General features: G+C 28.0%; 104 protein-coding genes (1 of these 104 running past the window's edge). 26 read left to right on the top strand and 78 right to left on the bottom strand.

The window, feature by feature from the left end:
* Positions 1-43 precede the first annotated feature (43 nt).
* From ABGF45_RS02735 to ABGF45_RS02765, 7 genes are all read right to left on the bottom strand, one after another.
* The gene (locus ABGF45_RS02735) at positions 44-1,546 is read right to left on the bottom strand and encodes a C69 family dipeptidase (RefSeq protein WP_134744010.1); all 1,503 of its coding nucleotides are present in this window, start codon (positions 1,544-1,546) and stop codon (positions 44-46) included.
* Positions 1,547-1,657: 111 nt separating this feature from the next.
* Positions 1,658-4,855: a type I pullulanase gene (pulA, locus tag ABGF45_RS02740; protein WP_167554053.1), complete on the bottom strand. Its 3,198-nt coding sequence runs from the start codon at positions 4,853-4,855 to the stop codon at positions 1,658-1,660.
* A gap of 540 nt (positions 4,856-5,395) precedes the next feature.
* Positions 5,396-7,072: a sensor histidine kinase gene (locus ABGF45_RS02745; RefSeq protein ID WP_134744012.1), complete on the bottom strand. Its 1,677-nt coding sequence runs from the start codon at positions 7,070-7,072 to the stop codon at positions 5,396-5,398.
* Complete coding sequence (locus ABGF45_RS02750) at positions 7,065-7,820, bottom strand: response regulator (protein WP_134744013.1); 756 nt, start codon at positions 7,818-7,820, stop codon at positions 7,065-7,067. Before ABGF45_RS02750 ends, ABGF45_RS02745 begins: the two co-directional genes overlap by 8 nt.
* A 6-nt stretch (positions 7,821-7,826) precedes the next feature.
* The gene (gene msrAB / locus ABGF45_RS02755; protein ID WP_408111588.1) at positions 7,827-8,966 is read right to left on the bottom strand and encodes a bifunctional peptide-methionine (S)-S-oxide reductase MsrA/peptide-methionine (R)-S-oxide reductase MsrB; all 1,140 of its coding nucleotides are present in this window, start codon (positions 8,964-8,966) and stop codon (positions 7,827-7,829) included.
* Between the two features lie 16 nt (positions 8,967-8,982).
* Entirely contained in the window at positions 8,983-9,612 is a 630-nt protein-coding gene (locus ABGF45_RS02760) for a redoxin family protein (RefSeq protein WP_167604025.1), read from the bottom strand.
* Between the two features lie 21 nt (positions 9,613-9,633).
* Positions 9,634-10,350 carry a cytochrome c biogenesis CcdA family protein gene (locus ABGF45_RS02765; RefSeq protein ID WP_134710897.1) on the bottom strand — a complete coding sequence of 239 codons (717 nt, stop codon included), beginning with the start codon at positions 10,348-10,350 and terminating at the stop codon, positions 9,634-9,636.
* Between the two features lie 226 nt (positions 10,351-10,576).
* On the opposite strand from ABGF45_RS02765, the gene ABGF45_RS02770 reads away from it, so the two are divergent.
* Positions 10,577-11,587, top strand: coding sequence for a YdcF family protein (locus ABGF45_RS02770; RefSeq protein ID WP_408111587.1), 1,011 nt, complete (start codon positions 10,577-10,579; stop codon positions 11,585-11,587).
* Between the two features lie 114 nt (positions 11,588-11,701).
* On the opposite strand, the gene ABGF45_RS02775 is transcribed toward ABGF45_RS02770, so the two are convergent.
* Positions 11,702-12,541 (bottom strand): aminoglycoside phosphotransferase family protein, encoded by an 840-nt coding sequence (locus ABGF45_RS02775; protein WP_134744017.1) that lies wholly within the window; start codon positions 12,539-12,541, stop codon positions 11,702-11,704.
* A gap of 204 nt (positions 12,542-12,745) precedes the next feature.
* Here ABGF45_RS02775 and ABGF45_RS02780 point away from each other — a divergent pair, with 204 nt between their 5' ends.
* The gene (locus ABGF45_RS02780) at positions 12,746-13,597 is read left to right on the top strand and encodes a GNAT family N-acetyltransferase (protein ID WP_408112585.1); all 852 of its coding nucleotides are present in this window, start codon (positions 12,746-12,748) and stop codon (positions 13,595-13,597) included.
* A 382-nt stretch (positions 13,598-13,979) separates the two neighbouring features.
* Here ABGF45_RS02780 and ABGF45_RS02785 read toward each other — a convergent pair whose 3' ends face one another.
* Positions 13,980-14,738, bottom strand: a complete 759-nt coding sequence (locus ABGF45_RS02785; protein WP_209021583.1) for a MurR/RpiR family transcriptional regulator — start codon at positions 14,736-14,738, stop codon at positions 13,980-13,982.
* A gap of 113 nt (positions 14,739-14,851) precedes the next feature.
* On the opposite strand from ABGF45_RS02785, the gene pfkB reads away from it, so the two are divergent.
* The 3 genes from pfkB to ABGF45_RS02800 are packed head-to-tail and all read left to right on the top strand — an operon-like array spanning position 14,852 to position 17,639.
* Complete coding sequence (pfkB, locus tag ABGF45_RS02790; protein WP_134744019.1) at positions 14,852-15,787, top strand: 1-phosphofructokinase; 936 nt, start codon at positions 14,852-14,854, stop codon at positions 15,785-15,787.
* The gene (locus ABGF45_RS02795) at positions 15,784-17,178 is read left to right on the top strand and encodes a PTS fructose transporter subunit IIC (protein ID WP_209021584.1); all 1,395 of its coding nucleotides are present in this window, start codon (positions 15,784-15,786) and stop codon (positions 17,176-17,178) included. The genes pfkB and ABGF45_RS02795 overlap by 4 nt, the downstream gene beginning before the upstream one ends.
* 17 nt (positions 17,179-17,195) lie before the next feature.
* Positions 17,196-17,639, top strand: a complete 444-nt coding sequence (locus ABGF45_RS02800; protein ID WP_134744021.1) for a PTS sugar transporter subunit IIA — start codon at positions 17,196-17,198, stop codon at positions 17,637-17,639.
* 326 nt (positions 17,640-17,965) lie between these two features.
* Here ABGF45_RS02800 and ABGF45_RS02805 read toward each other — a convergent pair whose 3' ends face one another.
* Both ABGF45_RS02805 and ABGF45_RS02810 read right to left on the bottom strand, forming a co-directional pair.
* Positions 17,966-19,285, bottom strand: a complete 1,320-nt coding sequence (locus ABGF45_RS02805; protein WP_134744022.1) for an MATE family efflux transporter — start codon at positions 19,283-19,285, stop codon at positions 17,966-17,968.
* A gap of 315 nt (positions 19,286-19,600) precedes the next feature.
* The gene (locus ABGF45_RS02810; protein WP_134744023.1) at positions 19,601-20,401 is read right to left on the bottom strand and encodes a GNAT family N-acetyltransferase; all 801 of its coding nucleotides are present in this window, start codon (positions 20,399-20,401) and stop codon (positions 19,601-19,603) included.
* Positions 20,402-20,545: 144 nt separating this feature from the next.
* Between ABGF45_RS02810 and ABGF45_RS02815 the strand changes: the two genes are divergently transcribed.
* The 4 genes from ABGF45_RS02815 to ABGF45_RS02830 all read left to right on the top strand — a co-directional run bounded on the left by ABGF45_RS02815 (position 20,546) and on the right by ABGF45_RS02830 (position 24,593).
* A complete protein-coding gene (locus ABGF45_RS02815; RefSeq protein WP_134710890.1) occupies positions 20,546-21,592 on the top strand; it encodes a dihydrodipicolinate reductase in 1,047 nt (348 codons plus the stop codon).
* A 101-nt stretch (positions 21,593-21,693) separates the two neighbouring features.
* Complete coding sequence (locus ABGF45_RS02820) at positions 21,694-22,275, top strand: TetR/AcrR family transcriptional regulator (RefSeq protein WP_134710889.1); 582 nt, start codon at positions 21,694-21,696, stop codon at positions 22,273-22,275.
* A gap of 78 nt (positions 22,276-22,353) precedes the next feature.
* Positions 22,354-23,082 (top strand): YebC/PmpR family DNA-binding transcriptional regulator, encoded by a 729-nt coding sequence (locus ABGF45_RS02825; RefSeq protein ID WP_408112586.1) that lies wholly within the window; start codon positions 22,354-22,356, stop codon positions 23,080-23,082.
* Positions 23,083-23,780: 698 nt separating this feature from the next.
* A complete protein-coding gene (locus ABGF45_RS02830; RefSeq protein WP_408112587.1) occupies positions 23,781-24,593 on the top strand; it encodes a hypothetical protein in 813 nt (270 codons plus the stop codon).
* Between the two features lie 27 nt (positions 24,594-24,620).
* Here the strand turns inward: ABGF45_RS02830 and ABGF45_RS02835 are convergent, their stop codons facing one another.
* The 32 genes from ABGF45_RS02835 to ABGF45_RS02990 all read right to left on the bottom strand — a co-directional run bounded on the left by ABGF45_RS02835 (position 24,621) and on the right by ABGF45_RS02990 (position 62,974).
* Positions 24,621-25,124: a hypothetical protein gene (locus ABGF45_RS02835; protein WP_134710886.1), complete on the bottom strand. Its 504-nt coding sequence runs from the start codon at positions 25,122-25,124 to the stop codon at positions 24,621-24,623.
* Positions 25,108-25,959, bottom strand: a complete 852-nt coding sequence (locus tag ABGF45_RS02840; protein ID WP_209021585.1) for a CPBP family intramembrane glutamic endopeptidase — start codon at positions 25,957-25,959, stop codon at positions 25,108-25,110. Before ABGF45_RS02840 ends, ABGF45_RS02835 begins: the two co-directional genes overlap by 17 nt.
* A gap of 25 nt (positions 25,960-25,984) precedes the next feature.
* Positions 25,985-26,476 (bottom strand): adenylate kinase, encoded by a 492-nt coding sequence (locus ABGF45_RS02845; RefSeq protein ID WP_134744025.1) that lies wholly within the window; start codon positions 26,474-26,476, stop codon positions 25,985-25,987.
* Between the two features lie 279 nt (positions 26,477-26,755).
* Entirely contained in the window at positions 26,756-28,492 is a 1,737-nt protein-coding gene (locus ABGF45_RS02850; protein WP_134710876.1) for an ABC transporter ATP-binding protein, read from the bottom strand.
* A gap of 3 nt (positions 28,493-28,495) precedes the next feature.
* On the bottom strand, positions 28,496-30,412 hold the full coding sequence (locus tag ABGF45_RS02855; protein ID WP_134744026.1) for an ABC transporter ATP-binding protein: 1,917 nt from the start codon (positions 30,410-30,412) through the stop codon (positions 28,496-28,498).
* 195 nt (positions 30,413-30,607) lie between these two features.
* Entirely contained in the window at positions 30,608-31,213 is a 606-nt protein-coding gene (locus ABGF45_RS02860; protein WP_134744027.1) for a TetR/AcrR family transcriptional regulator, read from the bottom strand.
* 452 nt (positions 31,214-31,665) lie between these two features.
* Positions 31,666-32,892: a glycerate kinase gene (locus ABGF45_RS02865; RefSeq protein ID WP_134710873.1), complete on the bottom strand. Its 1,227-nt coding sequence runs from the start codon at positions 32,890-32,892 to the stop codon at positions 31,666-31,668.
* A 16-nt stretch (positions 32,893-32,908) separates the two neighbouring features.
* Entirely contained in the window at positions 32,909-34,297 is a 1,389-nt protein-coding gene (locus tag ABGF45_RS02870) for a GntP family permease (protein ID WP_408112589.1), read from the bottom strand.
* Between the two features lie 138 nt (positions 34,298-34,435).
* Positions 34,436-35,587, bottom strand: a complete 1,152-nt coding sequence (locus ABGF45_RS02875; RefSeq protein WP_408112590.1) for a CdaR family transcriptional regulator — start codon at positions 35,585-35,587, stop codon at positions 34,436-34,438.
* 669 nt (positions 35,588-36,256) lie between these two features.
* Positions 36,257-36,496, bottom strand: a complete 240-nt coding sequence (locus ABGF45_RS02880; RefSeq protein ID WP_134744029.1) for an SdpI family protein — start codon at positions 36,494-36,496, stop codon at positions 36,257-36,259.
* Between the two features lie 527 nt (positions 36,497-37,023).
* Positions 37,024-37,395 (bottom strand): hypothetical protein, encoded by a 372-nt coding sequence (locus ABGF45_RS02885; protein WP_209021586.1) that lies wholly within the window; start codon positions 37,393-37,395, stop codon positions 37,024-37,026.
* 123 nt (positions 37,396-37,518) lie between these two features.
* On the bottom strand, positions 37,519-38,133 hold the full coding sequence (locus ABGF45_RS02890; RefSeq protein ID WP_209021587.1) for a Fic family protein: 615 nt from the start codon (positions 38,131-38,133) through the stop codon (positions 37,519-37,521).
* Between the two features lie 210 nt (positions 38,134-38,343).
* The gene (locus ABGF45_RS02895) at positions 38,344-38,523 is read right to left on the bottom strand and encodes a hypothetical protein (protein WP_134710868.1); all 180 of its coding nucleotides are present in this window, start codon (positions 38,521-38,523) and stop codon (positions 38,344-38,346) included.
* Positions 38,524-39,129: 606 nt separating this feature from the next.
* Positions 39,130-41,889 (bottom strand): hypothetical protein, encoded by a 2,760-nt coding sequence (locus tag ABGF45_RS02900; protein WP_134710867.1) that lies wholly within the window; start codon positions 41,887-41,889, stop codon positions 39,130-39,132.
* 258 nt (positions 41,890-42,147) lie between these two features.
* Positions 42,148-42,360, bottom strand: coding sequence for a helix-turn-helix transcriptional regulator (locus tag ABGF45_RS02905; RefSeq protein ID WP_134710866.1), 213 nt, complete (start codon positions 42,358-42,360; stop codon positions 42,148-42,150).
* Positions 42,361-42,512: 152 nt separating this feature from the next.
* On the bottom strand, positions 42,513-42,794 hold the full coding sequence (locus tag ABGF45_RS02910) for a CD1845 family protein (protein ID WP_134710969.1): 282 nt from the start codon (positions 42,792-42,794) through the stop codon (positions 42,513-42,515).
* A gap of 6 nt (positions 42,795-42,800) precedes the next feature.
* Positions 42,801-42,959: a hypothetical protein gene (locus tag ABGF45_RS02915; protein WP_019107307.1), complete on the bottom strand. Its 159-nt coding sequence runs from the start codon at positions 42,957-42,959 to the stop codon at positions 42,801-42,803.
* Complete coding sequence (gene rlmD, locus ABGF45_RS02920) at positions 42,956-44,314, bottom strand: 23S rRNA (uracil(1939)-C(5))-methyltransferase RlmD (protein WP_134744030.1); 1,359 nt, start codon at positions 44,312-44,314, stop codon at positions 42,956-42,958. The genes ABGF45_RS02915 and rlmD overlap by 4 nt, the downstream gene beginning before the upstream one ends.
* Before the next feature lies 1 nt (position 44,315).
* Positions 44,316-44,666: a Spx/MgsR family RNA polymerase-binding regulatory protein gene (locus tag ABGF45_RS02925; protein ID WP_134710864.1), complete on the bottom strand. Its 351-nt coding sequence runs from the start codon at positions 44,664-44,666 to the stop codon at positions 44,316-44,318.
* A 512-nt stretch (positions 44,667-45,178) separates the two neighbouring features.
* Complete coding sequence (gene trmB / locus ABGF45_RS02930) at positions 45,179-45,814, bottom strand: tRNA (guanosine(46)-N7)-methyltransferase TrmB (protein WP_134744031.1); 636 nt, start codon at positions 45,812-45,814, stop codon at positions 45,179-45,181.
* 99 nt (positions 45,815-45,913) lie between these two features.
* Positions 45,914-47,548, bottom strand: a complete 1,635-nt coding sequence (locus ABGF45_RS02935; protein WP_209021588.1) for an alpha,alpha-phosphotrehalase — start codon at positions 47,546-47,548, stop codon at positions 45,914-45,916.
* A 45-nt stretch (positions 47,549-47,593) separates the two neighbouring features.
* Positions 47,594-49,054, bottom strand: coding sequence for a PTS system trehalose-specific EIIBC component (treP, locus tag ABGF45_RS02940; protein ID WP_408112591.1), 1,461 nt, complete (start codon positions 49,052-49,054; stop codon positions 47,594-47,596).
* 88 nt (positions 49,055-49,142) lie between these two features.
* On the bottom strand, positions 49,143-49,838 hold the full coding sequence (locus tag ABGF45_RS02945; protein WP_134744034.1) for a UTRA domain-containing protein: 696 nt from the start codon (positions 49,836-49,838) through the stop codon (positions 49,143-49,145).
* Between the two features lie 71 nt (positions 49,839-49,909).
* On the bottom strand, positions 49,910-51,877 hold the full coding sequence (tkt, locus tag ABGF45_RS02950) for a transketolase (protein ID WP_134744035.1): 1,968 nt from the start codon (positions 51,875-51,877) through the stop codon (positions 49,910-49,912).
* A 280-nt stretch (positions 51,878-52,157) separates the two neighbouring features.
* Positions 52,158-53,663 (bottom strand): YfcC family protein, encoded by a 1,506-nt coding sequence (locus ABGF45_RS02955; RefSeq protein ID WP_134744036.1) that lies wholly within the window; start codon positions 53,661-53,663, stop codon positions 52,158-52,160.
* A gap of 9 nt (positions 53,664-53,672) precedes the next feature.
* Complete coding sequence (gene arcC / locus ABGF45_RS02960) at positions 53,673-54,608, bottom strand: carbamate kinase (protein WP_134744037.1); 936 nt, start codon at positions 54,606-54,608, stop codon at positions 53,673-53,675.
* A gap of 18 nt (positions 54,609-54,626) precedes the next feature.
* A complete protein-coding gene (gene argF / locus ABGF45_RS02965; protein WP_134744038.1) occupies positions 54,627-55,631 on the bottom strand; it encodes an ornithine carbamoyltransferase in 1,005 nt (334 codons plus the stop codon).
* 38 nt (positions 55,632-55,669) lie between these two features.
* Complete coding sequence (locus tag ABGF45_RS02970) at positions 55,670-56,899, bottom strand: arginine deiminase (RefSeq protein WP_134744039.1); 1,230 nt, start codon at positions 56,897-56,899, stop codon at positions 55,670-55,672.
* A gap of 216 nt (positions 56,900-57,115) precedes the next feature.
* Positions 57,116-59,014 carry a transcription antiterminator gene (locus tag ABGF45_RS02975; RefSeq protein WP_134768800.1) on the bottom strand — a complete coding sequence of 633 codons (1,899 nt, stop codon included), beginning with the start codon at positions 59,012-59,014 and terminating at the stop codon, positions 57,116-57,118.
* A gap of 277 nt (positions 59,015-59,291) precedes the next feature.
* A complete protein-coding gene (locus tag ABGF45_RS02980; protein ID WP_134744080.1) occupies positions 59,292-60,467 on the bottom strand; it encodes a hydroxymethylglutaryl-CoA synthase in 1,176 nt (391 codons plus the stop codon).
* Between the two features lie 9 nt (positions 60,468-60,476).
* Positions 60,477-61,718: a hydroxymethylglutaryl-CoA reductase, degradative gene (locus ABGF45_RS02985; RefSeq protein ID WP_134744079.1), complete on the bottom strand. Its 1,242-nt coding sequence runs from the start codon at positions 61,716-61,718 to the stop codon at positions 60,477-60,479.
* A gap of 8 nt (positions 61,719-61,726) precedes the next feature.
* On the bottom strand, positions 61,727-62,974 hold the full coding sequence (locus ABGF45_RS02990) for a thiolase family protein (protein WP_134744078.1): 1,248 nt from the start codon (positions 62,972-62,974) through the stop codon (positions 61,727-61,729).
* A 207-nt stretch (positions 62,975-63,181) separates the two neighbouring features.
* Here ABGF45_RS02990 and ftsH point away from each other — a divergent pair, with 207 nt between their 5' ends.
* Positions 63,182-65,050 carry an ATP-dependent zinc metalloprotease FtsH gene (gene ftsH, locus ABGF45_RS02995; protein WP_134710850.1) on the top strand — a complete coding sequence of 623 codons (1,869 nt, stop codon included), beginning with the start codon at positions 63,182-63,184 and terminating at the stop codon, positions 65,048-65,050.
* 140 nt (positions 65,051-65,190) lie between these two features.
* Here ftsH and ABGF45_RS03000 read toward each other — a convergent pair whose 3' ends face one another.
* The 22 genes from ABGF45_RS03000 to ABGF45_RS03105 form a co-directional block, all read right to left on the bottom strand.
* Complete coding sequence (locus tag ABGF45_RS03000) at positions 65,191-66,981, bottom strand: glycoside hydrolase (protein WP_134744077.1); 1,791 nt, start codon at positions 66,979-66,981, stop codon at positions 65,191-65,193.
* Positions 66,982-66,989: 8 nt separating this feature from the next.
* Positions 66,990-68,393: a 6-phospho-beta-galactosidase gene (gene lacG, locus ABGF45_RS03005; protein WP_134710848.1), complete on the bottom strand. Its 1,404-nt coding sequence runs from the start codon at positions 68,391-68,393 to the stop codon at positions 66,990-66,992.
* On the bottom strand, positions 68,390-70,093 hold the full coding sequence (locus tag ABGF45_RS03010) for a lactose-specific PTS transporter subunit EIIC (protein WP_134710847.1): 1,704 nt from the start codon (positions 70,091-70,093) through the stop codon (positions 68,390-68,392). Before ABGF45_RS03010 ends, lacG begins: the two co-directional genes overlap by 4 nt.
* A 10-nt stretch (positions 70,094-70,103) precedes the next feature.
* Positions 70,104-70,415 (bottom strand): PTS lactose/cellobiose transporter subunit IIA, encoded by a 312-nt coding sequence (locus ABGF45_RS03015; RefSeq protein WP_134710846.1) that lies wholly within the window; start codon positions 70,413-70,415, stop codon positions 70,104-70,106.
* Between the two features lie 31 nt (positions 70,416-70,446).
* Complete coding sequence (gene lacB / locus ABGF45_RS03020) at positions 70,447-70,962, bottom strand: galactose-6-phosphate isomerase subunit LacB (protein WP_134710845.1); 516 nt, start codon at positions 70,960-70,962, stop codon at positions 70,447-70,449.
* Between the two features lie 10 nt (positions 70,963-70,972).
* Positions 70,973-71,398 carry a galactose-6-phosphate isomerase subunit LacA gene (gene lacA, locus ABGF45_RS03025; RefSeq protein ID WP_134710844.1) on the bottom strand — a complete coding sequence of 142 codons (426 nt, stop codon included), beginning with the start codon at positions 71,396-71,398 and terminating at the stop codon, positions 70,973-70,975.
* Between the two features lie 120 nt (positions 71,399-71,518).
* Positions 71,519-72,274 carry a DeoR/GlpR family DNA-binding transcription regulator gene (locus ABGF45_RS03030; protein ID WP_134710843.1) on the bottom strand — a complete coding sequence of 252 codons (756 nt, stop codon included), beginning with the start codon at positions 72,272-72,274 and terminating at the stop codon, positions 71,519-71,521.
* 137 nt (positions 72,275-72,411) lie between these two features.
* Entirely contained in the window at positions 72,412-73,092 is a 681-nt protein-coding gene (locus ABGF45_RS03035) for a 5'-methylthioadenosine/adenosylhomocysteine nucleosidase (protein ID WP_167554055.1), read from the bottom strand.
* Positions 73,093-73,139: 47 nt separating this feature from the next.
* Complete coding sequence (gene pta, locus ABGF45_RS03040) at positions 73,140-74,138, bottom strand: phosphate acetyltransferase (protein WP_134710841.1); 999 nt, start codon at positions 74,136-74,138, stop codon at positions 73,140-73,142.
* Between the two features lie 16 nt (positions 74,139-74,154).
* Positions 74,155-74,796 carry a DUF4446 family protein gene (locus ABGF45_RS03045; protein ID WP_134710840.1) on the bottom strand — a complete coding sequence of 214 codons (642 nt, stop codon included), beginning with the start codon at positions 74,794-74,796 and terminating at the stop codon, positions 74,155-74,157.
* A 1-nt stretch (position 74,797) separates the two neighbouring features.
* Positions 74,798-75,643 carry a ParB/RepB/Spo0J family partition protein gene (locus ABGF45_RS03050; RefSeq protein ID WP_134744076.1) on the bottom strand — a complete coding sequence of 282 codons (846 nt, stop codon included), beginning with the start codon at positions 75,641-75,643 and terminating at the stop codon, positions 74,798-74,800.
* A gap of 6 nt (positions 75,644-75,649) precedes the next feature.
* Positions 75,650-76,405 carry a ParA family protein gene (locus tag ABGF45_RS03055; RefSeq protein WP_134744075.1) on the bottom strand — a complete coding sequence of 252 codons (756 nt, stop codon included), beginning with the start codon at positions 76,403-76,405 and terminating at the stop codon, positions 75,650-75,652.
* A gap of 241 nt (positions 76,406-76,646) precedes the next feature.
* Positions 76,647-77,351 (bottom strand): 16S rRNA (guanine(527)-N(7))-methyltransferase RsmG, encoded by a 705-nt coding sequence (rsmG, locus tag ABGF45_RS03060; protein WP_134710837.1) that lies wholly within the window; start codon positions 77,349-77,351, stop codon positions 76,647-76,649.
* Entirely contained in the window at positions 77,341-79,245 is a 1,905-nt protein-coding gene (gene mnmG / locus ABGF45_RS03065) for a tRNA uridine-5-carboxymethylaminomethyl(34) synthesis enzyme MnmG (protein ID WP_134710836.1), read from the bottom strand. Before mnmG ends, rsmG begins: the two co-directional genes overlap by 11 nt.
* A 41-nt stretch (positions 79,246-79,286) precedes the next feature.
* Positions 79,287-80,666, bottom strand: coding sequence for a tRNA uridine-5-carboxymethylaminomethyl(34) synthesis GTPase MnmE (mnmE, locus tag ABGF45_RS03070; RefSeq protein WP_408112086.1), 1,380 nt, complete (start codon positions 80,664-80,666; stop codon positions 79,287-79,289).
* Positions 80,667-80,745: 79 nt separating this feature from the next.
* A complete protein-coding gene (gene jag, locus ABGF45_RS03075) occupies positions 80,746-81,795 on the bottom strand; it encodes an RNA-binding cell elongation regulator Jag/EloR (RefSeq protein ID WP_408112592.1) in 1,050 nt (349 codons plus the stop codon).
* Between the two features lie 4 nt (positions 81,796-81,799).
* The gene (locus ABGF45_RS03080; protein ID WP_408112593.1) at positions 81,800-82,498 is read right to left on the bottom strand and encodes a YidC/Oxa1 family membrane protein insertase; all 699 of its coding nucleotides are present in this window, start codon (positions 82,496-82,498) and stop codon (positions 81,800-81,802) included.
* Positions 82,499-82,506: 8 nt separating this feature from the next.
* Complete coding sequence (gene yidD, locus ABGF45_RS03085) at positions 82,507-82,719, bottom strand: membrane protein insertion efficiency factor YidD (RefSeq protein WP_134710832.1); 213 nt, start codon at positions 82,717-82,719, stop codon at positions 82,507-82,509.
* Position 82,720: 1 nt separating this feature from the next.
* Positions 82,721-83,053, bottom strand: a complete 333-nt coding sequence (rnpA, locus tag ABGF45_RS03090) for a ribonuclease P protein component (protein WP_134710831.1) — start codon at positions 83,051-83,053, stop codon at positions 82,721-82,723.
* A 24-nt stretch (positions 83,054-83,077) separates the two neighbouring features.
* A complete protein-coding gene (gene rpmH, locus ABGF45_RS03095) occupies positions 83,078-83,212 on the bottom strand; it encodes a 50S ribosomal protein L34 (RefSeq protein ID WP_134710830.1) in 135 nt (44 codons plus the stop codon).
* Positions 83,213-83,553: 341 nt separating this feature from the next.
* Positions 83,554-83,748 (bottom strand): hypothetical protein, encoded by a 195-nt coding sequence (locus tag ABGF45_RS03100; RefSeq protein ID WP_408112594.1) that lies wholly within the window; start codon positions 83,746-83,748, stop codon positions 83,554-83,556.
* 3 nt (positions 83,749-83,751) lie between these two features.
* Complete coding sequence (locus ABGF45_RS03105; protein WP_408112595.1) at positions 83,752-84,225, bottom strand: hypothetical protein; 474 nt, start codon at positions 84,223-84,225, stop codon at positions 83,752-83,754.
* 487 nt (positions 84,226-84,712) lie between these two features.
* Between ABGF45_RS03105 and ABGF45_RS03110 the strand changes: the two genes are divergently transcribed.
* Entirely contained in the window at positions 84,713-85,453 is a 741-nt protein-coding gene (locus tag ABGF45_RS03110; RefSeq protein WP_134710827.1) for a biotin--[acetyl-CoA-carboxylase] ligase, read from the top strand.
* 55 nt (positions 85,454-85,508) lie between these two features.
* On the opposite strand, the gene ABGF45_RS03115 is transcribed toward ABGF45_RS03110, so the two are convergent.
* From ABGF45_RS03115 to citD, 10 genes are all read right to left on the bottom strand, one after another.
* On the bottom strand, positions 85,509-86,063 hold the full coding sequence (locus ABGF45_RS03115) for a biotin transporter BioY (RefSeq protein ID WP_134710826.1): 555 nt from the start codon (positions 86,061-86,063) through the stop codon (positions 85,509-85,511).
* Between the two features lie 41 nt (positions 86,064-86,104).
* Positions 86,105-87,187, bottom strand: coding sequence for a sodium ion-translocating decarboxylase subunit beta (locus ABGF45_RS03120; RefSeq protein ID WP_209021408.1), 1,083 nt, complete (start codon positions 87,185-87,187; stop codon positions 86,105-86,107).
* A 58-nt stretch (positions 87,188-87,245) separates the two neighbouring features.
* On the bottom strand, positions 87,246-87,596 hold the full coding sequence (locus ABGF45_RS03125) for a biotin/lipoyl-containing protein (RefSeq protein WP_134710824.1): 351 nt from the start codon (positions 87,594-87,596) through the stop codon (positions 87,246-87,248).
* An 8-nt stretch (positions 87,597-87,604) separates the two neighbouring features.
* Entirely contained in the window at positions 87,605-87,922 is a 318-nt protein-coding gene (locus tag ABGF45_RS03130; RefSeq protein WP_134710823.1) for a hypothetical protein, read from the bottom strand.
* Between the two features lie 14 nt (positions 87,923-87,936).
* The gene (locus tag ABGF45_RS03135; RefSeq protein ID WP_134710822.1) at positions 87,937-89,322 is read right to left on the bottom strand and encodes an oxaloacetate decarboxylase subunit alpha; all 1,386 of its coding nucleotides are present in this window, start codon (positions 89,320-89,322) and stop codon (positions 87,937-87,939) included.
* Between the two features lie 114 nt (positions 89,323-89,436).
* Positions 89,437-90,729 carry a 2-hydroxycarboxylate transporter family protein gene (locus ABGF45_RS03140; protein WP_134710821.1) on the bottom strand — a complete coding sequence of 431 codons (1,293 nt, stop codon included), beginning with the start codon at positions 90,727-90,729 and terminating at the stop codon, positions 89,437-89,439.
* A 43-nt stretch (positions 90,730-90,772) separates the two neighbouring features.
* The gene (gene citX / locus ABGF45_RS03145) at positions 90,773-91,303 is read right to left on the bottom strand and encodes a citrate lyase holo-[acyl-carrier protein] synthase (protein WP_408112596.1); all 531 of its coding nucleotides are present in this window, start codon (positions 91,301-91,303) and stop codon (positions 90,773-90,775) included.
* Positions 91,293-92,828 (bottom strand): citrate lyase subunit alpha, encoded by a 1,536-nt coding sequence (gene citF / locus ABGF45_RS03150; protein WP_134710819.1) that lies wholly within the window; start codon positions 92,826-92,828, stop codon positions 91,293-91,295. Before citF ends, citX begins: the two co-directional genes overlap by 11 nt.
* Position 92,829: 1 nt before the next feature.
* A complete protein-coding gene (citE, locus tag ABGF45_RS03155; protein ID WP_134710818.1) occupies positions 92,830-93,717 on the bottom strand; it encodes a citrate (pro-3S)-lyase subunit beta in 888 nt (295 codons plus the stop codon).
* Positions 93,705-94,013 (bottom strand): citrate lyase acyl carrier protein, encoded by a 309-nt coding sequence (citD, locus tag ABGF45_RS03160; RefSeq protein WP_134710817.1) that lies wholly within the window; start codon positions 94,011-94,013, stop codon positions 93,705-93,707. The genes citE and citD overlap by 13 nt, the downstream gene beginning before the upstream one ends.
* A gap of 225 nt (positions 94,014-94,238) precedes the next feature.
* On the opposite strand from citD, the gene citC reads away from it, so the two are divergent.
* On the top strand, positions 94,239-95,294 hold the full coding sequence (gene citC / locus ABGF45_RS03165) for a [citrate (pro-3S)-lyase] ligase (protein WP_408112597.1): 1,056 nt from the start codon (positions 94,239-94,241) through the stop codon (positions 95,292-95,294).
* A 196-nt stretch (positions 95,295-95,490) separates the two neighbouring features.
* On the opposite strand, the gene citG is transcribed toward citC, so the two are convergent.
* The 3 genes from citG to ABGF45_RS03180 all read right to left on the bottom strand — a co-directional run bounded on the left by citG (position 95,491) and on the right by ABGF45_RS03180 (position 98,181).
* Entirely contained in the window at positions 95,491-96,357 is an 867-nt protein-coding gene (gene citG / locus ABGF45_RS03170; RefSeq protein ID WP_408111583.1) for a triphosphoribosyl-dephospho-CoA synthase CitG, read from the bottom strand.
* Positions 96,350-97,045 (bottom strand): GntR family transcriptional regulator, encoded by a 696-nt coding sequence (locus ABGF45_RS03175; protein ID WP_134710814.1) that lies wholly within the window; start codon positions 97,043-97,045, stop codon positions 96,350-96,352. The genes citG and ABGF45_RS03175 overlap by 8 nt, the downstream gene beginning before the upstream one ends.
* A gap of 278 nt (positions 97,046-97,323) precedes the next feature.
* A complete protein-coding gene (locus tag ABGF45_RS03180; protein ID WP_408112598.1) occupies positions 97,324-98,181 on the bottom strand; it encodes a staphylokinase domain-containing protein in 858 nt (285 codons plus the stop codon).
* Between the two features lie 676 nt (positions 98,182-98,857).
* On the opposite strand from ABGF45_RS03180, the gene dnaA reads away from it, so the two are divergent.
* The 14 genes from dnaA to ABGF45_RS03250 all read left to right on the top strand — a co-directional run.
* On the top strand, positions 98,858-100,300 hold the full coding sequence (gene dnaA, locus ABGF45_RS03185; RefSeq protein WP_408112599.1) for a chromosomal replication initiator protein DnaA: 1,443 nt from the start codon (positions 98,858-98,860) through the stop codon (positions 100,298-100,300).
* Between the two features lie 161 nt (positions 100,301-100,461).
* Positions 100,462-101,556, top strand: coding sequence for a DNA polymerase III subunit beta (dnaN, locus tag ABGF45_RS03190; protein ID WP_134710811.1), 1,095 nt, complete (start codon positions 100,462-100,464; stop codon positions 101,554-101,556).
* An 8-nt stretch (positions 101,557-101,564) separates the two neighbouring features.
* On the top strand, positions 101,565-101,777 hold the full coding sequence (gene yaaA / locus ABGF45_RS03195; protein ID WP_134710810.1) for a S4 domain-containing protein YaaA: 213 nt from the start codon (positions 101,565-101,567) through the stop codon (positions 101,775-101,777).
* Positions 101,777-102,886 (top strand): DNA replication/repair protein RecF, encoded by a 1,110-nt coding sequence (recF, locus tag ABGF45_RS03200; protein WP_408112600.1) that lies wholly within the window; start codon positions 101,777-101,779, stop codon positions 102,884-102,886. Before yaaA ends, recF begins: the two co-directional genes overlap by 1 nt.
* Before the next feature lies 1 nt (position 102,887).
* Positions 102,888-104,801: a DNA topoisomerase (ATP-hydrolyzing) subunit B gene (gene gyrB / locus ABGF45_RS03205; RefSeq protein ID WP_134710808.1), complete on the top strand. Its 1,914-nt coding sequence runs from the start codon at positions 102,888-102,890 to the stop codon at positions 104,799-104,801.
* A 13-nt stretch (positions 104,802-104,814) separates the two neighbouring features.
* On the top strand, positions 104,815-107,247 hold the full coding sequence (gene gyrA / locus ABGF45_RS03210; RefSeq protein ID WP_408112601.1) for a DNA gyrase subunit A: 2,433 nt from the start codon (positions 104,815-104,817) through the stop codon (positions 107,245-107,247).
* An 8-nt stretch (positions 107,248-107,255) separates the two neighbouring features.
* Positions 107,256-107,564, top strand: coding sequence for an STAS domain-containing protein (locus ABGF45_RS03215; RefSeq protein WP_134710806.1), 309 nt, complete (start codon positions 107,256-107,258; stop codon positions 107,562-107,564).
* Positions 107,564-107,911, top strand: coding sequence for a hypothetical protein (locus ABGF45_RS03220; RefSeq protein WP_134710805.1), 348 nt, complete (start codon positions 107,564-107,566; stop codon positions 107,909-107,911). Before ABGF45_RS03215 ends, ABGF45_RS03220 begins: the two co-directional genes overlap by 1 nt.
* A 9-nt stretch (positions 107,912-107,920) precedes the next feature.
* Positions 107,921-108,781: a SigB/SigF/SigG family RNA polymerase sigma factor gene (locus ABGF45_RS03225; RefSeq protein ID WP_134744059.1), complete on the top strand. Its 861-nt coding sequence runs from the start codon at positions 107,921-107,923 to the stop codon at positions 108,779-108,781.
* On the top strand, positions 108,771-110,870 hold the full coding sequence (locus ABGF45_RS03230) for a GH92 family glycosyl hydrolase (RefSeq protein ID WP_408112602.1): 2,100 nt from the start codon (positions 108,771-108,773) through the stop codon (positions 110,868-110,870). The genes ABGF45_RS03225 and ABGF45_RS03230 overlap by 11 nt, the downstream gene beginning before the upstream one ends.
* A 140-nt stretch (positions 110,871-111,010) precedes the next feature.
* Positions 111,011-112,339, top strand: a complete 1,329-nt coding sequence (locus ABGF45_RS03235) for an aminopeptidase C (RefSeq protein ID WP_408112603.1) — start codon at positions 111,011-111,013, stop codon at positions 112,337-112,339.
* 358 nt (positions 112,340-112,697) lie between these two features.
* Positions 112,698-113,003 (top strand): hypothetical protein, encoded by a 306-nt coding sequence (locus ABGF45_RS03240; protein WP_408112604.1) that lies wholly within the window; start codon positions 112,698-112,700, stop codon positions 113,001-113,003.
* Between the two features lie 594 nt (positions 113,004-113,597).
* Positions 113,598-114,590: a papain-like cysteine protease family protein gene (locus ABGF45_RS03245; protein WP_408112605.1), complete on the top strand. Its 993-nt coding sequence runs from the start codon at positions 113,598-113,600 to the stop codon at positions 114,588-114,590.
* Positions 114,591-114,600: 10 nt separating this feature from the next.
* Positions 114,601-115,343: the 5' portion of a hypothetical protein gene (locus ABGF45_RS03250; protein ID WP_408112606.1), read on the top strand. Its footprint extends 190 nt past the window's final position; only the first 743 of its 933 coding nucleotides appear in the window; it begins with the start codon at positions 114,601-114,603; its stop codon lies off the right edge, out of view.

Here is a 115,343-nt window from a genome sequence, read left to right on the forward strand (position 1 = left end):
CATCACTAAATTTTCTAAAATTTCCCCAGACACTCCAATCACCTTATGCATCTGATCTAGAAAATGCATTTTTCATATTGTTACTTGCAACATACAAAACATTGCTCAATAATACATCTGTCTTGGATTTCAAGTAATCTGCCATTTCTTGATTTGCTGTTTCTAGTAAGTTTTGAATTTCTTCTTCTGAACTTAAGGATTTAGCCATTTTATCATATTTTATTATCATTTCATGACCTTTAGATTGAATATCTAATTGGTAATTTTCAATGTATGCGGCTGTGTCACTAAAGTTATTGTCACAAAGTGCTGCAATTAATCTATTTGTCCAATAAAAATTATCTGTTGAAACTTTATCTGTTCCGTTTGAAAGATATGTCGGTGTTTTTGTAATATTTGCATAAAATGGAACAACTGCGTTGAATACATTTGAACCTAGCGACATCCATTCAATTACTTGGAATGCTTTTGGCATATATGGTCTAATTTGAACTAAGCCCATAACATTGTTTCTATTGATTCCTATTGGTCTATATTTTCCTTTAAGTACTTTATCATCTGATTTTCCATAAGAGTCAAATGGAGTTTCTTGAAAATGGTGTGATAGCACATATTTAATATCTTCAATTGTAATCTTTCTGTCAGGTTTTTGTGCCCATGGGATATTGTTTGATTCCGGCTTAAAATCTGCATTTTCCCCATCCCATTTAAATGACAATTTATTAAAAAATCTTTGAATTATCCACGCCCTAGGTGTGTTGTATGTATGATCCATATCAGAATGCGAACCAAAGGCATCTCTCGGATTTAATTTTCCATCAAATGATAAATCCAAATGATTTTCAGATATAAATTCTCTAAGATCTTCAGAGCACATGTATTCTTCCTGTTTTCCAAAGGCATCGTCCAAGTCAAATGAGTCAATCCCCAATTGATTCGGCATTACTACATAGCTATCATCCGGAACTTTTTTAGCAATCCAATGATGTCCACCTATTGTTTCCAACCACCAAATTTCATTTTCATCCTGAAATGCAATTGCATTTTTTTCATAAGTTCCGTAAGTTTTTAAAATCTGTCCTAATCTCTTAACTCCATCTCTTGCAGTATGAATGTATGGAAGCACAAGTGTTACGATGTCCTCTTCACCTATTCCGCCAAATATTTCTTCTTGATAATTTTCGTCACCCTTTTTACCAACCTGTGGAATATATTTAACCATAGGATCCGCACCAAGAACTCTCTCATTTGAGGTAATTGTCTCCGTTGCAGTCATTGAGATATTTTTCTCATTTACACCATAAGCCCCCCAAATACCTTCCTTTAGATTAGCATTTGGCATCGCTGTATATCTCATTGGATTATCCGGTAATTCAATCTCAACTTTTGAAATTACCGATTTATATTTTCTTGGTTGTTCTTCGGGAGTTACTACTATGAAATTTTTATTTTCATATGAACCAGCACCCGAATCTTCATTTCTTGCTGCTAATGTAGAACCATCATAAGATGCATTCTTACCTACTAAAATTGTTGTACATGCCATTGTTGGCCTCCTTATTATTGTTTACTATATAAACTATATTAAAACTTATTTTTAAATATGTAAATAAGAGGCTTACAAAAAACATTTTGTAACACCCCTTATTTCTAATTATTATATTAAATTTTTCTTTCTAATCACAAAAATCATTCCCATTGATATTACTATCATGATAGCAGAGGTTGTAACTCCAAAATCTCCTGTTTCTGGATTTCTATTTTGTGTAGAATTTTGTTGGTTATTTGATTGTGTGATTGTAACTGCATTAATTGGTTTATCTTTAGTAGGAATTCTTTGAAGCACAATTGTTGAAAGTGGCGACAAATCAATCTTATCAATTACATCTATTTCTCTCAAACCTTCTGCTTTAGCTTGATTATTCATTACAAGCACTCTGTATCTTCCTGTTTCAACATTAAAAGGAACAACTTTATCTGATACATTATGTCCGATATATAAATCATCTTCTCCACGTTCAAGTTTATATCCTACTTCACCAAATCGTTTATTTTTAATTTCAAAAATTTTATTTATTTCACCAAAATCTTTTATATTAAAAATTTCATTATTTTTTCTGATTTTTACCAATTCTCTAAAATAATTGGTCATATTTGAAAAGTCTTTTACTCTATTCCAATCAAATTGGTTTACTGAATCCGGAGAATTATATGAATTGTGGTTTCCACCTTTTGTACGTCCAAATTCTTGTCCCGCGTGTACAAATGGCGTACCAAATGAAAACATAGTAATTGCATTTGCAAGATTTTGTCTTTTTATTCTAGTTTCAACATTATCATCAGGTCTTGATTTTTCTAACTTATCCCATAATGTCAAATTATCGTGAGCAGCTGCGTATTGAACAACTTGTCTTGCTGACTGATATGGTTTATCTAAATTTTGTCCACCTTTAATATTATTTATTATTATGCTTTCTTTTTCAGGTGAACCGGTAATAAACCCTGTAGAATTATCATCATTACCACCTTTTATTGCATTTCTAATATCATCGTTAAAGAATGCCAAATTCGGCATTTTATTTGCATTCTTTTGACTAGCTCTTAAATCTTCAGGAATTCCCATGTCCATATTCCAGCCTTCTCCAAGTATGAATATATTCGGATTAATTTCTTTAACAGCTTTATAAACTTCATTCATAGTTTCATGGTCATGCGTTCCCATAAGATCAAATCTCAATCCATCAAGTTTAAATGTTTTAACCCAGTGTTTTGTAGAATCAATCATGAACTTACGCATCATCCTTCTTTCGGATGCTGTTTCATTGCCTACTCCTGTACCTGAATGGAATGTACCATCTTCTTTCATTCTGAAATAGTATCCCGGAACTATCTTATTAAATGACTGTTGTTGAGTGTCAAATACGTGATTATAGACAACGTCCATGATTACTCCAAGTCCATTTTCATGAAGTGTATCTACAGTTTTTTGTAATTCTTTAATTCTATTAAATGGATCTTTTGGATCTGTTGAGTATGCACCTTCAACTGCATTGTAGTTTTGTGGGTCATATCCCCAATTATATTTTGCTTTAATATTTTTTTCATCAACTGAATTACTGCTAAAATCATAAATTGGCAACAATTGAATATGTGTTACTCCTAATGATTTCAAGTAATCTAATCCTGTTATTTGTCCATTATCTGCTTTAGTTCCTTTTTCAGTTAATGCTAAGAATTTTCCTTTATTTTTCATTCCCGAATTTTCTGCAATTGAGAAATCTCTAACATGTAATTCGTAAATAATTGGATTTTTCATGTTTTCTTCATTTACAGGTCTTGCAACTTCACTTGGTGTAGGATTTACAACTACTCCCCTTTCGCCATTTACTGTTACAGATTTTGCATATGGATCAACTACTTCAACCCCTTCAGCATCTGATAGGTAAACTCTATACATATATTCTTTACCTAGATTATCCCCTAAAAGTTTATAGCTATATACTCCTTTTTCACTTCTATTCATTTCATAGTTTTTTTCTAAAGACCCCTTATTATATGTTACAAGTTCAACTTTTCTGGCTGTAGGAGCCCATAACTTAAATTCTGTTTCGCCTTTAGAATATATTGCACCTAACTCTTCATCAGTTGCATACTTATCATCAAATTGTTTTTCTGAAACAATTCTTCCGATAGTTGCTTTTGCATTTAATACTTCATCAGTTTGTTTATCAACATCCTTTACTTTCAATATAATTGAAACATCTTTTCCTTTATTTGAAATAATATCATCTAAATTGATATCTTCTTTCAAAGTAATTTTGATTTTTCTAGTTTTTCCATTTTTTTCGTTAATAGCTTCAATTTTTTCAACTTTAGATTTGATATCTTCTTTACCAAGTTTTAATTCATAATGTTGTTTAGCATCCTCAAAGTTTACATATTTGCTTAATCTTAAATTTAATTCTTTATATTTATCAATTGTAAATAATTGAATTACCGGCTTTTCTTCTGAAATTTTTTGAGGTTTTTCTAAATAAGTTTTTGGATCTTCATCTCTTACCCAGACATGTGTAGTTTCATCTTTTATATCAACAAATCTGTCTTCATCAATATTTTTAGTCCAACTATTCTGATCTTTTACAATATACCCTATTTTATCTGTTTTCACCCCTAGATCAATAGTAGCAGTTTGACCGAAATCATCAGTTTTATCAAATGAATGTTGTTTTCCATCTGCTCCATTAGCCCATACCCAAAGGCTCCATTTCCCTCCATTATAATTGTCAAAATGGAATATAACTTTTGTGGTTTTATCAGTTTTAGTTTTTTTAACATTTTTAGATATATCAATATTTTCTTTTTTTCCTATTTTTTCATTTTGAATTTCAGATATTTTTGCTAATAATTCTTGTGGAATTTTCACATTATTTCCTTTTGGTCTCCATCCCTCACTTCCCAATTCTGGTAAATATATCTTAAATCCATCTTTTTGTAAACTTTTAACTTCATCAAAAGATAACTTAATTGAATAAAATTTTTGTTCTTTATTTGCAACTAAATCCTTACCATTATTCCAATCTCCATTAATTCCTCTTAATTTTGCTTGATTTTTAAAACCTTCTCCCCAATGTTCAAAATCAAACACAAAATCCACTGTCTTATCAGAGTTTACTTTAGCCTTCGCTCCAAAATCTTCTTTATCACCTGATTTTGTAAACCCAAAATCAATATATTGTTCTTGAGCTTTAACGGTTTTAGTCTTAAACCCTTGAATGTTCACTCCGGAAAGTGAAATTATAAAAGCTAACAACATGGCTATTGTTCTTCCAAAAATACTCTTTATTCCCGTTTTCATACCTTCCTCCATTCTATTTCTTAAATTTATTATATGAGAAATTATTATTTTTTCAAAGAGTTTTATGAAAACGGTTTTAGCCTCTAAAAATGCAGAAAGTTGAAGGATTAGAGGTTTGTTAAATTTTCAGAGAATTTATCTGTATTAAAAAAAAGTAATAAAAGAAAAATTGTAATCTTTTTCATAAAAATTTAATTCAGTATATTCTATACCTATATAGTTCATTCATGTAAATTTAGAAAAATTATACTTTACAGGTAAAAATTTTCTTTTTTTCATGCAAATATAAAATACTTCATATTTACAGGTAAAAATTTATACAAAATGAATTTTTTATCTATAAATTTACCTGTATATTAAAGATTTTACAATTTTACATGAACCTTTTTACCTGTATTACAAAAATATCTTTAATTTACATGACTGCCCTTCTTTTTTTTACCTGTAATGCAAATTTTTACGATTTTGCATAATTTTTATCACTTATAATTAAAAAAATTAAAAGCTGCAAACACATTATCATGTATTTACAGCTTTCTACTATATACTTAATCTATATTCAACTACAGTTGCATCTTCTTGTCTGTACATTCTTATTCCATATTGATTTCCGCAAAGAATCTTAATTCTTTGTTCAACATTGCTCATTCCGATTCCCCCAAGCTTTGTTTTTATTCTATTTTGATTGTCAAATTCTAAATCAACACCATTGTTTTCTACCTTAATTATTAAATCCTCATCATCTATATAGGAGGAAATTTTGATGAATGATTTTGATTTTTTAGGTTTAATGCCATGATAAATTGCGTTTTCTACAATTGGTTGAAGAATTAATTTCGGAACTAATATTTCAAGAGTATTTTTATCTATTTCAAAAACATATTCAAACTTATCATCATATCGAACTTTTTGAATGTCCATATAGTTTTTCACGTGTTCTAATTCATTTGACAATGATATAAAGTCTTGATTAATACTCAACGTGCTCCTTAAAATCATTCCTAATGACTTGGTAACCTCAATCGCTTTTTCATTTTCTCCAAACTCAATCAACCAAAGTATTGTATCTAATGTGTTATAGATAAAATGAGGATTTATTTGACTTTGTAAGGCTTTTAACTCAAATATCCTCTTTGAATTTTCCTTCTCTTCTATATTTTTAGTAAGAGTTTTAATTCTGTCCAATAGTAAATTATATTCTGTTTTTAAAGTATGAATTTCTATCGAATCTGAGTATTCAATTTTTATCTTGGAAAAACTTTCGTCAACTTTTTTCATCTCCTCTACCAGATTTGTCAATGGTTTACTTATCCATTTAGAAATTAATACTGATAATGCAATCGTTGAAATTAAAATTATAATTGACCAAGTTACAGTATTTACAATTAATTTATTTTGTAGTTGGTCTATTTGCTCTGTTGAAGAAACTCCCACAAGTATCCAATCTGTATTTGGAATGTAAATTTTTGAGGCGATAAACCCCTTTTCAACAGTTTTCATCCTATCTTTTATTATTTTTAAGTATTTTTCATTTTCAATAAGTGAATTTGTGTTCATTTGTTTAGAATCAAAAAGTAATTTTTCTTCTGATGTAGTTATGAAAGCATAACCATTTTCTCCAAAATTTATCGAGGAAACATAATCTTCAATAAATTTATATGATAAATCAATCACAACAAATCCCTCTATTTTCTTATTTTTATTAGTAATTTCGTGACTAATTGAAATGACTCTTTCTGTTTTATTCATAGAAAATCCTTTATGATTTTCTGTTGTAACCATAGCCATATTATTTGATTTTTTTAAGTTTCTATACCATTCTAAACTTTCCATATTATTAGAAATTTCAAAATCTATAGGGGAAGTTGATAATATTTTCCCATCATTTGATATAACTGAAATTCTTTTAATTAACGGATCATTTTGTTGAGTTAATTCAATTATTTTTTTTATTGCATTTTCATTTAAGGCATTTATATTTTCAATTTCCGGAGTCATTGCTAATAAACTTGATATTCCCTTTATTTTTTCAAGATATGAAGAAATGTATATACTTGCATTTTTAAGTTGTTGCTCCGTTTGCTGTAATTTATTATCTTTCAATATATTTACAGAATGCTTGTAATTTCTATATGATAAAATTATTACCAATACTATAGAAATGATGAAAAAATATATACTTATTTTTGTGCTAAATTTTTTTAATAATTTATTCATCCCTTAAACCTTGCTTGAATTGTTTTGGTGTTATATTGTAATATTTCTTAAATTTTGTTACAAAATAATTTACATCTTCAATCCCTATATTTTCAGCTATTTCATAATTTTTCATATCAGTCGAAAGCAACAAAATCTTAGCTTTTTCCATTCTTTTTTTATTTATATAATCTTGAAAAGTAAGTCCATATATTTGTTTTACCAGCACACTTAAATAATTGCTGTTATATCCTATATCTTCCGCCATTTTACTTAATGATAAATCTATGCTAAACATATTTTTTTCTAAATATTCCTTAATCAAATTATTTTCCTCATCTATTTCTATAGTTTCATTTTGAGTTATATTTTTAATAGATTTTTTTCTCCTAAAATAATCAATTTTATCTATAGCACTTTTCAAAATATACTCAATATCCTTCTTTGAGACAGGCTTTAATATATAATCATCAACTTTAGCTCTTATAGCTGTCTGTGTATATTCAAAATAATCATATCCTGTAATTATTACTATATATACATTTGAATTATTTTCTTTTATTAATTTTGCAGCTGTTAAACCATCTATTTCAGGCATATTAATATCCATTAAAACAATATCAGGATTTTGAGTATTAGCTAACTCTATTGCTTGCTTTCCATCTTCAGCTTCTAATACATCAGTAATGTTTAGATTCTCATAATTAACGAGTTTTTTTATACCTTTTCTAATGATTGACTCATCATCTGCAATTAATAATTTATACATTTTCACCTACTTTATAATATGTGTTAAATATCCATATCCTTCTTTTTCCATGTCTTGTAATGGAACAAATTTTATTGATGCACTATTTATACAAAATCTCAATCCACCCAATTCCTTTGGTCCATCATTGAATACATGTCCCAAATGTGAATTTCCTGACCTACTTCTCACTTCTGTTCTCTCCATATTATAACTTAAATCTTTATGATAAGTAACCACTTCTTTTGCTATTGGTTTTGAGAATGATGGCCATCCACAACCTGAATCAAATTTATCTGTTGAGCTAAATAATGGTTCACCTGTTGCAACATCAACATAAATCCCCTTATCTTTATTATTCCAATATTCGTTTGAGAATGCATGCTCAGTATCACTTTTTTGTGTAACTTTATATTGAATATCCGTTAATTTCTTTTTCAACTCATCATCTGAAGGCTTTGGATATTTTAATTGATCTATAATCACTTCATTCGCCTTTGAAATATCAATATGGCAGTAACCATTTGGATTTTTCTTTAAATAATCTTGATGATATTCCTCAGCTTTATAGAAATTTTCTAATTTTCCAACTTCTACAACTATTTTGTCTTTATATTTTTCTTGTTCTTTTTTCAATTTTTCCTCAATTATTTTTCTTTCACTTTCATCTGTAAAATAAATTCCTGATCTGTACTGTATGCCTTTGTCATTTCCTTGTTTATTCAAACTTGTCGGATCCACAACTCGTAGATAATAATCTAGTATTTTTTCTAATGAAATTCTTTCTGGATCATAGTCGACTTTTACAGTTTCAGCATGCCCTGTATTTTTATATGAAATATCTTCATATGTTGGATTTTGAGTTTTTCCATTTGCATATCCACTTACAGCATCTGCTACTCCATAAATTTTTTCCATATATGCTTCTAATCCCCAAAAACATCCACCTGCTAAATATATTGTTTTTAGTTTTGATTTTGAATAAAAAATCCCGTCATTAGGATTTTCATTAATGGATTTCTTTTGCTCTTCTTTTATAATATCATCTATTTTTTTACTTATATCATCTTTGTTTTTCATATCATTATTTGAATTAATCACTTTATTAGTACAGGCTGTAATTATAAAAGTTATAAAAAAAATAATTGACAAAAATATTTTCTTCATACTTACCCTCTTTTCATTATTTTACCTCTGAAAAAATTTTATTTAACGCTTCTTTATTTAATTGTCCGGGTACAACTTTAATTAAAACACCGTCAGATCCAACTATTATGTTTGTAGGTGTTGATCTAATGCCATAATTTTTGATAAAGTTTCCGGACTCATCCAGTAAAACCTTAATGTTTTTATAATTTAATCCCTTAAACCACTTTATAAAATCCTCTTTATTTTTTTCACCAATATGTCCCGGCGAAACTACTGTTACTATTTCATAATCTTTTGCATTTTTAGACATTTCATCCAATTCTGATAATCCCGCTAAACAAATTGGACACCATGAAGCCCAAAACTTAACATATACTTTCTTACCTTTTTGATCGCTTAATTTGTACATTTTTCCATTAATATCAGGTAAATTAAAATCTGTGGCAAGTTCTCCTTGATTAATTTTCTTCACTTTTGTAGAGTCACTCATTTGGTCTAATTTCATATTGTCCTTTTTATCTGATTTCATATGATCCATTTTGTCTTCCATTTTTTTATGCTCTTTTTTATTATCCATTATATCTTTTTTTGCTTTTGCTCCTGTTGAACAAGCTGTTAAAACTAGTGATAATGCCATTAATCCCGATAATATTCTTTTTTTCATATATATTCCTCTTTCTTTTATTTAGTTAAATAAGTTGTTAAAAAATGCTGTTAAATTTTGTAATTGGTTGCTCATTAGTACTATTCCCATTAATGCTACTAAAAATCCGCCAATTCTCTTAATTGTAATTAAATGTTTTTCAAAAAATTTGAATTTATTCATCAATGCACTTGACGCAATCGCCATTATTAAAAATGGAATCATCAAACCTATTGAATAAATCAACATTAAAAATGCTCCATAAAATTGCTGTCCACTACTTGCAGATGTTACCAATACTGCAGCTAAAATCGGTCCAACACATGGTGTCCATCCCAAACTAAACGATATTCCCATTAAATATGTTCCAAGTGCTTTTTTCTTATTATTCTTAAATCTAATCCCCTTTATTTTATTCATTCTTTCAAAGTGAATTAAATCCATTTGATGAATTCCAAGTAAAAATACTAAAAATCCCGCAACTGTTAATACCCATCTGTTGTTTAACACCTTTCCAATTATTCCTGCTCCAAATCCTAAAATCACAAAGCTGGTTGAAAGACCTAATACGAAAGCCATTGTCTTGATAATTGCACCTTTATTTATCTCAAACTTACCTATTTTTATCTTCTTATATTCGCCTTCCTTATCCGTCATAAACCCCACATATACAGGAATAAGAGGGAATGTACATGGTGCAAAAAATGATAAAAACCCGGCAATAAACACAGAACTTATCAATAATTCATTTTGTATCATATTTCCTCCTGAAATATTTTCTTTATGGTGTTATTATACGTTCATTCTTACAATAAGATAATAGAAAATAATTTTTAAAAACTTAAAAATCATTAGGAGTTGAAAAATAAATTAAATATTAATATACGTTCACAAAACTAAATAATTGGGTATCCAATACTTAGGTGTATATTTGTACATTATAAACATTTAATTATGTACAGAATTAAATTTAAAGGAGAAATTTATGGAGTTTTCATTAGTAATTACAGTATTTATATTTTTAATTTTAGTAATTACCATATTTAAGGAAAGAAGAAATATAATTTCCGGAATATTATTTTCATTTTTTATGATATCTTCAATAATCACAATATTGCTAGGTTTGGAAAAATATGATCTACTTTCTAATTCGCCGATAAGAATATTAATATTCGGTATAATAGCTTTATTTTCATTATTTGTATTTTTAATACCCGTGTTTTTAGTAATAACTTTAATTTATAATGGAATAAAAATATTAAAAAAAGAGGGTTTTTCTATAAACAATATGCTTTCTTTAAGTCTTGGATTATACATTTTGTTAGGCTCAACTATTGGTAATATTTTAATATACAGATTTAACATTCCTACTTTGTTTAAACATTTAATAATATTATCAAATATATATTTTTCATATATTTCACTAATTGCTATTTCTTACACCATATCTGGATTTTTGAATTTTGCTAATGTAAAAAGAAAAAATTTGGATTATATAATCGTTTTAGGATCTGGATTAATCAATGATAAAGTTCCTCCTCTTCTGGCAAGTAGAATAAATAAAGGGATAAAAATATTCAAAAAAAATCCTAATTCAAAAATTATAATGTCAGGTGGACAAGGAGATGATGAAAATATTGCTGAAGGTGAAGCAATGAAGCAATACGCTTTAAATCTGGGAATTTCCGAAAAAGATATTATAGTTGAAGATAAATCTACTACAACTAGAGAAAATCTAATTTTTTCAAAAGAATTAATGAAGGAAAATCCAAAAATTGCGGTTGTAACAAATTACTATCACTTGTTTAGAGCCTTGATAATAGCTAAACAAGAAAAAATTAAATGCATTGGATATGGTGCAAAAACAAAACTTTATTTCACAATTAACGCATTTATTAGAGAAATCATTGCATTTTTAATAATGTATAAAAATATTCATTTTGTTACTATTTCATTAATAACTTTAGTTTATCTTGCTTTAAATTCATTCTTTTAGACAAAATAGAAAAAGGAATTGATAAGAAAATATAAATATGAATTGAAAATATAAATTTAAGTGACTGTTGCGAATAACTAAAAAAATTATTTTGCAACAGCCCCATGTTTAATCCTATATCTTATCAAGCCATTCTAAAACATATTTAGCTTTATTTTTCATAACATAAATCTGATTTTTCCCATAATTTATCGCCCATGGCAATGATCCTAATTCATTTGATGAAATGTATAGCTTCATGAGTTTCCAAAATTCTTCCGGGATTTCATTATTAAAGTAACCATCTATCATTCCTCGTGAAAAATGTTCAAAATCTTTTATTGACCACACAATACGGTTAAATTCTTCCCAAGGATCGCCTTTATCAAATTTTTCAAAGTCAATTATATAAAGTTTATCATCTTTTCCTATCATCATATTTCCAATGTGAAAATCTCCGTGATGTATTGAAATTGGCCTATTTTTTAGTAATTTTCTGTTTTCATTTATATATTGAATGAATCTATCCCCATTTTCATATTTTTCGGGACACTCCAAATAACTTTTTATCTTTCTATCCATCTTCTTGCTAAAATATTCTTCCCAATCAAACTTTTCTTCAACAGGTATTGAATGGATTTTTTGTAGCATTTTACCCGCTTCAACTCCATAATCATACTGTTTTTCATTTGATAATTTCGCCATTTTTTCTTCAGCATCAACACCGTCAATCCAAGAAATAATTGTGTAAACAAAATTTTCATCTTTACTTATTTCAATAGGTTTGCACATATTTATTCCTAATTCCTCTATCTTTTTCATACAATTAAATTCTTCAATCTTATCTTCAAGATTTTCAATAGAGGAAACTCGCAATAAATATTTTGTATAATCTTCTGATGTAATTTCATATTTTTCATCATAAGACCAACCTTTATCAATCAATTTTTTCTTAATTATTTTAATATTTTCCATTAAACACCTCCTCGCATAATAATGTTGTAGTAAAAAAACTACATTTTCTTTTCTATCCCATACTCATTTTGGTATAATATTGGTATGGATAGAGGTCGTAGTTCACCTCCTTGAAGCTTGTTTCCTAAGAAAGGGTTACGTCTCTTTTAAACACTAATTATACTATATATAGTATAATTTGCATATACAACTAAAGGAGAATTTATGAATACAATTTATACTAACAAACTTACGGAAAATGAATTAAATCAAGCAAAAGAACTTATAAAAATCTGCCAAAATCATGATGGAACCTTCAAGGAACCCTATCTTTCAAATATGTTAAATTTCGATAAATCTATGCCAGCATTTTTCATGGCATATAATGAAAATATTTTAGTAGGAATATTGACGGTTTATGCCGACTCTTATAATATTGAAGTTAGCATTAACATTCACCCTAAATTTAGAATGAATGGAATCGCAAAGGCTTTATACAATTTATTCTTAGAAAAAACTAAAGATTATGGTATTTCTTCAATAGAATTTATCAGCGAAAGAAAGTTTTTAGATAAAAACCAAGATTTATTAAAGCATTGGAATATAAAGGAAACCAATGATACTGAATCATGGTTACATAAAGGATCTATTCCTTATGAAATAGATAAAATATCAGAATTATCAATCTCTATAGCAAACGAAAATGATATAGACAAAATCGCAAAAATAAATGCGGAAGCATTTGATTCACCATTAAATAGAAGCTTAGCTTATGCAAAAGAATCTATGAATGATAAAAATAGCATTTTATATGTAATTAAGAAAAATGACATTATTTTGGGTTCCTGTACAGTTGATATAAGCTCAAACTCAAATTATTTATATGGATTAGCTATTTCTAAAGAATATAGAGGTCAAGGAATTGGAAGCTATTTTGTAAAAAATATTGTAAATGAATTAATTTCTAAAAATAATAAAGATTTTCAAATAGCAGTCGATGACACAAATATCGGTGCAAAAAAACTATATGAAAATCTTGGTTTTGAATATATTACGCAGGTGGTGTATTTATCATAAAATAATAATTTCTTAATATTACAGGTAAATTCTTTTGAAAATCATGTATTATAGCAATTTTTTTATATTACAGGTAAAAAAGGTTAAAAATAATCATGTATTACAAATATTTTAACAATTTACATGAAAAATTTTACAAATCACTGTTTTACATACATGTAATTATTACATTATTCAAATATACAGGTAGTTGTCCTAAAAAATTTACCTGTATATTTGAATAAAATCTTATTTACATGATTTATCTTCTTAAACTACTACCTATAAGCCGGACACATAAAATTACATTTTGACAATATATTAAATGGTTATACCAAAAATTATACAGTAAAATATAATAAATTTTATAAGAAATTATTGGTAATACCTTTTTATAGACCAATTAATTTTCTAATGATATATTAAATTTATAAGAATAGCAATCAAGTAAAATTCTACTTATAACGTTTAGTGAAAGTCTGGATCGTACTTCATAATCAGGAAAATAGGAAGAAGTTGATTTATATCCTTCTATAATTATATTGCAATTTTTTGCCAATGAAGAGTTTATATTTGTAGTTATCAATATTGAAGGAATTTCATTTTGAAGTGATGATATAGAAGCATCTACAAGTTCTTTTGTTTCTCCTTCTAATGAAATATATAAAATACAGTCATCTTTTTTTGCTTTTTTTGAAATTTTTCTTATAATATTTGGATCTGTATAAACGTCACATCTTTTATCTAATAATTGGAATTTAACCTGAATTTCTTGAGCTACAAGTTCAGATAATCCCCTAGCAAATATAAGTATAGTGTTAGCCCTTCTTAAATAATTTATTGAATCATAAATTGATTTAATATTTAATTTATTTATTGTACTATTTACTTCTTGTTGATTTTTAGAGATAATATTTTTAATTTCACTTCTATCTTTTTCCTCAATAATATCAAAGTATTCTTTATTTTCAATATTAGATATTAAATTAAATTTATATTCTGAAAAGCCATTAAATCCTAATTTTTTAACTGTTCTAAAAATTGTTGTAGTAGAAACATTAGCCAAAGCACTTAACTCCGTTATTGAAAGTTCACATATTCTATGTGTGTTTTTATCCATAAAATCTATTAAATATTTTTCTGTTTCTGTAAATTTTTTCATAATCATTTCCTTAAAATGGTAAAAAGTTTCTATATTTAACAATATTATATATCAAATTAGAAAATATTTACATCGTGCAATCGTATATAATTATATTAAAGATAGGAGGTAGGATGATTTATACATTTACAGCAAATTTGGCAATTGATTTATTTATTGAAACTGAAAAATTATTGCCGAATAAAGTTAATAGAACAAATTATTTTAAGTGTAGTGCCAATGGGAAAGGTGTAAATGTTTCGATTATTTTAGAAAATCTAGGAATCTCAAGTACTGTAACAGGATTTAAAGGTGGATTTACAGGACAACATATAGAGGACGATTTAAAAAAACGAAATATTAAAATTTTTATGCCTGAAATACAAGGATTAACACGCATAAATGTTTTTACAAATGTTCTTGATGAAAAAAAAGAATATACACAGGTTAACCCCGGGCCGATTATAGAAGAAGAAGCTAAAGAATTTTTAAAAGCTTATTTTGAAAAAAAATTTCAGAAAAATGACATTCTTACTATAAATGGGAGTTTTCCAAAAGGTATTGATGAAAACTATATTTTTGAAATATGTAAAATCGCAAAAGATAGAAATGTTGAAATAGTTATTGATAATTCTTCAAAATTTGTTATTAATCTCTGCAAATTTGAACCGTTTATATTAAAACCAAATGAATTTGAGTTATGCTCTTGGTTTGATGAAAATGTTAAAGATGAAAAACAATTTATAAGATTAAGTAAAAAATTGATAAAAATGGGAACAAAGAATATTTTATTATCATTGGGAGAAAATGGAGCAATGTTAATAAACGAAAATTTAATTTTGAAATGTTCAGCTCCTGAAGGAAAAATAGTAAATACAGCTATGGCTGGAGATACTCTTTTAGCAACATATATTGCAGAAATTTATTTAGGAAAAGATGAAGAATATGCATTAAAAAAGGCAGTTTGTGCTGGTAGCTCAACAGCATTTAGAGATGGGCTTACGGATTTTTCTGATGTAAAAGATTTAATGAAACAAGTAAAAGTAGAAAAAATATGGGAGGAAATATGAAATATAAAATTTTAGCAGCTACAGGATGTACAACAGGCATAGCTCATACATATATGGCACAGGAAAAATTAGAACAAGCAGCAAAAAATAAGGGAGTTTCCATAAAGGTTGAAACTCACGGACAAATAGGTGTTGAAAATGAGTTTACCACAGAAGAAATAAAAGAGGCAGAAGCTATAATTATTGCGTCTGATAAAGATGTACAAGATGAAAGATTTGTAGGAAAAAGAATAATAGATGTTTCAGTATTACAAGGCATAAAAAACGCTGATAAACTTATTGAAGATGCATTAAATGGAAAAGGCGTTGTGAAATATCCTATTAATAACTCAGAAAATATAAATATAAATTCTTCTCAAATCAATAATGAAAATTTAAATTTTGGTAGACAAATCTACAGACATTTGATGAATGGCGTTTCTCATATGTTACCATTTGTGGTAAGTGGTGGTGTGTTAATTGCTATTTCATTTTTATGGGGGATTTTTTCATCAGATCCAAATCATGCATCATATAATCAATTTGCCGCAATATTAAAAAATATAGGAGGTATTGCTTTAGGATTAATGACCCCTATATTAGCAACTTATATCGCTCAAAGTATAGGTAAAAGGCCGGCTATTGTTCCGGGGTTTATCGCAGGATTTATTGCACATAATGGTGGAGCTGGCTTTTTAGGAGGCATAATTGCTGGATTTATAGCTGGTTACAGTATAATTCTATTGGAAAAATTATTAAAAAATGCACCAAAACAATTAGATGGACTAAAAGCTATATTTTTATATCCATTATTTAGTGTTTTAATTACAGGTTTATTGATGACTATAATTGTTGGACCAATGGTAACTATAAATGAAGCAATGATGAAATTTTTAGCACAATTTGAAAATTCTAATCCTATAATTTTAGGTTTTATAGTAGGAATAATGTGTGCGACAGACTTTGGTGGGCCAGTAAATAAAGCTGCATATGTAACAGGCACAGCACTTCTTGCACAAGGAAATTATTCATTTATGGCAGGGGTATCAGCTGCATGCATAGCTCCACCTCTAGTTACAACTATTTCAGTTTTATTATTCAAAAATAAATTTACAAAAGATGAAAAAAACGCAGCATACGTAAATGCAATATTAGGAGCAACTCACATAACGGAAGGAGCTATTCCATTTGCAGCAAAATATCCTTTGAGAGCACTCCCTTGCTTTATGTTAGGGTCATCAGTAGCAGCTATATTAACTTATCTTATGAAAGTACAAGTTCCAGCACCTCATGGGGGATTCTTGGTATTGCCGGTAGTAACTAATCCACTACAATGGGTGATTGCTATATTAGTTGGTTCAATAGTAGGAGGTATTGCTTTAGGCTTAACAAGAAAGAAAATAATGGAGTAAATTTTTAAGGAGATAGAATGGCGATAATTACAGAAAATGGAATATTATTAAATCAGAAATTTAGTAATAAAAAAGAAGTTTTAAGGAAATTGTCTGAACTTTCAGTTGAATTGGGAATAAGTTCTTCAAAGAATGAAGTTTTTAAATCTTATGTTGATAGAGAAAATGAAGGTTTGACAGGAATGATGAATAATTTTGCTATTCCTCATGCCAAATCTTCATCAGTAAAAACAGCACAAATATTATTTATTAGAAACGAAAATGATATAGAAGATTGGGAAACCTTGGATGAAAGCAAGGTTAATCTGATTATATCCTTATTAATTCCTGAAGATAATAACGAAGAACACTTAAAACTTTTAGCAAATATTTCAAGAAAATTGATGAATGAAGAAAATATTGAGATATTAAAAAACGCTAAAACTAAAGATGAAATATTAAAATTGTTATCAATCATATAAAAATAAAAAATTCCCATGCCACTTTTACATACTCCTTTTAGGAGCTTTGAAAGTGGTTATGGGGATTTTTTTACATTTTCATGCAACTTTAAAGTTTTAATCCTATACAGGTAAAATTTTTTTATAAAATCATGTACCACAAAAATTTCTCTATATTACAGGTAAATTCTTTTGAAAATCATGTATTATAGCAATTTTTTTATATTACAGGTAAAAAAGGTTAAAAATAATCATGTATTACAAATATTTTAACAATTTACATGATTTATCTTCATAATAATCGGAAGTTAATTTCCAATTTTATACAATTTCCTATAGAATTGGATCTAGTCTTCCAATTTTCCCCTTTTTATATTTAATAAAAAAACTATTGATACAACTAATGTAATGAACTCTGAAACTATCATGGCGTACCAAATTGAGTTAATTCCAAATATTGATGGAATGATGTTTACACTCAAAGCAACTAAGACATATCCTCTTAAGATGCTTATAATAAACTCTTTTCTTGGCATTCTTACTGAAGTCAAATATCCACCTGTAACTATGTTAAATCCTAATATTAGGAGTGCGAATGAATATATTCTTATATCCATTATTGCTTCGTTTAAAAATTTCAGCTTTGTTTCGTCTAAAAATATGTTGATTATTTCATCAGTCCAAATTTGAATTATCGAAAATACTAAAATTGTTATTGAAAAAACTATCAGATACATCATTTTTTTTAGTAATTTTACACTTTTTATATCCTTTTTACCAATATAATAGGATATCAATGGTTGCGTGCCTTGATTTACCGATAACATAATATTTGTAAATAAATTCAAAATATACATTATTATAGAAAATATTGCAAGACCCTTAATCCCTTGAATTGTAGCAAGTTTATTATTAAATATAAAAATTATAAATCCGGTTGACAATTCTGCTAAAAATGCCGGGATACCATATTTTATGATATTTATTAAAATATTATAATTAAACTTTACTTTTACAAAATTCAATCTTGATTTTTTTGACGAAAAATAAACTGCATAAATTATAGAAGGTGTAAACTGTGAAATGCCTGTTGCCCAAGCAGCTCCTTGTATTCCAAAGTTATAATAAAATACAAATAAATAATCCAAAACTATATTTATACATGCTGAAATTAACATTAATATAAATCCTATTGTTGGCTTACCTTCAGCCTTCACAAGCAATTCAAATACATAAGTAAGAATGATAAAGGGAGAAAATATCGCAATTATTTTAGCATAATCAATTACGTACTTCTTTATATCATCATTCTTCCCTAAAAAATCTGCGATTAAATCAATATTAAAAAATGAGATTAAGGCTATAATCAAACCCACAATACCAGCTATCAAAATAGTTTGAGTGAAATATTGGTTTGCTCTTTTTTTATCGTTTTTTCCTAAACTAAACGAAACAATATTTAAGCTTCCAACAGAAAAAAGCATAGATAGTGAGAATAAAAATGTAATAAATGGCATGGTCACATTTACAGCTGACAAAGCCTCTACTCCTATACCTCGCCCTACAAAAATTCCATCAACTACTGAATAAATAGAATAAAAAATTATTCCTCCTATTGAAAGTGAAACAAATTTCAGATATTTTTTTATGAGATTTCCATCTTGCATGATGGCTCCTTTCTTTTTTTATATAACTGTATAATATATTATATCAATAATTAATTATAAGATGCCGCATATTCTTTAACTACTTGCATCTCTTCAGCATTTAATCTTAAAGATATTCCCATAACACACCTTCCTTTGTATTACAAAGTAATACAAATATAAAGATTTTTCAAGTTTTTTGATTATTTCTATAAATAACTCTTAATAAAATCTGAAATAGACATAAATTTAATATTTTTATAAACCATACTTCCCCATTAAGTAATTTTCTGTAAATAATCTATTATTTTAGATTTTTCAACTAAAAATAGAATTTTAATCTTCTCTCCTAAATTCTACCTGAGAAAATATTTTTTCAAACCCAATAGATGAATATAAATGATTTGAAATCGGATTTTTCTTATCTACATTTAACACCGCAATTTTGCCATTTTTAATAATTTCATTTTTCAATGTGTTTACAACTTTCCTTGCATAACTCTTTCCACGGTATTCAACTCTCGTGTATACATCTGAAATCTTACAAATCTCATCTGAAAAATCTCCATATTTTGCCATTGAAATTATTTTATCTCCATCTCTTATAACCCTGTATTTATCAATATTTGATTTTAGTTTTTCTAAACTTACCTCATTATCCAAACCTACATCTTTTATAAAATTTCCCAAACAATCATATAATTCATCTATATCATCAAAATTTGTGTGTTCTACTTCATTACAAGATGGTTCTGTAATCTGTTTTGAGTCCATGAAATCAAATGCTAATCCTAATTTAAATTTAATTTTATATTTTTCTGCAAAAATATTTTTAATTGAATTTCCTAATTCATATAAACTCAAAAAATTTTTAATTTCTAATTTTTCGGTAAGAATGTAATCAATAGCCTCTTCTAAGCATTCCTCATCTCCATAAAATATTGCACCGTATGGATCACACTTAATTATAATAAGTTTTTTATCACCAATTTCAGATTTTAGTGCATAGTTTTTATTGTCGCATTCTTGCAAAACATTAGAATTATTTATTAAATAAAGAGAAAAATATTTATTATGTTGTAATAATCTTAAATTTTCGGTAATGAATTCTTGACCATTTTTATATTTTTTTATCATTTCGCCTCCAATTATTTGCTTATTGTAAGTATTATTATATATTATTTAAATTTATTTTTAAATTAACCGTACGGTTGACAAAATAATAACCTTATGATATTTTATAATTAACCAATTGGTAATTAAAATAAATTAGGAGGGAAAATGAGAGTTGTACAAGTAGGTTGTGGAAAAATGTCCGTTTATACTATGAGATATGTATTAGAAAGAGGTGGACAAATTGTTGGAGCATATGATATAAACAAAAATATTATCGGAAAAGATATTTCAGAAATTATAGGATGTGAAAAGCAAAATGTTATTGTGGAACATTTTGATAAAATGGATGAATCATTAAAAAAATGTAATGCAGATATTGCTATAATAACTACTCAAAGTTTAGTAAAATCGATTCTTCCTACACTAGAAATATTAGCAAAAAATAAGGTTAATGCTGTTTCAATTTGTGAAGAATTGTTTTATGCTTGGGATTCAAATCCTATTGTTTCTAAAGAAATAGATAGAATTGCTAAAGAAAATGGTGTAACTTTCACAGGTAGTGGCTATCAAGATGTATCCTGGGGGAGCCTACCTTTAGCTTTACTTGCCAGTGCTGCATCTTTTAAGACAATTCGTGGTATAAGTAGCTACAATCTTGAGGATTATGGTCTAGAAACTGCCGCAATGCATGGCGCAGGATTAACAATGAAAGATTTTGATGAAAAAATATTAAAAATTAATAATGTCTCTGAAGAAACTCAAAAAAATTTAATTGAGGATGGTGAATTTTTACCCGGTTATATGTGGCCCGTAAATGGTTGGATTGCATCTTCTTTAGGCTTACATGTTACATCCATGAAACAAGAAGCATTTGCAACAACTCATGAAAGTGATTTATTTTCAAAAACATTAAATAAAAATATTCCAGCTGGTGATGCTACAGGATTAAAAACAATTGTAACATTTGAAACAAAAGAAGGAATTACAATCATCACAGAATGTATCGGTAAAGTTTTTGCTGAAGATGAACTTGATGTAAATGAATGGATAGTAGAAGGTGAACCAAATATGAGAATAACTATGGAAAATCCTGCTACAGTTGAAATGACTTGTGCTTGTGCTGTAAACAGAATCCCTGATGTTGTTAATGCAAAACCAGGTTATATTACTTCTGAAAAAATGAATGATTTGAAATTAATTAGAAAATTTTAATTTTTTATGAAAAAGTTGAATCTAAAAGTTCAACTTTTTTATTTTATAACAAAGTTTAATAATGATATAATATTACTAATTAATACATTTAAGGGGTAAAAATGCCAAAAATAGTAAACATTGAAGAAGAAAAGGAAAATATAATTAATGCTTTTCAAAATTGTATTTTAGAAATGCCTTTAAGTGATGTTTCCGTAAGAATCATTGCAAAAAGAGCAAATATATCTCACAGTAAAATTTTTTCTTATTTTAAAAATAAAAATGAAATAATTATAACATATGCAAATAAAATAGCCGAGGATTATTCTATAGCATTTAGAGATTTACTAATAAAATATAAAAATTTAGATAAAAGCAACCTTAGTGTTTTGAATAGTATTATGTCAGAACTATTTGAAATTGATCCTAATAATATAATTGAAAAACTATATGCTCAAATTTATGTTTTAGGTCAATATGATGATGAAATTAAATCTGTTGTACTTAAAGCTTATGATAATTGGAGAAAATCACTAAAAAAACTCATGCTTACCATCGATAATAAAATAACTGATGAACAAATTAAATCAATACTAATTTTAATAGAGGGTATAATGATTTATAGAATGAATGACAATTTTTCAGCAAAAGAAGCTAAAAACATTTTAAATAATTTAATTAAAGTTGCAAGCCAAAATCAATAATTAATATGCTTCCCATTATATCAAATTTTTGATATAATATATGCGATTAGTTTTAAATAAATGAAAGAAGGTATTAAAATGGGAAGAGCTCATGAAGTGCGTGCAGCGTCAATGGCTAAAACTGCCGCTATGAAAACAAAATTATATTCAAGATTTGGTAAAGAAATATATATTGCAGCAAAGAGTGGTGAACCAGATCCAGAAATGAACTTAACTCTTAAGAGAAAAATTCAAGAAGCAAAGTCCAATCAAATCCCTGCTGATGTTATTAAAAGAGCTATCGATAAAGCAAAAGGTGGCACAGTAGAAAACTATACTGAAGCTCGTTATGAAGGTTTTGGACCTGGAAATTCAACATTCATCGTAGATTGCTTAACAGACAATACAAATCGTTCAATGACTGACGTAAGAACAGCATTTACAAAATCTCCCGGTGCGAAGATGGTTAACACAGGTGGGGTTTCATACAACTATGAATCTGTTGGTCTATTTGAATTAAAATATGACAATGAAGATGCTATGCTGGAAGCCTTACTTGAAGCAGATGTTGATGTAATTGATGTATTAGTTGAAGACGGTGAAATGACCGTAAAGACATCATTTTCTGATTTTGGTAAAGGTCAAGATGCAATTGAAAAATTAATTCCAAATGTAGAATTTGACACTTGTGAAACTGCAATGATTCCAAATGAATATGTTACATTAACAGCACAAGAAGATATTGATGCATTCAACAAATTAATGGGAATGCTAAATGAATCTGATGATGTAAACAAAATTTACCACAATGTAATTATAAATGAATAATTTATTTGCCAAACATATTAAATTGTTTTTTAGATCTGACTTGCTTGTGGCAAATTAAAATTTTTTTGCCGACCTCGCTAAGTTGGTTTTGCTAGACTTGCTGGTGGTAAATTAGTAAAAGCTCCTTATGGAGCCTTTTTTTTTGAAAAAGTTGGGCATTGAAATATTTTAGGAACTTGATGTCCCAATCGCAATAAAACTGGTAAGTAAATTTACTATAGCTATGAGTTATCTTAAATTTTCATTTTGCATTTTTGTGGGTACAATTTTTAACTCGAAAATTATCGCTTTTTTTAGATTTTATATTTTGTGGGTATTTTTTTAAGAACTATTTTTATCGCATTTTTTCCATTTTTAATTTTGTGGGTATTTTTCATGAAAAATTTATAGGGATTTTAATGTATTTCATTATCTCAATTTAATGAATATGATTTTTGAGATACTTTTCATCCCTAATTTTATTATCGCTTTTTTTAATATTGATTTTTTGCGTACATTTTAAGCTAAAATTTTATTATCGCTTTTTATTATTTTTTTTAATTGAGATAATTTTCTAATTTACATTTTTGATTTTTACATGTCCTCTTTAAATTTTCAGAACACAGATCATATATTTCCATAATATATTAAATTTTATTAACAATAATGACATTAACATTTCACAAATTTTATGTAATAATCTATACAAAGGAGGTAATATGAATATAAAAAATTTACTAGAAAAATATTCAATTATTAATCAAAAACTAGACAATATCACAGTTACAAATATTAAAGGAGGTTTGGTTGCTAGAAAAAAAGGTAATAAATATATCTATTATCATAAAACAAAAAGAAAAAATGGAAAATTCACAGAAAAATATTTAAGAAATGATGAAATGAATACGGTTAAAACTTTAGCTTACAATTCTTATATCAAAAAATTAAAAAAACATGTATCTAAAACGTTGTTATTACTTAAAAAGTTAAGTAAATTAAATTTAGAAAATGGCATTGATGAAATTTATGATAGTCTACCTGATTCAAAAAAGAGCTTATTTTCTCCTATTGAACCTACATGGGAACAAGTATTAAAGCATTGGAAATCTATACCTTATGAAAAAAAGCCATTTTTACCTAATTCACAAGAAATATACACAAATAAAAGCGAACGTGTTAGATCTAAATCTGAAAAAATTTTAGCTGACTATTTTGACAGCATCGGCCTTGAATATAAATATGAATGTCCTATAGTTATTTCAAAATACTCAACTCTTCATCCTGATTTTACATTTTTAAGTCCTATTACTAAACAAGAAATTTACTGGGAACATTTTGGAATTATGGATAATAAAGAATATGTAAACAATGCAATTTCAAAGTTGGAAGCTTATAATTCAATTGGAATTTATCAAGGAAAAAATCTAATTATTACTTATGAAACACAAATAAAATCTCTCAATACAAATTTTTTCAAAAATCTTGTAAATGAATTTTTAGTAATAAAAAATAACTCCAAAAATCAAATTTAACATTCAAGTTTTGGAGCAATAATTTTATTAATTTTTTATCCTACTTTTTTCTTTCTTTACAAAACCCATTAGTTCTTGATTATTACTTCTGATGCTATTTAATAACTTTAGTGCATCTTCATTTTTATTATTATCAATTAGAGCTGAAGAAACATTTAATTTCCATATATTCCACGCTTCTTCCCCTGGTTTTATATTTTTTAATTTTAACAATTCATTTAGTGTATTATTTGGATCTTTAAGTTCCATGTTTTCATTCATTATATTATTCATTGGAATTACAAAGTTTCTATTTATTCTTTTTGTGATTATAATATTTTTGATTAAAAAAACTATAATGAATGTTACAAAAAGTATTAAAATAAATAAAGCATTATAAAGAAACGAATTTTTTTCCGGATTATTTCTTATAAATTTAAGATATACCAGTGATTCTATAAAAAATATTATAGAAAAAATTACTAAACTAGTTATATTTTTAGGTTTCCCTGTAGTTTTTACCAATTCTTCAATATCATATTTCACATCCATTTTTTACTCCATTTTTCCCAAAATAATATAGTAGTACTGTAAGTGCTGTTAATATGATAACTGTTAAAATAGTACCTTCTACCCCAAACGATGGATCATATGCAAAGGTTATGTTCTTAGTACTTTCAGTCAACTTAAATATTGAATACTCTGCTTTAAGTCCACTATTCGGCAAACCAAATATAATATTTTGTGTAAAATTCCACATAGTATGAATACCCATTACCATCCACAAACTATCCGTATAATAGACAATTAACGACATTAATAATCCATAAATAAATAAGTTATATATTGCTAATGGTGAAACTCCTGAATTTGTTATATGTAATGCTGCAAAAAATATCGGATTTATAATAATTGCAACCCATGGACTTTTGTATCCATTAATTAAACGTCTATATACAAAACCTCTACATAAAATTTCCTCTGTAGATGACTGGATAAATACTGCTACAAATATAGCTAACAAAGGAAGTGGTTGAAACATAGAAAATGTAAGTTTTATATCTCCATTTAAATATGCAACTAAAATTGAAACTCCATTAAGTAAAAATCCTATTAAAATACTTAAAAATAGCATTTTAAAACTGTTTCCTTTTACTTTGTTACCCATATATTTTAAAATATATTTATTTTTATCAACTAAAATAATAAGTAAAAATGTAGTAATCATCGCTCCAATAAATTTAAAATATAATAAAAATACCTTTGTAAAAGATGTACTACCTTTCGGAATCCATTCTACAAGTATACCTCCTAATAACATAATAACAAATGCTACAAAGCATACCCATATAAAATTATCTCTAAATTTTGATTTGTTTTCTTTCATTTTTTCCCTTTTAATTTTTATTTTTCTACATTTCACTCAAATACTCCTCTGCTTGAGTTCTATCAGTGAATATAACTATTTCTTTATTTTTATATTTTTCTAATAAATTTATTACATTTGGTTTACTTATTTGATTATAATTTTTTATAAATTGAATAAATTCCTCATCCACATTTGTTTCATCTTCTATCCAAGGCATGTCTGGTCTTGGATTTCCTCTCCTCGCTTCAACACCACTTAAACAAAGTTCTAAAGGATAATCCAAGAAAATCACTGTATCACATGCATTCATTCTTAATTCCATAGTTGAATCATAGTTTCCGTCAATAATCCATTCATCTCTTTTAATTACTTCATTTTGTCTTTCAATTAATGTGTTTCCATCTACTGTTGTCTTGTCAGCATTCCAGTACATCATGTCCAAATGATACAAAGGAATTTGTGTGATTTTGTGCAATTTTCGAGAAAATGTGCTCTTCCCACTTCCCGGACACCCTATAACAATTACTTTTTTCAAAATTGGCTCCTTATATAAGTTTTGTAGGATTACGTTCTGTTTTACTAAAATTATATTATAAAATAAAAAACAAAATCAAGCGTATTTTTTTACGTTTGATTTTGCGTTTGGTTTTATGATTTGTGACTTTAATTGTGTAGTATGTTGATATATCAAAAATTTCACTAATTAAAATTGTTTTATCCATATAAGGAATTCTTTGTCCTTTTTCTCATTTTGAAAAAGGTTGTCTTAAAACTCCAAATTTATTTGTAAATTCTTCTTGAGAATAACTAATTCCTATAATCTCCAATTGGCCGCACGTTCTCGTGCTTGTATAAAGGATGAATAAATTCCGTCTTTAAGAACTAATTCACTATGTTTCCCGACTTGCACCAATCTACCTTTATCAATTACTAAAATTTGATCCGCTTTTTTCACCGTAGAAAGTCTGTGTGCTATAGAAATAACAGTATGCCCTTTGGATAATTCTTCAATAGCCGCCAAAATCTCATATTCATTTTCAGGATCAACAGAGCTGGTCGCCTCATCTAAAAGAATAATCGGTGCATTTTTCAGTAACGCTCTCGCAATAGAAACTCTCTGTTTTTCTCCGCCTGAAAGAGAACTTCCCCCTTCGCCTACCATAGTGTTATAACCGTCGGGAAGTTCCATAATAAAATTATGACAACGAGCCTTCTTAGCAGCTTCCACTACTTGTTCATGACTTGCATCAGGATTTGCAAAGCGAATATTGTTTTCTATGGTATCTCTGAAAAGATAAACATCCTGGAAAACAAGAGAAAGATTTTTCAGTAAATTTTCCACTTTATAATCTCGTATATCCTTATTTCCCAATCTTATTTCACCACTGTCAACATCATAAAAACGAGATATTAAATTGATAATTGTAGTTTTCCCTGAACCGGAAGGTCCTACAATAGCTGTCCTCGAACCCTGCGGAATTGTAAATGAAAGGTCTTTTAAGACAGGATTTCTCTTATCGTAACCAAAATTCACTTTGTCAAATACAATATCATTGTTTTTCATAACTTCTACAGTCCCATCACTTATTTCAGGAATATCTAAAACTTCCTCCAAATACTGCATATTGGCAGGATTTTTAACCATTAAAATAGCTGCATTCTCAAGTTGTTTTAATCCACCAAAAATCATAAAACCGGCAGCCGAAACAGTGAGTGCTTGTGGTAATAAAACCTCTCCTTTAGTATAAAGATAGCAAGAAAATAGTGTAACCAACAGGCTCGAAATATTGATAACGGTAGAAAAAATTCTGGCATAAATAACAAAAACCATCTCAAAATGTACTTGAGTAAGTCTAAGCTCCTCAGAAGCATTTTTCAATTTAGAATGTATTTCCTCCTCAACGCTCTCATTCACAAGCGGAAAACTTCGAAGCACAGGAATACCGCTGATACTGTCGACTAAAGCATCTCCCAACTTGGTAATGGCAGTATGTTCACGTGCAATTTCTTTCTTTGCTTGATTAGTCATAAGGAATACGCATAGCCAAATAAAGATTAAGCAAATCAAAGTTAAAATCCCGATTTTAATATTTACACCGAACATTCCAATCAATAGGAAAAATGATATTGAAATTCCGGAAACAGCAAAGTCTATGCTCATTGCAGAGTAGTTTTCAAGACTCTTCATAACATTGGTAAATGCTGCCATAATTCTTGATAAACTTTGTTCTGCAAAATATCCCATAGGTGCTTTTTTAAGTTTTTCTCCGACTTTAAGTCTGTAATCCTTGAAAATTCCGAAGAAAACACCGTCGCTAAGACCACTTTTCGCCCAACCTGTGAGAAAATTGAAAAGAAAAGATGCAAACAATACTCCAAAAATAGTCCAAATATGTCCAACAGTAATTTCTTTCATCCAACCGAATGCAAGGAATAGAGCGAAAAATCCAAACAACACGGAAGCGTTTTGAAGAAAAATAAGTAATATTCCCGCTTTAAGTCGATTTTTATACTGTCCCGCTAATTTAAATGATAATTTTATAAACTTCATATCCTACTCCTCTCCTAAATATTGTTTCCAAAGACTTGCATATAGCGGCTCTTTCATAAGTTCATCGTGTTTACCTCTAGCTATAATTTTACCTTTATCAATTAAAATTATTTGATGTGCCTGCTTAATTGTATTTAATCTATGAGCAACCATCACAAGATTTTTTCCCTTTACAAGATGAGATAATGCTTCTTGAATGAGTGCTTCATTTTCCGGATCGGCATAAGCTGTTGCCTCATCTAAGACAATTGTTGATGCAGGTTTCAATATTGCTCTGGCAAGAGTTATACGTTGTCTTTCTCCACCTGACATCGCTCCGCCTGCTTCACCCGCTTTAGTATCATACCCCTCAGGAAGTGCCATAATAAAATCATGACAATGAGCAGCTTTTGCTGCCGCAATAATTTCATCCTCACTCGCCCACGGTTTACCAATTCTTATATTATCTCTGATACTAACATCAAATAGAAAGTTATCTTGTGATACGAAAGAAATCTCTTCTGCAAGCTGTTTAAATGAGATTTTATTTGTATCCACACCTCCAATAGAGATTGTGCCCGATGACTGATCCCAAAATCCTGCCAAAAGTTTTGCAATCGTAGATTTTCCTCCACCTGAAGGTCCCACAAGTGCAGTTACTTCTCCGGGTTTTGTTTCAAAAGAAATGTTATGCAATACCTCAGTTCCGTCATGATAAGAAAAACTTACATTATCAAACTTAATTCCTTTATTCTTGTCTATAGCAACTTTATTTTTTGAATCAGGTCGCTTTTGTACAGGCATATCAATGAGTTCTTGTATAGATACCCAAGTATTGGATGCCATTTGGAAAAGTTCAAAGCTCATCATGATTGCAAAAGCCTGTGGAAGAATAGCTATCGGCAGTATAAGTGATAAAATTAAGGTTTCGATGCCTATTTGTCCGTTCCCATATAAATAAAAAGCTAAAGGCATACTAACTATCTGTGGTGTCATCATAGCCGCAGTCATAAGTGCTCTTCCGAACCAACTTTGTTTCCACCACTTCATCGTAGAAAAATGATAGAATTTTACAGCATCTGCAAATTTTCCATAAGAAACTTTATCTTGTGCAAAAGCTTTGATTACAGGAATCCCACGAACATACTCAGCACTTCTGTCCGCAACATTGGCATAACTCGATAGCCACACAGCCATCCTGCTACGGTACTTGTACATCATAGTAGCCATTCCGATAAAAGCAATTGGCAGTGGTACAAATATTGACAATCCTATACGCCAGTCTAATAAAAATAAAATGATTATACATAGTATCGGATGTAAAAGTCTGCTGGGCAATTCCGGTATAATATGTGCTACCCAATCTTCCATATCCGCTACTCTATCCATGATAATTACCTTAATTTTGCCCACAGGATTATCCACTAGGTATCCCATCGGAATTACCTTTAATTTTTCAAATAAAGTCTGTCTAAGTTTTGAAAGTATAGAAAATGATGTTTTATGTGAAATTGTTGTACTAAATCCAGTAAATATAAAGTAAAGCATCAATGATCCTACCGCTAAAAAAGCATATTTCAAAAGTAAATCAAACCCGACAGGATTACCGCCGGAATTTTTTATTAACCATCCTGCCGCATAAGCACTGAAGAAATAAGCAGAAAAACTAAAAAGTTCTCCAACGCAGGCAAAAATAACAGAAAGACGCATCCTCCCCTTATACTCCGGAGCTACATTCATAAGTGCTTTATTTAATCCACCCATACTGATTTTGGGTTGTTTTTCACTTTGCTCAATATCACTTTCGATTCGCTGCATAATCTCAATAGGGACATCAAGATTTAAACTTTCTATTTCTTTTATTAAATTTTCATTTTCATTAGACTTCTTGCTGTCCGAAGATTTATCAAACAATTCATCATTATTTTTTTTCTTCTTCATTAATTTTTCTCCTTTCTTAGCGTACAACTACACTGCGATTATAAAAAAAAATACTCTATTTACCTTATCATAGCTGTCAATAAACAGTTTGATGTTTTCTTCAAAAAACTCTCCATTATTTATAAAACCATACCTTATTTAATTTGAAATTTCACAACCTAACAATCATATTCACGAAAAATATTAAAAATAATTTTATAAAACTTCATTTTCAGTGCCTCCGTTTTCAAATATACAAATAATCATTTTTTCTAAAATATGCCTATTCTTGGTCAAATTTTCTCTTGCTTCCAAAACATTTGATGCAAGAATCATTGCATTTACAAAATCAGTAACTAATTGAAAAATATTTGAGTCGGTTATCCATCTTGGTTCTTCATTCATAACCGTTTTGAGTCTTTCTTTTGTCTGCTCCTGTAGTTCTATCATTAGATTGCTCAACTCCGGATTTCTTTTTTTAGCAATTAAAAACTCAACATAAAGTGGTATGTACGGATTATCGTCAATTATCTTTGTTACAAGCTCCTTAGCCATAAACTCCTTAGTAACATTTTTATGAGACTTAGCCAAATGTTCTCTTATAATTTCATCTCTGTATTTGTTTCCGTTAATCATAATGTCTCTAAAAATTTCGATAACACTTCCATAATAGTGATAAACTCCACCTTTAGATAAACTTGTTCCTGCAATAATTTCTTCCATTGTTGTCTTTTCAAAACCCTTTTCTGCAATTACTTTTGCAGCTGAATCCATAATTTCTTTTCTTCTCTCCGCCTCACCTAGTCTTTTAGCCGCACACATTCTTCCTCCTTTAATAGTTATCGACGGTGTCGTCTATAAATTATTATACATCAATTAGGTTCTCCTAACAAGTTTTTTTGTCTTATCTATTTTTACAATCTGATAATATAGAGAAAATCTTAAAAATATTGATGTTGATTATTGGATAAATTTTTTCAACTTAAAAAAATCTTCTATAAATGAAGAAATAGAAAAAATGAAGCTAAAAAATAAAACAATTTTATAACACCATTCATATCAATTCAAATATTAACTAAGGACAATTTAATAAACTATGGTATTGTTACAAATGACTAAAAATTTGTTTTAGGGTATATTATTTTAGTTTTTAATATTAATACTATACCATATAAAAGAGCTCTAGATATTCAAATCCAGAGCTCTTTTTAGTGCTTTTTATTAAATTTTTGTAATTTAAAGGATAATCATCTATTTTACAATAAACTCATTTACTATCTAATTAAAGCAACTGTAAAATCATTTATATTAGTACCTGTAGGCCCTGTAATTATAAGACCATCAACTTTTTTTAAGTAAGAATAAGAGTCATTATTTTTTAATATATCATAAATTTTATATCCCTTATCTTCTAACAGTCTTTTTGTATTACCATCAACTATTGCTCCGGCAGCATCAGTTGGCCCATCTGTACCGTCAGAGCCTACACTGAAAATTATAACATTATCTAAAGATGAAATTTTTTCTGCCGCACTTAGAGCTATTTCTTGATTTCTGCCACCTTTTCCATTTCCTGTAATCTCTACAACTGTTTCTCCTCCTAATATAATTGCAAGTGGTCCTTTATCTCTATATGTCTTTACAATAGAGGCTAAAAAAGAGCCTGCTTCTTTAGCTATACAATCTAGCTCATCTGTTAAGATAAGTGATTTATAACCTAATTTATTTGCAAAATTAGATACTTGATGAACCAATTCCTTAACACTTCCCATTACGATATGATGTGCATTTTCTATATGCTTAGGAGTTTCTATAAGTAATAGTTTTTTTATATCATCAGAAATTCTAAGATTATATTTATCTACTATTTCTAAAGCTTGCTGACTAGTTGACTTATCTGGATAAGCAGGTCCCGAGGCTATCATATCTAAAGGATCTCCTATAATATCACTTAAAACTATAACTTCAAGCCTCGCAGGATGGCACAATTGAGCAAATCTTCCACCCTTGACCTTAGAAAGTCTTTTTCTTATAGTATTTATTTCTTCTATACTTGCTCCCGAAGCTAAAAGCTGTTCATTAATATCCTTGGTAAGATCTTTCGGTATTATTGATTTTTCAAATAGAGCTGAACCTCCTCCTGATATCAATAGTAAAACCAAATCATCTTTATTTAAATTTTCAACCATTTTCAGAGCTTGATCTGTAGCATAATAGGAATTATCATCCGAAATCGGATGCCCAGCTTCATAACATTTAATATTTGGAATTTCTCCCATCACGTGATCATATTTTGTGATTACTATACCTTTGTTAATTTTATTGCCTAAAACTTTTGCTGCCGCATTAGCCATACTCCAAGCTGCCTTACCTATAGCTAATAAATATAGATTTTTTGATTGTAAATTTATTTGTGATAGTGCTTTTTTTACAGCATTATCAGGCTGAACAGCTTCAAGTGTTTGCCTTATAATTTGATAAGCATGTTTTCTAATTGTCATAACTAACTCCTTTCAATTAAATAAATAAAGAGATAATAAATACTGCAACCATAGAACAAATTCCTTCGATTAATGTTGCAATAGTTTGAGTTTTATATCCTTGATCCGCCTCCATTCCACCAAAATTTGTTACTACCCAGAAATATGAATCATTAGCATGGGATACAGTCATAGCTCCAGCACCAATTGCTATTACAACTAAAGCAGCATGTTGAGGTGTAGAAAATCCCAAAGCCGGCAATAATGGAGCCATAATTCCGGCGGTAGTAGTTATAGCTACAGTTGAAGAGCCCTGAGCCGTTTTGAATATTGCCGAAAGTATAAATGGGAAAAATATTCCTATAGATTGAAAAACTTGTGCATTTTCAGCTATATAAGAAACTAAACTGGTATTTGATATAACTTTTCCCAAAACTCCCCCAGCCGCTGTGATAAATAGTATAGGTCCTACAACCTTTAATGTATCATTTGTATATTCATAAAGTTTTGAAATTTCTTTTCTTGAAAATAATATTATTATTGAAAGTATCACACCTACAGCCAAGGCAACTATAGGAGTACCAAAAAATACACATATTTCTCTTAAAGTTCCTTTCCATCCGGCAATCTTTGATATATTTGAAAATGCCATTAAAATTATTGGAAATAAAATTGGAAATAAAGACATAAACCCAGAAGGCAATTGACCATATTCTTTTACCAATTCCTCGTAAGTCTTTATATCTTTTTCATTTGCTATATCTTCATTAGATTCGACTTTTTTTCCTATATATTTAGCATATAAGTAGCCTCCTATTAAAGCAGGTATAGATGCTAAAAAACCATAAAACATAACAGTTAATAAATAATCTCCAACGCCTAACGTTGCCGCAGCTGCTATCGGTCCCGGAGTAGGTGGTATAAATACATGTGAACAATATAGCCCAACTGATAAAGCAACTGACATGGTAACACCCGATATATTTGTTCTCTTAACTAACGCTTTTCTAATTGGATTTAATATTACAAATCCCGAGTCACAAAAAACGGGTATTGAAACTACCCATCCCATAAGCATTATAGCTATATCCGGTCTTTTTTTCCCTACTAATTTTATAACCATGTCTGATAACTTAATTGCTGCACCGGTTTTTTCGAGTATAGTGCCTAATAAAGCCCCAAAAATTATAACAATCCCTATGCTGGTAAATGTAGATGAAAAACCCTCTCCTACTACGGAAGCAATGCCCTTTATAACTTCTCCTTTTTCATTTGTAACATTATTTAATGGGATTCCTCCTATTAAACCTAATGCAACAGAAACAAATAATATTGATAAAAAAGGGTGAACCTTAAATTTACTAATAAGTAATATCATGATTACAATTGCAATTATAAAAACAATTGAAAATGAAATGCCTGTCATACTTTCCTCCTAAAATAAATTTTATATGCTCAAATTCCTGCATATCTAATATAAATTATATTCTCAAAAGAAAGTGTTTTCTATGTTATGGAGAATGATTTTTCAGCATATTTTTAGTTTTATATACTAAATTTATATTTACCCTTCTACGCCATATAAAATTCTATAAAACTCTAAGAAAAAATAATAATATATAGCGTGTGAAGGCTTTCGAATATCAAAACCTGTAAATTCAAACATCTTTTGCAATCTATACTGAATTGTGTTTTTGTGAAGATAAAAATTTTTAGCGATTAATTTTATAGATCCGTCACTCTCAAAATACGCATCTATGATTTGTATGTACAAAAGAAGGTCGGAACGTGGTATTTTTTCTGAAAAAGCATTAATAAAACTATTCATTTTATCCATATCTATGTCCAATAGATAATTCTCCAATTGCAACTCATCATAATAAACTATACTTTTTCCAATCTTTACAGCCAATTCTTTAGCTCTTAGTGCTTGAGTGTATGAGTTCCTATAGGAGATTTTATCACTTATGATATCTCCTATACCAAATATAAGTCTTTGATTAAACATTTGATTTATTTTATTCCCTAATTTATATAATTTATTTTCAAATCTAAAATCATCCACATTATAAAAAAATGTATAGTGACTTGGTAAATACAAATATAAAATTTTTGTGTTATAATCTGCAAATTCTCTCACTATATCATCTATGCTATCTATAATTCTCTGACCTTCAATTGAAACAATCAAATCCGCATAATTCTTTAAGGAAAATACTACCGCCCTTCTTTTTAATCTTATATCAATTCCAATTTCTATTCCTCTGGTTATAAAATCATGATTTTTTGACAGTGCAGGATTTGCAAGAAGATCTTCTATATATCTATACTTTATATGTCTTTTTAATCTGCTATCTTCTTTAATGATTGAACCCTCAATCATTATTTCTGTCATTTTCTTAACTATTGTAGCATAGGGCATGACCTTATCTTTTTTTCCTGTAATGCCTACAACTCCTACTATCTCTCCAAACACTTTTAAGACTAAGTTTATCCCCTCTTTTGTATTTTCATTTTCCATCTCAGCACTTATATAAAACATCTCCAAAGACTTATCAATAATTTGCTTTGCTCCTAAATGTAAACCTCCTATTCTAGTAGGATCAACCGATGCTATGATAACTCCTGATTTATCCATAAAATTAAAATTGGCGTTAATGTGAGTCTTCAATTCATATACTATTTTTCGTGCAAATTCTTTAGAAATTTCATACATATATCTTACCTCCATACAATAAAACATCTTATATAAAAATCAATATAGTTCATTATTTCCCTTTTATACATAAATCAGGATTTATTTTCTTACTTCTTCATCTGCAATCTCAATGTACTCTTTCAGTTTTCTCTGCAATAAATTCCTAGCTATCAATTTTACATACCAAAAAAGCACCTACTTTTTTATATAGATGCTTTCCCTTAATTATTTTTCGTTTTAATGAATTTTCATTTTAATCATATATATTTTGTAGCTCTTCCTATACCCAATCTTTTAATATCACCTTAAGCTACTAACTTCCTCAATGATCCTTCAATAATGATCCTTCAATCGAACTTACACTTAATGACGGGCAAAGTTCTCTAATATCTTGTTTAATAAATCTTCCAAGTTCCTTTAAAGTTGCCGCTTATCCTGGTATCTATAAATCGAAGCAACTAAACCAAGAACTTCTGAATCCCATTTTTTATCTTTAATTTTAGAATAATTAAAATTTCTCATTAATTTATTCCTTATAATCGATTTCTCCTTAAATTAAGGTTTAATGAGTTTATTTAATATTTATAATTCATCAACTTCTTTTTTCAATTGTAATTCTATAATTGGTATGGTAAATAAAAAGTAAAATGATTGGAATATCATAAAAATTCCAAATAATACTTTATCTTAACCAAATTTTTCAACTATATATATAAATATTATACTTAAAAATAACAAATATATTCCTGCTTTAAGCAAAACTTTTCCCATAAGTTTTTGACCAATTTCCCAATTTTTTTGTGATTTCATTGATAACTCAGTTCTGTATCCCATAAATGAATTAATTTTTTTTATTGGTTTATTTTTTGTTAATATACCTAAAATAATCATTAATACCGGGACTAATAGATTAAATAAATATAACATAATGTCTCCTATATAATTTATTTTATCCCTTAAAATCTACTATGCTTTGATCGATAATTTAATAATTAAGGGTTAATCCTCTATAAAAAATTCCTCAAAAATAATATACTATTTCTGAATTTTAATTTTTGAAGATTAGATCTTGAGATAAGCTAAAACCTAATTTTTTTCATCAGTTCATTTCTTAATACTATTTATTTTCTTTGTAAATTTATCAAAATCAGAATTAATTATTTGTGTCTTATTAAAAATGTCATATTCTTTCAGTTGCTGACTTCCATGTTTTTTTTCCTTGTTTTGTATTGGAACTGTCAATATAATCATAATTAATTTTGTACATTTTTATATTAGCATTAATATTTACACTTCTGTAATTACCTTTTTACACTCGTCAAATTTACTTTTTAAGCGTTTTGTATGCTCTAAACATATAAGAGAACTATTTTAGTAATATCACAAGAAAAAATGGCTGTCCAACTTCTTAAATCATTAGATAAGTATCGAGATTGTTGAACAATTTCTGTTAATTATAGAGCCGTTCCTTCTGAAAGTATATCTACATATGCCTTGTAAACATATTGCCTATACCTTTGTTTCTCTTCAACCAACTTTAATATTTCTAGCTCTACCAAAGATTCAAAAATCTTATTGATTGTTGGTTTACTTAGAGCCAATAAATTTCTGATATATTCAGCTTCTACAAATGGATGTTTCAATAAATAATCATATACAGATAAAAGGTGAGATACATTGCATTTAGTAATGTTGCGTATTTTTTCAGTATCTTTTGCTTTTAACTGAACAATATCTTGAATTGATTTGATAGAATCCTCTGATATTTCACAAATGCCTTCTACAAAAAACTTGACCCATTCTTCAAACTCTCCCTTAAACCGCACATTATTTAATAGTTCATAATACTTGCTCCTGTTTTTCTTAAAGAAATAGCTTAGATATAGAATAGGGTATTCAATGAGCCCTTTCTCCTTCAAATACAAGATTATAAGTAATCTTCCGATTCTTCAATTACCGTCTAAGAATGGGTAAATTGTTTCAAATTGATAATACACTAGGGCAATTTTTATTAAGTCATCAACTATATCTTCTTCATGGATATATTTTTCCAAATCACTCAAACAAATATCCATTTCACCTGGTGCTGGAGGTATAAAGTTTGAAGCTTTTAATGTTGAGCCTGAAGGACCAATCCAGCTTTGGGACTTTCTAAATTCCCCTGGCATTTTCTCTTTCCCTCTAACTTTAGACAATAACACTTTATGTGTTTCTCGAATTAATCTCATACTTAATGGTAAATCTTTGAGTCTATTAAAGGCATAATTTGTAGCTTTAATATAATTTACAATCTCTTCTGTTTCTTTTATTTTTTCATTATTTCTATCTTTTTGAAGTACATCAACTAGATAAGCCTGCGTCCCCTCAATTTGAGAACTTATTACAGCCTCTTTCTGTACATACATAGATACAAATAGGTCAATATCTGGTAAAGTGATAGCCATTCCATCTAATCTACCTAAAAGTAAATATGCTTTCTTAATTAGCCTATTTATATTTGCATCAATATTAATATCAATATCTTGCAAATTATTTGGAACAAAGCATTCATAATCACTTTGCATCCTTATTAGTTTACCTGCTCTATTATTTTCTAATCACATATAAAATTGCTTCTAAGTTAAATATTTTTTACTTAAATCAATTATATGATCTGTAAGTAAAATTTTCAACGATATATTTTACTTACAATTTTATAACTATTCTAAGTAAAGTATATTTTACTTACAGAGTAACTTAATATGGGAGTCGTGAATCTCGACTCCCTTATATAACTAAATTTCGTCTCTATGGTATTTTTCCTTTGATTTTTTTCTATAACTTTCATCCTTGTCTTGTTGCTTTTGGAAATTCTTAATCTGTTCAATGATGCTTTCTTTCTCACCATGTTTTACAGCCTTGTCAATTTCAATAGATAAATCAATTTCATAATCATCATTAAAAGTTTTTACCACATATCTGATGTTATTAATCTCTTCAAATTATACATTTTTATTTAATCGGTTTTGTACATTATTATGTTGACATTAACACAAAGCTCAGATTACCCTATATGAAAATGCCCTTTCAGAACTCAAAAAATCCTATTCCAATCTCCCAGATTCAAAGGATATTTTATCTAAACTTGATAAATTACAAGAAAAAAAGAATACCACTATGCAAGAGTATTCTTCTACAAAATCTACAATGGACTAGCTTTACAAGATACGAAAAAATTATGGAATTTATATGGGTAAGGAGATGGAGAGATAGACTTACTTCATCTCTATCAACTATTTTTTTAATGATATACATCTTAAATATAATTTCTAGAAAACCCTCAACATTTAATTTATGCATATTCAAATACCATTGGATTCTTTCGCAAGATAATAAGTCTAATTCGTATTTTCCAATTTTTTTTATAAACTTTTTTAAGATTATCCTTAAGCCTTTTTAAACCATTTGTTTATATATCATAAAATCTATACTATAGTCATAAAATCCATATCTTGATAATGTTTTCGTACGCCTAGTCCATCCAACTTTAGTAAGAAGCTATAAATAGTAATAAATTTATTCTAGATTGTATCATTATTTATGCTTATTTTCTCTTTGGTTTCATTTGCAGCCTTTCGTATCAAATAATGATTATCTACTAAGCCCTTCTTTATAATATAGTTCTTTTTTGTATTATCTTTAAAATCTAATTCATAGACACCATATATTATTTCAATTTTAATCTGATATATCTCATTATCCATCATTTTAGATAATTGATTTAATGCTAACTCTTTATATTTAGACTTACATAACAATATTATTGTTCTTGTAGCTTGCACTCTTATATCTTTTTCATTATGAGAACTCAAGCCTATTGAATACTGAATAATTGTAGATAAAACACTATCCTCTAATTTGTCAAAGTCTACATTATACAAAAATGATTTTAAAGTTTCAAATGATTTTATAATTTCTGTTTCTGATTTTTGAGAAAATATTGCCATTTTAGAAAGAACATCCGAAAAATCATATTTATTGAAGCATAATTGTAACATCATAAAGCTAAATTCTAAAGTACTTAGAGATGCCTTTTCAAAAAACATGTCCTCGCGTCCGCACAATACTAATTCTTTATCTTCTATTATTGAGTAAAATGTTAAATCCAATTCTTTTTCATAAGGATATTTGTTCTTCAGGTAAATGAATAGTTCAATTGCTCTAATCTTGTCTCCAATAGTCTGTTTTTCTTCTCGCAATGTTCTAACAATAGAAGATAATATTGATTTTATATGTTTTGTATCTAGCTTTAGTTTATCGAACTCTATAATATTTCTAATTGTTTTATAGGGGTCATCAGCATATCCAATTATAGTTCCATTCTTTCCTTGCTCTTTATTACGTTGATTAATTCTTTTAATATACCTATTAATATGCTTGTATGTTTCATCACCTCTGTTATGCTCTATCTCTAGTAAATATTCAGATAAGTAAAAGCTGTTCATACATTCTTCAATAGTAGTATCTAATAATTCAACATCTATCGTTATATTTTTCCTTAATACTATCAAGTAACTTGAAAGTACATTGCAACCTTTTCTTATTTCTTCATTCATTATCATATCAATTATCAATTTAAGTACTTTCTCCTGATTGATAGTAGATATTTTTGAATAATTAATTCTACTTAATACTTTTAATATATTATCGAAATATATCCTGAAGTTTTTTTCTATAAGAGTTATGCATACTTCTATAATTTTATTATTATCTATTCTAGATATATTATATATTAAAAATTCAAAGATATAGCTTGCTATACTTAGAATTCTATTTTCATCTGCAATCCATATATCAACCTCTTTAAATACTTGATATACATATGAAGTGAATAAATCATCACCGAAGTAGTAACCATAATGTTTTAAGATCAATAATTTTGAAATAAACCTCTTATGTGGAACTGGGATTAAATTTATTCCTGAAATCATATTCACAATATCTGTTGCATTTATCGTATCTGTACTTTGATTATAAGCTCTTATAATTTTTTCTAATTCTTTATCTTTTTGTTCCATTAATAATAATTTAATAAGAAAAATGTACATATTATGATCATAATACAAAAAATTTAAGCTTGAAAGTATACTAATCATTCTATCTCTAATTAACAACAGATGTGTTAGAGAACCATAAGTCATTGATAATATAAATGAATTAGACACATCATCAAGAATATCATCCACTCCTTCAAAATGTGTTGTATATGGAGAATCTACCTTCTGAGCCATTAACCTTTTAAGCAGTTTTTGTGATAAACTACCTGTACATCTATCAAGTAATGGATAATATACATTTTCCTGATTTTCTTCCAATAAAGTTTGTGGTTTCATTTCTAACGAATATTGATTATTTATCTCATCTTGCAAGACAATAATATTTCTCCAATCAATTAAAACATCATTGGAAAGCCAGTTTGGTATTTTATCATTATTAATCGATTCATTGTATGCATTTTCTAATTCATTGGCACATTCATCTAATTCATTTGAAAAATATGCTTCTATAGCTCTAACTCTATATGTAATAAAAGACTTCAAGTAAGATTCATGTCTATTACATAACTCATTTGCTAAACTAGAATAATTAATCGGTATATTTGTATTGTGACCTAATAGATTTGAAAACATTATACTAAGCACTTTATCTAATTTAAAATTTAATCTTGAACTTTCTTCTTTTTTTGTATTAAATATTATCTCTTTAGCTACATTTCTCGTCATAGTAAATCCTTGAAAAAGTTCTTTATCAATAATATAGTTATTACTTATAACGTTTATCTCTTCTGTATCTTCATTAATAGCAAAATCAACGAATTGTTCTCTACAATAGTTTCTATAAATATCAACAACATCTCTCATTATTCCAGTATATACTTTTTCAATAAAGTCAGAAAACTCGTGAACTACGTCATATTTTTCTCTAAAGCTATCTCGTATTTCTAATTGTAGTTGTGTAGGTTCCTTTTTATCTTCATCACAGAAAATATATAATGCCCTCTTTTTTAATTCTCTAGCCCGTTTTTGTTCTTTCAAGACAGCATCCGACACATCATCCTTATTATCTATCAAGAACACGCATAAATCCGAGTCATCTAGTTTTGTGATATAACTATCTATTACATGTTGGCTTGATGGCCCTTGCTCTTCAAATATAAATACTTGAACTATATTTGTTTCTGATAATAAAGATTTTAACGCCTTCCTTACCAAAGTATATCTTCCACCACATTTTGAGCTAATAAATACTTTTACTTTATATTCAATGGTACCATCTCTCATCTTTCAATATCCCCTTTAATCTTGCGTATATAACATAATAAATAAGCATATTATTATCTTATCATTGTTCCCTTTATTTATGAATTCGTTCAAAGATTTCCCTTTTGATAAATTATATGTAAGCATAGTGGTATCCCCGCACCATGTAAAGTGAAGTCATCAAAATCATGTTTAATGCATTGACTGATAAGCAACACATTGCCACCCCTATTTAACAAATCATATATAACTCATTTATTCATTTAACCATTCAAGATATTAATTTTCTTTCTTAATACACTCTACTATTTCTTCAATACTACAGTCTAAAGCATTACAAATTCTAAGCAAGACATCAGTAGTTACATTTTGCCCATTCTTCATTTTGTAAAATGTACTTTTACCCACTTTTGCCTTTTCCATCAATTCATTATTTGTCATATCTAAATCAATTAGTTTTTTGAACAATCTTTTATAACTAAAAACCCTCATTCTTATCCTCCGTTCAAGAAACCTAAATTTAATATATTATACCATAAAATACACTTTTTTTCATAAATATGTTCTCTTTAATCGAACTCGTGCAAGAAAAAGACGATAGTTTTTTTCTCTATCGTCTTTGGTAACCATTTTTATAAAATTTTTTAGATTGATTTTATTGCTTCATTGATTCCTTGAAGAAATGCTATAACTGCTGCTCCAACCATCGGTATTCCGTATGGGCTTAACAGGAATCCTAATACCAATGCCTCAATGCCAAGCGATATATCTTTTTGCATAAATGAGCCTATTGCAGCAACTATACACATTAGCATTAAGAAATACAGAATAGTTGTTCCTATGCCGAGCAGGAATGTTAGAAAGGCTGTGAGGATACTAAGTAGCAAGCTGAATGGAAACAAGATTATTTTTATTATCCATCTCATCATTTCTTATTCCTCACTTCCCAATTCACCCTTTGTATCTCCACACACCATATCAATGCAAACATAAACATCAATATAATTTTTTAGGACTTTTTTTCTTCCTCCATCGCCATCTTCATTAAAGACATAATGCTTGTAAAACTGCTTAAAATGCAGGATTTTCACGATTTCACTCTTTGTATCAACGCTATGCACTCCACATGCATAGTCCTCGGAAATTGATCAAAGCATTCTATCTTTTCGATTTTATATCCGCCATCCATAAATAGTTTTAAGTCTTCGACTTGGGTTTGTGGATTGCATGAGATGTAAACAATTGTTGGTGCGTTCATTTGGCAGATTTTTGAGATGGCATCTGCATGGATTCCACTTCTTGGTGGATCTAATACCACGATGTCTGGATTATCAGTTAAATTGTCTATTTCGGCTAATACATCATTTACTCTGAAGTCAAGGTTTGATAAGTTGTTGATTTCTGCATTTTCTTTGGCTTTGATTACTGCTTCTTCAACGATTTCAACTCCGATTACTTTTCTTGCTTTTTTAGCAAAAATTTGTGAAATAGTTCCTGTACCGCAATATAAGTCGTAAACTGTCTTGTTATCTATTTCTCCAGCGAATTCTACCGCTCTATTGTATAAATTTTCTGCACCTTTTGGATTTGGTTGGAAAAATGAAAATGGACTTATATTGAAAATTAATCCATTAATTTTTTCTGTTAAATGCTCTTCTCCCCAAATTTTCGTAATTGTATCGGGCTTGATTGCATCAGAAATTGAATCTGAAATTGTGTGGTAAAATGAAGTTATTTTTCCTTCAATATTCATACTTTGGAAGCCTGAAATGAAGTCATCAAAAATTTCTTGAGTAAGCTTATCAGTTGTTGCTGTTACAAGATTTAGCATGAATGCTTTTTGATAAAATGAATATCTTATTACAAAAAACTTTAAAAATCCATGATGTGAAACTTTATGGTAAAAATCAAATTCATATTTTCTAAAGAAATTTTGTGTGTATTCTCGTATTACTTCAAAATCAGTGTGCGATATTTGACATCCTCCATCTTCAACTATTTCATAAAAACAACCGACTTTATGCATTCCTAATGTCAATGGTCCATGCTTAACCTCATCACCAAATGTATATTCCATTTTGTTTCTGTAGGAAGAAATTATTGGAGATGGATTTATTTTTATATTTTCATTCCAATGAATTTCACTATATAGCTCATTAATCATCTCTTCTTTAATTTCTAACTCTTTTTGATAATCAACATTTTGAAATTTGCATCCACTGCAATTGTTTGGGTTTTCACAGATATTATTGATTTCAAGTGGTGATTTTTCAACTATTTCAATTAGTTTCGCTTTATTAAAACCAGCTTTAAGTTTTCCACCTTTAAGCATAACTGTTTGTCCTAAAATTCCACCTTTAAATCTATATTGTTTTCCATTCTCCCCATATGCGATTGAGTAGTTTGGATAAACCATTTTTGTAATTTTCGCTTTAACTAATGCCATCTTATTCTAATTCCTCTATATATTTTTTAACTTCCGGCCCAACTAAAATTTTATCCTCTTCAAGTAAAATTGGTCTTTTCACAAGCATTCCATTTGTGGATAATATCTCATATTTTTCATCTAAAGTCATATCATTTAATTTATCTTTGATTTTATTTTCTTTGTAAATTGTACCACTCGTATTGAAGAATTTTTTTATATCTAATCCAGATTTTTCGTGCCACAACTTTAACTCTTCTTTTGACGGATTTTCAGTATCAATATTTCTGTATTTGTACTGAATATTTTTTTCTTTTAACATTTTTTCAACAGCCTTACAAGTGCTGCATTTTTTATAGCAAATAAGTTTCATTTTATTCTCCTGTCTTGTTTTATTCTATTATATCAAAATTAAATTTTTATGTCGCTGTTATAAAATGTTACTTATAAAAATATGGGATGTTGCAATAATAATTAGTTATTTGCAACATCCTCTTTTATTTATATTTCCAATTCATATATATGTTTTATTAATAAGAATTGCTGTTATTACCTTGATTTTTCATTTCTTTTTATGATTTTCACTTTTAGAATGGTATAAATTTTATTACTCAATCCATTCCATTGTAAGTTTAGTTCTTTTGAATGGTATAAAATCCCTTATTAAAATCTATTCTTTTTTTATTAATGTTAAATTGAATAGTATAAATCTTATTTTCTTATCAATTCCTTTTTCTATTATTTAGTTTGGAATGGTACTTTTATATATTTTTAATCCATTTTTTTTGCTATTAAATTGAATGGTATATCTAAAATTACAATGTAAAAAGACTATTACAAAATAACATTTTTAATTATTTGCAACAGCCCTTATTTTTTCTATAATCACACAGATTTTACTCTTGCATAACAAATAGGAACTCCCATTCCTCTCCATTTGCTTTCATATTCTGTAACAATATTATCCGGCTTATCTTCTAATTTCAAATCAAATGAATATTCTAAAATTTCAAACCCTGATTCCTTAAAATATTCCAAACTGTCCTCAAAAAATGGTCTATCATCTGTCTTAAATTCTATTTCCCCACCATTTTTAAGGATTTCCTTATATATTTTCAAATGTCTTGGATGGGTAAGTCTTCTCTTATGTTGCTTCTTCTTTGGCCATGGATTTGAAAAATTAATATATATTTTTGAAATTTCATCTTCATTAAAATGGTCGCCTAAATATTCAGCAAATCCTCTAATTGCTCTGATATTTTTAAGACTACGTTCTAAAAATAATCTTCCCGCATAAACTAAAATATTTGCATCCATTTCTATTGCAACATAGTTAATATCTGGATTTTGTTCCGCTAATGTTGCTACAAATCCCCCTCTTCCAGCTCCAATTTCCAAATGAATAGGATTGTTATTTTCAAAAATTTCATTCCATCTTCCATTATTATTTTTTGGATCAAAATATACTAAATCATTTTCTTGCAATTCTGGTATTGCAAATTTCTTAAACCTTATTCTCATAATTCCTCTTTTATTGTTATTTACTTATATTAGTATATCAAAAACATAATATTTTATAAATGTAAAAAAGATGACTTCAAAAAGAAATCATCTCTTTTATTATTTTTTCAAAACCACTGCCTGATATGGTCTTAAATTTTCAATATCAAAATTATCATAATTATTTATTAAAATTTCACCATCTTTGTATTTTTCTATTATCTCTTTTGAGATATCTAGATTTTTTGAAAAATCTTTAAAATTCAATATTACTAAAATTTCTTCATTTTCTGATATTCTCTCAAAAACATAGCTTTGATAAATAGAATTAACTTTCTTGTATCTTCCTTCAGAAATTGCCTTAAAATTTTTTCTTAATTTAATTAATTTTTGATAATACTTAAAAATTGATTTTTCAACTTTTTTATCTTTATCATAATAATTACTTACATTTCCAAAACCAAGCCATGGTTTAGTTTCAGAAAATCCGTAATTAACAGAATTTTCTTCCCATGCTATTGGTGTTCTGCCATTATCTCTTGATCTTTCTGAAATAACATGAAGAGCTTCTTTTTCTGACATTCCTTCTTCTAGAAGAATATTAAAATAGTTTTTGCTTTCAACATCAAGATATTCATCAATTGTTGAATATCTTGGATTTGTAGTCCCTATTTCTTCACCTTGATAAATGTATGGAGTCCCTCTCATCATATGAGTAAGTGTACCCAACAACGTTGCTGATTCATAGTGATAATTTTTATCATCACAAAATCTTGAAATCGCTCTTGGTTGATCGTGATTATTGAAAAACCAGGCTGACCAACCACCTTTTTCTTGCATCTCTGTTTGCCATCTATCAAATAATCCAAATAAATCATCCCATCTAATTCCATCAAGAATCCACTTTTCCTTACCATTTTTATAGTCAACCTTTAGATGATGGAAATTAAATACCATTGAAAGCTCTTTTTCATTAGGATTTGAATACAAAATACAATTTTCAAGACTTGTTGAACTCATCTCTCCAACAGTAATTAAATCCCTAAATTCACCTTTTTTAGATAATTCTTTCAAATATTTATGAATGTTAGGCCCATCAGTATAAAATCCTCTACCATCTCCCTCAAAATCATTTTCAAATTTTTCAGGTTTAGAAATCAAATTAACCACATCAAGTCTAAATCCTGCTACGCCCTTATCTTTCCAAAATTTCACTACATCAAAAATCTCTTCTCTAACTTCAGGATTATCCCAATTTAAATCAGCTTGTTCAACATGAAATAGATGTAAATACCATTTATCTAATTTTTCTACATATTTCCACGCACTTCCTCCAAATTTTGAAAGCCAATTTGTAGGTTCTTTTCCATCTTTGGAATCCTTAAATATATAGTAATTTTGATATTTTTCATCACCTGAAAGAGCTTTTTGAAACCATTCATGCTGTGTTGATGTGTGATTAAACACCATATCAACCATAATATCAATATTTAATGATTTTGCTTTTTTCATCATATTATCAAAATCCTCAAAATTGCCAAACATAGGATCTATTGATTTATAATCTGCAACATCATATCCATTATCGTATTGTGGTGAATTAAAAAAAGGTGTAATCCAAACAATATCAACTCCTAATTCTGCTAATTGAGGAAGTCTTTGAGTTATACCATTCAAATCTCCAATTCCATCTCCATTAGAATCTTGAAATGATTTTATATATATTTGATAAACTACCTTATCCTTAAAATTCATTATATCTCCTTTATCAAATAAAGGGAGTTAAACACTCCCTTAAATTTACTTATTCTTTACTCTTTTTGAAAATATTACAGTTAAAACAACTGGAACTATTATAGCTATAAGCATTGCAATGATGAATGTTGGCCATTTTGTTACTGGGAATGATAATATTCCTGGTATACCACCAACCCCTATTGCCAACGCTCCCGTATTAGTTACTACTGAGAATAATCCCGCAATTGATGATCCGATCATAGCTGCTAAGAATGAGTATCTTAACTTAATGTTTACCCCAAACATAGCTGGTTCTGTAACTCCTAGCCATGCTAAAATCCACGCCGGAATAGCTACTTCTTTGAATTTTTCATTTCTCCTATTTAAAAATACTGTTGCTGCTACTGCTGCACCTTGAGCTATATTTGATAGAGCAATCATTGGCCATAATAATGTTGTACCTTGCTGTGTAGCTGTTGTAGTTTCATTTATTAATGTCAAGTCTATAGCATTTGTCATATGATGCAAACCTGTTATTACTAATGGTGAATAGAAGAATCCAAATACTGCTGCAAATAACCAATTTAAGGATGATGTTAATCCTGTATAAACAACTGATGATATTGCCTTACCAATTTGCCAACCAATAGGCCCTAATACCAAGTGTGCTAAAACTATTGAAATTAATAGTGAAAAGAATGGTACAAATATCATTTGAACTACATCTGGAATGATTTTCTTAAAGAATTTTTCTAAATAAGCTAATGCAAAACCTGCTAACATAGCTGGTATTACTTGTGCTTGATAACCAATCATATTTACTTGAGCAAATCCAAAATCCCAAAATGGTACTTTGCCTTCAGCTAGAGCTCCTGCTGCACCATATGCATTTAATAGTTGAGGTGATACTAATGTAATACCTAAAACTATACCTAAAATTTGTGTAGTTCCCATTTTTCTTGTAACTGACCATGTTATACCTACTGGTAAAAAATGAAAAATAGCTTCACCTGGTAACCATAAGAAATGATTTACACCATTCCAAAATACAGACATATTTGTTATTGTCTTTGTTCCGTTTACTAAGTCAAATGCTCCTGAATCAGTAAACATTTTAACCCCTTCAAGTATATTTCTAAAACCTAAAATCAAACCTCCAACAACAATTGCCGGAATAATTGGTGCAAAAATTTCTGCTAAGTTAGTCATTAATCTTTGTAAAAATGATTGATTTGATTTAGCATCAGCTTTAACTTGTTCTTTAGTTACTCCTTCAACTCCTGAAACCTTTGTAAAGTCATTATAAAATAGGTCTACTTCATTTCCAATTATAACTTGAAATTGTCCTGCTTGTGTAAAGCTTCCCTTCACTGATTTTAACTCTTCAATTTTACTTACATCTGCTTTAGATTCATCAATTAATACAAATCTCATTCTTGTAACACAATGACTAACTGATTTTATATTTTCTTTTCCACCTATATATTCCAATAATTTTTTAGAATCTTCACTATACTTTCCCATATTCCCCTCCTTTAACATGTACGTACTAGTATGTTAACTGAATAATATCACAATGAGAAGGTTTTAGCAATATGAAATCCTTTGTATTTTATCTTTCTGCATAGGCTTCAAATCTAAATTTATCATGTTTATGTTTTGATATAGTTGTTTGAAATATATAATTGTCTTTAGTAAATGTAGTAGACATAACGTTTACGAGTAAATAATCCTCATCTATCCCTAACAATTTCATATCTTCACTTGTAGGTTTTTGTACTGTCACGATTTTTTTTGAGTAACCGATTTCAACACCTAAATTTGTTTCAATAAATTTATAAATACTATCTTCACAAATTTTTTTATTTAATCCCTTAATTAAATTAGCATCAAAATAATCAATATCAATAACTACATCTTCTCCATCTATATTTCTAACTCTTTTAACTTCTACATTCTTACTAAAATATTTTGTAAATTCTTCCTTATCTTTTACGTCATAACTTATTGATATTAATTTTGTTTTAACTTTCAAATTATTTTTTTTACTCAATTCTTTTAGTGTTTCAATTTTTGATGTTGGGAATGTATATATATTTCTTTCTTTAACTCTTGCCTGTTTTCCTCTAGTTTTTTCAATATAATTATTATTTTCTAATAATGATGTCGCTTTTCTAACAGTATCTCTCGAACATTTATATTTCATTCTAAGCTGAGATTCTGACATTATCAAATCTCCTGTATTTAATATACCATCATCTATTTGTTTCTTTATATTTTTATATATCGTCTTATAAAGTGGTGTCATATTTTCTCCTATACAAATAAAAAATTGAGCAACACTAAGCTGCTCAAAATTTCCATATTTATTTAATTATATTAGAATTTTTCAGCAATTTTTTCTAAAACTTTATCAACTGTAAATCCAAAATATTCAAATGCTTCTTCAGCCGGGGCTGATTTACCAAATGTTGACATACCAACAAATAGTCCATCCAATCCAATGTATTTATACCATCCCATTTCAGAAGATGCTTCTATTGCAACTCTCTTTGTAATGTGTTTTGGAAATACTGATTCTTTATATTCTGCACTTTGTTCTTCAAACAATTCAAATGATGGCATTGAAACAACTCTTACAGATTTTCCATTTTCAAATAATTTTTCTGCAGTTTCATAAGCCAATTGCACTTCAGACCCTGTTGCCATTAAAATTATTTCAGGATTTTGTCCAAAGTCTTTTAATACATAAGCCCCTTTGAATAGCTTGCTTCCCGTACCTTCAAGATTTGGTAATGTTTGTCTTGATAAAATTAATGAAATTGGTTTTGTATTATTTTTAATTGAATAAGCCCATGCTGCTGCTGTTTCTCTTGCATCAGCAGGTCTAATATTTACCATGTTAGGTATAGCTCTTAACATTGGCAATTGATCTACTGCTTGATGTGTAGGTCCATCTTCTCCAAGTCCGATACTATCATGAGTAAATATATAAATTACTTTTTGTTTCATTAATGCTGAAAGTCTGATTGCGGGTTTCATATAGTCTGCAAATGACAAAAATGTACCCGTATATGATTGCAAACCACCATGTAATTGAATACCATTTGCAATAGCAGCCATTGCATGCTCTCTTATACCGAAATGTAAATTTGCCCCTTCAGGAGTTTCTTTTGAAAAATCTCCATATTCTTCCATTCTTGTATTATTTGAACCAGCTAAATCTGCCGAACCACCAAATAAATTATTCACATGTTTTGCAATTCTATTTAATGCAACTCCTGATGAAGCTCTTGTAGCTAAAGCTTTATCAAATGCATAATATTCTTCACTTTCTAAGAATGAAAAATCATAATTATTATTAATCGCTTTCATTAAATCTTCATATTTTTCACTATATTTCGTCTTATATTCTGATACCAATAAATTCCAATCTTCTTCATATTTTGAAAGCTCTTCTTTTTTGTTATTCAAATATTCTCTTACATCATCAGCAACAAAGAATTCTTCTTTACAATCGTATCCTAAAGTTTTCTTCATTTCTTGAATGTCATCTTTATTCAATGGATTTCCATGAACTGCTGGTGTTCCTTGTTTACTTGAACCATAACCGATTGTAGTATGAATTTCTATCAATGTTGGTCTGTCTTCATCTTTTTTAGCTTCTTCTAAAGCTTTTCTAATAGCTTCTAAATCTGTACCATCTTCAACATCGATTACTTGCCATCCTAATGCTTCATATCTCTTTGCAACATTTTCTCTAAATGCTAAATCAGTTGTCCCTTCAATTGTAATTCTATTCGAATCATATAAAACTATCAATTTACCTAATCCAAGTGTACCGGCTAATGAACAAGCTTCATTTGAAATCCCCTCCATTAAACAACCATCTCCAGCAATTGTATATGTATAATGGTCAATAACTTTAATATCTTCAGTGTTATATTTTGCTGCTAAATGTTTTTCTGCCATAGCAAATCCAACAGCCATTGAAATTCCTTGCCCCAATGGTCCAGTAGTAACTTCTACTCCATCAGTGTCCCCGAATTCCGGATGACCCGGCGTATTTGAATTTAATTGTCTAAATTCTTTTAAATCATCCATTGATAATTTATATCCATATAAATGTAATAAAGAATATTGCAATGCTGATCCGTGTCCAGCAGATAAGATAAATCTATCTCTATCAAACCAACCGGAATTTTCCGGATTATGTTTCATTACATCATTAAATAATGTAACAGCCATTGGAGCCGCCCCTATTGGCATCCCTTGGTGTCCTGAATTTGCTTTTAATACCATCTCAGCTGATAACGCTCTAACTGTATTTACAATTTTATTTTTCATTAAAATTCCTTTCAAAAATTACTTTCAAAAATTACTTTTCATTTTCATTATATAACAAAAAATCATTGTTTTAAATAAAAGTAAAATTATATATACAATAAAATAGAGATAATATTTCTATACATTGTTATTTTTACAATAGTAATGTTGGATAAAAAAGATTGAACATTTAACAATTATATATTATTTTTCTTTTCATACTTATAAACAATGGGCTGTTGCAAAATAAATTTTTTAGTTATTCACAACAGCCCCTTATTTATAGTGTAATATTAAATTTTTATAATACATACATTGCAATTGATAAAATTATAATATTTGAAATCATGATAATTACAAATGGTTTTTTAACCCAATTTAGGTAAGTAGAATATTCTACTTTAGCAGCAGCTAGTCCACCCATTACTACCCCTGATGTAGGAGTGATAAAATTAACAAGACCACAAGCTCCACAGAATATCATAATCATTACATTAGGATTGTATCCTAATTGGTATGCTAATGATCCCATAATTGGAATTGAAAGTGCTGCCAATCCCGATGTTGATGGTACCAAGAAGCTTAGTAACATATATATTAAATATGCCATTGGTGCAAATACAAATGGAGAAACTCCTTTTAATAAATTTGCACTATTTTGAAGAATATAAAAATCAAGATGTGTCGAACTCATTACAATTGTAATTCCTCTAGCTACAGCTATAATTAAACCTACTGATAATAAGTCCGCAGCTCCAGCTAAAAAGTTATCTATAAATACTTTTTCTCTCATTCTTGCAACTATCGCGATAATAATTGAAGAAATTGTAAATAAAGCAGCTAAATCAGCAAAATACCAACGTCCTAAAGATTCACCGGTTAAAAATTTTGACCATCCAAAAGCTTTGATATATGCATCTTCATCACCATTAAATACGATATCTGAATAAGAAATTAAAGAAACTATCATTATTACAAATGTAATAGCAAAAACAATCAATACCGCTTTATGAGTTCTTGTAAATTCAATTTCTTCAGAGTTATCTTGAGAGAAATGTGTAGTCATATCTTCTTTTTCACCAAATGTTAGGATGGAGTTTTCTTTATTTTGTTTAACTTTCTTAGCATAATCAAGTACAAATTTAATCACAATTAAATCAGTTATTAACCATAAAATTATCCCTATAATCATAACTGTAGTTGCATTAGCGGCTACCCCTACAGATTCCAGTGCCCCCATAGCTGCTGATGTAGCAAATGGGTTGATTGTCGACCCAAGTACACCTGCACCGGCTCCAAGAAGAACTGTACCTACTGCTACCATAGTATCAAACCCTGCCGCTACCATTGCCGCTGTAATTAATGGATAAAATCCTATAGTTTCTTCAGCCATACCATATGTTGACCCACCAATAGAGAATAAAAACATTAATATTGCAATTAGTCTTCCTTCTTTACCTTTGTTGCTCTTAACTAAGCTACGTATTCCAGCATTCATTGCACCAGTACTCATAACTACTCCAATAAATCCGCCAATACACATAATGAAGATAATTAAATCTGCGGCATCCTTAAATCCATTAGGAATCGCCATAACAAAATCGCTTAATTTAGCACTTTTAACTGCTACTGTTTCGCCAGCCTTGACTAAATTAATAAGCTCTCCATATTTTTTGGGGTCTAACGATTTAATAATTTCAGAATTAATTGGTTTTCCATTGAAAAATATTGTTACAATACATACTATTGCAAGAACAATCATTAAGATGGAAAATGCACTTAACGAATTTTTCTTTTTTTGCGTCATAACCTTCTCCTATTTTTTTATTATAGTTCCTGTTTTACCTTCTAATGCTTCTGCCGCTTTTTCTAACGAGGTAATTAATGCTATTCCATTTTCAGATTTTTCAACAAATTCCAAACAAGCTTCTACTTTTGGTAACATTGAACCTGATGCGAAGTGTCCTTCTTCAATGTATTGTTTAGCTTGAACAGTTGTCATTTCTGAAATACCTTCTTGATTTGGTTTATTAAAATTAATCATAACTTGATCTACCGCCGTCAAAATAACAAGCATATCAGCATTTAGTTTTTTTGCTAATAGTGCAGATGATCTATCTTTATCAATTACAGCTGCCACACCTTTCAATCCATCACTAGTTTCAATAACAGGTATTCCTCCTCCTCCAACAGTAATTACTATATTAGATTTTGAAACTAAATCTTCAACAATGTTTATTTCTACTATTTCCTTTGGAATAGGACTTGCAACAACTCTTCTATATCCTCTACCTGCATCTTCAACATATTCATAACCATTTTCAGCTTTTTTGGCATCAGCTTCTTCTTTAGTTAAAAATGTTCCTATTGGCTTTGTAGGCTTATTAAATGCTTCATCATCTTTATCTACTATAACTTGAGTTACTATGCATGCAACTTCGCTATCTTTATTTCTTTTAGCCAGTTCATTTCTAACTGATTGAGATAGATGATAACCAATATATCCTTGACTCATAGCTCCACATTCAGGAAATGGTATTAAAGGAGTATTTCCTCCCTTATTTGCTGAAAATTCCATTGAATTATTAATCATTCCAACTTGTGGTCCATTACCATGCCCAATTGCTAAATCATAATTTTCAGATAAGTCTACTATTGTCTTTGCTGTTTTTTTTACTAATTCTAATTGCTCTTCCGGGGTATTGCCTAAAGCATTACCCCCTAGAGCGATAACTAATCTCTTTCTTCCCATTATATTTACCACACTTAACTATTTTAATGTAGCATACATAATAGCTTTAATTGTATGCATTCTATTTTCAGCTTCATCAAATACTTTGCTTTGCTTGCCTAAAAATACCTCATCTTTTACTTCCATTCCTTGAAGATCATATTGGTTTCCAAATTTATTGTTAACCTTAACACCTGTTGATGTTTCTAAGTCATGGAATGATGGTAAGCAATGCATGAAAATGGCATTTTTATCAGCATAATCCATAACTTTTTGGTTTACTTGATATTTGTGTAGCAATTTGATTCTTTCAAGCCAAACTTCTTCAGGTTCACCCATTGATACCCAAATGTCCGTATAAATTACGTGTGCACCTGTGCAAGCTTCTTCTACATTTTCTGTAAATTCAACTTTTGAACCGTGTACTGCTGCAAATTCTTTCGATTCAGAAATTAACTTTTCATCAGGCCATAATTCTTTTGGTCCACAACCTGTATAGTTAAGACCTAGTTTAGCACAAGCAACCATTAATGAGTTACTTACATTATTTCTACAGTCTCCCATGAATACAAAGTTTAACCCTTTAAGATATCCAAAATTTTCTTTAATCGTTAACATATCTGCAATCATCTGTGTTGGATGGAATTCATCTGTTAATCCATTCCATACCGGAACACCGGCATTATCAGCTAATTTTTCAACTAATGCTTGATCAAATCCTCTATATTCGATACCATCATAGAATCTTCCAAGTACTTTAGCTGTATCTTCAATAGATTCTTTATTTCCCATTTGACTTGAACCCGGATCAAGATATGTTACTCCCATTCCTAAATCCATTCCTGCTACTTCAAATGAACAACGTGTTCTTGTAGATGTTTTTTCAAATAAAAGAACTATATTTTTCCCTTCAAGATATCTATGAGGTGTTCTTGTTATTTTAAGTTTTTTGAATTGTTCTCCTAAATCAATTAAGTATTTAATTTCATCTTCAGTTAAAAATTTTAATCCTAAAATACTTCTTCCTTGTAAATTAACTGGCATATTTCCCCCCTTTAATTATTTCTTGTTTTAATTTAATATTAATTTTCTCTTACTAATGGCATTGACATACATCTTGGACCACCTCTACCAACTGTTAAATTAGAAGCATCCAGTTCTAATACTTCAATCCCTTCTTTTTTTAAAATTTCGTTAGTAACTATATTTCTCTTGTAGACAATAACCTTTCCTGGAGAAAGTGTTAATGTGTTAGACCCATCATTCCATTGTTCTCTTTCAGCAGCGATTGGATCGCCGCCTCCACATGGAATTAAACGTACTTTTTCAATTTCTAAACAATTTGCTAAGATTTTATCTAATTTACCTGTAGCTGTTTCAATACGTAATTCATTTTTTTCTTTATCTTTACTTAAAATTTTTACTTCCATTTCTTTGATGATTGCTGGATGATATGTAAAAGCATCCACATCGATTTGAGTAAATACCGTATCCAAGTGCATAAATGCTCTATTTTCATTAATACTTAGGGCATAAATTTTTTCAATTTTATTTTCTAATTCACCAAAGAATAAATTATTAGCTAGTACTTTTATGGCATCAAATTGAGTTCTTTGAGAAATTCCAACTAATAATGTTGTTTCACTTACATTTAATACATCTCCACCTTCTATATGAAATTCATTGTGTCTTCCAAATAAATCAGAAACTTTCCCTTTATATTCTGGGTGATTTTTAAAAATATAGTCACAATAGATTGTCTCTCTATTTCTTGTTACAGAGTACATTCTATTGATTACAGCACCGTTTCCAACCGAAGCAAACGGATCTCTTGTAAAATATAAATTCGGCATTGGATTGATTGCTAAATAAGATTTTCCCAAAACCATTTCTTCTAAATCAGTTTCTTTAAATAATCCTAATTCTTTAAGGGTCAAACCAGCCATTGTTTTTTCAACAAATTCTTTTGTATCTTCAATAGCTTGTAAATATTCTTTAGCTTTTACTAAAATTTCTTTATCTTTTACGCCTGTTTCAGAAAGATATTGCTCTAAGAAGATTTCTCTTAATCCTTCATTAACATCTAAAGTTTCTGTCATTAAATTTTCAAGATATACAACTTCAACTCCGTTGTTTCTCATTATTTCTGTGAATCTATCATGTTCTTCTTGTGCCATTTTTAAATCTGGAATATCATCAAATAAAAGTTCTTCTAAAGTAGAAGGCGTTAAATTTAATAATTCATTTCCCGGTCTATGAACTAAAACTTTTTTTAATTTTTTAATTTCACTTGTTACTTGTATTGGCCTCACTGTTTATCCTCCTAATAATTTATAATCAGCATATTAAATATTTAAAACATGACGAAGATTATTGCGAATGTAGATAATAAAAATATGTTATTTTACTTAAAATAAGAATACACATTAATTTTCACTATCAGATTCCTTAAATAAAATATTCTTAAAATCTTCATCAATTAATTTTTTACTTAACTCAGATATTTTATTTAATGTAATTTACTGAATTTATTCAAACTCATCTCCCTCCAACAAACTAATTACTTGATTCAAATTTCCATATCTTAGTTTTTTTAATTTTTTTTCATTATTAACAATTTCGTAAATAAATGATAAAATTCCTCTTGCATCATTAACATCTTTATTTGCAACACAAACCACAAAAAAAGTGTCAGCATAGTATTCATCCCATTTTATTTTTTTCTTTGTCCTGGCTAAAACAACAGAATTTTTTATAACATTTTTAGGATTCCCATAAGGAATTGCTACACCAATTGGTAAATCTGTCCCTCCTAGCTCTTCCCTTTCAATCATGTCTTTAACAAAATCTTTTTTTACAATCTTTTTTTCTACAAGATATTTACCTATATTTTCAATTAATTTTTCCTTAGACGAAAAGTTTTTATCTAATAGGATATTATCTTTTGAGAAAAATCTATTATATAATTTACTTTCTTGACTAATAAATTTATTAAAATTGTTTAAATAAACCATTTGTCTTATTTTTTCAATATCATGTCCCGTTAAAAATGGAGAAATCATAATTACTTCCCTATCAACCCTTTCTAAATGAACAGTAGAAATTATAAAATCATATTTATCAAGATCAATTGTTTCTACTTCTAACATAGAAGCAACATCTATACTATTAAGATAAGGAAAATTATTTCTCATTCTATTTACCAAAAATTGATAAGATGGACTACAAAGACAACATACTAACAATATTTTTTTATTCAATCTTAATTTTTCTAATTCAGATTGAATATATAATGTCAATAACGCAACCTCATCTTCTGTTAATTGAAAATTTTGCTGTTTTACATAGTCAGATAAAGAAATCCAAACCGTATTAAATGTAAGTGGAAATTCAACTTTTATTTGTGAAGTAAATGGATTATCTACCTTATGGTTATTCTTTAATCTATATATCATTGCAGATATATGTTTTGAAATCTGTTGAATAAGCTCCTTATTATCAAAAAAATCTATTCTAAAAGATTCTGATAATTTATCTATTAATTTATCAACCATTTCTGCTGATTCTTCTGTATCTTTTACATTTTCAAATCTATTTAAGATTAATTGATTTTCTAAAAAATCAATATCAAATTCCTTAAATTCAAAATTAAGTTCTTTTGATGCTGTATTCAATAAATATTTAGAACCATTTTTATAATCATCTCTTAAAAGATTATTTTTATATTTCCTTTTTTCATGATGTTTACTTTTAGTTAATCTATAAACAAGAATTATATAAATATTCAATACATTCTGTATATAATAATCAGCAACAACATAATTATTTTCTTTTAAAAATTTAAATAATATATTTTTACAAATTCTTACTATTTTTTCATTATAGTAAGATTCCAATAGATTTATTTTTTCCAATAAATCATCAGAATCTGTATGACCATTTACATCATTTAAAAGATATTTATTAAATTGAAGCAAAGCTATTTGAAAATCAGATTCTGTTCCTTCTAATCTCGTTCCAAAATTATCACTTACTAATTTAATATTCGAACCATAACATAGTATTTTTGAAATAATTTCAATATCATAATTAATAGAAGATTTGCTTACAAAATATATCTCTGACAATTTGTTTATACTTATATATTCTTCATCAAAGAGTAATCTTCTCATTATTTCTAATCTTCTATTACTAACATCATATTCACCATTAAATTTAGCCCCTGGATGTTTCTTGAAAACATTATCTCTTTTAATTAATTTGATACCTACACCTGTTTTTTTTTCAATCAATAAATTTTTAGAAAATAATTCAATTTCTATCTCTTTTATATATTTTGATATTGTTTTCTTAGAAACACCTATTCTTTTTGAAAAATCAGAATAAGTTAAATATTCACTTGTATTTATCAACAAATCCTTTATCAATTCTTTTCTTTTTTTAATTTCAATCTCCCTACCTCCTTTTTATATTATTGTAATTGTATTTTATATCTGAATACGTATTCTTAGTAGTACAATAAACTTCTACAAGTAAATAAATATTTTTGTTTAATTCTATATAAGATAAAATGTAATTAGATTTTTTATAAAAAAATAAAATTTTATTATAATCTTCAAATATTTTTTTATATAAATAAAAACTGCTACGAAATAATTATTATAATTATTTCATAGCAGTTTTTACTTATATTATTTTTAATAATTAATTATTTAATAAAACATACTCTCTCTTTCCGTTTTCAATTCCTTTTAAATTAAATCCTTTTTCCATTAATTTTTCTTCAACATGTATAAAATTTTCTTCAGTATATATCTTTTCAAAATAGTTAAGATCATATTCTGATACGTCTATCTCATCTCTGTTTTCTAACATTTTTTCTATGAATTTTATATCTATATTACTAGTGAAATCTTTTAATAATATCCCTGTAAATAACTCGCATACAGCCCCTGAACCATAGCTAAAAAATCCTATTTCTGAATTTTCTTTAAGATTTCCATAAATTAATTGAGATAAAAATGATAAATACAATGAACCGGTATACAAATTTCCTATTTGTCTACATAGTTTTGTGCTTTGATCATACTTTGATAACCATTTTTGAGATAATAACGGTAAATCTTCTTCTAATGATATCAATGCTTTTTTCCCCATCTTTGAGAATGGAAGATGAAATAACATTGTATCTATATTTTGTAACGTATTTTTATATCTATTTTTAAATTCATTTACAGACTCCTTAAACATATCAATATATAATTGAGTTGAAAATTTCCCATCAACAATAGGGTATTCACTATAACTTGGTCTCCAAAAATCATATTCATTTCTTGTTAACGATACAAACTTATCAGTAAATCTTAAAATTTTTGGACTTGAACTGATTAAAATCGCAATTGCTCCTGCTCCTTGCGTAACTTCCCCTCCGGTTTTTGGACCGTATTTAGCTATATCAGAAGATACTATAAGAACTTTTTGATTTGGTCTTAATCTTACGTAATCACACGCTATTTGTATTGCAGCAGTAGCTGAATAGCATGCTTGTTTAATTTCATAAGTTTTAGCAAATTTATTTATATTAAGCAAATCAAATAAATAAGTTGAAGCAGACTTTGAAAAGTCAAATCCTGATTCTGTAGCAAATATAACCTGACCTATATTTTTTTTATCTTCATCATTTAATATATTAATAGCTGCATTTGCCGCCATACTAACTATATCTTGATTTTTAGGAATAATCGACATTTTTTCCTGACCAATCCCTTTAGTCCATTTATCAGGATCAACATTCCTTTGTCTTGCTAATTTTTCAATATTAACATAATATTTTGGAATATATAATGAAATTTTTTCTATACCAACATATTTGTCTTGCATATATTTCTCCTATTTATTTCTCAAATTATCAAGTATTAATTTAGCTTCATCTATGTTTATTTTCCCTTTAGATTTGAGTTTTTTAACTACTTCATCTATTTCATTTTCATTAGCTCCAGCTTGCTTAGCTAAAGTCTTTGCATGAAGGGACATGTGTCCTTTTTGAATCCCCTCTGTTACTATTGCCTTAACTGCACTGAAATTTTGAGCCAAACCAACTGCTGCTATTATACTTGCTAATTTTTTTGAACTTGGATTATTCATTAAATTTAATGACCAATTTGCAATTTGATGAATAGAAATTGTACCTCCCAAAGTAGCAACTGGAAGAGGCATTTCTATTTCACCTACCAATTCTTCCTTATCTTCATCATAAATCCAAGATGTTAAGGATTTATATTGACCTGACCTAGCAGCATATGTATGTGCTGCAGCTTCTACAGCTCTCCAATCATTTCCCGTAGCCAATACAACAGCATCTACTCCATTCATAATGCCTTTATTATGAGTTGAAGCTCTATATGGATCTAAACTAGCATATTTTGTAGCTAACTCAATTTTTTTCGCAATAACTTTTGCCACATCTACATCTTTATTTAGCCTTAAAATAGGAATACTTGCTTTTGCACTTACAATAGATTCTGTAGCATTATTTGAAATTATTCTTAATATATAATCTGCACCCGCAATTTCGCAGACCCTTTGTGAAATATGTTCTAAAATTGTGTTAATTGTATTGGCCCCCATTGCATCACAGGTGTCTACCGAAAGGTAAAGCGTTACAAATTTTTCAATTTCAAATCCCTCAAACCATATTTTTTTGGGACCACCACCTCTTTTAATCATATTTTGAGATTTTTCTTTTGCCATTTCTATAAATTCTTGTTGATGTTGTTTCAATCTTTCCAAAGATAATTTTACATTTTTTACATCATACAAAACTATTTGACCTATAACTGCTTTTTCAATCATTTCAGTTTTTATATTTCCTAAAATTTTAGCCCCATTGCTTGCAGCAGCTACTACAGACGGCTCTTCTATAGCCATAGGAATTAATATTTTTTCATTATTTATTTCAAAATTCATAGCTATTCCTAATGGAATTTGGTAATTTTGTATATAATTCTCAATCATTAAATTTGCCGTTTCATTTTCTAACACTTTAATTTCACTTAATAAATTTAATGATTTCAATATTTCTCTTCTTTCATTTATTGTCTTATTATAAAATTTATAAAATAGATTATCCATAATATCTCCTATTTAGCATTTTTATTAAAATATCCATTTTCTAATAATATAGCTATACCTTGACCTCCACCTATACATGCTGATACAATCGCATATCTTTTTAATGGATTATTTTTAAACTCATAGAGCATTGTATTAATTAATCTAGCTCCTGACATTCCTAAAGGATGTCCTAAGGCTAAAGCTCCACCATTAACATTAAATTTATTTTTATAAAAATCTGATGAATGTGAAATTCCTAATTCTTTCAAGCAACCTATGACTTGTGCAGAAAAAGCCTCATTTATTTCCAAATAATCTACATCTTTTTCTAGATCTAAATTATTATCTTTACACAATTGCTTAATAGCTTCGACAGGGCCAAGTCCCATCATTTCAGGAGAAACTCCAACAACTGAATAATCTACAAAATATGCCATAATATCTAAATTGTTATCTCTTGCATATTTTTCTGTTGTCATTATTTCAAAAACTGCTCCATCATTAAAACTAGAAGAATTTCCCGGCGTCACAGTTCCATTTTCTATAAATGCAGGTTTCAATTTTTGTAATTTTTCTATGGAAATATCTTTTCTAATCTGTAAATCTTCTTCAATAATTTCTTTTTTCCCATTTTCAATAACCTCAATAGAAAACATTTCTTCTTTCAATCTTCCATTTAAGGTCGATTTTATAGCTTTTAAATGACTATTTAATGCATACTCATCTTGTAATTTTCTGGATATATCATATTTTTTTGCTATATTTTCAGCTGTAACCCCCATATTAGGAATCTTTGAATTTGTGCCTGATGCAGATCTTAATGATTCAATATTTGCATCTAAAATTTGTATATTTCCTAATTTTTTAGGATTAAATCTACTATCTTCTTCTAACTGAAATGGAGCTCTCGACATAATTTCAATCCCTCCTGTAGCAATAACTTTTTTCTTATTAAAAAATAATTCTTGATATGCATTTATAGCAGACTGTAATCCTGAACCACATATTCTATTAACTGTCATAGCAGTAAAATCATTTTTCAATCCTAAATCTAATCCTATTACTGAGGCTAAATTACAAGCAGTAGGAGTTGATATAACATTTCCTACTATAATTTCATCAATATCATCTTTATTTATTTTCGATCTATTTATAACTTCTTTAAGCGTAATCTCACCTAATTTCTGAGGCGTAAAACTTCTAAACTTACCTAAAAACTTACCTATAGGTGTCCTAACACCCGCTAAAAAAACTATTCTATTTTTTTCTTTCATAATTTTTCCTTCGTAGTTATATAAATTATTGAAATACAACAAAATTATATTGTTTATCAATATTAACCTTATTATCACATATTATATAAATTTTATCAATATATTTATATTTTCTTTGTTTTGGGGTAATATATATTAAGGGAGAATATAAACAAAATTTAAACACTTTTATGTTATACAATAATAAAAAATAAAATAGGAGAATTTATGCCATTTAAAAATAATGATAAAAAAAATGATGATAGAAAACCTATATGGTATTGGTATGCTGTCGGTGCAGCTATAATTATTTTAATTCAATTTATACTTGCCCCGATGATTAAAAATGCTTCTGTTAAAGAAGTAAGTTATGACCAATTCTTAACTATGCTTAACAAGGGAGAAATTGAAAAAATTAAAGCAGAAAGTAAGCAAATAAGTTTTAATGTAAAAAAAGGTGATAAAAATTTAAATTACAAAGTTGGCATATGGCCAGATAAAGATTTAACAGATAGAATTTTAAAAACAAAAACTCAATTTGGAAGTGAAATCATCGAACCTACCAATCCACTAATTATCTTTTTAATACAATGGGTTGTTCCTTTTGCATTAATGTTCTTAATAATAAGATATTTAACTAAAGGTATGATGGGTGGCTCAAATGCTTTAAGCTTTGGAAAATCAAATGCCAAAAGATATATAAAAGCATCTAACTCTGCTACATTCAAGGATGTTGCCGGTCAAGATGAAGCAAAAGAAAGCTTAGAAGAAATTGTAGACTTTCTTCATGACCCTAAAAAATATGCTGCAATTGGTGCTGTTGCACCTAAAGGTATACTTTTAGTTGGACCTCCCGGAACAGGAAAAACTCTTCTTGCTAAAGCTGTTGCAGGAGAAGCAAATGTACCATTTTTCTCAATTTCAGGTTCTGAATTTGTAGAAATGTTTGTTGGCCTTGGTGCTTCAAAAGTTAGAGATTTATTTAAACAAGCAAACGAAAAATCTCCTTGTATAGTATTTATTGATGAAATTGATGCTATCGGTAAACGTAGAGATACATCAGGATATAGTGGAAATGATGAAAGAGAACAAACACTTAACCAATTATTAAATGAAATGGACGGTTTTGATGCTACAAGTGGTGTAATTATCTTGGCTGCTACGAATAGACCTGAAATACTAGATCCAGCTTTAACAAGACCTGGTAGATTTGACAGACAAGTTAGAGTAGAATTACCTGATATTAAAGGTAGAGAAGAAATCCTAAGAGTACACTCAAAGAAAATTAAAATGAAAGAAGATGTAAATCTTCATAACATTGCTAAAATGACTGCCGGTGCATCTGGTGCTGATTTAGCAAATATGATAAATGAAGGTGCTTTAAGAGCTGTTAGAGAAGGCAGAGATAAAGTTACAGAAGAAGATTTAGCTGAATCTGTAGAAGTAGTAATTGCTGGTCATAAAAAGAAAAATGCTGTAATAACTTCAAAAGAAAAAGAAATTATTGCATATCATGAAGTTGGTCATGCTATAACCGCAGCTGCTCAAACTCATACTGCTCCAGTTACAAAAATTACTATAATTCCTAGAACATCAGGTGCTTTGGGATATACAATGCAAGTTGAAGAAGAAGAAAAATTCTTAAGATCAAGAGAAGATTTATTCCAAGAAATCGTAATATTAACGGGTGGTAGATCTGCTGAGGAGATTATATTTAACACAAAAACAACAGGTGCTTCAAATGATATAGAAAGAGCTACAAAAATCGCAAGAGCAATGGTTACAACATATGGTATGGAACAAGAATTTGACTTTATATTATTAGAACAAAATTCTTCAAGATATCTAAAAGGCTCAGGTACTAATTCATTTGCAGCAGCTGAAACCGAAAATAGAGTAGATCAAAAAGTAATGGAAATAATTTCTGAAGCTCACAAAAAAGCTCATACATTATTGCGTGAAAATATAGATAAACTTCATGAAATTTCAAAATATCTTTTAGAAAAAGAAACTATAACAGGTGCAGAATTTATGGACATTTTCAATAGTGATTATATATTGACTGAAAAACCTGATTATATTAAAAATTTAGAATAAAATTAAAAGGATTAAAATCCTAAAAATAAAAAGGACTGTTATAAAATAACCAAAAAGTTTATTTTGCAACAGTCCTATATATTTTAATAATTTTAAATAGTGAAAATAATACTATTAAAAATATAAATTTATTCAATTATTTATCTAATTTTAATCAATGATAAATGTTTATCCCAACATTTACCCCCTTTATCGAATGTTATCCTCAAATAATTTGTTCCCTCTTTTAATTCTTTTTTAGGTCTTACATTTATTTTTTCCCAATACCCTCCGGTTAACATAGGCAAATCATACATATAATCTAATTTTTCCCAATTTTGTCCATCAGAAGATATTTCAAAATCTAATCCCTGTAAAGCAATATGATAATATATAACTGCATCAAAATCTTTCATATTTTCTAATTTATAAACTATATTTTCTCTCGAAAGTCTAGTTCTTCTTGCTCTTGAAAAATCGTTATCAAATGCGTTATATGGATTATATGCTTCTAACATCCAATTACCTGATTTAGAATGAATCTTATCCCAATTATCTAAATTATCATAGATTCTATAGCTTTTATTTTGTTGTTTTTCGTCATTAATATTGCCTGTATATGTTATAGTGGTATATCCACTAACTGAAATTCTTGCAGTATTATCATCTATATATTGTGATGGGAATTTTTCTAAATTGTACTTATCATTTGTTATATGAGGGGTAAGTTTATTTAATTTTACACCTTCAAAAGTTAAATCTATAGTTTCATTATTTTGACCATCATTAAGAGCAACTACAACGAAATCTCCCGTTTTATCATTTTTGTATGCTGATAAATGTAAATTTCCCGTTGGATTTTCTGTAATTTCTACTCTCTTATATCCAGGTTTTATAAATTTACTAAAATTACCAAATGAATACAATCTCTTTGCATCTATGTAATTATCTTTGTCAACTAATCTTATCAAACTTTCATTATTATTTTTATAAGCAGCTCCTAACCAAAAAATAAAGGCATTTATATCCGCTCTAGTTAAAAAATCATGAATGTATCTTGACCATTTTACCCCATCCTTAAAACCTGTACCTCTAAGAATAGTTTCTGAAGTTTCTGTAAGCCAAATTTTTTTATTATTTTTCTTTGCACCTTCAAATACATATGGTCTTCCTCTATAATAATGTGATGCAATTATATCAACACTATCTATCGCACCTTTATCTTCATAAATTGATGATAGTCTTTTATCTGTCCAAGTTCCTTCTTCACCTACAATAATTTTTGCATCAACTTTTTCTTTTACAAAAGTAGGTTTTAAATATTCTTTTACAAATTTTCTAAATTCTTCTTTTGACCATAAATTAGATTGCCAAAAAGCAGCATATTCAGGCTCATTAGCAATAGAAATTGCATCTATTTTGATATTATGATGTTTTTTATATCCTTTAACATATTCTGCAAGATATTTAGCATATTCTTGATAATACTCTTCTTTTAATCTCCCACCTCTTACAATTCTATTATTTGTTTTCATCCATGCAGGTGGCGACCAAACCGTACTCATAAATGTTTGAACTCCCCTTTTTCTAGCTTCATTCATAACCCATTGTTCCGGTTCATATGGTTTAAAATCCCATGTATCCTTATCAGGATGAATAGTTGGCATATTTAATCCATTACCAACTTCACTTCTTAAAATACTTAATCCTATACCTTTTTCATTAGAAAAAAGTAAATCCATTAGTTTATCTCTTTTATGATGTTCATAAATTTGATTTCCATAAACATCCGCAGATTGAGATACCCCAAAACCATCTATTTCTTGAAAAACTTTATTTGCATTTAATTTAGCTATAGGTATTTGTACATCTGCTTTTGCATTTTTCACAGGTAAACTTACAACAAATATAACTGATGCTAAAAAAATCGATAATAATTTATTTAATTTCATATTTTACCTCAATTCAAAATTTGTGTTTCTGCTAAATTTTTATACCAGTAAGCACTTTGTTTTGGAAATCTTTCCTGGGTTTCAAAATTAACATAAAACAGTCCATATCTTTTTTCGTATCCATTAGACCACGAAAACACGTCCATCAATGACCATAAAAAATATCCTTTTACGATAGCTCCATCTTCTATTGCATCAGCTACAACATTCAAATGTTGTTTTATATAATCTATTCTATCGTAATCATAAACTGTATTATCTTCAAATTTATCTTTGTTTCCTAAACCATTTTCAGTAATATATATTTTTTTATAATTTGGATATTCTCTTTTAACTCTCATTATTTGATCATATAGTCCTCTAGGATATATCATCCAATCCCAATCAGTACGGGGTATGTCAACACTATATTCTCTTTTGCCAACACCTTTAATTTGATATTTTGAACCTCCTTTCGCACCTTTAGAATTATGAGTTATTTCTGTTTCACCTTCAAAATGACGCATCCAATCACTCATATAATAGTTTATTCCTAAAAAGTCATTCAAATCTTTTGCAATATCAAATATTTCTAAATCTTCTTTTCTTATATCCAAGTATCCTCCATGGATTTCTAAGATATGATTCACACCTTCCATTGTTTCAGGTGAATAATGCCCCAAATAAGTTGCATCCAATATAAATTTATTATGAATTATATCTTCTAATTTTGAAGCTCTTATATCTCTTTCATCTTTCGGATTATATGGATATTTTGTTGGAAGTGCATGAACTATTCCAATTTCCCCATCGTAGCCTCTATTTTTATATTCAATAACTGCTTTAGCATGAGCTAACATCATATTATGATGTGAATTAAAAACTTTTTCAAAATCATATTTTAATCCAGGTGGAAATTTCCCAACTAAGTACTGTCCTTCTCCTATAGGTCCAATTTCATTAAATGTTGTCCAATATTTGATTTCCTTGAATTCTTCAAAACAGAACTTTGCATAATTTACAAAATGTTCCACATTTTCCCTATTTAAGAAATCACCTTTAGAATGTAAAAATTCTGGAGTATCAAAATGATGTAATGTTACAAATGGTTCAACACCTCTTTTCTTACATTCCGCAAATAATTTATGATAAAATTCTACTCCTTTATCATTTACTTTCCCGTAACCCTTAGGAAAAATTCTGGACCACGCAATTGAAATTCTTATACCATTTATAGAAAAATCTTCACAAAGTTTTAAGTCAATTGGATATCTATTATAAAAATCACTTGCCGGTTCTGCTGTATACCAATAATTTTCTTTTAAATATTTATCCCAAGCAACTTCTCCTTTTCCGTCTTTATCTATACTTCCTTCAGCTTGATAAGCTGCCGTTGCTCCTCCAAATATAAAGTCTTTTGGCAATTTTTTCATTTATTTAAACTTTCCTTTACAAATTTTAATGATGCTAATCCATCTCTACTTAATGAAATATATTCAGCACCTTCTGTCTTAACAAGTTTTATGCCTAAAGCATCTGTTTCTTTCTTTATATCTTCATAATTAGAAGCAACTTGAGGAGCAAGTACAACTAAATCAAAGTTTTTCAATATATCTCTGTGTGCTCCATAACTATCAGCTACAGCATTAACTGATACTCCATGTTCCTTAGCTGCTTTATTAAGTGCATTACTTAAAAGTCCACTCGTACCGCCTCCTGCACATAAAACTAAAACTTCAACATGCTCATTAATTAAAGAATCACTCATAACTTCTTTTTTCTTTGAAATAACATCTTTAGCTTTTTTTGTATCAAAATTTGCGTTAACTTTCTTTTCTAAATTTGAGCTTTCTTCACTTTTTCCTTTTATTTCTTCTTCTAAAATTTGTTGATCATATATTCTAAAGAATGGATAATAAATTAATACGTCTACTACAATCAATACAAATATTAATATTATTGCTAAAAATTGGAAGTTTAGACCTAATAACATTCCAATAGGTGCTGGAGTAGTCCAAGGTAAGTTTGCTGTAAAACTGTTCATTTTTAGTGTATCTACAAAAAACTTAAATATCCAAACGTTTACAATTGGTGCTAAAATAAATGGTACAAAAAATATTGGATTTAATACAAGAGGTCCACCAAATAATATTGGTTCATTTACACCAAAAAATGTTGGAACTACAGATGCTCTACCTACAACTTTATTTCTTTTTGATTTTGCAAGCCACATAAATATAAATGGAACAACCAATGTAGCTCCCGTACCACCCATTGTAACTATAAACATTTGAGTTCCGGCTGTAATTACTTTATCTGCATGTTGTCCTGCTTGCATTAAACCTAAGTTTACTTCTGCATTAGTATACAATACAGCTGCTATAGCTGGTTCTACAATAGATGGACCGTGGATACCTATAAACCAGAAGAATGCATATGCCCCAAATATTATTGTCAATCCTAAATATCCATCAGCTGCCTTAAATAATGGTGCTAATAAAATACTTATTGATTCAGCAACGTTTTTACCTGCATAATTGTGAACTAATATATCCAATCCATATAAAATTACAATAGAAATTGAAAATGGAATTAAATCCTTAAATACTTTTGAAATGTTAGGTGGTACTTCTCCCGGCATTTTTATTGTTACATTATTCTTAAAACAAACTTTATATACATTTACTGTTAAAAATGCTGCTAAGAATGCTGCTATCAATCCCTTTGTTCCCATATAAGAACTTAAAAATCCACCATCTTTAGATGGATCTGCAGATAATAGTAAAAATCCTACCATTGCAGCTAACATTGTTGACATAAAATTCATTTGATTATTTGATCCCATGTTTCTATTCATAGAATCTGTTAATGCTTTTGCTGTTGTTCCTGCAACCAATATCCCTAAAATACCCATAGAATAATTATATGGCTTCATTAATAATTCAACAGTTTTATCACTCCATTTAAATCCAAATGCATTTGGAACAAATGCTATAAGTAAAAATATACTCGAAAATAGTACTACCGGCATACCTGCTATGAAACCGTCTTTTATAGATCTTAAATATATATTTCTTGATAACTTTTCAAAAAATGGTTTAACTTTTTCTATTTTTTTAATTAATCCTTTCATTTTCTTCTCCTCATTTTTCTTTATAAAGTTCAATTATTGTTTCTATTAAATCTCTTAACAACATTGTAGTCATCAAATGATCTTGACCATGAATAAAAGTTACACTAAATGGTAAATCTTCGCCTCTAGCTTCTTTTACCAATAATTCAGTTTGAGTTTTATGAGCATTAATTATGCACTTTTCACCTAAATCAATTTCTTCTTTTGCTTTTTCAAAATCCTTAGATTTTGCATATTTTAATGCGTTCATATAATGAGATCTTGCATCTCCCGCATATGCAACTATCTCAAATCCTATCATTGTGATATCATCTTTATTCATTTTACCTCCTTCTATAAATTTTAACTTATAATCAATTGCCGTATTCTCCTTTATCCCACTTTTCAATGAATTCATCAAAAAATCCTTCATCCTCTTGATTTAGTGCTTCAGTTTCCACACAAGCAATTTTTTCTAAAATTAATTTATTTTCTGGTGTATCTTTATATTTTGTATTTATAAATGCATCTATAATATCATTCATCAGAAATTCGCCTGTTATTTTCCCACCGAAACCAATAACATTTGCGTTAAGATTTTCTTTAGCATATACAGCACTTGTAATATCCCTTACAAGTGCAGACCTGATCCCTTTTACTTTATTAACAGCATTGTTAATTCCTACACCAGTTCCACAAATACAAATTCCTAAATCAGCTTTACCATTTTTTACCGCATAACCAACCTTTTTACCATATATAGGATAATGAGTTCTTTTATAATCATAAGTTCCAACATCAAACACTTCATGTCCATTATCTATTAAATGTTTAATTACCTTATTTTTTTCATCTGTTACGATATGATCACAACCAATTGCTATTTTCATATATCACCTCCTAACACATTTTATTTAGCATATCAACTCTAATTTCATGTCTTCCAGCATCATAAACGCCATAAATAAATGACTTAACAATATTTATTGCCAACTTTTCACCAACTAAAAGTGAGCCTAAAGTTAAAACTCTTGAATTATTATGACTTCTTGTCATGTATGCACTTCTCTCTTCTGATACATTTGCTGCAATAATTCCTTTAACTTTTGTAGCAACAATAAAACTTCCGACACCATATTCATCAATAATAATAGCTAAATCATCTGGATTTTTTTTTATTTCTTTTACAATATCAAGTGTCAATGAAACAAAATCATCATCTTCTCTACTTAAATCTATTACCTCCTTCTTTTCAGCTTTTATAAAATCTAAAATTTTATTTTTCAATACTTTAGATCTTTGAATTGAACCTACAATAACCCTCATACAACCTCCTATTTTATGATAACGTTTTTTGGTTATCTTAATTATAAAATAAATAAAACAAAAAATCAACATTAATGTTTAATAATTGAACATTAATGTTGATTTTTTGTTTTATTATAACTAATTAATCACTTCTGTAAATAAAGATAAGCTTTTTATTTTATCATTATCTTTTTCGTTTGTAATAACCGCAGTAGTATCACTCAATTTAAAAAAAGTTACAAAATCTTCCCTATCAATTTTAGACGAATCTATTAATAAATATTTTTCAACCGAATTATTTAATGCTAGCGTTTGAGTAAAAGCTTCTTCATAATTTGATGCCATTACATCATTTTCTTTTACAGCATTAGCTCCGAAAAATGATTTTGTAAATCTCATAGTATTTAATATCGTATAAGTTATTTCTCCTACAAAAGCCTCTGTTAAACGTCTTTTTTCTCCTCCTAATAGAAAAACTTGAAATAACTCAGTCTTCTTTTCAAGTAATATATTAAAAACCGGAAGACAATTTGTAATTATTCTTATTTTTTTATTTTTAATTTCTTTGGCTAAAAGTTCAACAGTTGTCCCAGGGCCTAAATATATTGTGTCTCCATCTTGTATAAGATTAGAGGCTTTTTTTGCTATATATAGTTTTTCAGCCATATTATACATATGCTTTTCGTCATGAGATATTTCTAAATATTTATAAGAATTATTAGTCCTTGCGCCCCCATGTATTTTTGTTAAAACACCTTGCTTTTCCAATTCAGCAAGATCCCTTCTTACAGTCATATCTGTTACACCTAACAATTCAACAATATCCGAAACTCTTACGCTTCCCTTTTTATTAACAAGAGTCGTGATTGCTTCTTGTCTTTTAGATTTGTTCATTTTAACTCCTTAAAATTACATAATGTTAAACTAAATTAATAATATATTTCATTATATAATAAAATGTTTTATTTATAAACATTTTATTAAAACGTTTATATTTGATAACATTTACATTGTTATAAATGTGATGATATTTATTTCAAAAATTCTTCAAGCATATCAGCAGATCTCTTACTTGTAATTTCAACATTTTTCATAAAATCAATATTACTATTATCATGATGAACAATATCTGAAAGTGATCTAATTATTATAAATGGAATATTAAACTTATCACAAGTATACCCTATTGCAGCAGCTTCCATTTCGCATGCAATCGCAGTTGGAAATTTTTCTTTTAATTCCAAAACCTTAACTTCTTCTCCTACAAAAACATCTCCACTTATTATATCTCCAAAATATATATTAGAATCAACTTTATTTTTTAAAAATGATTCTTTTACTTTATTTCTAAGTAATTCATCAGATTTTGTTGTAATTCCAATTCCGGATTTTCCATCAATATATGAAGTATCAAAATCATGCTGTATTACATTTTCGGAAATTACAATATCCAAGGTATTTTGTTCTTTTAACATTCCTCCTGCCGTTCCAATATTTACTATGTAATCAGGATGATATGTCATTATCATTAAAGTTGTAATAATACTTGCATTTACTTTACCAACTCCACTTTTAGTAAGAATAACATCTTGATTATTAATTTTACCAAAATAAAAATCAACCCCTTGAATATTTTCTTCTTTTATATTTAACATCTTATCTTTAATTGCTTCTACTTCTTTTGGCATTGCTCCAATTATTCCACACAACATAAATTTCTCCTTATAAAAAAGCCTGATCTTTAGACCAGGCATAATAATTATTGTAATGATTGAGCTGCTGTAACGATTGATGTTAAGTAAACATCTTCTGAATTACATCCTCTAGATAAGTCATTAACCGGCTTTTTCAATCCTTGTAAAATTGGTCCTACCGCTGTATACCCCCCAAGTCTTTGAGCGATTTTATATCCAATATTTCCTGCTTCTAATGTTGGAAATATAAATGTATTTGCATACCCTGCTACATTTGATGAAGGGAATTTTAAGTCTGCTACTGTTGATGAAACAGCTGCATCAAATTGCATTTCTCCATCTATCGGCACATCTAAACCTTGCTCTTCAACTATTTGTTTTGCAATTTTAGCTGCTTCAGCTACCTTTTGTGATTCAGGTGTTACGGCTGAACCATTTGTTGAAAATGATAATAATGCAACTTTTGGATCAATACCAAAAACTTTAGCTGTTTGTGATGATATAACTGCTATTTCTCCTAGTTGTTGTGCATCTAATGTTGTATTAATAGCTATATCAGCAAATAAATATTTTTCTCCTTGTTTTCCAAGCATTACCATTGCCCCCGATGTTCTTGAAACCCCTGGTTTAGTTTTGATTATTTGTAATGCCGGTCTTACAGTATCTCCAGTTGTATGAATAGCACCCGAAACCATACCATCAGCTTCACCTAATTGAACCATCATAGTCCCAAAATAATTTACATCTTTTAACATTTGTTCGGCTTGCTCTTTTGTATTTTTTCCATTTCTTAATTCAATAAAAGCCTCTACATATTCATCAAATTTAGGATCATTTTCCGGATCCCTAATTTCAATTTCTTCAATTTCAGCTCCTAAAGACAATTTATTTGCTTCTTTTATAATTTGTTCTTTGTTTCCTAAAAGAATGGGAAATAAAACTTTTTCTCTTTTTAATTTTACAGCTGCCTTTAATATTCTTCCATCTTCCCCTTCAGGTAAAACAATTTTAATATTTTTTCCTTCTATTGATTTTTTTAAACTTTCAATAAGTGATAAATTCATAGATTTTCTCCTTTTCTTATTTTCCTAACAACATATTTAACGCATCGAATTCATCCGCTGAACATTCTGCATCAGGATTTCCATTTTTAATATATTTAGAATATGTATATGAACTCTCTCTACCGTTAATTGACGTTATCATTATACCATTATTAAACTGGTCAAGCAAAATGAACGTAAATGATAATTTACCAGTTTGATTTTCAAAAGCATCATATTTATGCAAAATATGTTTTTGCATTGAAAATGATAATTTTTCATTCAAGTACTTAATTTGTTTGCTATACTCCTCATTTAAATTGTCTCTAAATTCTATATATTCATTTTGCAATTGTTCAATTTCCCTATTTTGTTTTTCAGATAAATCCTGTGTTAATTTTTTTATATCTGAATACATTGAATTTGTATTTTCTTCAAAATCATTTTTAATATCATCATAAAAACTGGCTATTTCTTCATTTTTAGCAGAAATATCTCCTATCTCATCATTATGTCTTAATAATATTTCTTCAATATTAAGCTCACCTCTACCTCGTAAAAGCTTATCATATCTAAATCTAATCCTGTCAATTTTATTTCCTAAACTTATTATCTTTAATGCCGAAATACAAACTATAACCATCATAATAAATATTATAAATAATAAAAATTTATCCATTTCATTCTCCTAAACCATATCGTTCCAAAAATTCCTCAATTTGTTCATCATTTGCAAATTCAATACTAACCTTCCATTTATTGTTTGATTTTTTCACATCAACTTTTGCACCTAATGATTCCTTTAATCTATCTTCTATATCTTTTATAAACACATCCTTTTTAATTATTTTTTTTTCTTTTTTAGAAGATCTTTTTTCAATTTCATTTACTGTAATTTCTTTTTTTATAAGCATTTCTAAATATTTTTTTCTTTCAAAAATATCTTTAATCCCTAGTAGAGCTCTACCTTGTGAAGAAGTTATATTACCCTTTTCAAGTTCTGAAATGGTAAAATCATCAAGTGATAATAATCTAACAATATTTGCTATGTATGTTCTTGACTTTCCTATAATATTACTTAGTTCTTCTTGAGTTAAATTATGAATCTTCATAATATTTTCATATGCTTGAGCTTCCTCATATGGATTTAAATCTTCTCTTTGAATATTTTCTATCATGGAAATCATATCTTTATCTTTATCATTTAATTCTCTAATTATTGCTGGTACTGTTTCCAAGCCTGCAATTTTAGCCGCTCTATATCTTCTTTCACCTGCAACAATTTTATATTTTTCGTCATTTTTTATTAAAACTAAAGGTTGTAATATACCATATAATTTTATGGATTTTGATAAACTATTAATAGTTTCATCATCAAAATTTTTTCTTGGATTATTATCACTTGCTTCAATTTTATCAATTTTTATTTGTTGAATCTTTTCAAAATCGGAGTCATTATTTTCTAAAATTTCCTTTTCAGGAATTAAGGCTCCAAGTCCTTTTCCTAATCCTTTTCTTTTAACCATAAACACCTACTTATTTTGTTTTATTAATTCATTCGCTAATTTTATATATGCTTTAGCACCCTTTGATGATTTATCATAGTCTATAATTGATAAACCATGTGATGGTGCTTCTGCAAGTCTAATATTTCTAGGAATAATCGTTTTAAATACTTTATCCTTAAAATATTTTTTAACTTCTTCAACAACATCCAAAGATAAATTATTTCTACCATCAAACATTGATATTACTACACCTTCTATTTCTAGATCACTATTTAAGCTACTTTTAATCAAGTCCAATGTTTGCATTAACTGAGATACACCTTCCAAAGCATAATATTCACTTTGAATCGGGATAATTACAGAATCACTTGATACTAACGCATTTATACTTAGTAGTCCTAATGATGGTGGACAATCTATAAGTACAAAATCATAATTTTCTTTATTATTTTCTAAATAACCATACAGCAATTTTTCTCTATTATTTATATTAACAGCTTCTATTTCAAATCCTGATAAATCCGAATTTGAAGGTATTATTTTAACATTTTCAGAACTGGTATCTAATGGAACAAACTTATATTCATCAATTAAAACATCATAAATACTATATGATAAATCAGATTTATTTATTCCTAATCCAGAACTACTATTTCCTTGCGGGTCAAGATCTACAACTAAAACTTTTTTCTTTTTCTTTCCAAGTGCTGAAGCCAAGTTAACAACTGTAGTTGTCTTTCCAACACCACCTTTTTGATTAAAAATTGATATTACTTTCATAAACACCTCGTTTTTAATTATATCACAATTAACAAATATATTAAATTGATAATTTAAAATGTTTCATATGAAACATTTTAAATATTACTTTTATTAATTTGTTTCATATGAAACATTTTAAATTATTTGGTTTTATATTATTTTTTGTTTTGTTTCATATGAAACATTCTGAATTATATTTTTTACAATTTAGTAAAAATTAGATATAAATAAATGCCGTGTAAATTAACACGACATACTATTAATTAATTGGTTTGGATTTTGGCTTTCCTCCGGATCTTGGAAATCTATATGGAGTAGATTTTATTTTTTTTATAAGAATTAAACTTCTTTTTCCTAAATTATTAGGCAATTCATATTCTATAACTCTATCTAACATCCCTCCTAATAGTTTTATTGCTGATTTAGAATTTTTTAACTCTTCTTTGTAGTTTGGTCCTTTCATAGCTATAAAATATCCTCCTACTTTGACAAAGGGCAGACAATATTCTAATAAAGTTTGCATAGGAGCGACAGCTCTAGATGTTGCAATATCAAATGATTCTCTGATTCCTTCTTTTCTAGCTAATTCCTCAGCACGACCGTGTAGGGGAACGACATTATCTAAATTCAATTTTTCAACAACAACATCTAAAAAATTAATTCTTTTCTTTAGACTATCTAATAAAACAAATTTTAATGTGTCATTGTATATTTTAAGTGGAATTCCGGGAAAACCACCACCTGTACCTATATCTATAATATTTTGATTTTTTTCAATAATACCGGATTTTGTAATTAACAAGGAATCTAAAAAGTGCTTAATATAAACTTCTTCAGTTTCAACAATTTTTGTTATATCAATTTTATAATTCCATTCCTCTAATAATTTATAAAATTCATCAAATTTTTGTTCTTGTATTTCAGTTAAATTATATCCGTAATCTGTAAAAAATTTATTTTTCATTATTGTTTTTCCTTTTTTGTACTTCTAGATAAATTAATATTACATTAATATCTGCCGGTGTTACTCCAGGCATTCTAGATGCTTGTCCAACTGAGTCCGGTCTAATAATATTCAGTTTTTCAGCGGCTTCCTTTTTCAGACCATCAATTTTAGTATAATCTTCAATAAAATCTAGTTTTTTATTTTCCATTTTCTTAAATTGATCTATTTGCATATTTTGCTTTCTAATATATCCTTCATATTTTATCTGAGTTTGAACCTCTAAGACATATGGCTTCTTTATTTGCGTTCTAAGCGGATCTAACACTTCTAACAACTCATAGCTTAACTCCGGTCTTTTTATAAGCTCATAAAGCGATACAGCGGTCTTTATTTCTTGGGTGTCTAATTTTTTTAAAATTTCATTTGTTTCTGACGTAGGTGTTAAAATTACATTTTTAAGTCTTTCTACTTCTTTTTCAATAGTTTCCTTCTTTTCAATCATTAATTGATATCTTTCTTCTGAAACTAATCCTAAGTCATAACCTTTTTGTGTTAATCTTAAATCCGCATTATCCTGTCTTAGTGTTAATCTATATTCTGCTCTAGATGTCATCATTCTATATGGCTCTCTTTGACTTTTAGTAACTAAATCATCAATTAATACTCCAATATATGCTTCTGATCTATCCAATACAAATGGTTCTTTTCCATCAATTGATAAAACCGCATTAATTCCCGCTATTAAGCCTTGTGCTGCAGCTTCTTCATATCCTGATGTTCCATTTATTTGTCCTGCAAAAAATAAATTTTTTATATGAACACATTCTAAGTTAGACTTTAATGTTGTAGCATCTAAACAGTCATATTCTATACCATGAGCTGGTCTCATAAATTCAACCTTTTCTAAACCAACTATCGTTTTATAAAATTCTTGTTGCACTTCAACTGGAAGTGTTGAAGAAGCTCCTTGAACATACATTTCACTTGTTGATCTTCCTTCCGGTTCAATAAATATTATATGCTGATCTTTATCTGAAAATCTTACTACTTTGTCTTCTATAGATGGACAATATCTTGGTCCAATTCCTTCTATTACTCCAGCATACATAGGGGATCTATACAATTCTCTTTTAATTATTTCATGTGTTTCAAGTGTTGTATGAGTTTGATAACATAATTCTTGTTTATATTTAAAATCTTTATCAACATTCATAAATGAAAATGGTACCGGATTTTCATCTCCATATTGTGGAATCATCTTACTGAAATCTAATGATCTCTTATGAACTCTAGCTGGAGTTCCTGTCTTAAATCTTCTTAATTCAAAACCTAATTTTTCTAAATTTTTGGATAGGTGAGTGGCAGGCTTCATACCATGTGGCCCTGAGGAATATTGTAATTCTCCCATTAATATAAGTCCATTTAAATAAGTCCCCGTACATGCAACTACTGCTTTAGACTTATAAATAGCACCAGTCACAGATTTAACTCCTATAACTTTTCCATCTTCAACTAATATATCATCTATTTCTGTTTCTACCAATCTCAAATTTGGTTCTGCTTCTAAAACTTTCTTCATTTCTTCATGATATACTCTCTTATCAGCTTGTACTCTCAAAGAATGAATAGCCGGACCTTTAGATGTATTTAACATTTTTGATTGAATTGAAGCCTTATCAATATTTAGTGCCATTTCTCCGCCTAAAGCATCAATTTCTCTAACTAAGTGGCCTTTACCTGTTCCTCCAATATTTGGATTACACGGCAAGTCAGCTACTGATTCTAAGCTTATAGTTGCCATTATTGTCTTTTTCCCTAATCTCGAACTTGCAAGAGCAGCTTCAATCCCTGAGTGTCCCGCTCCAATAACAACAACATCAACTTCATCAGCTATATAATTTTTAATTTCCATTTTGTCTCCCTCAATAATAATAGTTATTTAATTAACAATATCTATTTTCCAATACAAAAATCCTTAAATATCTTATCTAAGATATCTTCTTCGATTGTTTCTCCTGTAATTTCTCCCATTTGAGAAAATGCATTTCTAAAATCAATTTCTACAGCATCTAGTGGAATACCTTTTTTTACATCATTTACAGCTGAAATAATATTATCTCTAGCTTTAACAAGTAAATCCCTATGTCTTATATTGGTAATTAAAACTGTATTATCTACTTTAATTTCTCCATCAAAAAACATATCCAATATTGAATCTTCTAGTTCTTTGATTCCTTTTTCTTCAATAATTGACATATCTATAATAGTAGAATTGCCAAAATTATTTTCAATAAGCTTTTTATCAGCTTTAATCTCTAAATCCTGTTTATTCAACAATATTATTGATTTCTTATTATTCAACAACTCTAAAATCTTTTCATCTTCATTATCTAATGGTCTAGACATATCAAAAATCGCAATAACCAAATCTGCTGAATTAGCAATTTGTATACTTTTTTCAACACCTATTGATTCTACCAAATCATCTGTATCTCTGATTCCTGCTGTATCAATTATATTTATTGACACTCCTCCCAGATTCAATGATTCTTCTATTGTATCTCTTGTAGTCCCTGCAACATCGGTAACAATAGCTCTATTTTCTTTTAATAAGGCATTTAATAATGAAGATTTTCCTACATTCGGCTTTCCTATAATGGCTGTTTTTATACCGTCTTTTAATATTCTTCCTTGATTGGAGGAATTAATCAACTCGTTTAAATCTTTAAGAATATTTTCTGATTTTTCATATAATGGGTCTAAAGGTAAATCATCTTCGTAATCTTCCATAAAATTTATAGAAAATTCTACTCTTGCCATTAAGTCTAACATTTTAGTTTTTATCTCTTTAACTTTAGATGCTACACTTCCTTTTAATTGGAGTAGGGAAGCTTCATATGCCTTGTCCGTTTTCGCATCTATCAGATCTATTACAGCTTCGGCTTGTGATAAGTCTAAACGACCATTTAAAAAAGCTCTTTTAGTAAATTCTCCTCTGTCAGCCATATATGCACCATTTTTTAATAATAAATCCAATATTTTTTTTACAGCAATATGGCCACCATGGCAATATATTTCAACTATATCCTCTCTTGTATAAGTATGTGGTCCCTTCATAAATGCTAATAAAACTTCATCTATCATATTTTCGTTATTATCAAAAATATATCCATAATTTAATTTTCTATTTTGAAAATCTTTGACTGTTTGCTTATTAGGTTTTCTAAATATTTTTTTAGCTATATCAAATGACTCTTCTCCTGACATACGTACAATACCAATTCCAGCTTCACCTGTAGCTGTTGATATAGCAGCTATTGTCTTTTCTGCCATAAATTTTCTCCTTTATAAAATAAAAAGCTCCAAAGAAATGTATTAAACATATCAATAGGAGCCATCTTGCTATTAAGGATTATCCTTTATATTTCACAACTACTTTTCTATTTGGGAATTTTCCTGTTGACACAGTTTCTATTTCCTTGTAGTTTTGTAAAGAATAATGTACTATTCTTCTTTCATATGAATTCATAGGTTTTAATGCAATAGATTTTTTAGTTTTCAATACCTTAAATGCTACTCTTTGAGCATTATTTTCTATAGTTTTTTTTCTTCTATTTCTATAATCACCAACATTTAATGTAACTCTATAAAACTTAGTTGTATTATTATTTGTTAATAATGATAATACATATTGAATTGCATTTAATGTTTCACCCTTACTTCCAATAACTATCCCTGTGTCATTTTCAGAAATATCATTTAGATTTAGGTTAATAATATTATCTCTACTTGTTTCGTAAGAAACTTTAGTTTCAATATGCATTTTAACTAAAATATCTTCTAAATTTTTCTTTACTTTTTCAGCGACAGTTTGCAAATCATCATTATCAGTAATTATTGAAACCTTACCTGAAAACTCTAAATCTTTAGTATTTTTTATAGCTGATTCATCTGAAGTATATACTGCAAATTCTACATCTTTATTTTCGTCTTCCATAAATCCTAAATCTGCACCTTCTTCATATAAATCATCCTCTGAACCATAGTCATCTCCTTCAACTGAATCTTCATTTGATTCGTTTGTTGAAACTTTTTCAATAACTTCTACCTCTTCAGTAGTTTCTACTACTTCAACAACTTCTGATTCTTCATCTTCTTCTAATTGATTAAATCTATCTTCAAAATCACTATCTTCTTCATCTTCATCATTTGAATCATATTCTACTTGATTAATCATGAATGAATTCTCTTCATCAGATAATAAATCTTTAATATCAATAGTATTACTTACTTTTTCTTTTATTTTAACTATTGCATCATTTCCACCGAAAATACCAAATAATCCTTTACTTGGTTCTTCTAAAATTTCATATTCTACTTGTTCTTTAGATAAACCTAATTCTTTAATACCTAAATCAATAGCTTCTTCAATAGTTTTAGCTGATTTAATTATTGATTTCATAATATTATCCTCTTGCTTTAATCTTTCCTATTAACAAACCTGTACCCCTAATAATTATTTCAATAAAGTTACCTACAGTCCAATATAATACTAAACCTGCTGGCAATGTTCTAAAGATAAAGAAGAACATTACTGGCATAATGTACATCATAGTTTGCATACTGTTCATTTGTGCATTTCCTGCACCCATGCTATTTCTATTAAAATATTGGAATCCTAATTGTGATACCGAGTTTATTAATGGTAGTAAATATCCTGTTGGATCAGCTTTTGCTAAGTCTGGCACCCAAAAGAACACTCTACTTATTTTATCATAATTGTGTATATATGGCTTTGGATCTTGAATAACTTTATATAATGCAAAAATAATTACCATTTGAATAATGAAAGTTAAACAGCTACCTCCACATCCTTGCATCATATTATTTTCTTTTTGAAACTCCATCATTTTCTTTTGATAGATTTGTTGATCATATCCATATTTTTGTTTTATTTTATCAAGCTCAGGCTGCATTTTTCTTTGTTTTTCTGCATTTCTAGCTGATTGAATAGTCATTGGAATTGTAATAACTTTATAAAATAATCCCATAACTATTAATGCGTATGCATAATTTGATATATGTGCACTTCCTAGCCCTAATGATTCTACTGTTTCATATACGAATTTAAATAATTGTCCTAACAAATCATTTAAAAAATTCATAAATCCTCCTATTTAACAGGATCATAACCACCTTTACTAAAAGGGTTACATCTTAAAATTCTCCAAACAGTCATTGCTGTTGCCTTAAAGAAATTATATTTGGTATACGCATCAATTGCATATTGTGAACACGTGGGAGTATATTTACACTTATTACTTCCTAAAACAGGTGATATATATTTTCTATAAAGTTTTATTAAAATCATCATAAATTTATTCATCTTAGCCTCTCTTTGCAATTTTTATTACATGTTTAAGAGAATTTTCCAATTCTGAATATGTTTTATCAATAGTGTGGTATTTAGGTGCAATTATATAATCTTTCCCATTTTCAAAATTTGAAAGATTTAATCTTATTATTTCTTTTAATTTTCTACGCACCGAATTTCTTTTATTTGCTTTCCCGTATTTTTTAGTAATTGTAAATCCAAATCTAGGATACTCATATGAATTATTTGATACTAATATCTTAAAATCTTTATTGTAAAATCTCTTTGACCTATTATACAATCTCTTAAATTCTAAATTATTTTTAATCCTAAATTTTTCTTCCATAAATATTTTCCCGTGTAAATTCAATTATGCTGATAATTGTTTTCTACCTTTACGTCTTCTAGCTGCTAAAACTCTTCTTCCTGTTGGAGTAGACATTCTTGATCTAAATCCGTGTTTTTTTGCTCTACTTCTTCTGTTTGGTTGATAAGTTCTCTTCATAATAATCCTCCTAATATTTTGTAAACTTATTTAATCTTTTACAATTTTACATAATTATCTGTTGTAAAATGCTAACTTTTATTATATTGATTTTATTGGAAATTGTCAAGTATATTAGCTGCTTTTAAGGGTATTGTTTGAAAGTGATTTCATGATTGAAATATATTTTAATTATTTAAAATACATTACATTAAAGATATAAAAAAGATTGATATATTTTATTGAAAATATTTAAATTTAAAATAGAATTAGAAATCTTAACTTCTAATTCTCAAATACCTAAAATTGTAATGTAAATATATTATATATTTATAACATTTATTAATTTAAACTATTTCTTTTTATTTTTTTTCTCTATCTCTTATAACCTGTATTAAACTTGCAAATACCAATACAAAAAAATATGGTAATAAATCATATAATGAAGTTTTAATTTCTCGAGTCATAACATCATAAATATAAACACCAGATAAGAAGCTTACAACTGATATATAAATGTATTTAATAAATCTTAAACTTAAACTTTTAATATCCATAATTTAATCCCAAGCCACCTTATCAATAGTATGAACTACATCAATTAGACGAGTTCTATCACTATTTTCATAAGCGTAGATATACCTTTCTTTTTTCATTGATTCATTTTCACTATCTATTATATATCTATATTTTTCTGTAAAATAAACATCTTCTATTCCTTTTGTGTAAATGTGTATACCCAATGATGTAACAAGTCCTGCTGCTAGCCCTAAAGTAGAAGCTAATAACGAAATAATTAAAGCCTTTTCGCCAACAATATCTTTCTTTGTATAATAACGATATTGCCAATTCCATGTTGTAACACTTCGATATAATTTATTAAATGATGAAATATTATCATTTTTATTATTAAATTCATGTATTAATTTGTCATATTTATAAACAAAAATGTTTTCATCAAAACTCTTAATAGTATAAATAGAATTAGATTCTTTATTTTTATAAATTTCATATTTATTAGTTTCTTCTGTCATTTTAGAAACGATAACATAAGAATCTCAATTATCTTCAACTATTGTTATTTCAGTACTATTATATGTGTTTAAATTATTTGCAAATACTGTTGGTGAAATAATATTTACAATAAATATAAAGCTCATTATAACACTAATTATTTTTTTTATTTTCTGGCGAAATTAAATTTCTACTCTTGTATAGCTCATTTATCTTCAATAATATAATAACACAAATATTTACTTTTTTAAATGATTTCGATATCATTTTTTTTATATTATTTTCCTACAAATTTTAACTAATTTATATAATACAAAGTTTATTCTTAAATTTACGAATATATGACATTATTTCTATAATTTATATTCTTGTGTAATTTATGATATACGAATTCATTATAAAATTATATATATTTTATAACAAATTATATGATATTATTTATATATATTTATTTTTCAATTAAATCTATATATAGTTTATATATAATAACATCAAGGAATATAAAAAATGGATAGAATAGATAATGAAATAATAGTATTTGAAACAATTGATTCAACAAACGATCAGCTAAAAAGATATTTGATTGAAAATAGTAACTACAAAATCGTTATTGCCAAAGAACAAACTAAAGGTAGGGGACAAAAAGATAATAAATTTATATCTCCTCCTGGAGGTTTATATATTAGTATAGCTATAAAACCAAAATACGATATTGAGAAACTTAAATATTTGAGTATAAGGACTGCTTTAGAAATAAAAAATATTTTAGATAAACTCTATAATAAAAATATTAAATTAAAATGGCTTAATGATATAATTTTAGATGAAAAAAAATTAGGTGGTATTCTTATAGAAAATATTTTTTCAAAAGATAATAAATTAGAATATAGCGTAATAGGAATTGGTTTAAACTTATTAAATAATATTAAACTAAATGAAGAATTGAATGATAATTATATAAGTCTTTCTTTAACAAATTATGAAAACGAGTCAAAAAAGATAATAAATGAAATTATTCCTTCTATTAAATCTTTAGAAAACGACTTTAGTATTTCTAATATAACTAATAACTATAATGAATGCTTATATTTAAAAAATACTAATATAACCTTAGTTTCAAATAAGGAAACATATTTTGGTAAACTTTTATCCATAAATGAAGACTTATCATTAAACCTTTTGTTAAATGAAAATATAAAGTCTTTTTCTTATAATTTATATAAAATTAAAGATCCTTACAAAAAATAGGTAGCTGTTGCAAAATAATTTTTTAGTTATTTTGCAACAGCTCTTTTCTAATTTTTTATTTAATTCTAAATCTCTCAATATGATTTCTAGATATAATATTAGCCGCAACTATACACTTTAATAAATCTCCAGGTATAAAAACTAACATGCCTACCCTTAATATTTTTGAAAGGCTCATTGCCTTTCCTAAATATATGTTTAAAATATAAGACATATATGGTATTCCAAATAAATAAATAATTAAAACGGATGTAATAAAAATTATTAAAGATTTTAAAAAATTAATATTTTTAACTTTTTCAAACATAATGCTTATATATAAAGCGGAAAATATCATTCCTATTAAAAAACCAAAACTTGGCATATATATACTTGATAATCCACCTCTAAATCCTGAAAATATAGGTAATCCCATTAACCCCATAAATACATAAACTATACTTGCAAGATATGCTTTTTTCCCTAAAAAAAATCCGGATAACATTACAAATAATGTTTGTAATGTTATTGATACCGGGCCAACCGGTATACTCATAAATGCTCCTATTGCTATTAAAGCAACAAATAAGGCAACTGTAACCATAATTTTAGTATTATTATTTTTCAACATATTAACTCTCTTTCAAAATTTTAAACTTTTTACCAAATATATTAAGCAAACATTGCCAATAAAACTCCGGCAACAACTGCTGAACCTATAACTCCAGCAACATTTGGCCCCATTGCATGCATTAATAAAAAGTTTGAAGGATTTTCTAATTGTCCTTCCTTGTGAACAACTCTAGCTGCCATTGGTACCGCTGATACACCTGCTGCTCCAATCATTGGATTTATTTTACCTCCGGATAGACGATACATTAATTTGCCTAGTAATACTCCTGAAGCTGTTCCTATTGAAAAAGCTACTAAGCCTAAGCCTATTATTAAAATAGTTGATGGAGATAAGAAAATTTCTCCTTTAGCTGTAGCCCCAACTGAAACACCTAATAAAATAGTAATGATATACATCATAGAATTAGATAAAGCTGTAGTTAATAATGGTACTATTTTAATTTCTCTTAATAAATTACCTAACATTAACATTCCAACTAAAGTAGTTGCACTTGGAACTATAAGACTTACCAATATAGTAACTACAATTGGAAAAACAATTTTTTCTGTTTGTGAAACTTTACGTTGCTCTTTCATAACTACCTGACGCTCTTTTTTAGTTGTAAGAATTCTAATGATTGGTGGTTGAATAACCGGAACTAATGCCATATAAGAATATGCAGCAATAGCAATTGCAGATAATAAATGAGGTGCTAAACGTGTAGTTGTAAAAATCGCAGTCGGACCATCAGCTCCTCCTATTATTCCGATAGATGCTGCTTCTTCTGGTGTCATACCGAAAAGAATAGCTATAAAGAAGGCTGAAAATATACCTAGTTGTGCTGCCCCACCTAACAATAAAGTTTTTGGATTAGCGATTAACGGACCAAAATCGGTAGAAATCCCTAAACATAAAAATATTAAAGGTGGATAAATTCCTAATTTTGTACCTTGATATAAATAATAAATTAATCCTGCAGGATCACTACCTGTTGCTTTTGACATAACTCCAGATAAAGGTAAATTGGCAAGCAACATTCCAAAAGCAATTGGCACCATTAAATATGGTTCATATTGTTTTTTTATACCTAAATACAGAAATGAGCAAGCTAATACAATCATAATAAAATTTTGAATTGTCATAGCTGCAAATCCTGAACTAGATATCAATTCTCCTATAATTTTTAACAAAGTACCCCTCCTAAATTATAATTAATTCTTGATTTGATTCTACTTCTTGAGATTCATTTACCAATATTGATTTTACTATACCATCTTGTGGAGCTGTTATCTCTGTTTCCATTTTCATTGCCCCTAAAATAAATAATGTATCTCCCGATTTAACTGTTTGATTTTCTTTAACTTTTATAGAAACTATAACTCCACCCATAGGGGATTTTACTGTGAAACCGTCAGAGTTATTACTTTTATTTACTTTTTTAGAAGTATTCTCTTCTAAATTGTTTGTTATAGAAACTTTTTCATTATCTTTAAGTTCTCTTAAACTAACCTCATAAATTTCACCATTTACTGTAACTTCATATCTTTTCATTTTACACCTCATCCCTTATATTTTTTTACAGATTTTATTTCAAATTTTCTATCCGGCTTATCTTCACTGGCATATGCTAATGCCACTAAAGCTGCTATTTTAGCTTTAGCATCTTCTTCAAATATTTCATTTAATGTCTTTTCTTTTTTTATATTTAAATGTAATTTTTCGATTTTTTCATTATTTTTTTCGATAGCCTTGTTTGAAAAACTGTTTATTATGATTCCTATTATATTAATAGATACCATTATAGACATTAAAACTATTCCAACAATAACAATAGCTGAGATTGTCAAATTTAATACTTCTAAAAATGAATAATGCACGTATGACCCCTTTCTTAAAAATATGCTTTTATTTTTATTATATCTGGTTTAGGATTATAATAATTATTTAAGAAATTTTTCCCTACTTCCGGAAATAATGCATATATCAAAGTATCTTCATCATTTTTTGATAATTCTCCAATTTCATTATTTAACTTTGTAAATTCATTTTCTAAATCATCTGCAGGTCTATGACTTATAATATCTTCTTCTCCCACTAAACTTTTTCTAAACGATTCTTCTACTGGAACAGGAAATTTCCCATATTTACCTTTTAAATAATCCTTAACTTCTTTAGAAACCATCTTGTATCTTTCACCGGTAACTATATTCATAGTAGCTTGAGTCCCTACCATTTGACTTAATGGTGTAACAAGTGGGGGATACCCGAAATCTTTACGTACTTTTGGAACTTCCGCTAAAACTTCTTCATACTTTGATTCAAGTCCTAACCCTTTTAATTGTGAATACATGTTAGAAAGCATACCACCAGGTACCTGATAAATAAGTGCTCTGGGATCCGGCATCAGCATTTTTGGATCTATTAGCCCTTCTCTTATATATTTATCTCGTAATTTTCTAAAATATTCGGCTACTTCTCCTAACTTTTCTTTATTAAGTCCTGTTAAATAACCGGATTCTTCAAAGCTAATCATCATTGCTTCTGTTGCTGGTTGACTTGTGCCTTCACTTAAAGGTGAAATTGCTGTATCAACACGATCAGCTCCAGCTTCTACAACTTTACTTAAGGTTATTTGAGATAGTCCACTAGTTGCATGAGTATGAACTACTATAGGTAATTTAATTTCTTTTTTTAACGCTTTTACTAAATTATATCCTTCTTCAGGCGTTAATACCCCTGCCATATCTTTTACACAAATACTGTCTGCTCCCATATTTTGAATTTCCTTTGATAATTCAACATAATATTCAATAGTATGAACAGGGCTGGTGGTGTATGCAATAGCTATTTGAGCTTCTTTACCATATTTTTGAACTACCTCCATAGATTTCTTAAGATTTCTAATATCATTTAGTGCATCAAAAATCCTAAAAATATCTATTCCATTAATAGCCGCTCTTTCTATAAACTTCTCTACTACATCATCAGCATAATGACGATATCCAAGTAAATTTTGTCCTCGTAACAACATTTGTAGTGGTGTATTAGGTACTAATTTCTTAATCTTTCTTAATCTTTCCCATGGATTTTCATTTAAATACCTTATACATGCATCAAATGTTGCACCACCCCAACATTCCAAGGATGCATATCCTACTTGATCCAAAACCGGTAATATAGGCTCCATGTCAGAAAATGGCATACGTGTCGCCATTAAACTTTGATGAGCATCTCTCAAAACCGTTTCAGTAACTTTAACTGAATTTTTTTTATCCATTTTTTACTCCTTTAATTCCTTTAATAATAAAAAGTGTCAGTGTTCAAATTAAAGCACCGACACTCTATCTTATCAATTGTAACGCTTCAATATTATATTATTTAAGATTATTAATTAAAAGAATAACCCAAACATTATTGAGGCAATAACTAATACCATTCCTCCACCTAGACGTGAAGATAATTGAGCATAAGAAATCAATCCCATACGATCAGCAGCTCCTAATACTGCAATATCACCGGAGCCTCCACGATTTGCCATACATAAACCAGCAGTTACAGCTGTATCTATTGGGTAGAATCCAACTAATTTTCCTACTATAGCTGAACCAAATATAGCACCTATTACTATAGCTAAAGCAATTACAACATTAGCTAAAGTTATAGCAGATATTAATTCATTTAATTTTGTTGATATACCTACCCCTACCATAATTACTAATACTAAATTCTTTGTAAAGAATGATTGCACATCTTTTGCTGCAACTCTAAGTTTATCAGGTATAACTCCCATAACATTCGCTAAAGCTACTAATACTATCATAAAAGCAAATTGATGAATTGGAACTGATGGTAAAATATATCCATCCCACAATTTAGATAATATTTTGCCTCCTTGGTAAAATGCCAAACCTAATAAAACTGCTCCAGCATATTCTTTAATACCTATCTTGAATTTTTCCTCTTCAACTACAATTTCTTTATCGCTTTTAATTAAACTGTTTTTATCCCCTGTCAAACTTGTCTTTTTATTACCTATAGAGTTTAATACCCCTCCGGCTATAATAGCAAATATATTTGCTATTGTTAAAATCGCAATAGCAAAACTATAATAATTTGCTGCAGCATCGCCGGTTACACGCTCATATATTTGAGATAACGGTACCGCTCCGGCTCCGTTTCCTCCACCCATAACAGGTAATACATATTTAATAACAATATCAACAGGAGTTATATTAAATATTAATCCGACTAATATTCCCAATACTGCTGCTCCTACTAATCCTCCTAAAATAGCAGGTATATACCCAGCAAATGATTTAATCATTAATTTACGATTTAATCCCAAAATGGAACCTGTAATTAATGCTATAATAAATAAATTCAACAATCCCATAGGTTTACTATTAACAGAATCAATCAATTTCACATAATCTTTAGGTATTATATTAAATTGAACTAATAATGCTGTCCCTAAAAATGCTAAAACTAATCCTCCTCCTACATATTTATTCCAAATAGGGATACGTTCTCCTATTTCGTTAAAAATAGTTCCTATAACAAACATAATTGCTAGTCCACCAGCAAGGTCCTTAGATAAAACGCCCAAATACATAGCAGCTATAATAACTAATGCAATAAGTCCAAACGTTGGTATATCAAGACCAAATAATTTTATTTTTTTCATATTTTACCTTCTTTATTATTTTTTTTATATTTTTTATACAATTTTATGAATTTATTAATTTAGAAATTTTTTCTTGCATTTCTTCAACTGTGTGCTTTCTAGATCTTCCACATTTTTTAGCATTTTCTTCACAAATTATACATTTTCTGGATGGCAAATTAAAATCTTTCCTACTAACCACATTTACCATCTCATTTTTCAAAAATAACACATCTAAATCTAAAATTCTTCTTTTTTTATTTGATTCTTCAAATTCTATTAATTTCTTTTTTAGTACCAGAGGATCAATTTTTAATATTATATATGCTTCATTTCCTGTAGATTTATTTAAAATAACCTTTTGAATAATTATATTTTTAAATAAGTCTAATATAATATTTATCTCTGTATTGAAAAAATTTACTAAAAATTTAGAATTTTTAATTTCACCGGGTATATTTAATGTTATTGATAATAAGCTGTATTCTGGATACTGTGTCATCAATTCATATTGGAATTTTTGTCTTTTTTCTCTAGCATCAAGAATTTCTCCAAGCGAAACAGGTATACCATCAAATACTTTATTAATCGACATTTTTTACCGTATCAATAATAGTTCCGTCTCTATATTCAACTAAAGCAACTGTTTTTTCTCCATATTTAATTGCCTTTGGCTTTCCAACTATACTATAAGCCTTTTCCTTTAATTCTTCAATTGTATATATCGGAACACTAATATCCTTTAGACTTTCTATAAGATCTTTTCTATTTGGATTAATTGCTATTCCTATTTCTGTAACAATAACATCAACAGAAGAACCCGGTGTAATTATAGTATTAACCTCGTCAACTATTGTAGGTATTCTTCCTCTTATTAACGGACTTATTACCAATGACATCTTCGATGCAAATGCTGTATCGGAGTGTCCTCCAGAAGCACCTCTTATTACACCGTCTGAACCGGTCAATACATTTACGTTAAATTTAGTATCAACTTCCAATGCAGATAAAATACACACATCCAGCATATTTACAACAGCTCCTTTATTAAAAGGGGAAGCATATAAATCAGCATCTATTTCATAATGATTAAAATTTCTACCCATTGATTCTCCTGAATAAGAATCAAAATCCTGAACATCTAATATTTTTGCAACTAAGCCTTCTTCCAATAATTCAACCATTGCATTAGTAATTCCACCTAAAACAAATGATGCTTTTACACTATCCTTTATCATAGATTCACGTAAAAATCTCGTTACTGCTAATGAAGCTCCGCCTGTCCCTGTTTGGAAAGAAAATCCATCTTTGTAATATTGAGACTTTGTAATTACTTTAGCCGCATATTCTGCAATTAATAATTCTTTCGGATTTTTAGTATAACGTGTAGCACCTTTAGCGATACCCTTAGGATCGCCTATTTTATCAACGACAACCACATAGTCAACATAATGTTGTGGAATACTTATTGGAGTGTTCGGATAATTTACCAAAGTATCTGTTATTACTACAACTTTATCTGCGTATCTTGCATCTACCTTTGCATAGCCTAATGAACCGCATGGTGCCTTACCTACAGTACCATTTACATTACCATATTCATCTGAGCTTGGTGCTCCTAAAAAAGCAACATCAATATGTATATCTCCTGAAACAATAGCTCTTGCTCTACCACCATGAGATCTAATAACTACGGGATTTTCCATGATACCAGATGATATAGCAGCACCCAATTTATCACGCAAACCGGAAGACGTTATATTTGTTACAACTCCATTTTTTATATGCTCAATTAAAGGTTCATGTACATTTGCTATTGAAGAAGGTGCTATTGAAATATTTTTTATCCCCAAATTTGCAATTTCTTCCATAACCATGTTTAATATATAATCTCCTTCACGGAAATGATGATGAAAAGATATTGTCATTCCATCCTTTAGACCTGTTTTTTTAATAGCATCTCTAATAGAATCTACTAATTTTGTTTTACCTGGAATAACGGGATTTATTTGGCGATTAGATTCAATAAATGGTCTAATATTTTCAGTTTCTCCTTCATATATGCCATTTTTATTTACATAATCATTAGAAATATTTCTACCTAATTTATTCATTACCATATTAATAATCCCCCTCTTTTATGATTCCAGCTGCTTTTGCTAAAGATAAAACTCTATACGCACGTTCAACTATAGGTTTGTCAACCATTTTGCCATTAACCGAAATAACTCCTGAACCTTTAGCCTCAGCTTCTCGTATACCATTAATAACATCAATAGCATTATCAATTTCTTTTTCAGTCGGAGTATAAACTTGGTTAACTAAAGGAATTTGTCTTGGATTTATAACTGATTTTCCATCAAAACCTAATTGTTTGATTAATGATACTTCTTTCAAGAACCCTTCTGTATTTTCAACATTAGAATAAACCGTATCGATTGCAGCAATTCCTTCTGCACGAGCAGCATGTAAAATCATACTACGAGCAAAAAATAATTCCTGACCGTCAGGATATCTTCTTGTTTTCATATTTGTAACATAATCTTCAGCACCCAAAGCTATACCTATCAATCTTTTACTTGCTCTAGCTATATCTCTGGCGTTTAGGACTCCTTCTGCTGATTCAATTGCAGCCATCATTTTAGTAGTTCCTACTTCAATGTTATTTTCTTCTTCAACTTTTCTTATTACTTCTTCAACATCTATAATATCTTGAGCTCTTTCTGTTTTAGGTAAACGAATTACGTCAACCCCACCAAGCACTGCTGCTTCAATATCAAGATCCCCACCTGCTTCTAGAGAATTAATTCTCACTACTGTCTCTACACTTGAGTAATCAAATGTTTTTAATGCAAAATGTACTAATACTCTAGCAGAATCTTTTTCTTTTAATGATACGGAATCTTCTAAGTCAAACATTATAGAATCTGCACCATAAAGAGCAGCATCTCTTAGCATAGCAACATTTGAGCCCGGAAGAAACATCATAGTTCTTCTTAAACGTTCCATGTATCTATCTCCTTCCAATTATATTTTTTTACATCTAGTGCACGATTTACAGCTGTGATAGTTCTTGCTTGGATGGTGCAATCTAAAGCACCTTTATCTATTGCATCTACTGTAACTGATTTAATTCCAAGATTATCCAAAGTTTTTTTTATAAGTTCTCTTATTTGAACTCCATATTGTTTTTCAACACTTGAATCCAAATTAATAACTATCTTTTTTTCTTCATTTGGAGATACTGTAATCATAATATCACTGGATTCAACAGTACCTGCCACTGCGGTTTTTGTAATTTCCATATTATCACCTCTCTTACATTTTACAATTACCAACTCAACGTCATTATAAGCTAAAATTAATTTAATAAAAAGGATTTCTTGGTTTTTTATTGTATTTTTTTATTAAAATTTAAATATTTTCTGACAGCGTATTAAAATATTTAAAACTAAATTTTACAATCACATATATATAATGTAAAATGTCTAATAAATCAATATATTATTAATATCAATCGGAGAATTAAAATGGATTATAATGATTACTATATTAAAATAATAAATAAATCGAATAAAAGAAAATATGAAAAAGTTATTCAACTTTTAGAAAAAGAAAACATTAGATTAGATAAGAATCTAGACTATACTTGTGGTATTTTTGATAATGATGATAAATTAATAGCTACGGGATCCTGCTATAAAAACACTTTACGATGTCTTGCTGTTGATAAATTTTATCAAGGTATGGGATTTATAAACAAATTAATTTCTCACTTAATTAATGAACAATATTCACGAGGAAATTATCACATTTTTATTTATACAAAATCTCATTTTCGTGATATATTTGTTGATTTAGGTTTTTTTGAAATAGAATATATTAAAAATCAAATTGTTTTTTTAGAAAATAAAAAAAATGGATTTAATAATTTTTTAAAAAGCTTGGAAACTTCAGATTTAACTAAAAATCAATCAATAGCTTCCTTAGTTATGAATTGCAATCCTTTCACTATTGGACATCAATATTTAATTGAAAAAGCTTCAAAAGAAAATGATATAGTTCATCTATTTATTGTTGAAGAAGATGCTAGTGTTTTTCCTTATAAGATAAGAAAAATGTTAATAGAAAAAGGTATATCTCATCTTTCTAATATTATAATTCACAGCACAGGTCCATATTTAATTAGTTCTTCTACTTTTCCAAGTTACTTTCAAAAAGATTCTAGAGAAGCGATTTCAAGTCAAGCTAATCTTGATAGTCATATTTTTAAAAAAATCGCAAATCATCTAAAAATAAATAAACGATATGTTGGAACAGAACCCCTTAGTTGCACTACAAAAGAATATAACAAAAGCTTAAATAATATTCTTAATAGTGCCGGAATTGAAGTTATAGAAGTTCCTAGAATTGAAAATAATGAAGATTTTATTTCTGCTTCAAAAGTAAGAGAACTCTTGCGAAATAATTATATAGAAAAAATAAAAGAATTTGTACCTAAAACTACCTATGACTTTTTAATTTCAAAACAGGGCAAAGAAATCATATCAAAAATACAACAGTTACAAAATGTTATACATCATTAATTATTATTTAAAAATCATGGTCTGTTGCAAAATAACTAAAAAAATCATTTTATAGCACTCCCATGATTTTTTAAATAACTTAAACTTAGACACCCTGTAATTTACAGATCGAATTGCAATTTTTGACATTTCTTTCTAATTGTGGTTAACTGCAAAAAAAAGTCAAAAATCATCGAAAATTTATCGATTTATTTTTCTATAAAGACAAAAGACTTAAATCATTTAAAAATATACTTATACATAACAAATCTGCCGCCCCTCCCGGACTTAAATTTCTTTCTATCAACACTTTATTATACTTATTCAATAATATTCTTATATCTTCTCCTTTAAGAATTTTTTCATACAATTTTTCAGCTTCTAATTTAACTTTTCTCCATTCTCCAATACCACCTCTATGAATCAAATTTCCATCTTCTACTTTTGTCATCAATAATATTAAAACTTCTAAAAATATTTTTTCGTGATCATATTCTTCATTTTTTCTTTTTTGTATATAAGGCAATATTTTATCCAATATAAAAGCATATCCACCGGCAGCTTCACCTCTAGGTCCTAATATTCCATATTTAACATACAATTTTTCTCCATAACTTTTAGCGTTTGACTCATTAATATCTGAAAAATCTTTTTCTATCAAATTCTTAGACATATTTTTTACTACTTGAAAAACCACATCAAAATCTATATATTTTGAATTATGATTTAATTTTAAATAATAACCAATAGCTCCTAAGATTAAGGCAAATGCAAAATTTAATCCTTTATGAGTATTTACATTATCAGTTGCCTCAAACATACTTTTTTCAGCTAATACTCCCTCTTTACGTAATTTATCAAATAAATTATTTATATCTTGTGAATTATTCTCATACCCTATTTTTAAATAATTTTCAAAATGATTTTGAAGTGAAAATGCACTATTGATAAAATGATAAATGTTCATATCACTATGTGATCCATTATCAAATCTGTCAACTAATCCGGGTTTAGGAGAAATTACAACTTCATATAAAATTGATCTTGTTGCCAGTGAAGCTATTTTTTTTAACTTTTTATTCAATGTGGTTTTTCTCCATTTCCGAAATAACAAATTCTTGAGAATGCTGTAGATGTTCATGAGTTATTAATGTAATCTGATTTATATCTCTATTTTTCATTCCTCTGTAAATCATAGAATGTTCAAAAATTGCTTCTTTTCTTCTTTGATCAGATAAAAGAGAAATTTCTCTAAAATATTTAAAATAAGTCTTAAATTGATTAACTATAGCCGTTAATCTTTTCATATCACTTTTTCTATAAATAAAATCATTGAATTTCTTAAAATTTTTAATAACTTTATCTATTTCTTCTAATTCATCATAATAATAGGCTTCATCTATTATTTTTTTCATCTCATCAAAATCTTCCTCTGTCATTTTTTCCATTGCCTTTATGGATGCCAGTGTATCTAACCATTTACGTATTTCATATATTTCATGAGCATCTTTGATACTTATTCCTTTTACAATTATACCTATTTTAGGCACCCTTGTGACTAAATTCTCACTTGTAAGTTGATTCATAGCATATCTGATTGGAGTTCTTGATAAATTCAACAATTCTGAACACTCATTTTCATTAATACGAGTTCCAGCCGGAATAAATCCTAAAACTATACTTTTTCTAAAGGCTTCATAAACAGATTCTTTTAAAGTTTTTGAAGAATTGAAATCTAAATTTTCTTTTACAATACTAATTACTTTCTTCATTTGTCTCTCCTAATTAAATAATAAATAAAATATCATTCAAAAAATTTAATCCATTATCATATATACTATATATTAATAAATACATATTTTCAATTTTTTCCAGAAATTTAACACTTAAAAATAAAAAAAATTAAAGATGACAAAAATAAACAACCAATTCTTAAACCGTCAGAAAAGAAAAACTTAAAAGATTTTTTTATAATTTTTTTTTATTAAAATACCCTTTTTGCTGATAATTCAGCAAAAAGGGTAAGTATGTAAAATATTAAAATTTAAAATTATTTCTCCATAAAATCTACATAGTATACTTGATAAATTTCATCAATACTTGTAAATTCTTCTTCAAAGCCTGATTTAGAATTTGTTTTTATAATTCTATTTCTAGGAGCTATTGTATAGCTAAAATCTCCAACTTCAGAAAAATATTTTTGAAAATCACCGTTACTATTGTGAGTTATTATTGTTTCAACTTCACCCCTTATTTGCATCGTTGGATATTTTTTAGCTAAAATTTCTTCGGCTAAATTTCTAAGTTGTTGTGAATTTATTTTTTGTCCTATTGATATTGGTACAGATTCAAGTTGAATAGTTTCTAAAGGTCTTCCAATAAAATTACCCAATCTAGCAAACTTAACTTTATAATTTATTTGTGCAAAATTAGCAGGATTTTTTAATTCAGGTTCTTTTTTTTCTCTTAAAATTACATGTCCATTCAATTGGTATTTTCTGATATCGCCTTTTAATCTAACTGTACCTTCATCATCACCTACAGAAAACAAAAGTTCTCCATTATTATACAACTTAGCATCAGATGCAAAATCTAAAAGTTCATATTTATAATCTAATTGTAATTCTGTCATTTGATGTCTAATTGAATCTAATAATTCTTTTTTTGTAACTTTATCAAAGGGGGCAGATAATATATGAGTTGTCCCCCTAATTAATATTTTTTGTCCGGTACTTTCTACAATACCATCAACATTTATAGACACTGTAGCTTTTCTTTTTTCAACATCATCATAATAATATCTTGATAAATCGGAATCCGTAAAAGTAACTATAGCTTCTGCTTTTGATGTGTAAACAGAAGATAAAAGTGTTACAATAAGTGCTAATATATAAATCTTTTTTTTCAAATTTTTCCTCCTAAATTCACTACTATGTAATTGTTTTTAAAGTGAAATTGTTCACTAATCTTAAATTTAATTATTAAAAATAAATCTAAAATTATACTATCACTTAAAAATAATATCCATTAAATTAAACAAAAATGAAAAATTCATTTTTGCAAAAACCCCCTTTCCTTAAATTTTTGTGAAAAAATCTTTATATTACCTATATTTTTCAAATATAAAAATAAATTTTAATGGTTAACGTTTTCATTTTTTCACGCATATATTATATCAAAATTTTTTTATTTATTGCAACAAAAAAATAAATATAATAATTTTAATTTATCTAAAACTTAGATAATACCTATATTAAAATAAACAGTAAATTATTTTTTCCACATTTGTTGATAACTTTTAAAATTTTGTATTTTTTAATAATAATTGATATAATTAGTTAAGAATGTCTACAAGTTATTAACAAAAAAATGAAAGTTATACACATTTGTGGATTAAATGTTTATAATTTTAATTTTTTTTTGTAAAAAACAACCAAATTCAATAAATTTTATACTATATAAAAAGTTTTCAACAAATTATGCTTTTAAGTGGATAACTTATTTGTTAATTATTGTGATTGTTCATTTTACTTAATTTGTAATGTTGATAACTATGTTTATAACTTTAAAATAAAGGAGGTAAAATGGATAATTTAAATCAAATATGGGAAAAAATACAAGAAGAACTTTTTCTTGAAATGGTTGAGGTTCATTATAATACTTGGATAAAACCATTAATTCCCTTAAAAAAATTTGAATCTACTGTTTATATATATTCTTCAGTTACATTTATATTAAAAATAGTTAATGACAAATATAAAAAATCTATAGAAGATAAATTATCTAAATATTATAATGAATATATTAATTTAGTTTTATTGGATACTAAAGATGATTTATTTAAACAAATCAAAAATTCAAGTAAATTAAAAAATACTCAAATAGAAGGTCAGAAAAAATTCGATTTATCAGAGCCATTAGATGAACTTAACAAAAAAGTAAATACAACTACTCCATTAAATTACTCTTATGTTGATAACTTGGATAAAAAAAATACTTTTGCTAATTTTGTAAGAGGAAAATCTAATGATTTAGCGTTAGCTATTGCTATAAGTGTTGCAGAAAATCCCGGGACTGTATATAATCCATTCTTCATTTATGGTAGTTCCGGTTTAGGTAAAACTCACTTAATGCAAGCTATTGGACATAAAATATTAGAAAAGAATCCTGATAAAAAAGTTATCTATACTACAAGTGAAAATTTTGTAAATGAATTTATTTCAACTATTACAGATAACAAAAATTCAGTTACAAATTCTCAAATTTTTAGAGAAAAATATAGAAACTGTGATGTTTTAATGATTGATGATATTCAATTCATTTCAGGAAAAGAAAGTACTCAAGAAGAAATTTTTCATACTTTTAATTCTCTGCAACAAGCTAATAAACAAATTATATTTACATCAGATAAAAGGCCTGAAGAAATTAAAGGCTTAGAAGATAGGCTTGTTACAAGATTTAGTGGCGGAATGATTGCAGACATTCAAAAGCCGGATTTCGAAACCAGAGTTGCTATTATAAAACACAAAATAAATATGGATAAATACGAAGTTCCTAATAATGTAATAGAATTTATTGCTGAAAATGTCACTTCAAACATTAGAAATATAGAAGGTGCTATCCTTAAAGTTATGGCATATTACAAAATAATTTGTAAAAAATCTGACCACAATATTGATGATAATGAATTTTTAGATATAGCAAAGACAGCTCTTGCTATTGAAGAAAAAAAACAAAAACCAATAACGTTAGAAAGTATAAAAATTGCGGTTGCAGATTATTATAATTTGAAAACTGATGATTTAATTAAACAAAATAGGCAAAAAACTATATCTATTCCAAGACAGATAGCAATGCATTTATCAAGAAAATTAACAAATATTTCTTTAGTGAAAGTTGCTGACTCTTTTAATAGAGATCACACAACAATTATGCATGGAGATGACAAGATAAAGCATTTAATTGAAACTGATAGGAATGTAAAAAAAGAAGTAGAGGATATTATTGCTAAATTAAAAAGTGAATAATGTTGAAAACTTAGGATAACTAAATTATTTTTCATAACTTATCCACATGGATATAAAATCTTATAAATTGTTTAATTTTAACATTTTAACGACTTATCCACTTATCAACTGTCCCTACTACTATTATTACTAAATTTAAAATATATATAATAGGAGTGAAAATGAAATTTAACATTAACAAAGTTGATTTAGATAAACATATTTCTATAGCTCAAAAAGCTATTTCAAATAAATCAACTATTCAAATTTTAGAAGGAATTTTATTTAAAGCTGAAAATAATAAATTAATTTTATCTTCCACTGATTTAGAAATTTCTATAGAAACTAAAGTTAGCTGTGAAGTTATAGAAGAAGGAGCAGCTGTAATTAAATCAAATATTATAGGTAATATTATAAGAAAAATGCCTAATGATATTATTCAAATTACAATAGAAGATGATAATGTAAATATAAAATGTCAAAAATCAATATTTAATATTTCATGTCAGTCATCTTCAGATTTTCCATCTTTACCAGAAATTGAAGAAAAAGTAAGTCTAACGATAGATAATGATGATTTATTAACAGCTATAAGAGAAACTAAATTTGCTACATCTATTGATGAAACAAGATTAGCATTAACAGGATTATTATTTGAATTAAAAGATAATAGTTTAAAATTTGTTGGTCTTGATGGGTATAGAATGGCAATAAAAAAATATGACTTTACATCAAATGAAGAATTTTCTTGTATTATTCCTAAAAAGGGATTTAATGAATTATCAAAAATTTTAGATGATACGTCCACAGATGTGGTATTTATGAAAGGTCATATTGCTTTTATAAATGGAAATACAAAAATATTTACAAGACTTATAGACAAACCATATATAGATTATAATAAAATTTTAAATAATTCATTTAATACTAAGGTTGTTGTAAATAGAAATGATTTAGTTAATGCTCTTGAAAGAGCTCAATTATTATCTACTGGATCGAATGCAAGTTTAACAAAATTAGAATTCGTGGATGGTGAGATAAGTATAAATTCAAATTCTGAATTAGGTAAATTAGATGAAAAAATTTATGGAAAACAAGATGGTGAAAATATTAGAATTGCATTTAACACTAAATATCTTACAGATGGATTAAAAGAAATGGATTCTGACGAAGTTGTACTTCATTTAACTACACCACTTTCACCAATGACTATTTATCCGGTAGATGAAGATGATAACTATCTATATTTAGTTTTACCTGTAAGACTTTCACAATAAGAGGAATTATGAATAAAAAAGTAAAAATTAAAACAGAATTTATAAAATTAGATCAGTTATTGAAATATGTATCAGTAGTTCAAACTGGTGGAGAAGCAAAAGAATTAATAATTGATGGTAATGTAAAATTTAATGGTGAGATTTGTACACAAAGAGGAAAAAAAATTAGAGTTGGGGATGTAGTAGAAGTTTTAGATTATACTATTGAAATAGAGGAATAATGATAATTAAAGAATTAAGACTTATCAACCATAGAAATTATGAAGATGAAACAATAATTTTTCATGATAACACAAATATTTTAGTAGGTAAGAATGCTCAAGGAAAGACTAATTTACTTGAAGCCATATATATTTGTGCAAGGGGATATAGTTTTAAAAATCTTAAAGAAAATGAATTAATAAATTTTAATAAAGATCAGTTGTATTTAAGAGCTAAAATATTAAATAATGATAAAAAGAAAATTGTAGAGATAAAGCTATCTAAGAGAGAAAAGAAAAAAATAAGAATAAATGAAGTAGAGATAAATAATCTGGGTGAATTAAAAAGTCAATTTGGAGTTGTAATATTTTCACCCGAAGAAATTTTAATAGTTAAAGAGACTCCTCATATGAGAAGAAGATTTATAGATGATATTATTTCAAACAATGATATAAGTTATAAAACCTACCTTTATAATTATAATAAGATTAGGAGTCAAAAAAATGAATTATTAAAAAATAGTAAAACAAAATATTTTAATCAACTTTTAAATACATATAATCAAAAGTTAGTTGAATATGGTTCAAAGATAGCTATATATAGATATAAATATTTAGAAATATTGAGAGAATATGCTAAAGAGTTTCATAAGGAATTAAGTTCAGGTAAGGAAGAATTAGATATAGAATATATAAATAATTATTCAGAAAAATTTTCGAATCTTGAAATTATTCAAAAAAATTATCAGAAAAATATTATAGAAAATACAGAAAAAGAGATAAATAGATTTTCAAGTATTATCGGTCCACATAAAGATGATTTAGTTTTTAATATAAATGGAAAAGATGCTAAAATTTATGGTTCACAAGGACAGCAAAGAACAATAATGTTATCATTAAAATTAGCTGAAGCAAAATTAATAGAAACTATCACAAAGACAAAACCAATACTTTTATGGGATGATGTTTTTTCAGAACTTGATAATGTGAGAGCTTCATTATTGGTTGAAAAGTCTAAAAAATATCAAAACATAATTACTACAAATACTTTACTAAATATAGATTTGAGTAATCTAAATGATAATATTTATAAAATCGTAGATGGTAAAGTTATCAATGAAAGGAAATAGAATGGCAAAAAATACAAATTATGGTGAACAAAACATCAGGGTTTTAGAGGGACTTGAAGCAGTTCGTGTAAGACCGGGTATGTATATTGGTTCTACTGATGAAAGAGGTCTACATCATTTAGTATACGAAGTTGTAGATAACTCTGTTGATGAAGCGTTGGCAGGAAGAGCGGATGCTATTGAAATAAAAATTCATAAGGACGGATCTTGTGAAGTTAAAGATAATGGATCAGGTATTCCTGTAAAAAAACATGCTACAACAGGAAAATCAACGTTGGAAACAGTATTAACAATTCTTCATGCTGGTGGTAAATTTGACTCTGAAGCATATGCATTTTCAGGAGGTTTACATGGTGTAGGGGTTTCAGTTGTAAACGCATTATCAAATAAATTAGTTGCAGAAGTTAAAAGGGATGGTTTTAGATATACTCAAGAATTTAAGCGAGGAGATGCAACCACAAAATTAGTTAAACATGAGGCTACTGAAGAAACAGGTACATCTGTAAGATTTTGGCCCGATGATACTATTTTTGAGACAATAGAATTTAATAGAAAAACATTGGAAAAAAGATTTCAAGAAATGTCTTTCTTGAATGAAGGATTAAAAATTACACTTATAGATGAAAGGGAAGAAAATCCATATAAGAAGATATTTTTAGCAGAAGGAGGATTATCTTCTTTTGTAGAATTTTTAAATTCTAAAAAGACTGCTTTACATAATGATATTATTCATTTTAAAGGAATGGTAGATGGATCAGAAGTTGATATAGCATTTCAATATTCTGATGCATATTCTGAAAATATATTATCTTTTGCTAACACTGTTCTTACAGGGGAAGGTGGTACTCATTTAACAGGTTTCAGATCAGGTCTTACAAAGACTGTAAATAATTATGCTAGAGAATATGAAATGTTAAAAGAAAAAGATGAAAATTTTTCAGGTGAAGATATCAGAGAAGGTATAACTGCTATTGTTGCTGTAAAATTGTCAAATCCTCAATTTGAAGGACAAACAAAAGCTAAATTGGGTTCTTCAGAAATGAGAGGAATAGTAGATACATTTTTAACTGAAAAATTTTCAGCATATTTGGAAGAAAATCCTAAGGTTGCAAAATTAATAGTTGATAAATGTGAAGCCTCAAGAAGAGCTAGAGAAGCCTCAAAGAAAGCTAGAGATATTTCCAGAAAACAAAATTCAATATTGTCAAATACAACACTTCCGGGTAAATTAGCAGAGTGTCAATCTACAGATATTACAGAAAATGAAATATTTATAGTCGAAGGGGATTCAGCCGGAGGATCGGCAAAGTTAGGCAGAGATAATAGAACTCAAGCTATTTTGCCTATTAAAGGTAAAATTATGAATGTTGAAAAAGCTAGAGTAGCTAAAGTTTTAAGTTCTGACGAAATTAAAGCGTTAATAACAGCTTTTGGAACAGGTATCGGTGAAGATTTTAATATAAAAAAATTGCGTTATGGAAAAATTATCATAATGACAGATGCTGATGTTGATGGAGCTCATATAGATACCTTGTTATTAACATTCTTTTATAGGTATTTGAGACCTTTAATTGAAAATGGAAATGTGTTTATTGCACAACCACCATTATTTAAGGTAACTCAAGGTAAAAAAGAACGATACGTTTATGATGAAAAAGAGTTGAAAGTTGTATTAGAGGGAATTAAAGGTGAAAATTACAAGTTGAGTAGATATAAAGGGCTTGGTGAAATGAATGCCGATCAATTATGGGAAACTACAATGCATCCTGATAATAGAATTTTAATTCAAGTAAAAATTGATAATGAATCAATTACTTTAGATGATACATTTACAACATTGATGGGTGATAAAGTTGAACCAAGAAGAGAATTTATAGAAGAAAATGCACAATATGCTAAAAATATTGATGCATAGAATGGAGTAAAGAATGGCAGAATTTGATAAATCAAATATTATATCTCAAGATATTGAGACAAAAATGAAAGAAGCTTATCTTGATTACTCTATGTCAGTTATTGTTTCAAGGGCATTGCCTGATGTTAGAGATGGTCTAAAGCCAGTTCATAGAAGAATACTTTATGGAATGAATCAATTGGGATTAGCACCAAATAAACCTCATAGAAAGTCTGCAAGACTTGTAGGGGAAGTAATGGGGCGTTTTCATCCACATGGAGATTCAGCAATTTATGATGCAGTTGTAAGATTAGCTCAAGATTTTAATACAAGATATCCTTTGGTTGATGGTCAAGGTAACTTTGGATCTATAGATGGAGACGGTGCTGCTGCTCAACGTTACACTGAAGTAAGGATGACAAAGCTTACTTTGGAGATGTTAAGAGAAATAAATAAAGATACAGTTGATTTTCAACCAAATTTTGATGAAGAAGAATTAGAACCGAAAGTATTGCCTGCAAGATTTCCTAATTTACTTGTTAACGGTTCTGCAGGGATTGCTGTAGGTATGGCAACTAATATGGCACCTCATAATTTAGGAGAGGTTATAGACGGTTGTGTAGCTTTTATTGATGATAAAGATATTACTGTTGAAGGGTTAATGAAGCACATAAAAGGTCCTGATTTTCCAACAGGAGCAAATATTATGGGGAGAAAACCTATAATTGATGCATACAAAACAGGTAGAGGAAAAGTTAAATTAAGAGCTGAAGCTCATATTGAAGAATTTAAGAGTAAACATATTATAGTGGTTACAGAAATTCCTTATCAAGTTAATAGAGCTAGATTAATTATGAAAATAGCTGAACTGGTTAGAGATAAAAAATTGGAAGGTATTGCTGATTTAAGAGATGAATCTAATAGAAATGGTACGAGAATAGTTATCGAAACTAAAAGAGATGCTAATCCAAATGTTGTATTAAATAATTTATACAAGCATACTCAATTAACAACAACATTCGGCATTATAAATCTTGCATTGGTTGATGGTGTTCCAAAAGTATTAACGTTGAAAGAATTAATTCATTATTATATTGAGCATCAAAAAGAAGTTGTAACAAGAAGAACAAAGTTTGATTTGGATAAAGCAGAAGCTAGAGCTCATATTGTTGAAGGATTGAGAATTGCTTATGACAATATTGATGAAATAGTTAAAATTATAAGATCTAATTATGATGACGAAGAAATTAAGAAAGAATTTACAAAGAGATTTGGTTTAACAGATATTCAAGGTCAAGCAATATTAGACATGCAATTAAAGAGATTGAATGGTCTTAATGTTGAAAAATTAGAAGAAGAATATAATGAATTATTGGCTACAATCAAGAGATTAAAAGAAATTCTTGCGGATGAAAGCATCTTAATGGGAATAATCAAGGAAGAATTATTAGAAATCAAAGAAAAATATTCTGATGAAAGAAGAACTAGAATTAAAAGAGATGTAGAAGAAGTTGATGAAGAAGATTTAATTGAAGAAGAAGAAGTTATAATTACATTGACAAATCAAGGATATATTAAGCGATTACCTGCAGATACCTATAAAGTTCAAAATAGAGGTGGAAGAGGGGTTACAGGGATGACAACAAAAGAAGATGATTTTGTTCAAAACTTATTTGTAACAAGTACTCATGATAATATCTTATTCTTCACAAATAAAGGTAAAGTATTTAAGAAAAAAGCCTTTGAAATAAAAGAAGGTAAGAGACAATCAAAAGGTCAAGCGATTATAAATATTCTACAATTAACACAAGGTGAAAAAGTTTCAGCAGTAATACCTGTAAAAGAAAAATATGATGATAAATTTATAATTTTAGCCACAAAAGAAGGTAAAATTAAGAGAATAGAAGCTAGTGAATTCTATAATATTAGAACAACAGGTATAATAGCAATAACCTTAAATGAAGGGGATGAATTAATTGGTGCTAGAGAAGTAGATGCTGATACTAATGTATTGATGGTAACAGAAAATGGGCAATCAATAATATTTAACCTTAAAGATGTAAGACCGATGGGTAGAACTGCCCAAGGTGTAAAGGGAATCTCGCTAAATAAAGGTGATAATGTCGTTGATTTAAGTGTGATAGATAATAATGAATATATCTTTATAGTTTCAGAAAAAGGCTATGGTAAAAAGACGTTAATTAAATATTATAGTCCACAAAATAGAGGTGGTAAAGGTGTAAAAACATATAAATTAACACCGAAGACAGGAAAAATAGTTGCATCAAAATTAGTAAACCAAGAAGATCAAATAATTTTAGTATCTGCAAATGGAGAAATTATTAGACTAAATGTAAAAGATATTTCAACAATGGGAAGAACAACTCAAGGGGTAAGATTGAAGAAAGTTCGCTCTGATGAAGAAAATATAGTTGCATGTGCAAAATATATAGAAGAAGTTGAATAGGAGATTTTATGGCATTTGAAGCAAAATATAAAGAAAATGAAAATTTTGAAATACATTTATCAGGAGACTTAGATATAAATGTAGTTGAAAATTTTAAAAATGAAATTTTAGATAAGTATAAAATATTAGATAAGAATATTGTTTTTGATTTTTCGGATCTAAAATATATAGATTCTACTGGAATTGGTGTAATAATGACTGTTTATAAGGAGGCAAAGGATAAGCTAAAAACATTGACAATAAAAAATGCTAATAGAAATATTTATAAGTTATTTAAAATTACAAAACTAACAGAATTGTTCAATATGGAGGACTAATGGATGTTATAAAAATTCAATTACCTAGTAATCCTATATACACTCAACTTTTAAGATTATCATCAGCTTCTTTGGCTAATAAAGTAGGATTTGATGTAGATAAAGTTGCAGATTTACAACAGGTTGTATCTGAAATATTTACCTTAATAATTCCTAGTAATGAAAAAGTAGATATATCATTTACACTTGGAGAATCATATATAAAAGTCGATTTTAAAAATTTGAAATTTGTTAAAGAAGATAATCAAAATGATGCTATTTTTGAAATTAAAAGACAAATTATATTGTATCTATCTGATCAATTATTCATAGAGGATGATAAAATAATAGTTGTTTTAAATAAATAAGGATGTACTATGGCAGATGTAAAAAAATCTGAAGAGAAAATAAAAGATTTTGAAAGTTTTAAAAATTTAGAAAAATTAAGATCTAAAGAAAAAAAATTGGAAAAATCAGAAAATTCTGAAGATAAAAAAGAATTACAGAAAATTAAAAGAGAAATAAAATTAATAAGAGATGATTTGATTTCTAAAAATCTTTATATTGCTGAAATTTTGGCTAAAAAATATTCTAATAGAGGTATTGAATATGATGATTTATATCAAATTGCATCATTAGGTTTAATCCTTGCTTTAGATAGATTTAATGCAGATAGAGGATTCGAATTTTCTTCATTTGCTACTCCTACAATTACCGGTGAGATAAAAAGATATTTTAGAGATAAAGGTTGGGTAATAAGAGTACCTAGAAGAATACAAGAATTATCTAAAAGAATTAATAATGCAAAAAATGATTTGTCTCAAAGTCTTCAAAAAACACCTACAATCGATGAAATTGCTGATTTCTTAAATGTATCATCTGAAGAGGTAATTGAAGCAATGGATGCATCACAGGTTTATTCACCTCAATCTATAGATAAAAATTTAGATTTTTCATCAGAAGAAAGAGAAGTAAGTTTTGCAGATTTAATTGGAGAAGAGGATAAAAATTATCAAATAGTTGAAGATATGGCATTTATTAAAGAGGCTATGGAAAATTTTGATGATTTAGAAAGAAAAATTGTTGTTTATAGATATTTCGATAAAATGACACAAGGTGAAATAGCTGAAAAGCTGAATGTTAGTCAAATGACAGTTTCAAGACTTGAAAAAAAAGTAATAGATAAATTTAGAAAAGAGCTAAATGTAACCGTTAAAAAGAGGAAATATGAAAAATAAATTTTTAGAACAATTTAGAAAGTATAAATTTACAGATACAAGAGTTGGAACTGACAGTATTTATGAGTTTTCAAATGGTAATACACTTCCATATACGGGAGAACCTTTCGGTTCAAATTATTTTTGTGTACAAACTAAAAAAGAAGTCGGTTCATGGTGGTTTAATCCTAATCATATAACATTTGAAGGCTTTAGAATAACTCATCAACCAAGTCCATGGATGGGAGATTTTAGCTCATTTACAATATTGCCGTCAAATAAAATAGAAAATGTAAGAAAATATAAAAATAAAGAATCAAATTTCTTGCCTCATTATAATGAAATTATATTTGAAAATGACGAAGTTGCAATGATTACAGCATCAAAAAATTCAGCAATAATTAAATATAATGTAAAAAATCCTCAGTTTATTTTAGAAGGAAAAAATTTAGTTTTAGAAAAGAAAGATAATATAGTTGAAGGATATGTTAATAATTTTTCTGGTTGTGAAGATGAAAATTTCAAAATGTATGTAGTTATAGATTTTGTTGATGATTTTGATTTTGAAAAATTGGAAGAGGATAAGTATTTAATCTCATCTTCCAATAATGAATTATACTTATCAACATCATTTATTTCCTTAAATCAAGCTAAATTTAATCATAGAATAATGACTAGAGATTTTGAAAAAATGTTAACTGAAACAGAGAAAAAATGGCAAAAATATTTTGATAAATTTGAAATTGATAACTTTGATGAAGAATCAAATTATGATCAGTACAGTCCATATGATAAAATTTCTCAAGAAAAAATGTTTTATCATGCAGTTTATAGAGCATTTTTATTCCCAATGAGATTTTATGAAGTTGATGAAAATGGCGAAAATCTACATTATGACACATTATCAAAATCTGTAAAAAAAGGTAAAATGTTTACCAATATGGGAATGTGGGATTTGCATAAAACTTTATTTCCGCTATTTTCATTAATTGATAGAGAAATTTTTGAAGATATACTTGAAGGGTATATTAATCAATATAACGAAAGTGGATATTTACCAAAATGGCTTTCTCCTGATGAAAGAGGTTTAATGCCCGGGACACTGGTGGATAATGTAATTGCAGAGGCATCATCAAAAGGTATTGGAAATAAATATATGAAAGAGCTTTTAGATGCAATGATTAAATGTGCTGAAGTTTCTTCCGGAAAGGTAACTTATGGAAGAACAGGAACTAGGGAATATAGACATTATGGATATGTGCCATCTGATCTACATGAGTCGGTAAATCAAACGATTGATAATTGTCTATCTGATTGGTCTATAGGTATGGTTGCAAATAATTTAGGAAAGAATGAGATTGCGAAAAAATATTTTGATTATTCTAAAAATTATAAATTATTATTTGATAATAAAACAGGATTTATGAGGGCAAAGGATAGGAGTGGAAATTTTACTGATGGATTTGATCCTCTAAATTGGGGATCGCCGTATACTGAAGGGTCTGCATATCAAAATTCATACAATATTTATCATGATGTAAATGGTTTAATTGAATTATTTGGTGGAAAAGAAAATTTTAGTAAAAAGCTTGAAGCATTGACTAATGCGAAAACTGAATACAAATATGGTGCGTATGGATATGAAATTCATGAAATGAGAGAGTATGCAATGGCTCATTTGGGACATCATGCGATATCAAATCAACCATCATTTCATCTTCCATATTTATTTAATTATGTAGATCAGCCTAAAAATACTCAATTAATTATTAAGGAAATATTGTTAAACTATTTTAGATATGATTGGAAGGGATATCCGGGAGATGAGGATAATGGATCTATGTCAGCTTGGTACATATTTTCAAGTTTAGGGTTTTATCCATTTTGTCCGGGCTCTAATGAATATCAATTAGGCATTCCATTTTGGAACAATGCATCAATAACTTTATACAATGGAAATAAAATAAATATAAAAGTTAATGAAAACTATCATCAAAAGAAATTTGTAAAAGAATTGAAAATTAACGGAAGCATTTTTGATGAAACAAAAATTACATGGGAAATCTTGGAAAATGGATGTGATTTTGAATATACACTTGGCTTGATTTAGATGTAAAACGGTTAATTATATGAAAATTTATTAGGTATATAATTTTATTATTACAAAATTTTTCTTGAAAAATATATATTTTGATATATAATATTAGGTATACCTAAATGATATAAAAAATAATAAAAAAGGAGTGAATTATGAAAATTGATAATAAGTTTTTAGAAGATTCTAATAAAAGTTTTACTTCAGATAGAGCTTTTAGAATTGCTCAAAGAGCTGCAACTAATACAGGTTTATTAGAATCAACAATTGATAGAAGAGAAAATGATACAAATAGGCATGAGTTTAATGTTAATTTAACTGATACAAAGATTAGATATCAAAAACAATCAGGTAGATGTTGGATTTTTGCAGCAATGAATGTTTTAGAATACAAATTGGCACAAAAATTTAATTTGAAAGAATTTGAAATTTCTCAAAGTTATATTTATTTCTTTGATAAATTAGAAAGATGTAATTATTTTTATGAATCAATCTTAAATACTTTAGATGAAGACTTGGAAGGAAGATTGGTGTCTCACATTCTTACTGCTCCAATGGGAGATGGTGGACAATGGGATATGGTAAAAAATATCATTAGAAAATATGGTGTTGTACCAAAAAATTACATGCCGGAATCAGAAAGTTCTTCAAGCAGTTCTCAAATGAATAATTACTTAACAAAAATTTTAAGAATGAACGCTAAAAATTTAAGAAAAGCTTATGAATCCGGTAAATCTAGAGAAGAATTGGAAAAGATGATTGAAGGATATATGACAGATATCTATAATGCACTTTCTATTTCTTTAGGTACACCTCCAACAAAAGTAGATTTTGAATCAAGAGATAAAGATGATAATTTTGTTTCATACAAGAATATTACACCAAAAGAATTTTTTGAACTAATTGAAATGGATTTAGATGAATATGTTTCAATAATCAATGCACCAACAAAAGATAAACCTTACTATAATTCATATACAGTAGAATTTTTAGGAAATGTAGTTGAAGGGGATATCGTTAGATATGTAAACTTGCCAATTGAAGAAATGAAAAAAGCGATTTTGCGTCAATTACAAGATAAAGAACCAGTATGGTTTGGTTGTGATGTAGGACAATTCTTCTCTAGAGGTGGTTCAAGATTAGATTTAACAACAGCTAATGTATTTGATATGTTTAATGTAAAATATGATTTTAATAAAGAAGAAAGACTTGATTATCATGAATCATTAATGACACATGCTATGGTATTTATGGGATGTGACTATGATGAAGCAAATGATAAAATTAACAGATATAGAGTTGAAAATACTTGGGGTGAACAATCAGGAAACAAAGGTTTCTTAGTAATGAGTGATGAATGGTTTGATGAATATATGTATCAAGCATTAATCAACAAAAAACACTTATCAAAAGAAGTAATAGAAGCTTATGAAAAAGAACCAATTAAATTAAAACCATGGGATCCAATGGGTTCATTGGCATAGTAAATTTTAGGAACTAAGAGAGATTTTAGTTCCTTTTTTTGTATGACATTTATAAAGAAACTTAGTGGGAACCTAAGAACAAGATTAAGAATAATATGTTGGAAAATGTGGAAAGTGCCAAGCAAAAGATAATGGGCGTTAATGAAGATGGGTATTGGAAAAGACTTGGCAAGATTGACGTCACATTGTGATAACAGGTACTATTTGTAGTGTAAATGCTAATCTAAAAGTTGACCATTTTTCGGATATTATTAACCGATTTATGGACCACTTTTAGATTAGCATTTACAAACACGAAGGACTAGGGCAAGTATATAGAAAATGCGTTGATGCAGGATATAAACGAAGCTATAGATCAATGTGTAAACAGATAAAGAAGCTTAAAGACTATGAAAAACCTCAGAAAATAAGTTACCCAAAAAGCAAATATAAGCTATTAAAAGGAAATTATCCGAGAGAATTTGTAGAAATAGATGTAAAATATGTTCCAATTGAAGGTATAGGATTTAAGAGTAATTACGAAAGATACTATCAAATAACAGCGATAGACTTATACAGTAGAAAAAGAATCCTTAAATTGGTAAATGAAAATAGCACTCATGAAACATCAAAAATGCTAAAAACACTTGAAAAAAACTTTGGATTTAAAATAAAAACTGTATAGACAGATAATGGTAAAGGATTTTGTAATGATAGAGAACAAAAGAAATCAGCATTTGAAAAAGTATTAGAATATTTAGATATAAAATATATAAGAACAAGACCATATTCACCTTGGCAAAATGGTGTGGTAGAAAGAAGTCATAAGATAGATAATGATTAATTTTACAGTAAGAGAAGATTTACAAACGAAAAAGAAATGTACAAATCATTTCAAAGATATAGTATGAGAACAAATAATATAGCAAGAATAGTATTAGAATTTAAGACACCAAATGAAATGGTTGAGGGATATTTCAAAAGGGCATCATAAGTCTACAAACGATGCATATCCCAGTCAAGGGCCGCTTCACTTTTGCCCCTTGACAGAAATATGCATTATTTGTTAATGCTTATTAAGCCCTTTGAAAAATATTATTAGATTGGTTTCTTGTCACATATGTTTGACAACTCTAGATTATATTTTTTACATTTTTACAAAAAATATTGACAATATGAAAAAGTTTTCTTACAATTATATCGTGAGAAAAAAAATAACAATAACAATAGAGCTCTTAATAGTAAGAATGACACTAACTTAAATTTTAGGAGAAAATATTTGAAAAAATTTTTTATGAAAAAAATTATATTATTTATATTAATTTTAATTTTTATTAATCAAATAAATATTTATGCTAAGATGGTAACAATTTATGATGATGAAATGTCAGATTTTGGAAAAGATACAATGTATCCAGAAATAGCACAAAATTTATCACTACAAAAAAATACTAATAAATATAGTAAAGATGATTGGATAAAAAGTTCAGATGGAAGATGGTGGTATAGGCATAAAGATGGGTCATATACAAAAGATGATTGGGAAAAAATAGATGATAAGTGGTACTTATTTGATAAATCAGGATGGATGCTTTATGGATGGCAATACAGAAGAGGAAGTTATTATTATTTAGGAAAAAGTAGTGATGGATCTATGAAAATAGGATGGGAAAAAGTAGATGACAAATGGTATTTTATGAATTCAGATGGAAAAATGAGGACATCAACATTAATACAAAATAATAGAACATATACATTTTTTTCATCTGGAGAGTTACAAACAACTATTATAAATATTAATAAAATAATTCAAAAACAATCTAGATGGTGTTGGGCAGCATCGGCTAAAATGGTAGGAACATATGGTATAAATTATAATATTACTCAAGAAGAAATTGTAAATCATGTAAAAAAAATGATTATAGATAAAGGGGCGAATGATAAAGAATTTTCTGATGCAATAAATTTTGCATCAAATAATACTAAGATAACACTAATAGATTACAATAGAATTTATGATTTTAAGTTTGTGGTTGATAAAATTGATAAAAATAAATTAATGGGAGTACATTTTACTTTTGATGGAATACCTTTTGGACATGCTATAGTTTTTTCGGGATATAGAGTAGGAGAAACAGAAGCAGAAAATAAGATTTATATTGTAGATCCTGATAAAAATGCTACTAGTAGGTTTTATTACTTTAATGAGTTATTAAATGGATGTAAAATGGATAGTGGACAAGGACGTATATTAGCGTATATATATTATTAAGTGAGGAAAAATGAAAAAATTAAATTTATATATAATAGTATTTTTGATGATTATAGTATTACCAGTTAATACATATGCAAATGGAGTAGAGTTTTATGTTACAAATTCAAGGAAAAACGATATAAATGAAATAAAGGAACAATTTGATGATTTATTAAAAGATATGGACGTTGTACCTAAAGGTAAAAGTATAGAAGATTTTGAAATAGACAAATTTATGCAAATATATATAGGAGCTGATGTATTTAAAAATGAAAATATTAGTGAAGAAGAATTAAGAAATGTTATGGAAAATTTAAAAACTTATTGGGCAATTCAGTACAATAATAAGGATTCAGATAAAAATTTAGGGACCCAAGATAAAGTGAAATCTTTTGATTTTGATGTTATAAAAGTTCATAATATATTAGGTAGAAGAAAAAGATTTGATAAGTTAAGTGATGAACAAATTAAGTTTTATGAAAAAAATGGTAAATGGGTTGTTCAATCATATGCTGAAAATGTATATAAATATCATAAAAAAGATGGAATAAATTATATATTAAAAAAATATAATATAACCCCAAAAACACTTTATATTTTAGATTCACCAGGATTTGTAAGAGGAATTTATGCTACATATTTTGATGAAAAAGGAAAAATAAATTTTATAAATATAAGAGAATGTCAATTAGTATATGCGAAAGAGATATATGGAATAGTTGAAGAAAATTATAAGCCAGATTACAAAATATTTTATACATATGAGGAGAT

Origin of the sequence: Helcococcus sp. KG196, from assembly GCF_046035495.1 — a bacterium.
Classification (GTDB): domain Bacteria; phylum Bacillota; class Clostridia; order Tissierellales; family Peptoniphilaceae; genus Helcococcus; species Helcococcus ovis.

What these genes read in the sequence shown, in the direction of transcription:
- ABGF45_RS02735 (WP_134744010.1), bottom strand. Translation starts at nt 1,546, where the DNA reads ATGGCATGTACAACAATTTTAGTAGGTAAGAATGCATCTTATGATGGT.
- pulA (WP_167554053.1), bottom strand. Translation starts at nt 4,855, where the DNA reads ATGAAAACGGGAATAAAGAGTATTTTTGGAAGAACAATAGCCATGTTG.
- ABGF45_RS02745 (WP_134744012.1), bottom strand. Translation starts at nt 7,072, where the DNA reads ATGAATAAATTATTAAAAAAATTTAGCACAAAAATAAGTATATATTTT.
- ABGF45_RS02750 (WP_134744013.1), bottom strand. Translation starts at nt 7,820, where the DNA reads ATGTATAAATTATTAATTGCAGATGATGAGTCAATCATTAGAAAAGGT.
- msrAB (WP_408111588.1), bottom strand. Translation starts at nt 8,966, where the DNA reads ATGAAGAAAATATTTTTGTCAATTATTTTTTTTATAACTTTTATAATT.
- ABGF45_RS02760 (WP_167604025.1), bottom strand. Translation starts at nt 9,612, where the DNA reads ATGAAAAAAAGAATATTATCGGGATTAATGGCATTATCACTAGTTTTA.
- ABGF45_RS02765 (WP_134710897.1), bottom strand. Translation starts at nt 10,350, where the DNA reads ATGATACAAAATGAATTATTGATAAGTTCTGTGTTTATTGCCGGGTTT.
- ABGF45_RS02770 (WP_408111587.1), top strand. Translation starts at nt 10,577, where the DNA reads ATGGAGTTTTCATTAGTAATTACAGTATTTATATTTTTAATTTTAGTA.
- ABGF45_RS02775 (WP_134744017.1), bottom strand. Translation starts at nt 12,541, where the DNA reads ATGGAAAATATTAAAATAATTAAGAAAAAATTGATTGATAAAGGTTGG.
- ABGF45_RS02780 (WP_408112585.1), top strand. Translation starts at nt 12,746, where the DNA reads ATGAATACAATTTATACTAACAAACTTACGGAAAATGAATTAAATCAA.
- ABGF45_RS02785 (WP_209021583.1), bottom strand. Translation starts at nt 14,738, where the DNA reads ATGAAAAAATTTACAGAAACAGAAAAATATTTAATAGATTTTATGGAT.
- pfkB (WP_134744019.1), top strand. Translation starts at nt 14,852, where the DNA reads ATGATTTATACATTTACAGCAAATTTGGCAATTGATTTATTTATTGAA.
- ABGF45_RS02795 (WP_209021584.1), top strand. Translation starts at nt 15,784, where the DNA reads ATGAAATATAAAATTTTAGCAGCTACAGGATGTACAACAGGCATAGCT.
- ABGF45_RS02800 (WP_134744021.1), top strand. Translation starts at nt 17,196, where the DNA reads ATGGCGATAATTACAGAAAATGGAATATTATTAAATCAGAAATTTAGT.
- ABGF45_RS02805 (WP_134744022.1), bottom strand. Translation starts at nt 19,285, where the DNA reads ATGCAAGATGGAAATCTCATAAAAAAATATCTGAAATTTGTTTCACTT.
- ABGF45_RS02810 (WP_134744023.1), bottom strand. Translation starts at nt 20,401, where the DNA reads ATGATAAAAAAATATAAAAATGGTCAAGAATTCATTACCGAAAATTTA.
- ABGF45_RS02815 (WP_134710890.1), top strand. Translation starts at nt 20,546, where the DNA reads ATGAGAGTTGTACAAGTAGGTTGTGGAAAAATGTCCGTTTATACTATG.
- ABGF45_RS02820 (WP_134710889.1), top strand. Translation starts at nt 21,694, where the DNA reads ATGCCAAAAATAGTAAACATTGAAGAAGAAAAGGAAAATATAATTAAT.
- ABGF45_RS02825 (WP_408112586.1), top strand. Translation starts at nt 22,354, where the DNA reads ATGGGAAGAGCTCATGAAGTGCGTGCAGCGTCAATGGCTAAAACTGCC.
- ABGF45_RS02830 (WP_408112587.1), top strand. Translation starts at nt 23,781, where the DNA reads ATGAATATAAAAAATTTACTAGAAAAATATTCAATTATTAATCAAAAA.
- ABGF45_RS02835 (WP_134710886.1), bottom strand. Translation starts at nt 25,124, where the DNA reads ATGGATGTGAAATATGATATTGAAGAATTGGTAAAAACTACAGGGAAA.
- ABGF45_RS02840 (WP_209021585.1), bottom strand. Translation starts at nt 25,959, where the DNA reads ATGAAAGAAAACAAATCAAAATTTAGAGATAATTTTATATGGGTATGC.
- ABGF45_RS02850 (WP_134710876.1), bottom strand. Translation starts at nt 28,492, where the DNA reads ATGAAGTTTATAAAATTATCATTTAAATTAGCGGGACAGTATAAAAAT.
- ABGF45_RS02855 (WP_134744026.1), bottom strand. Translation starts at nt 30,412, where the DNA reads ATGAAGAAGAAAAAAAATAATGATGAATTGTTTGATAAATCTTCGGAC.
- ABGF45_RS02860 (WP_134744027.1), bottom strand. Translation starts at nt 31,213, where the DNA reads ATGTGTGCGGCTAAAAGACTAGGTGAGGCGGAGAGAAGAAAAGAAATT.
- ABGF45_RS02865 (WP_134710873.1), bottom strand. Translation starts at nt 32,892, where the DNA reads ATGACAATTAGAAAACATGCTTATCAAATTATAAGGCAAACACTTGAA.
- ABGF45_RS02870 (WP_408112589.1), bottom strand. Translation starts at nt 34,297, where the DNA reads ATGACAGGCATTTCATTTTCAATTGTTTTTATAATTGCAATTGTAATC.
- ABGF45_RS02875 (WP_408112590.1), bottom strand. Translation starts at nt 35,587, where the DNA reads ATGTATGAAATTTCTAAAGAATTTGCACGAAAAATAGTATATGAATTG.
- ABGF45_RS02880 (WP_134744029.1), bottom strand. Translation starts at nt 36,496, where the DNA reads ATGTTATATTTATTTAATCTATTAGTCCCGGTATTAATGATTATTTTA.
- ABGF45_RS02890 (WP_209021587.1), bottom strand. Translation starts at nt 38,133, where the DNA reads ATGCAAAGTGATTATGAATGCTTTGTTCCAAATAATTTGCAAGATATT.
- ABGF45_RS02900 (WP_134710867.1), bottom strand. Translation starts at nt 41,889, where the DNA reads ATGAGAGATGGTACCATTGAATATAAAGTAAAAGTATTTATTAGCTCA.
- ABGF45_RS02905 (WP_134710866.1), bottom strand. Translation starts at nt 42,360, where the DNA reads ATGAGGGTTTTTAGTTATAAAAGATTGTTCAAAAAACTAATTGATTTA.
- ABGF45_RS02910 (WP_134710969.1), bottom strand. Translation starts at nt 42,794, where the DNA reads ATGAGATGGATAATAAAAATAATCTTGTTTCCATTCAGCTTGCTACTT.
- rlmD (WP_134744030.1), bottom strand. Translation starts at nt 44,314, where the DNA reads ATGGCATTAGTTAAAGCGAAAATTACAAAAATGGTTTATCCAAACTAC.
- ABGF45_RS02925 (WP_134710864.1), bottom strand. Translation starts at nt 44,666, where the DNA reads ATGAAACTTATTTGCTATAAAAAATGCAGCACTTGTAAGGCTGTTGAA.
- trmB (WP_134744031.1), bottom strand. Translation starts at nt 45,814, where the DNA reads ATGAGAATAAGGTTTAAGAAATTTGCAATACCAGAATTGCAAGAAAAT.
- ABGF45_RS02935 (WP_209021588.1), bottom strand. Translation starts at nt 47,548, where the DNA reads ATGAATTTTAAGGATAAGGTAGTTTATCAAATATATATAAAATCATTT.
- treP (WP_408112591.1), bottom strand. Translation starts at nt 49,054, where the DNA reads ATGGGAAAGTATAGTGAAGATTCTAAAAAATTATTGGAATATATAGGT.
- ABGF45_RS02945 (WP_134744034.1), bottom strand. Translation starts at nt 49,838, where the DNA reads ATGACACCACTTTATAAGACGATATATAAAAATATAAAGAAACAAATA.
- tkt (WP_134744035.1), bottom strand. Translation starts at nt 51,877, where the DNA reads ATGAAAAATAAAATTGTAAATACAGTTAGAGCGTTATCAGCTGAGATG.
- ABGF45_RS02955 (WP_134744036.1), bottom strand. Translation starts at nt 53,663, where the DNA reads ATGACGCAAAAAAAGAAAAATTCGTTAAGTGCATTTTCCATCTTAATG.
- arcC (WP_134744037.1), bottom strand. Translation starts at nt 54,608, where the DNA reads ATGGGAAGAAAGAGATTAGTTATCGCTCTAGGGGGTAATGCTTTAGGC.
- argF (WP_134744038.1), bottom strand. Translation starts at nt 55,631, where the DNA reads ATGCCAGTTAATTTACAAGGAAGAAGTATTTTAGGATTAAAATTTTTA.
- ABGF45_RS02980 (WP_134744080.1), bottom strand. Translation starts at nt 60,467, where the DNA reads ATGCAAGACAAATATGTTGGTATAGAAAAAATTTCATTATATATTCCA.
- ABGF45_RS02985 (WP_134744079.1), bottom strand. Translation starts at nt 61,718, where the DNA reads ATGGATAATCTATTTTATAAATTTTATAATAAGACAATAAATGAAAGA.
- ABGF45_RS02990 (WP_134744078.1), bottom strand. Translation starts at nt 62,974, where the DNA reads ATGAAAGAAAAAAATAGAATAGTTTTTTTAGCGGGTGTTAGGACACCT.
- ftsH (WP_134710850.1), top strand. Translation starts at nt 63,182, where the DNA reads ATGCCATTTAAAAATAATGATAAAAAAAATGATGATAGAAAACCTATA.
- ABGF45_RS03000 (WP_134744077.1), bottom strand. Translation starts at nt 66,981, where the DNA reads ATGAAATTAAATAAATTATTATCGATTTTTTTAGCATCAGTTATATTT.
- lacG (WP_134710848.1), bottom strand. Translation starts at nt 68,393, where the DNA reads ATGAAAAAATTGCCAAAAGACTTTATATTTGGAGGAGCAACGGCAGCT.
- ABGF45_RS03010 (WP_134710847.1), bottom strand. Translation starts at nt 70,093, where the DNA reads ATGAAAGGATTAATTAAAAAAATAGAAAAAGTTAAACCATTTTTTGAA.
- ABGF45_RS03015 (WP_134710846.1), bottom strand. Translation starts at nt 70,415, where the DNA reads ATGAATAAAGATGATATCACAATGATAGGATTTGAGATAGTTGCATAT.
- lacB (WP_134710845.1), bottom strand. Translation starts at nt 70,962, where the DNA reads ATGAAAATAGCAATTGGTTGTGATCATATCGTAACAGATGAAAAAAAT.
- lacA (WP_134710844.1), bottom strand. Translation starts at nt 71,398, where the DNA reads ATGAGGGTTATTGTAGGTTCAATTCAAAGATCTAAAGTATTGAAAAAT.
- ABGF45_RS03030 (WP_134710843.1), bottom strand. Translation starts at nt 72,274, where the DNA reads ATGAACAAATCTAAAAGACAAGAAGCAATCACGACTCTTGTTAATAAA.
- ABGF45_RS03035 (WP_167554055.1), bottom strand. Translation starts at nt 73,092, where the DNA reads ATGTTGTGTGGAATAATTGGAGCAATGCCAAAAGAAGTAGAAGCAATT.
- pta (WP_134710841.1), bottom strand. Translation starts at nt 74,138, where the DNA reads ATGAATTTATCACTTATTGAAAGTTTAAAAAAATCAATAGAAGGAAAA.
- ABGF45_RS03045 (WP_134710840.1), bottom strand. Translation starts at nt 74,796, where the DNA reads ATGGATAAATTTTTATTATTTATAATATTTATTATGATGGTTATAGTT.
- ABGF45_RS03050 (WP_134744076.1), bottom strand. Translation starts at nt 75,643, where the DNA reads ATGGTTAAAAGAAAAGGATTAGGAAAAGGACTTGGAGCCTTAATTCCT.
- ABGF45_RS03055 (WP_134744075.1), bottom strand. Translation starts at nt 76,405, where the DNA reads ATGAAAGTAATATCAATTTTTAATCAAAAAGGTGGTGTTGGAAAGACA.
- rsmG (WP_134710837.1), bottom strand. Translation starts at nt 77,351, where the DNA reads ATGAAAAATAAATTTTTTACAGATTACGGATATAATTTAACTGAAATA.
- mnmG (WP_134710836.1), bottom strand. Translation starts at nt 79,245, where the DNA reads ATGGAAATTAAAAATTATATAGCTGATGAAGTTGATGTTGTTGTTATT.
- mnmE (WP_408112086.1), bottom strand. Translation starts at nt 80,666, where the DNA reads ATGGCAGAAAAGACAATAGCTGCTATATCAACAGCTACAGGTGAAGCT.
- jag (WP_408112592.1), bottom strand. Translation starts at nt 81,795, where the DNA reads ATGAAATCAATAATTAAATCAGCTAAAACTATTGAAGAAGCTATTGAT.
- ABGF45_RS03080 (WP_408112593.1), bottom strand. Translation starts at nt 82,498, where the DNA reads ATGAATTTTTTAAATGATTTGTTAGGACAATTATTTAAATTCGTATAT.
- yidD (WP_134710832.1), bottom strand. Translation starts at nt 82,719, where the DNA reads ATGAATAAATTTATGATGATTTTAATAAAACTTTATAGAAAATATATA.
- rnpA (WP_134710831.1), bottom strand. Translation starts at nt 83,053, where the DNA reads ATGGAAGAAAAATTTAGGATTAAAAATAATTTAGAATTTAAGAGATTG.
- rpmH (WP_134710830.1), bottom strand. Translation starts at nt 83,212, where the DNA reads ATGAAGAGAACTTATCAACCAAACAGAAGAAGTAGAGCAAAAAAACAC.
- ABGF45_RS03100 (WP_408112594.1), bottom strand. Translation starts at nt 83,748, where the DNA reads ATGGATATTAAAAGTTTAAGTTTAAGATTTATTAAATACATTTATATA.
- ABGF45_RS03105 (WP_408112595.1), bottom strand. Translation starts at nt 84,225, where the DNA reads ATGACAGAAGAAACTAATAAATATGAAATTTATAAAAATAAAGAATCT.
- ABGF45_RS03110 (WP_134710827.1), top strand. Translation starts at nt 84,713, where the DNA reads ATGGATAGAATAGATAATGAAATAATAGTATTTGAAACAATTGATTCA.
- ABGF45_RS03115 (WP_134710826.1), bottom strand. Translation starts at nt 86,063, where the DNA reads ATGTTGAAAAATAATAATACTAAAATTATGGTTACAGTTGCCTTATTT.
- ABGF45_RS03120 (WP_209021408.1), bottom strand. Translation starts at nt 87,187, where the DNA reads ATGACAATTCAAAATTTTATTATGATTGTATTAGCTTGCTCATTTCTG.
- ABGF45_RS03125 (WP_134710824.1), bottom strand. Translation starts at nt 87,596, where the DNA reads ATGAAAAGATATGAAGTTACAGTAAATGGTGAAATTTATGAGGTTAGT.
- ABGF45_RS03135 (WP_134710822.1), bottom strand. Translation starts at nt 89,322, where the DNA reads ATGGATAAAAAAAATTCAGTTAAAGTTACTGAAACGGTTTTGAGAGAT.
- ABGF45_RS03140 (WP_134710821.1), bottom strand. Translation starts at nt 90,729, where the DNA reads ATGAAAAAAATAAAATTATTTGGTCTTGATATACCAACGTTTGGACTT.
- citX (WP_408112596.1), bottom strand. Translation starts at nt 91,303, where the DNA reads ATGTCGATTAATAAAGTATTTGATGGTATACCTGTTTCGCTTGGAGAA.
- citF (WP_134710819.1), bottom strand. Translation starts at nt 92,828, where the DNA reads ATGGTAATGAATAAATTAGGTAGAAATATTTCTAATGATTATGTAAAT.
- citE (WP_134710818.1), bottom strand. Translation starts at nt 93,717, where the DNA reads ATGGAACGTTTAAGAAGAACTATGATGTTTCTTCCGGGCTCAAATGTT.
- citD (WP_134710817.1), bottom strand. Translation starts at nt 94,013, where the DNA reads ATGGAAATTACAAAAACCGCAGTGGCAGGTACTGTTGAATCCAGTGAT.
- citC (WP_408112597.1), top strand. Translation starts at nt 94,239, where the DNA reads ATGGATTATAATGATTACTATATTAAAATAATAAATAAATCGAATAAA.
- ABGF45_RS03175 (WP_134710814.1), bottom strand. Translation starts at nt 97,045, where the DNA reads ATGAAGAAAGTAATTAGTATTGTAAAAGAAAATTTAGATTTCAATTCT.
- dnaA (WP_408112599.1), top strand. Translation starts at nt 98,858, where the DNA reads ATGGATAATTTAAATCAAATATGGGAAAAAATACAAGAAGAACTTTTT.
- dnaN (WP_134710811.1), top strand. Translation starts at nt 100,462, where the DNA reads ATGAAATTTAACATTAACAAAGTTGATTTAGATAAACATATTTCTATA.
- yaaA (WP_134710810.1), top strand. Translation starts at nt 101,565, where the DNA reads ATGAATAAAAAAGTAAAAATTAAAACAGAATTTATAAAATTAGATCAG.
- recF (WP_408112600.1), top strand. Translation starts at nt 101,777, where the DNA reads ATGATAATTAAAGAATTAAGACTTATCAACCATAGAAATTATGAAGAT.
- gyrB (WP_134710808.1), top strand. Translation starts at nt 102,888, where the DNA reads ATGGCAAAAAATACAAATTATGGTGAACAAAACATCAGGGTTTTAGAG.
- gyrA (WP_408112601.1), top strand. Translation starts at nt 104,815, where the DNA reads ATGGCAGAATTTGATAAATCAAATATTATATCTCAAGATATTGAGACA.
- ABGF45_RS03215 (WP_134710806.1), top strand. Translation starts at nt 107,256, where the DNA reads ATGGCATTTGAAGCAAAATATAAAGAAAATGAAAATTTTGAAATACAT.
- ABGF45_RS03220 (WP_134710805.1), top strand. Translation starts at nt 107,564, where the DNA reads ATGGATGTTATAAAAATTCAATTACCTAGTAATCCTATATACACTCAA.
- ABGF45_RS03225 (WP_134744059.1), top strand. Translation starts at nt 107,921, where the DNA reads ATGGCAGATGTAAAAAAATCTGAAGAGAAAATAAAAGATTTTGAAAGT.
- ABGF45_RS03230 (WP_408112602.1), top strand. Translation starts at nt 108,771, where the DNA reads ATGAAAAATAAATTTTTAGAACAATTTAGAAAGTATAAATTTACAGAT.
- ABGF45_RS03235 (WP_408112603.1), top strand. Translation starts at nt 111,011, where the DNA reads ATGAAAATTGATAATAAGTTTTTAGAAGATTCTAATAAAAGTTTTACT.
- ABGF45_RS03240 (WP_408112604.1), top strand. Translation starts at nt 112,698, where the DNA reads ATGTGTAAACAGATAAAGAAGCTTAAAGACTATGAAAAACCTCAGAAA.